This window comes from Fusobacterium sp. JB019 (assembly GCA_030673965.1).
Taxonomy (GTDB): Bacteria; Fusobacteriota; Fusobacteriia; order Fusobacteriales; family Fusobacteriaceae; genus Fusobacterium_B.
Map to the genome: position 1 here is coordinate 1 of JAUTCN010000019.1, position 104024 is coordinate 104024.

General features: G+C 27.1%; 85 protein-coding genes, 3 tRNA genes, 1 rRNA gene, 1 pseudogene and 1 riboswitch. Of the genes and pseudogenes, 40 read left to right on the plus strand and 50 right to left on the minus strand.

The features are described from left to right. The 5 genes from Q7K47_09490 (at position 1) to asnA (ending at position 4084) form a co-directional block, all read left to right on the plus strand. A tRNA-Ala gene (locus tag Q7K47_09490) sits at positions 1-77 on the plus strand. A 5-nt stretch (positions 78-82) separates the two neighbouring features. Further along, a tRNA-Met gene (locus Q7K47_09495) sits at positions 83-159 on the plus strand. A 112-nt stretch (positions 160-271) separates the two neighbouring features. After that, positions 272-1654, plus strand: coding sequence for a PLP-dependent aminotransferase family protein (locus Q7K47_09500; protein ID MDP0507429.1), 1383 nt, complete (start codon positions 272-274; stop codon positions 1652-1654). A gap of 71 nt (positions 1655-1725) precedes the next feature. Further along, positions 1726-2790, plus strand: a complete 1065-nt coding sequence (locus Q7K47_09505) for an alanine racemase (GenBank protein ID MDP0507430.1) — start codon at positions 1726-1728, stop codon at positions 2788-2790. A gap of 283 nt (positions 2791-3073) precedes the next feature. Further along, on the plus strand, positions 3074-4084 hold the full coding sequence (gene asnA, locus Q7K47_09510) for an aspartate--ammonia ligase (protein ID MDP0507431.1): 1011 nt from the start codon (positions 3074-3076) through the stop codon (positions 4082-4084). Positions 4085-4115: 31 nt separating this feature from the next. Here asnA and Q7K47_09515 read toward each other — a convergent pair whose 3' ends face one another. Next, positions 4116-5075: a LysR family transcriptional regulator gene (locus Q7K47_09515; protein MDP0507432.1), complete on the minus strand. Its 960-nt coding sequence runs from the start codon at positions 5073-5075 to the stop codon at positions 4116-4118. A gap of 156 nt (positions 5076-5231) precedes the next feature. Between Q7K47_09515 and Q7K47_09520 the strand changes: the two genes are divergently transcribed. The 3 genes from Q7K47_09520 (at position 5232) to lysA (ending at position 9603) form a co-directional block, all read left to right on the plus strand. Beyond that, complete coding sequence (locus Q7K47_09520) at positions 5232-6557, plus strand: Na+/H+ antiporter NhaC family protein (GenBank protein MDP0507433.1); 1326 nt, start codon at positions 5232-5234, stop codon at positions 6555-6557. 353 nt (positions 6558-6910) lie between these two features. Continuing rightward, positions 6911-8227 (plus strand): sodium:solute symporter family protein, encoded by a 1317-nt coding sequence (locus Q7K47_09525; protein ID MDP0507434.1) that lies wholly within the window; start codon positions 6911-6913, stop codon positions 8225-8227. A gap of 68 nt (positions 8228-8295) precedes the next feature. Continuing rightward, positions 8296-9603, plus strand: a complete 1308-nt coding sequence (gene lysA / locus Q7K47_09530; GenBank protein ID MDP0507435.1) for a diaminopimelate decarboxylase — start codon at positions 8296-8298, stop codon at positions 9601-9603. A 55-nt stretch (positions 9604-9658) separates the two neighbouring features. Here the strand turns inward: lysA and Q7K47_09535 are convergent, their stop codons facing one another. The 19 genes from Q7K47_09535 to Q7K47_09625 form a co-directional block, all read right to left on the minus strand. Beyond that, entirely contained in the window at positions 9659-10636 is a 978-nt protein-coding gene (locus tag Q7K47_09535; GenBank protein ID MDP0507436.1) for a class II fructose-bisphosphate aldolase, read from the minus strand. A gap of 65 nt (positions 10637-10701) precedes the next feature. Next, positions 10702-11175, minus strand: a complete 474-nt coding sequence (locus Q7K47_09540; protein MDP0507437.1) for a hypothetical protein — start codon at positions 11173-11175, stop codon at positions 10702-10704. Beyond that, positions 11165-12433, minus strand: coding sequence for a serine--tRNA ligase (gene serS / locus Q7K47_09545; protein ID MDP0507438.1), 1269 nt, complete (start codon positions 12431-12433; stop codon positions 11165-11167). Before serS ends, Q7K47_09540 begins: the two co-directional genes overlap by 11 nt. A 14-nt stretch (positions 12434-12447) precedes the next feature. Next, a complete protein-coding gene (locus Q7K47_09550) occupies positions 12448-13035 on the minus strand; it encodes a TIGR03936 family radical SAM-associated protein (GenBank protein ID MDP0507439.1) in 588 nt (195 codons plus the stop codon). A 141-nt stretch (positions 13036-13176) separates the two neighbouring features. Further along, positions 13177-14184, minus strand: a complete 1008-nt coding sequence (lpxD, locus tag Q7K47_09555; protein MDP0507440.1) for a UDP-3-O-(3-hydroxymyristoyl)glucosamine N-acyltransferase — start codon at positions 14182-14184, stop codon at positions 13177-13179. 20 nt (positions 14185-14204) lie between these two features. Further along, positions 14205-14681: an OmpH family outer membrane protein gene (locus Q7K47_09560; protein MDP0507441.1), complete on the minus strand. Its 477-nt coding sequence runs from the start codon at positions 14679-14681 to the stop codon at positions 14205-14207. A 25-nt stretch (positions 14682-14706) separates the two neighbouring features. Then, positions 14707-16779, minus strand: coding sequence for a BamA/TamA family outer membrane protein (locus tag Q7K47_09565; GenBank protein MDP0507442.1), 2073 nt, complete (start codon positions 16777-16779; stop codon positions 14707-14709). A 12-nt stretch (positions 16780-16791) separates the two neighbouring features. Then, a complete protein-coding gene (locus Q7K47_09570; protein ID MDP0507443.1) occupies positions 16792-21120 on the minus strand; it encodes a hypothetical protein in 4329 nt (1442 codons plus the stop codon). A 26-nt stretch (positions 21121-21146) separates the two neighbouring features. After that, positions 21147-21848 (minus strand): 16S rRNA (guanine(527)-N(7))-methyltransferase RsmG, encoded by a 702-nt coding sequence (rsmG, locus tag Q7K47_09575; GenBank protein ID MDP0507444.1) that lies wholly within the window; start codon positions 21846-21848, stop codon positions 21147-21149. Continuing rightward, entirely contained in the window at positions 21848-23737 is a 1890-nt protein-coding gene (gene mnmG, locus Q7K47_09580) for a tRNA uridine-5-carboxymethylaminomethyl(34) synthesis enzyme MnmG (GenBank protein MDP0507445.1), read from the minus strand. Before mnmG ends, rsmG begins: the two co-directional genes overlap by 1 nt. Before the next feature lie 9 nt (positions 23738-23746). Beyond that, on the minus strand, positions 23747-24424 hold the full coding sequence (locus tag Q7K47_09585) for a TrkA family potassium uptake protein (protein ID MDP0507446.1): 678 nt from the start codon (positions 24422-24424) through the stop codon (positions 23747-23749). A gap of 20 nt (positions 24425-24444) precedes the next feature. Continuing rightward, positions 24445-25785 carry a TrkH family potassium uptake protein gene (locus tag Q7K47_09590; GenBank protein ID MDP0507447.1) on the minus strand — a complete coding sequence of 447 codons (1341 nt, stop codon included), beginning with the start codon at positions 25783-25785 and terminating at the stop codon, positions 24445-24447. 134 nt (positions 25786-25919) lie between these two features. Further along, positions 25920-26177 (minus strand): 30S ribosomal protein S15, encoded by a 258-nt coding sequence (rpsO, locus tag Q7K47_09595; protein MDP0507448.1) that lies wholly within the window; start codon positions 26175-26177, stop codon positions 25920-25922. A gap of 108 nt (positions 26178-26285) precedes the next feature. Further along, entirely contained in the window at positions 26286-28490 is a 2205-nt protein-coding gene (gene ftsH, locus Q7K47_09600; protein ID MDP0507449.1) for an ATP-dependent zinc metalloprotease FtsH, read from the minus strand. After that, on the minus strand, positions 28484-29818 hold the full coding sequence (gene tilS / locus Q7K47_09605) for a tRNA lysidine(34) synthetase TilS (protein ID MDP0507450.1): 1335 nt from the start codon (positions 29816-29818) through the stop codon (positions 28484-28486). The genes ftsH and tilS overlap by 7 nt, the downstream gene beginning before the upstream one ends. Before the next feature lie 13 nt (positions 29819-29831). Continuing rightward, entirely contained in the window at positions 29832-31490 is a 1659-nt protein-coding gene (locus Q7K47_09610; GenBank protein MDP0507451.1) for a B12-binding domain-containing radical SAM protein, read from the minus strand. Beyond that, positions 31491-32453 (minus strand): endolytic transglycosylase MltG, encoded by a 963-nt coding sequence (gene mltG / locus Q7K47_09615; protein ID MDP0507452.1) that lies wholly within the window; start codon positions 32451-32453, stop codon positions 31491-31493. A gap of 70 nt (positions 32454-32523) precedes the next feature. Continuing rightward, entirely contained in the window at positions 32524-34170 is a 1647-nt protein-coding gene (locus tag Q7K47_09620) for a DEAD/DEAH box helicase (GenBank protein ID MDP0507453.1), read from the minus strand. A gap of 183 nt (positions 34171-34353) precedes the next feature. Then, positions 34354-35751 carry an aminopeptidase P family protein gene (locus tag Q7K47_09625; GenBank protein MDP0507454.1) on the minus strand — a complete coding sequence of 466 codons (1398 nt, stop codon included), beginning with the start codon at positions 35749-35751 and terminating at the stop codon, positions 34354-34356. A gap of 150 nt (positions 35752-35901) precedes the next feature. On the opposite strand from Q7K47_09625, the gene Q7K47_09630 reads away from it, so the two are divergent. The 20 genes and pseudogenes from Q7K47_09630 to Q7K47_09725 all read left to right on the plus strand — a co-directional run bounded on the left by Q7K47_09630 (position 35902) and on the right by Q7K47_09725 (position 55168). After that, positions 35902-35990, plus strand: a tRNA-Leu gene (locus Q7K47_09630). 61 nt (positions 35991-36051) lie between these two features. Then, on the plus strand, positions 36052-36756 hold the full coding sequence (locus tag Q7K47_09635) for a 5'-methylthioadenosine/adenosylhomocysteine nucleosidase (protein MDP0507455.1): 705 nt from the start codon (positions 36052-36054) through the stop codon (positions 36754-36756). A gap of 130 nt (positions 36757-36886) precedes the next feature. Further along, complete coding sequence (rfbA, locus tag Q7K47_09640) at positions 36887-37765, plus strand: glucose-1-phosphate thymidylyltransferase RfbA (protein ID MDP0507456.1); 879 nt, start codon at positions 36887-36889, stop codon at positions 37763-37765. A gap of 19 nt (positions 37766-37784) precedes the next feature. Beyond that, complete coding sequence (rfbC, locus tag Q7K47_09645) at positions 37785-38348, plus strand: dTDP-4-dehydrorhamnose 3,5-epimerase (GenBank protein MDP0507457.1); 564 nt, start codon at positions 37785-37787, stop codon at positions 38346-38348. Between the two features lie 13 nt (positions 38349-38361). Beyond that, on the plus strand, positions 38362-39375 hold the full coding sequence (gene rfbB, locus Q7K47_09650) for a dTDP-glucose 4,6-dehydratase (protein MDP0507458.1): 1014 nt from the start codon (positions 38362-38364) through the stop codon (positions 39373-39375). Positions 39376-39407: 32 nt separating this feature from the next. Then, positions 39408-40127, plus strand: a complete 720-nt coding sequence (locus tag Q7K47_09655; GenBank protein MDP0507459.1) for an HAD-IB family hydrolase — start codon at positions 39408-39410, stop codon at positions 40125-40127. Between the two features lie 18 nt (positions 40128-40145). Then, positions 40146-40661 carry an NUDIX hydrolase gene (locus Q7K47_09660; protein MDP0507460.1) on the plus strand — a complete coding sequence of 172 codons (516 nt, stop codon included), beginning with the start codon at positions 40146-40148 and terminating at the stop codon, positions 40659-40661. Further along, a complete protein-coding gene (locus tag Q7K47_09665) occupies positions 40648-41301 on the plus strand; it encodes a SprT family zinc-dependent metalloprotease (protein MDP0507461.1) in 654 nt (217 codons plus the stop codon). The genes Q7K47_09660 and Q7K47_09665 overlap by 14 nt, the downstream gene beginning before the upstream one ends. 399 nt (positions 41302-41700) lie before the next feature. After that, positions 41701-43314 carry a dihydroxy-acid dehydratase gene (gene ilvD, locus Q7K47_09670; GenBank protein ID MDP0507462.1) on the plus strand — a complete coding sequence of 538 codons (1614 nt, stop codon included), beginning with the start codon at positions 41701-41703 and terminating at the stop codon, positions 43312-43314. Positions 43315-43322: 8 nt separating this feature from the next. After that, a complete protein-coding gene (ilvB, locus tag Q7K47_09675; GenBank protein MDP0507463.1) occupies positions 43323-44969 on the plus strand; it encodes a biosynthetic-type acetolactate synthase large subunit in 1647 nt (548 codons plus the stop codon). A gap of 1 nt (position 44970) precedes the next feature. Further along, positions 44971-45201 carry an ACT domain-containing protein gene (locus Q7K47_09680; GenBank protein MDP0507464.1) on the plus strand — a complete coding sequence of 77 codons (231 nt, stop codon included), beginning with the start codon at positions 44971-44973 and terminating at the stop codon, positions 45199-45201. 406 nt (positions 45202-45607) lie between these two features. Further along, positions 45608-47323: a biosynthetic-type acetolactate synthase large subunit gene (gene ilvB / locus Q7K47_09685; protein ID MDP0507465.1), complete on the plus strand. Its 1716-nt coding sequence runs from the start codon at positions 45608-45610 to the stop codon at positions 47321-47323. Next, complete coding sequence (ilvN, locus tag Q7K47_09690) at positions 47316-47804, plus strand: acetolactate synthase small subunit (GenBank protein ID MDP0507466.1); 489 nt, start codon at positions 47316-47318, stop codon at positions 47802-47804. The genes ilvB (Q7K47_09685) and ilvN overlap by 8 nt, the downstream gene beginning before the upstream one ends. Before the next feature lie 8 nt (positions 47805-47812). After that, positions 47813-49309, plus strand: a pseudogene (locus tag Q7K47_09695) (2-isopropylmalate synthase). Positions 49310-49315: 6 nt separating this feature from the next. Continuing rightward, a complete protein-coding gene (gene leuC / locus Q7K47_09700; protein MDP0507467.1) occupies positions 49316-50707 on the plus strand; it encodes a 3-isopropylmalate dehydratase large subunit in 1392 nt (463 codons plus the stop codon). 5 nt (positions 50708-50712) lie between these two features. Further along, on the plus strand, positions 50713-51288 hold the full coding sequence (leuD, locus tag Q7K47_09705; GenBank protein ID MDP0507468.1) for a 3-isopropylmalate dehydratase small subunit: 576 nt from the start codon (positions 50713-50715) through the stop codon (positions 51286-51288). A 9-nt stretch (positions 51289-51297) separates the two neighbouring features. Beyond that, a complete protein-coding gene (gene leuB, locus Q7K47_09710; protein ID MDP0507469.1) occupies positions 51298-52359 on the plus strand; it encodes a 3-isopropylmalate dehydrogenase in 1062 nt (353 codons plus the stop codon). Beyond that, positions 52344-53147: an ATP-binding cassette domain-containing protein gene (locus Q7K47_09715; protein ID MDP0507470.1), complete on the plus strand. Its 804-nt coding sequence runs from the start codon at positions 52344-52346 to the stop codon at positions 53145-53147. The genes leuB and Q7K47_09715 overlap by 16 nt, the downstream gene beginning before the upstream one ends. A gap of 27 nt (positions 53148-53174) precedes the next feature. Further along, a complete protein-coding gene (gene ilvC, locus Q7K47_09720) occupies positions 53175-54191 on the plus strand; it encodes a ketol-acid reductoisomerase (GenBank protein MDP0507471.1) in 1017 nt (338 codons plus the stop codon). Positions 54192-54286: 95 nt separating this feature from the next. After that, a complete protein-coding gene (locus Q7K47_09725; GenBank protein ID MDP0507472.1) occupies positions 54287-55168 on the plus strand; it encodes a YegS/Rv2252/BmrU family lipid kinase in 882 nt (293 codons plus the stop codon). Positions 55169-55232: 64 nt separating this feature from the next. Here the strand turns inward: Q7K47_09725 and murI are convergent, their stop codons facing one another. Genes murI through Q7K47_09740 form a run of 3 tightly spaced genes read right to left on the minus strand, consistent with a single transcriptional unit; the run spans position 55233 to position 57600 of the window. Beyond that, positions 55233-56024, minus strand: a complete 792-nt coding sequence (murI, locus tag Q7K47_09730; GenBank protein ID MDP0507473.1) for a glutamate racemase — start codon at positions 56022-56024, stop codon at positions 55233-55235. 27 nt (positions 56025-56051) lie between these two features. After that, positions 56052-56813 carry an ATP-binding protein gene (locus Q7K47_09735; protein MDP0507474.1) on the minus strand — a complete coding sequence of 254 codons (762 nt, stop codon included), beginning with the start codon at positions 56811-56813 and terminating at the stop codon, positions 56052-56054. Further along, positions 56806-57600 (minus strand): ATP-binding protein, encoded by a 795-nt coding sequence (locus tag Q7K47_09740; protein MDP0507475.1) that lies wholly within the window; start codon positions 57598-57600, stop codon positions 56806-56808. The genes Q7K47_09735 and Q7K47_09740 overlap by 8 nt, the downstream gene beginning before the upstream one ends. Before the next feature lie 137 nt (positions 57601-57737). On the opposite strand from Q7K47_09740, the gene Q7K47_09745 reads away from it, so the two are divergent. Then, positions 57738-58046: a hypothetical protein gene (locus Q7K47_09745; GenBank protein MDP0507476.1), complete on the plus strand. Its 309-nt coding sequence runs from the start codon at positions 57738-57740 to the stop codon at positions 58044-58046. 29 nt (positions 58047-58075) lie between these two features. Here the strand turns inward: Q7K47_09745 and Q7K47_09750 are convergent, their stop codons facing one another. Further along, entirely contained in the window at positions 58076-58567 is a 492-nt protein-coding gene (locus Q7K47_09750; GenBank protein ID MDP0507477.1) for a D-Ala-D-Ala carboxypeptidase family metallohydrolase, read from the minus strand. A 136-nt stretch (positions 58568-58703) separates the two neighbouring features. On the opposite strand from Q7K47_09750, the gene Q7K47_09755 reads away from it, so the two are divergent. The 5 genes from Q7K47_09755 to Q7K47_09775 all read left to right on the plus strand — a co-directional run bounded on the left by Q7K47_09755 (position 58704) and on the right by Q7K47_09775 (position 64856). Then, positions 58704-59555: a S1-like domain-containing RNA-binding protein gene (locus tag Q7K47_09755; GenBank protein ID MDP0507478.1), complete on the plus strand. Its 852-nt coding sequence runs from the start codon at positions 58704-58706 to the stop codon at positions 59553-59555. A gap of 267 nt (positions 59556-59822) precedes the next feature. Next, positions 59823-61520 carry an FAD-dependent oxidoreductase gene (locus Q7K47_09760; GenBank protein ID MDP0507479.1) on the plus strand — a complete coding sequence of 566 codons (1698 nt, stop codon included), beginning with the start codon at positions 59823-59825 and terminating at the stop codon, positions 61518-61520. 21 nt (positions 61521-61541) lie between these two features. Then, positions 61542-62801 (plus strand): YeeE/YedE family protein, encoded by a 1260-nt coding sequence (locus tag Q7K47_09765; protein MDP0507480.1) that lies wholly within the window; start codon positions 61542-61544, stop codon positions 62799-62801. A 70-nt stretch (positions 62802-62871) separates the two neighbouring features. Beyond that, positions 62872-64203 (plus strand): APC family permease, encoded by a 1332-nt coding sequence (locus Q7K47_09770; protein MDP0507481.1) that lies wholly within the window; start codon positions 62872-62874, stop codon positions 64201-64203. A 47-nt stretch (positions 64204-64250) separates the two neighbouring features. Then, positions 64251-64856, plus strand: a complete 606-nt coding sequence (locus Q7K47_09775) for a metal-sensing transcriptional repressor (GenBank protein ID MDP0507482.1) — start codon at positions 64251-64253, stop codon at positions 64854-64856. A gap of 42 nt (positions 64857-64898) precedes the next feature. Here the strand turns inward: Q7K47_09775 and Q7K47_09780 are convergent, their stop codons facing one another. The 4 genes from Q7K47_09780 to pepF form a co-directional block, all read right to left on the minus strand. After that, positions 64899-66464, minus strand: coding sequence for a hypothetical protein (locus Q7K47_09780; protein MDP0507483.1), 1566 nt, complete (start codon positions 66462-66464; stop codon positions 64899-64901). 29 nt (positions 66465-66493) lie between these two features. Further along, complete coding sequence (ade, locus tag Q7K47_09785; GenBank protein MDP0507484.1) at positions 66494-68224, minus strand: adenine deaminase; 1731 nt, start codon at positions 68222-68224, stop codon at positions 66494-66496. 20 nt (positions 68225-68244) lie between these two features. Continuing rightward, complete coding sequence (locus Q7K47_09790; protein MDP0507485.1) at positions 68245-70026, minus strand: adenine deaminase C-terminal domain-containing protein; 1782 nt, start codon at positions 70024-70026, stop codon at positions 68245-68247. A gap of 176 nt (positions 70027-70202) precedes the next feature. Beyond that, on the minus strand, positions 70203-72008 hold the full coding sequence (pepF, locus tag Q7K47_09795) for an oligoendopeptidase F (protein MDP0507486.1): 1806 nt from the start codon (positions 72006-72008) through the stop codon (positions 70203-70205). 168 nt (positions 72009-72176) lie between these two features. On the opposite strand from pepF, the gene Q7K47_09800 reads away from it, so the two are divergent. From Q7K47_09800 to Q7K47_09820, 5 genes are all read left to right on the plus strand, one after another. Further along, a complete protein-coding gene (locus Q7K47_09800) occupies positions 72177-73049 on the plus strand; it encodes a LysR family transcriptional regulator (GenBank protein ID MDP0507487.1) in 873 nt (290 codons plus the stop codon). Positions 73050-73068: 19 nt separating this feature from the next. After that, on the plus strand, positions 73069-73644 hold the full coding sequence (gmhA, locus tag Q7K47_09805; protein ID MDP0507488.1) for a D-sedoheptulose 7-phosphate isomerase: 576 nt from the start codon (positions 73069-73071) through the stop codon (positions 73642-73644). Between the two features lie 59 nt (positions 73645-73703). Then, complete coding sequence (locus Q7K47_09810) at positions 73704-74552, plus strand: endonuclease/exonuclease/phosphatase family protein (GenBank protein MDP0507489.1); 849 nt, start codon at positions 73704-73706, stop codon at positions 74550-74552. Between the two features lie 24 nt (positions 74553-74576). Further along, on the plus strand, positions 74577-75209 hold the full coding sequence (locus Q7K47_09815; GenBank protein MDP0507490.1) for a thiamine diphosphokinase: 633 nt from the start codon (positions 74577-74579) through the stop codon (positions 75207-75209). Between the two features lie 167 nt (positions 75210-75376). Beyond that, a complete protein-coding gene (locus Q7K47_09820; protein ID MDP0507491.1) occupies positions 75377-76600 on the plus strand; it encodes a uracil-xanthine permease family protein in 1224 nt (407 codons plus the stop codon). Positions 76601-76713: 113 nt separating this feature from the next. On the opposite strand, the gene Q7K47_09825 is transcribed toward Q7K47_09820, so the two are convergent. After that, complete coding sequence (locus Q7K47_09825; GenBank protein ID MDP0507492.1) at positions 76714-78060, minus strand: sodium-dependent transporter; 1347 nt, start codon at positions 78058-78060, stop codon at positions 76714-76716. A 647-nt stretch (positions 78061-78707) separates the two neighbouring features. On the opposite strand from Q7K47_09825, the gene brnQ reads away from it, so the two are divergent. Next, positions 78708-79979 (plus strand): branched-chain amino acid transport system II carrier protein, encoded by a 1272-nt coding sequence (gene brnQ / locus Q7K47_09830; protein ID MDP0507493.1) that lies wholly within the window; start codon positions 78708-78710, stop codon positions 79977-79979. 159 nt (positions 79980-80138) lie between these two features. Here brnQ and Q7K47_09835 read toward each other — a convergent pair whose 3' ends face one another. The 21 genes from Q7K47_09835 to rrf form a co-directional block, all read right to left on the minus strand. After that, a complete protein-coding gene (locus Q7K47_09835; protein ID MDP0507494.1) occupies positions 80139-82796 on the minus strand; it encodes a valine--tRNA ligase in 2658 nt (885 codons plus the stop codon). 17 nt (positions 82797-82813) lie between these two features. Further along, entirely contained in the window at positions 82814-83416 is a 603-nt protein-coding gene (gene yihA / locus Q7K47_09840) for a ribosome biogenesis GTP-binding protein YihA/YsxC (protein ID MDP0507495.1), read from the minus strand. A gap of 20 nt (positions 83417-83436) precedes the next feature. Continuing rightward, entirely contained in the window at positions 83437-85752 is a 2316-nt protein-coding gene (gene lon, locus Q7K47_09845) for an endopeptidase La (GenBank protein MDP0507496.1), read from the minus strand. Between the two features lie 3 nt (positions 85753-85755). Further along, complete coding sequence (gene clpX / locus Q7K47_09850; protein MDP0507497.1) at positions 85756-87027, minus strand: ATP-dependent Clp protease ATP-binding subunit ClpX; 1272 nt, start codon at positions 87025-87027, stop codon at positions 85756-85758. A 25-nt stretch (positions 87028-87052) separates the two neighbouring features. Then, the gene (gene clpP, locus Q7K47_09855; protein MDP0507498.1) at positions 87053-87634 is read right to left on the minus strand and encodes an ATP-dependent Clp endopeptidase proteolytic subunit ClpP; all 582 of its coding nucleotides are present in this window, start codon (positions 87632-87634) and stop codon (positions 87053-87055) included. A gap of 90 nt (positions 87635-87724) precedes the next feature. Then, positions 87725-89014, minus strand: a complete 1290-nt coding sequence (tig, locus tag Q7K47_09860) for a trigger factor (protein ID MDP0507499.1) — start codon at positions 89012-89014, stop codon at positions 87725-87727. Positions 89015-89043: 29 nt separating this feature from the next. Continuing rightward, on the minus strand, positions 89044-90729 hold the full coding sequence (gene recJ, locus Q7K47_09865) for a single-stranded-DNA-specific exonuclease RecJ (GenBank protein ID MDP0507500.1): 1686 nt from the start codon (positions 90727-90729) through the stop codon (positions 89044-89046). A gap of 9 nt (positions 90730-90738) precedes the next feature. Continuing rightward, a complete protein-coding gene (gene rbfA, locus Q7K47_09870; GenBank protein ID MDP0507501.1) occupies positions 90739-91101 on the minus strand; it encodes a 30S ribosome-binding factor RbfA in 363 nt (120 codons plus the stop codon). A 31-nt stretch (positions 91102-91132) separates the two neighbouring features. Next, positions 91133-93247 carry a translation initiation factor IF-2 gene (gene infB / locus Q7K47_09875; protein MDP0507502.1) on the minus strand — a complete coding sequence of 705 codons (2115 nt, stop codon included), beginning with the start codon at positions 93245-93247 and terminating at the stop codon, positions 91133-91135. Between the two features lie 25 nt (positions 93248-93272). Continuing rightward, the gene (locus Q7K47_09880) at positions 93273-93791 is read right to left on the minus strand and encodes a DUF448 domain-containing protein (GenBank protein ID MDP0507503.1); all 519 of its coding nucleotides are present in this window, start codon (positions 93789-93791) and stop codon (positions 93273-93275) included. Beyond that, positions 93784-94845 (minus strand): transcription termination factor NusA, encoded by a 1062-nt coding sequence (gene nusA, locus Q7K47_09885; GenBank protein MDP0507504.1) that lies wholly within the window; start codon positions 94843-94845, stop codon positions 93784-93786. Before nusA ends, Q7K47_09880 begins: the two co-directional genes overlap by 8 nt. Positions 94846-94867: 22 nt before the next feature. Continuing rightward, positions 94868-95341, minus strand: coding sequence for a ribosome maturation factor RimP (gene rimP, locus Q7K47_09890; GenBank protein ID MDP0507505.1), 474 nt, complete (start codon positions 95339-95341; stop codon positions 94868-94870). Between the two features lie 172 nt (positions 95342-95513). Beyond that, a complete protein-coding gene (gene metK / locus Q7K47_09895; protein MDP0507506.1) occupies positions 95514-96668 on the minus strand; it encodes a methionine adenosyltransferase in 1155 nt (384 codons plus the stop codon). 111 nt (positions 96669-96779) lie between these two features. Further along, a riboswitch (SAM riboswitch) is annotated at positions 96780-96866 on the minus strand. 47 nt (positions 96867-96913) lie between these two features. Then, positions 96914-97657: a MipA/OmpV family protein gene (locus Q7K47_09900; protein MDP0507507.1), complete on the minus strand. Its 744-nt coding sequence runs from the start codon at positions 97655-97657 to the stop codon at positions 96914-96916. An 18-nt stretch (positions 97658-97675) separates the two neighbouring features. Continuing rightward, positions 97676-99481, minus strand: coding sequence for a polysaccharide deacetylase family protein (locus tag Q7K47_09905; GenBank protein MDP0507508.1), 1806 nt, complete (start codon positions 99479-99481; stop codon positions 97676-97678). Positions 99482-99493: 12 nt separating this feature from the next. Then, positions 99494-99793: a hypothetical protein gene (locus Q7K47_09910; protein MDP0507509.1), complete on the minus strand. Its 300-nt coding sequence runs from the start codon at positions 99791-99793 to the stop codon at positions 99494-99496. Positions 99794-99855: 62 nt separating this feature from the next. Next, on the minus strand, positions 99856-100890 hold the full coding sequence (locus tag Q7K47_09915; protein MDP0507510.1) for an alpha/beta hydrolase-fold protein: 1035 nt from the start codon (positions 100888-100890) through the stop codon (positions 99856-99858). A gap of 39 nt (positions 100891-100929) precedes the next feature. Then, on the minus strand, positions 100930-102321 hold the full coding sequence (gene asnS, locus Q7K47_09920; protein MDP0507511.1) for an asparagine--tRNA ligase: 1392 nt from the start codon (positions 102319-102321) through the stop codon (positions 100930-100932). A gap of 11 nt (positions 102322-102332) precedes the next feature. Next, complete coding sequence (locus Q7K47_09925) at positions 102333-102521, minus strand: DUF896 domain-containing protein (GenBank protein MDP0507512.1); 189 nt, start codon at positions 102519-102521, stop codon at positions 102333-102335. A 74-nt stretch (positions 102522-102595) separates the two neighbouring features. Continuing rightward, positions 102596-103819: an FtsW/RodA/SpoVE family cell cycle protein gene (locus Q7K47_09930; GenBank protein ID MDP0507513.1), complete on the minus strand. Its 1224-nt coding sequence runs from the start codon at positions 103817-103819 to the stop codon at positions 102596-102598. An 89-nt stretch (positions 103820-103908) separates the two neighbouring features. Continuing rightward, a 5S ribosomal RNA gene (gene rrf, locus Q7K47_09935) occupies positions 103909-104024 on the minus strand.

Below are 104024 nucleotides of genomic sequence, written 5' to 3' on the forward strand. Positions count from 1 at the left end.
GGGGATATAGCTCAGTTTGGGAGAGCGACGCACTTGCACTGCGTAGGTCAGCGGTTCGATCCCGCTTATCTCCACCAAACGTGCCTAGATAGCTCAGTTGGCTAGAGCATACGGTTCATACCCGTACGGTCGATAGTTCGAATCTATTTCTAGGCACCATTTATCGAAATTTAACCATTCTTTTATATAAAAGAATGGTTTTTTTATTGTGTTTATCTTTTTTCATTGATATAATTACTTTATAACTGTATTCACTAAGGAGATAGTCGCTATGTACAAAGATATTAAGTTAAAAAAAGATAAAATTATTTATTTACAAATTTATAATTTTTTAAAATTAAAAATCGAAAACTGTGAATTAAACGGAAAACTTATGCCTATTAGAAAATTAGCAAATTTAATAAACGTTAGCCCTTCTACTATATCTAAAGCTTATACAGAACTTGAATCAAATGGATTCGTTATGAAAAAAGAAGGTAGTGGGGTTTATGTAAATAATAAAAAATATAAAAATATTTTTTTAGAAGATCATATGGAGTCTGAAACATTTAATTATGGAGATTTTAATCCTGATTTTAGTATAGATTTATCCTCTGCTACTCCTAATGAAACTATTTTACCTATGAAAATTCTTAAAAAATCAATTAATGTAGTTTTAGATAGAGATAAAGAAAATGCTTTTTTATACGAAGACCCAAAAGGATATTATTTTTTAAGAAAAACTATTGTGGAAAAATTAAAAAAAGATGATGATATTTATACTAATATAGACAATCTCTATTTAGTATCAGGAGCTCAACAAGGAATTAATTTGTTTTCAAAATCTTTTCTTTCTTCAAAAGATATTGTTGTTGTTGAATCTCCTACATACAAAGGGGCTATTGATACTTTTAAAAAAATCGGATGTAAAATAATATCTGTCCCTATATTTGAAGACGGATACTCTTTAACAGAATTAAAAAAAATACTAAAAAAAAATAAAATTAAACTTTTCTATACTATGACTAATTTTCAAAATCCAACCGGTTTTTCAATGAGTCACAAAAAAAAATTAGAACTATTAAAATTATCAAATAATTTTAATTTTAACATCCTTGAAGATGATAGTCTTTCAGATCTTTACTTTACTGAAAAAAAGCCATTCACTTTAAAAAAATTAGATAAAAACAATAAAGTTATCTATATCAAAAGTTATTCTAAAATTTTTATGCCAGGATTAAAACTAGCCTGTATATCTCTACCGAAAGATATTCACATTTTAAAAAAATTTACTTATAAGGTAATTCATTCTGGATTGAATCAGAGAGCTTTTCAATATTTATTAGAAAATAATTATTGGGATATCCATATGAAAAAAGCTAGGAACTCTTTTAAAAGCAAACAAATACTTATGTATAATAATCTAAAAAAAATAGAAGATATTAATTTTTATAAACCTGAAGGGGGGTTATCTTTCTGGATTAAACTTCCTAATAATATATCTTCAAAAGCAATTTATCTTAAACTTTTATCAAAAAAAATCGGAATCTTACCTGGAATACTTTTTTCTTCTAATTTTGATAATTATATAAGAGTCAGTTTTGCACAATGTAAAACCAAAGATATCAAATCTGCAATTAAAGAATTAAACTCAGTAATAATTTCTTTAAAATAAATCCAAATATCCCATTTACTAAACAACTATAATATTGTATAATAATTAAATAAAATTTTACAGGAGGCTTTATGGCTATAAATTCTATAAAAATGACAATTTCAAAAGAAAATATTTTACATAATATTAGACATCTTGAAAACAAATATAAGCAAAAAATACTGCCTGTAGTAAAAGCAAATGCCTATGGACATAGTGTTGATTTAGTTACAAAAATATTATTTCAAAATCACCATAATGAATTTGCTGTAGCACGCCTTTGTGAAGGACTTGCAATCTTAAAAGACTCTAATTTTAAAAATAAGATTTCGATCCTTGTATTTGAATCAATAGGAAAAAATAATTTAAGTTTAATTCAAAATAATCCAGAACTAATTATGTCTGTAAATACTCTTTCTGAACTCTATGAAACTATTAACTTTGGAATATCACCTTCTCAAATTTCAATCAAAATTGATTTTGGCTTTGGAAGAAATGGAATCTTATTGTCCGAATTAAAAGAATTACAAGATTTTGTTATCACTAAAGATTTAAATTTCAAAGGAATTTATTCTCATCTTTTTTCATGTGACTATGAAGAAGGTATTGAAATTATAAACAAATTCAAAGATATTATCACTCTTTTAGGCAAACATAGATTTGAAATGATTCATTTACAAAATAGTGCTGGAACTGTTCATTTTGGAAATTTAAACTTTACCACTCATTTAAGAGTAGGTATGCTTACTTACGGTCTTCAAGAAGAAGGATTTATTGAAGAAAATTTAAAACAAGTTTTTAAACTTAAAGGACAAATTGCTGGAATTAAAAACGTAGAAAATTCTTCATATCTTGCTTATAATTCTAAGAAAAATTTAAATATAAATAGCTATAAATATATTGCTAAAATTAAAATTGGTTATGGTGATGGATTCTTAAAAATAAACGAAGGTACCACTTGTCTAATCGGCAACAAAGAATATAAAATTTCTTTAGTAACTATGGATAATACCTTTATAGAAGTTGATTCTAAAATTAAAATTGGAGATCCTATTCTTCTTTACCCTAATTTGACTTTAGCAAAACATGAAACAAATTTTAATATTTACGAACTACTTACAGTTCTTAATTCTAGGATAGAAAGAATATTAGTTTAAATTTAAAAAATTTTATTTGACATATTTATCAAAATAGTATATCCTATTACGTATATTAAAAAAATTGGAGGATACAAATGAAAGACTATATTGTTTTAGTAAATAATAATAACGGCAATATGTCCGGATTTGAACTTACTTAATGTTTAATTACATTTTAAGGGCAAATCCATTTTATCTTGTTTAAATTGAGATTTGTACCCTGATTAATTAGTTAATTTAAACCATTTGGGTACTAAACCTAAATGGTTTTTTTATTTTAAATTTTAAAGGAGTGATTTTTATGAAAAAATGCATCATACCACCTGGATACCAAAATAAATTAAGTTTATTTGAAACTGAAATAAGTATAAAAAAAGTTAAAGACTTTTTTCAAAAATCTTTATCTTATGAATTAAACTTAACTAGAATTTCTGCACCTTTATTTGTAAGTGAAGCTTCTGGGCTTAATGATGATTTGAATGGTTATGAAAGAGCTGTTGATTTTGATATTAAAACTGTTCCTGGAAATTTTGCTGTTGTTCATTCATTAGCAAAATGGAAAAGAATGGCATTAAAGAAATATGAATTCCCTATGCATGCTGGACTTTATGCTGACATGAATGCTATCAGAAGAGATGAAGATGAATTAGATCCTTTACATTCTATATATGTTGACCAATGGGATTGGGAACTTATTATAAAAAAAGAAGAAAGAAATGCTGAATTTCTTAAAAAAATAGTTAGAAATATTTTTAGAGCCCTTAAAAAAACTGAAGAACACATCAACAGAGAATACCCTCTTCTTAGCAAAAAATTACCAGAAGAAATAACATTTATAACTTCTCAAGAGTTAGAAAATGCTTATCCTGAACTTACTCCAAAAGAAAGAGAACATGAAATAGCTAAAAAATATAAAGCTGTTTTTATTTCTCAAATAGGAAAAACTTTAGAATCTGGTGAAAAGCATGATGGTAGAGCACCTGACTATGATGATTGGGATTTAAATGGAGATTTACTTGTATGGTATGAACCATTACAACAATCTATAGAACTATCTTCTATGGGAATTAGAGTTAGTGAAGAATCTCTTGATAAACAACTTACTTTAGCAGGAGTTACCGAAAGAAAAGAGCTTCCTTTCCATAAAGCTCTACTTAACAAAGAATTACCTTATACAATAGGTGGAGGAATTGGACAATCTAGAATTTGTTTATTTTTCTTAGAAAAAATTCATATTGGAGAAGTACAAGCTTCTGTTTGGCCAAAAGAAATGATTGAACATTATGAAAAACAAGGAATTAAATTTCTATAATATTTAATTTGTTATTAAACTCAAGAAATAATTATTGTTTATTTCTTGAGTTTTCTTTATACTCTTTATATAATTTATCTAGTTTTAAATTCTCATATTTCCAAAATTCTTTTGACAATCGAATAAAATATTTAGCTGGTTTCGTTAAGTATTTTCCTTTTTTATAACTTATAGATACATCCCAGAAAATAGGATTTTCCATTTCATATATATTTAGTTCATCTAAATTTGAAGCTGCATAATAAAATGGTAAAATAGCAAAACAATTAGAAGATTTTATACCTGTAACTACACTTCTACTATAAGATGTTTCAAATAATATTTTAGGTTTTATTTTAAATTCTTCAAATTTTTTATCTGTCATTTCTCTTGTTACTGTTCCTTTTTCTATAAAAACAAACTCCATATTTTTCAACCTTGAAAGGCTAATCTTTTCATCTATACCCAGCTTTAATTTATCAATATAAACATTTTTTTTACTGCAGACTATAACAAATTTTTCCTCATAAAGAGAAATATAATTATCCTCTTTTTTTTGACTATTATTTAAAGTCATAAAACCTAAATCTAATTTATTATCCAATATCATCTTTTGTTGTTCTACAACACTCAAATCCAAAGGTATTATATTTAAATTAGGATATTTTTTCTTTAATTTATCTAAAATTGATACAAATAAATATATACCTCTATCCGCTAAAAGACCTATTGAAATTTCTCCTTTATAATCATTCAAATAATCTGAAATCCTATTATAGGTGTCTTTCTTTATATCTAATATTTTTTTTGCATTCTTTATATATATTTCTCCAACTTTTGTTAATGTACAATTAGTCCTAGACCTTAAAAATAATTGAGTCCCAATTTCTTTTTCTAATTTTAAAAGTTGTTGATTTAAAGCTGATTGAGAAATATATAATTTTTTAGCTGCTCTACTTATATTTCTTTCATTTGCTATTTCTACAATATATTCTAATTGTTTTAATTCCATACTTCCCCCTATTTTTTTAATTACATTTAAATTATATCAAAATCTTTAAAGCTTATCTATAAGAAAAATTAAGATATATCTAAATAAAAAGAAGTTTACTTAATACTTTTAATACTATATAATTTTAATATTATAATTTATATTTTGGAGGAAAACATGAAAAAAGTTTATTATTTTGGAATAATTTCAATAATTTTATTTTATATGTTAAAATTAAAATTCACACTAGGAATTATAGTTCTTTTAACTTACTTATTTTTTGTTTTACTATCTCTATTTAAAGGAATATCATTAAATGAAATTATTGAAATATCTTTTAAATATAGTTGTAAATCAAAAGTTGTTTTATTTGTCTTTATTTTCGTAGGAGCTTTAACCTCTAGTTGGATAGCTTCAGGAACTATCCCCGGAATAGTCTATTATGGAATTAATTTTATCAATCCTAAAATTTTTATATTATTTTCATTTTTAATAAGCTGTTTTGTTTCATTCTTTTTAGGAAGTTCCTTTGGAGCTGCTAGTACAATAGGAGTTGCACTTATGGCTATTGCTAGAAGCGGTAATTTAAATCCTAATATTGTAGGAGCTACTATTTTATCTGGAATATATTTTGGAGATAGATGGTCTCCTCTCTCTTCTAGCTGTAATTTAGTTGCCTCATTAACTTCTATTAACCTTTATGATAACCTAAAGAATATGATCAAATCTATGATTTTTCCTTTTTTTATTACATGTATTGCATACTATTTTCTGTCACAAAACTTTGTTTTAAATACTGCTGAAAGTCAATTATCAAATTTTATATTCAATGCATATAACTTAAGTTCTTTAACTATTTTTATCCCTATTATTTCTATCATTATTTTTTCATTGTTTAAAATTAATGTTAAAATTTCTATGGGAGTAAGTATTTTTTTAGCTTCCTGTGTAGCTTTTTTTATTCAACAAGAATCTTTAAAAAATATTATAAATTATCTTATCTTTGGATTTAATAAATTTAATGGAACTCCTTTGGAAAAAATTATAAAAGGAGGAGGAATTATTTCTATGATTAAAGCTGGATTTTTAATTATTATTTCCTGTTCTCTTATCGGAATGTTCGAGCAATTGAAAATTATGCATTTTATTAAATCTAAAATAAATAATATAGACTCTCGTTCTAAATTGTTTTCTTATTCTACTCTTATAAGTTTTATAACTAGTATGATTGGAGCTAACCAAACTATAGCAATTATAATGACAGAACAAATAATGGAAGAAATTTATGATAACAAACAAGTTAAACGACTTGAATTTGCAAAAGATTTAGAAAATACTGCTGTTGTTTTAGCCCCTGTTATCCCCTGGAATATAGCTTGTTATGTCCCTTGTACTATGTTAGGAATCAGTAGTATTAAATTTATTCCCTTTGCTTTTTACTTATGGTTATTACCACTTTCAAGCTTTATATTTTATAAATATATCTCAAAAGAAAAAATATAATATAAAAGCAAAGGAGCATTTAATAATGCTCCTTTGCTTTACAAAAAAATTAAGTAGCTTTAAACATTGCGGGCGAGACAATGAAAGCTACTTAAGTAGGGAGTATGGGGTTGTAAAAAATCTTTTCCTTACAATGTAATTATAGCACATTCTTTTATAATTTCAACTCCTTTTTTTAAAAAAACAATACTGATTTCTATTTTTGTCCATTAAATTGTACTGTTTCAAATCAAAGCATTCAAAGCAAAAGCGATTTGTTTTTTAAAAATATTTATATTTTTTTAAATTTAATTTGATTTTTTTATAAATAAAAAGTAAAATATTAGTTGATTTTAATTAAAAAGGAGAAAAAAATGAAAGAGTTTATTTTATTTGTTTATTTTATTATTGTTATTTTTATCGGAATCAGTTCCTTTCGAAAAATTAAAAATAATAAAGATTTTTTTATTGCTGGAAAAAATGCAGGAGTTCTACAAGTATCAGGTAGCTTACTTGCTTCTATATTGGGAAGTTCTGCTATAATCGGAAGTGTTAATTTTGCTTTTATTAAAGGTTGGGCTGGTTCTTGGTTACTTTTATGTGCTGCTCTTGGTATGACTTTGCTATACCCACTTATTAATTATATTAAAGATTTCAAAGGATTTAATCTACCTGAAATGTTAGGGAACTTTTATGGAAATAATGTAAAACAATTAGCTTCTCTTCTTATTCCTATAGCTTGGACAGGAATAGTTGCTTCTCAAATTATGGGAGCTGCTAAAATTATATCTATATTAACAAAATTTGATTATACACATGGAGTTATTATTAGTGGATTTGTTTTTATAGTTTATACTATTCTTGGTGGCCAATTATCAATTATTAAAACCGATTTTATTCAATTTCTATTTATTATTTTAGGAATCGTTACTACTTATATATATATATCACCATATCCTATAACTATTAATCCTTTACCTATGATAAATACAAATTTTACTCCCATGGATATTCTAGTAATGATTCTATCTTATTCAACAACATTTATAGTTGGTCCTGATATTTATTCAAGATTATTTTGTGCTAAAGATGATAAAGTTATGAAAAAATCTATAATAATAACTGTATTAGTTCTTTTACCTCTTGCTTATATTTTAACTAGAATAGGAATTTATGGACAAGAAATATTTTCAAATACTGATGTAGCAAGTAACTCAATATTATTACTAATAGCAAAAACTAAGTTACCTAATATTGTTTCTGTAACCCTTTATTTTGCTTTATTATCAGCTGTAATATCTTCAGCTGATACAACATTACTAACAGCTTCTTCATTATTTACTCAAGTATTTACCAAAGATCTTCACAATCAAAAGTCTATTTTTTTCACAAGAATATTAACAGTTATTTTTGGTATATTTTCTATATTAATTGCTATTAAAATGAAATATATCCTCTCTACGCTTTTATCTGCTTTAGCTATTTATTCTGGAGCTTTCATAATTCCTACTTTTGCAGGTCTGTTTGGATTTAGAGCAAAAGAAAAAGTTGTTATTTTAGCTATTTTAACTGGAGGGATTATTGCTTTAATTGGAAAAAAATATGGCGGAGATATTGGAAATTATATATCTATTTCAGCTTTCTTTATTAATGCTTTAATTCTTTATATTGGAAAAAAGCTAACTAATTAATTTATTACTTTACTATTATCTTTTTTTAATATATAATGTGATAATAATTTTTTTATGGAGGGATTTTTATGCGATATTTTGGAACTATGAAAAATAACAATGGTATGCTTGAAATAGGAGGAATTTCTGTTAAAAAATTGGCACAGAAATATAAAACACCTCTGTATATAATAGATCAACAATTAGTTGAAAACAATATTTTAAATTATAAAAATAATTTTAAAAGTAATTTATTTGATACTGAGATAGTTTATGCCTCTAAAGCTTTTTTATCAAAAGGTATCTGTCAATTGCTAAATAAATATAACCTTAGTCTTGATGCAGTTTCTGCAGGAGAACTTTATACTATTAAAGCTAGTAACTTTCCTATGAATAAAGTACATATGCATGGTAACAATAAAACTATAGAGGAACTTAATATGTGTGTAGATTATAATATTGGAAGTGTTATTTTAGACAGTATAGAAGAAATTAATCTTCTTGGAAATATTTGTAGGGCAAAAAATAAAACTATGGATGTTATGCTTAGATTAAATATTGGAATAGATGCCCATACTCATGAATATATAAAAACTTCTAAACATTCTTCTAAATTTGGAGAATCTATTTTTGATAATAAGATATTTGATACTATAAAAAAAATATCTGATAATGAGCATTTAAATTTACTTGGATTCCATTGTCATATAGGATCTCAAATTTTCGACACTAAAGCTTTTCTTGAAGGAATTGAAGTCATGATTAAATTTTTAAAAAAAGCTTCTAAAACTTTAAACATCAATATTCCTGAAATAAATTTAGGTGGAGGCTTTGGAGTTTACTATACTGAAGAAGATACTGAAATAGATATTGAAAAATTTATGAAAGAAATGATTGAACATATTGAAAAAATTTCAAAAGAAGAAAAAGTCACTTTAGATAAAGTAACTATAGAACCTGGAAGAAGTATCATCGGAAATGCTGGTAGTACACTATATTCAGTAGGTCACACCAAAGAAACTTTCAGCGGTCTTAAATATGTTTTTATAGATGGTGGTATGAGTGATAATATACGTCCTGCTCTTTATCAAGCAAAGTACGAAGCTGTTATTGCTAATAAACTAAATGATCCTTTAAGTGAAACTGTGACTATTGCTGGAAAGTGTTGTGAATCTGGGGATTTAATAATCAAAAATTGTGCTTTAGCTAAAACTGATTATAATGATTTAATTTTAGTTGCTACAACAGGGGCTTATGGTTATTCTATGTCTAATAATTATAATAAACTTTCTAGACCTGCTGTTATTTTTGTTAAAGACTCAAAATCACAATTATCTATTAAAAGAGAAACTTTTGAAGATTTAATTAAAAATGATATTCCTTTAGAAACTTTATAAAGTTTCTAAAGGAATAAAAAAAAGAATATCCTTTTGGATATTCTTTTTTATTTAATTATTTTGCTTTAGTATAGCTTCCTTCAGATCCAAAAACATCAACTATTTTAGTTTTATAGTATGCTTTCATTTCTTCTTTTGCTGGTCCTAAATATTTTCTTAAATCAAATTGTCCTGGATTTTCATGCATTGCTTTTCTAACTCCAGCTGTAAATGCTAATCTTCCATCAGTATCTACATTAATTTTTGCTACTGCTGATTTTGTAGCTTTTCTTAATTCAGAATCAGGAATACCCATTGCATCTTTGATAGTTCCACCAAATTCTTTTATCATTTGAACATATTTTGCAGGAACTGCTGAAGATCCATGTAAAACGATAGGGAATCCTTGGATTCTTCTTTCACATTCTTCTAATATGTCTAATCTTAATTTAGGATCATCACCTGGTTTGAATTTATGAGCTCCATGAGAAGTTCCTATAGCTATTGCTAATGAATCTACTCCTGTTTTCCCTACAAACTCTTCTACTTCATCAGGATTTGTATATATATGCTCTTCTGCTTCTACTTCATCTTCTATTCCAGCAAGAACACCTAATTCAGCTTCTACTGTTACATCAAAATCATGAGCATAATCTACTACTTTTTTAGCTTCTTCTATATTTTTTTCAAAAGGTAAAGATGATCCATCTATCATTACTGATGAGAATCCATTATCAATACAGAATTTAGCAACTTCAAAACTTGGACCATGATCTAAGTGTAGAGCTACTGGAATGTCTGATCCTACCATTTTAACATAATCAACCGCTGCTTTAGCCATCATAGCTACATAAGTAATCCCCATATATTCCATAGCTCCTTTAGAACATTGTAATATAACTGGTGAACCCATTTCAGCACATGCTTCAACTATTGCTTGAGCTTGTTCCATATTATTAAAGTTAAATGCTGGTACTGCATACCCGTTTTCGTTTGCTTTTGCAAACATTTCTTTTGTGTTTTTAAGACCTAAGTCTTTGTAATTGTATGACATTATATTCCTCCTTGAATAATTATTACCTATATAATTTTATCAAATGTCACAAATAAAATCAAACTTTAATTGTCCTTTAAATCAATTCGTATCAAAATATACCTTAAAAATGATTTAAATTTTAACCTTCTTCTAAAAACTACTACCACTTCTGGAACTAATCTAATTACATTTTCTATAACTCTTCTATATCTTCCTAATTTTCTCATTAAAAATCCTGTATCTTTAACAACCCAAGATATCATCATAAGATTTATTATTCTTAAAAAAGTTACTAAAAAGTTCATAACTCCATCTTTAGTTATATATATATTAAATAATTTAAGTATAACTTCTCCATTTTGATGAGAAATAATATGAATTATAAAAGTAATTGTATAAATGTAAATTAAAAATTTTAATCTTTTTAAATCCCTTATTAAATTTTTATTTAAAACAATATTTAAAATCACTTCGACAATAAATATTGTTAAAACTACCTTCAAATTTTCAACAAATATAGTGCTTATAAATAAAAGTAATAAAAAGCTATTTAACAACTTTTATTCCGTTCATATAAGGTACTAAAGCATCTGGAACTATAAAAGAACCGTCTTCTTGTTGATAATTTTCCATTATAGCTACTAATGTTCTTCCTACTGCAAGTCCTGATCCATTTAAAGTATGAACAAATTCACTTTTAGTGCTTCCTGTTGGTCTGTATTTTAATCCCATTCTTCTAGCTTGGAAATCTTCACAGTTTGAACAAGAAGATATTTCTCTATATTTATGTTGAGAAGGTAACCATACTTCAAGATCATAAGTTTTAGCAGCTCCAAAACCAATGTCTCCTGTACATAAAGTTATAACTCTATAAGGAAGTTCTAATCTTTTTAAAACATCTTCAGCATTAACTACCATTTTTTCTAATTCATCATAAGAATTTTCTGGAGTTGATAATTTAACCATTTCTACTTTATTAAATTGATGAACTCTTATTATTCCTTTTACATCTCTTCCATATGATCCTGCTTCTCTTCTAAAACATGGAGAGTAAGCTGTATAATATTTAGGTAAATCTTTTTCATCTAAAATTTCTTTTCTATGAATATTAGTCATTGTTATTTCAGAAGTTGAGATTAAGAACATATCATCATCTGTTCTGTACATATCATCTTCAAATTTTGGAAGTTGACCAGTTCCTTCGCAAATTTCTCTATTTACAATAAATGGAGTAATATGCTCTGTATATCCTTGTTCATCTACATGCATATCAAGCATTAAACTTACTAAAGCTCTTTCTAATCTTGCTGCTAACCCTCTATATAAAGCAAACCTAGATCCTGAAAGTTTTGCCCCTCTTTCAAAATCTAAAATATTTAAATCTTCTCCTATTTCCCAGTGAGCTTTTGGTTCAAAATCAAACTCTCTCGGAGTTCCCCATCTTCTAACTTCTATATTTTGATCTTCATCTGCTCCAACTGGTACAGATTCATGATATTTATTTGGTACTGTCATTTGAATATATTTTATCTTCTCATCTACTTCAGATAATTTTCCATCTAATTCTTTTATTTTTTTAGATACTTCTCCCATAGTTTTAATTAATTCACTAGCATCTTCTTTAGCTTTTTTTAATTTTGCTATCTCCATAGATTCTTTATTTCTTCTATTTTTTAAAGTTTCAACTTCTGTTAATAATTTTCTTCTCTCTTCATCAAGCGCTATAAACTCATCTAAAGTAAGATTACTATTTCTATTTTTTAGCATCTCCTCTAATTTTTCTTTATTTTCACGCATAAATTTTAAATCTAACATAATTTCCCCCTTTATTATTTAACCATTCCAAATTTTTTAATTTCTAATTCTTCTATTTTTATGCCACATAATTTCAATATTGAGTTTGGAGACATACTTTCTAAAACTAAAATTAGTTTTTCTCCTTCAACTTTATATTCCTTAATTCTTGGCTTTAAATTTTTAGATGTTATTTTTCCACGCTTTTCTTTAGTTAATATAATCTCATCTTGAGATATAAATTCAATAAATTTGTTAATGGAGGAGCCAAGTCCTGCTATTTCAAATTTCATATCTTTATAATCTTGAACAATTGAACTTTTCCCATCTATATCAATTACTTTAATAAACTCAAAACCTAATAACTCTTTACTATTTAATTTATCTAGTAACTCTTGATTGGTCATGTCCTCTTTTAACTCTATATCCATAGGTTCGTTAAAAGCTTCTGTTCCTAAAGAAATTGGATTCCCTAAAGAGATCTTTGGTCTTGGATGAAATCCTTGACTATATTTTATTGGAACACCACTTCTTCTTAGAAGTCTATCCATAACTCTCAAAAGGTCTAAATGAGAAATATATTTCATTTCATCATACTTATTAAAAAATAATCTTTTTTTCATATTTCCCTCTTCTCTTCTTTTTGATATCATATATTGTACCACGGAAATGAATATAATTAAATAGGTATATTTAAAAAAAATAGGCTATTTTTAGCCTATTTTCATTTTTATAAATTTTATTTTATTTTTCTTTAAAAATAATTATTTTTTTAATTTTTTCTCTATTTGTTTTATCTTTTTTATCATCTCTGGTAATTTTTTTAAACTAGCTCTAATTCTCATATCTTCTTTTAAACCAACTATAGGAAAACCTGCTAAAACTTTATTTTCTTCTTTAACATTTCCTGTAACTGCTGATCTTGCTGCAAACATATTATTTTTTCCTATTTTTATATGTCCACCAATACCAACTTGTCCTCCCATAGTAACATTTTCTCCAACTTCTGTACTTCCTGCTATTCCTGTTTGAGAAGCTGATAAGAAATTTTCTCCTAAGATAACATTATGTCCAACTTGTACTAAATTATCTAATTTTGAATATTTTTTTATTATTGTATCTCCTATTGTTCCTCTATCAATAGTTGTATTTGACCCTATCTCAACATCATCTTCTAATACTACTCTTCCTATTTGCTCTATTTTCATATTATTACCATTAACTTTTACAAATCCAAATCCATCTCCACCTATTATTGCTCCACTTTGAATTATATTTCTTTCTCCTAACTCACAAAACTCTCTTATTGTTACATTTGGATATATTATAGAATTTTTTCCTATTTTAACTCCTTCACATATTGTTACATTTGGATATATTATAGTATTTTCTCCTATTTCTACATCATGTCCTATATAAGCATTAGGTGCTATTTCTACATTAGAACCTATTTTAGATGAAGCTTCTATTAATTTATTAAACTTTTTTCTAGGCCTTTTAAAAAAATTTAATAATAATGGCATTAACTCTCTTGGATTTTTCTTAGTAATTAAAAAAGTTTTTCCTAAATTTTCTGGCAACTCAATATCTGGAACTATTATTACTTTTGCTTTTATTTCTGCTATTTTATGAATAAATTTTTCATCTGCTGCAAATGTTAACTCATCTTCTTTTGATTGAAAAAAGGGAGAAAGACCTTTTACTAAAAGACTTTTATCTCCCTTAATTTCACAATTAAGAAGATTTGCAACATCAGTTATTTTATAACTCATGTTATCCTCCTATGTATAATTTATTTGTTTTTTTCCATTTCTGCTAAAACTTCTTTAGTGACATCTTTTCCACCAAATTTTACAGCTCCAGCTTCTAAAATATAATCTAATTTCTTATTTTTAGCAACTTTTGAAATTGCCTTATTCATAACATTTTCAACCTCTGCTACTTTTTCATTTCTTTCTTTAGCCATTTTATTTTTAGAATCTTTTACAAATTTTTCAAGCATTTTTACTTTATCATTAAATATTTTTTTATCTTTTTCTGTAGCCTTATCACCTTTAGAATTCAACTCTATTTGTAATTTTTTTAATTCTACTTGTTTTTGTTTTAAAGTATTATCTAATGTTGCTCCTTCTTTTTGTAAATTTTGATCTATTAATTTTGTTTTAGAATATTTGTAAAATAATTCTTGAGAATTTACAACTCCTATTTCTAACGCTAGAGCAGATGTTGACATAACAACTGTCATTGCTAATAATGCTAATTTTTTCATGTTATCCTCCTATGTAGTTTTATATTTAAAATGATTGTCCCATATTAAAGTAGAACTGCATTCCACTTGCTTCATCATCGCCAATTGGCCATCCAAAATCAAATCTTAATGGACCCATTGGAGTATTTACTCTAAGACCTACACCTGCTGTATATGCTATCTTATCTGGCATTTGTGCATCTCTTTTATAACCTTGATCTATTCCTTTATAATCCCAAGCTCTTCCTGCATCTATAAATATAACTCCTCCTAAAACATCATTAAATTGAGTTCTATTCTCTAAATTAACTGTAAATTTCCTAGTTCCTCTAAATTCTCCACCATCATATCCTCTAAGAGTGCTACTTCCTCCAACCCAATATCTTTGAGATTCTTTTGTATCATCTGATTGTATTCCAAAAACAGCTCTATATGCAAATATATTATTTTTCGTAAATCCTCTATGATATTTTCTAGCTTCTAAAGTTGTGTTTGTAAAATAACTTGATTCTTCTCCTGAAGCATATCCTAGTTCTACTTGCCATTTATAGAATTCTCCTTTAGTTGGATTAAAATAACTATTTCTAGTATCATAAGAAATAGAAGGATAAATACTATATAAATTATATTTATCATCATAATATTTTATATGACTACCATCTGAAGCAATTCCAAATTCTTTACTTGGACTTGTCTCTACCATTTCAAATTTAGTTCCTAAATTTATTCTTACATTTTTAGTAAGCCCTTTTCCAACATTAGCACTGATTCCGTAAGTGTCTATTTCATTAAAAGCTTCGCTGTCTCCATTTTCATAATCGTTTTTATAAATACTCCATCCCCAAGAAATTCTATCTGTATCTTTTATCCATGGATCTGAAAAGTTTATAGAAAAACTACTATAATTTTCATCTGATTTTTCATAAGATAATGAAGCTCTTTGACCTTTTCCTTTCCAGTTATTTTCTTCTAAAGATAAAGTTCCCATAAGTCCTAATTCAGAACCATACGAAATTGCTCCTTGAATTCTTGCAGTTCTATCTTCTTCAACCAATAAAACAATTTCTTTACTATCTATAGAATTTACAACATCTCTCACTTCATATTTAACACTTTTTATAAAACCTAGTCTCATTAAATTCTCTGAAGTTCTATTATATTCATTTATATTAAAAACTTTTCCTTTTTCTATTTCTATTTCTCTTTCAATTAAATAATCTTTAGTTTTTAGTATTGTATCTTTTGCTTCTCTTCTTTGTCCCTTTTGTTTTGTTACCATTTTTTGAAATTTAACATCTTTAACTAAACCTTCTTTAAGAAAAATATTAAGTTCTGATTTTTTATTTAATGACATATCTTGAACCCTTGCAAGAACATATCCATCTTGACTATATTTTTTTATTATAGCTTCTCTATCTTTTCTTAAAATATTATAATTTAATATTGTTTTAGTTTTAGTTTCTATTAATTCTTTAATTTCTTCTGTCTTATATACTGTATTTCCTATTATATTTACTTTTTTTATTATAGGATTTTCAGTAAAATAAAAATCAATAACTATTCCACCATTAACTTCTTCTATGTCAGGAGTTATTTGTCTAAAATATCCTGACTCAACTAATTTTCTATACCCTTCTTTTAATTTATTATTAGAGTAATATCCTCCAATTTCTAAAGGGATTAACTTTGCTAATTTTTTAGTCGGAGTTTCATAATTTCCATAAAAGTTTATTTCTTTTATTATAACTGATTTATTTATGTTTTCTCTATCTGAAACTGGTACTATCCCTTTTTTTCTTAAAATTTCTTTAACATCTTTTTTTTCTTTAATATCAACTACTAATCTTATCCCCTCATTATAATACTTGGGGTAAAGCTTAACAGTTTCTATATAATCTAATTCTTTTAAAGTTTTGTAATCTTTTACCATTTTTTCTGTAGAAAATTTATTTCCTTTTTTAGAAATCATTTTAGATAATATTGTTATTTTAGGTATTTCTCTAACATTGTTTATTGTTATTTTTTCAATTTTATAATCCTGACTTTTTATATTTTTATCTGCTCCATATGCAAACATCATCATTATAAAACTCAGAACAATCACAAACTTTTTTCTCATTAAATCCCTCCATTAAAAATCAAATTTTTTCTCAAATTTTAATTCAATATAATAGTTAATTTCTCGCCTCTTTACTTCTACATCATCTCTTAATTTTTGTGCACCAACTCCCCATGAAATATTTTTATTTATCTTATTATATACATTTACGTCATAATTTACAAGTCCATAAGATTCCCTTGATTTTTCACTGTTAGAATCTCCCATAAAATTAAATTTCACTTTTCCAAATATCTTTTCTTTATATAAAGGCATCTGTGCTTCTAAATAAGCTCCATATAAAGTTTCTTCCTTTTCTTTATTATTTTTATTTTGCTCTGCTATAATATTAGAAGAAACTCTTAGTTTAGGTAACCTAAAGACTTCTTTAAATATTTCAACTATTGGGTTTACAACTATATCTGAAATCTGACCTCCTAATATATTAGTTAATAATAAATGTGCATTTCCATATCTATTTTCATCAAGTTCCTCTCCGTTTAATAGACTATCCAAAGTATTTACAGAAGTTGTATCTCCACTTCTTATTTTAAATGTTAAATTTTTACTTAATCCACTTAAAGATATTTCAAAAATCTTAGAATTTATTATGGAACTGGTAACTAAGACTACATTTGGATTTAAATCTGGAATATATTCATTTCTATTATTAAAAAGTATTAAAGCTTTGTCTATAGTAAATTCGTTTCCATTTAAAAGAAATCCACCATCTTTGATGTTAGTTTCTCCTAAAAAGTTTAATTTTTTTAAATTTCCTTGTAAAAGCCCTTGACCAAATATTTTACCTCTTAAATTTGAAATATAGGAAGTTGTCTCTTTTACATTTAAATCTATACCATTATCAATATTAAAACCAATGTTAATTTTTAAATCTTCAGAAAAATAATCTTTAGATTTTAAAGTTTCATTCTTAGATTTTTCTATAATAATATTATTCATTAATTTTTCTTTTATAAAATTTTTAATCCAAGTTATTAAACTTAAATCTTTTTTTAAAATATTTTTTATTTCTCCATTATTTATAGTTACATTCCCTATTATTCTATTTTTTAAAAATTGCATTCTAGTATTAAAATTCAAATCAAAATAATCATCAAAAGAATAAGAAATATTTCTTCCATCTAAAATCAAATTATATAATATATTATTTGAATCTAAATCTAATCCTTTACCTAAAGAATCTTTTTTTAAAATGTTTCCTTTTATATTAACGGTTCCACCATTTAATATCCCTAAAAATTTATTAATAATTAATTTATTTTTTTCTATCTTTATAGCACCTGATAAATTAGATAAATAAAGCTTATATTTTTCTAAAGCTAAGCCAAATTTATCAACAACAATATTCCCTAATGCCCCATCATTAAATAACTTTAAATCAATTTTTCCTATTCCTTTAATATCGTTAATCCCATATTCATTGAAAATAATATTGAAAAAATCTAAATCCACCCCTAAACTTTTTAAATTCATTTCATAGTTTTTATTTTGTAAATTGTAATTTCCCTCCATATTAATTTTACCATTTTTATAATTTATAAGAAATTCTTTTAATTTAAGATCCTTATTATCTCCCAATATTAATATCTTAACATTATCTATTTTATTTTCTTTGTACTTTATTTTATCACTTAAAGCAAAAAGTTCATAATTTATTTTATCAAAAGAACCTTTTATATTTCCTTTTATATTTAAATCTCCTGTTAAATTTGAACTAGTTATAACTTCCTGAATATTTAACTTTTGATTAGGAAGTTCTATTTCTAAATTATTTTCTCCTAAATCAACATACCCTTTAGAATATATTATATTTTTTCTATCGCTATCCTTTAGAGTTATTTCTGATAATTTTATTTTTTTATTCTTAAAATCTCCTTGAAAATATATCAAAGGAATATTTTTACTTTTATATTGCATTTGGCTTAAAGTTCCTCTAAATTTTCCGAATATATTTTTTTTATTAATATTTCCCGTCAACTTTCCTATTAATTTTCCTTTGCTTCCTGTAATATTTTTAATAAGATCTGATTCAAAAATATCAATATCATAACTTCCTATTTCTTTTTCTAAATAATACTTAAAGTTTAAAACATTATTATTAATTTTAAAATCATCTGAAAAAACAGTTTTATTTAAATAGCTAATTTGTCCTGAAAAATTTAAAGGAATATTATCTTTTATATAGATTTCCCCTTTATCTATTTTAATTTCACTATATAAATTATCTTTTTTCCCATAAATTTTTCCATAAATATTTTCAATATTATAACTATAATTTTTAAAATCAATAAATTTCTCATCTAAATTTTTTAAATTAAATTTAAAATCAGACAATGTGCTTTTAATATTATAATTTCCACTTAAATTTAAATATCTATTATTTAAATTTAATATATTTATTTCATTATCAAAATAACTTAAACTCGATTTTAATCCTCGAAACATATAATCTTTTATCTTTACAGTATTTATTTGACCGTCAAATAATATCTTTACTTTATCTTTTTTAGATATTTTTAGTTCTCCAAAAATACCTTGAATATTTAATTTATTCTTTTCATCCTTATAATCAATTTTTTTTAAGTCAATGTTTGCTAAGTGATTATTTTTACTGCCTCTAATCTCACCTTTTAAATCTATATTAACTAATTTTTCTTTTATCTCTAGAGTTAGATTATGTAGTTTAAAATTAAAATTATACAAAAAATTTTTTAAATTTAACTTACCTTTTATTTCGCCTTTTTTTTCTTCTTTAAGTTTTATTTTACCATTAAACTCTACCTCTTCGTCATTATTTTTTTTCATATTCAAAACAATATTTTTATCTTCTAATTTAGCATTAAAAAATCCTTTTAAACTTAATATTTTTTTATCTCTCAAACTATATTTAAACTTAAAATTATTATCTTGATTCAAATCTAATATTTTATTTTTATAATCATAATTTCCTTTTAAGTAAAATAATTTAGAATTTAATTTAAAATTAATTCCATCTCTTACTAATTTAAAATCAAAACCTAAGTTTATATCTGAAAATATTTTTTTAGGATCTTTTATCGTAAATTTTAATTGACCTAATTTATTCTTATATTTTAAATCGGTCACTATCTCTTTACTAATTTTATTTTTAGGAATATCCAATGTTACTGTTGATTTAAGATTTTTTAGTTTAAATTCTTCATCTTCATATATAAAATTACCATGTATATTATCTATTTTAACTTTATTTTTTTCTATTCCTTTTGGACTATAAAAAAATATATCTACCTTTAGTTTATCTTTATATTTTAAATTAACATCAACTTCTCCAAAATATATTTTGTTTAATTTTAAATTTAAATCATTTAAATATTTATATGATGATGCTGTATCATAGGACAAATCTTTAAATTTAAAATTAATATCTGTTCCTTCTTTTTTACTATATTCTAAATTAAATAAACCTTTCTCTTTATCTCCTAATAAATAATCTCCATCTATTTTTATTTTTTCGCCTAAAAATTTTAAATCTAAATTTACATTTGAAATTGGAAGAAAAATATCACTATATCTTGCTTTTCCATCACTAAGTTTTCCCTTTCCAAAATATCCTTCTGGATTTATTCTAAAATCTATATTCAAATTTCCTGATATATTAGTTATTTCTCCTTTACTGTCATAAGCATATTGAAATATTGATTGATTAATTTTAATATTTTTAGCTATAATATTAAAATCATATCTTTTTTTTAATGTATTAAAATTTAAACTATATTTTTCTTCTCCATTATTTCCTGTAGCATTAATATCTATAGAATATCCTTTAAAAAACTCTATAGTTGAATCTACATTTTTTGCCCTCATTTTAATTTCTTTTGTATAGCTCTTATCAATATATAAAACATCTGCATCTGAAATATTGATTTTTTTTAAAATAGGATTATAAGTATTTTTTTTCTCTTCTTTTTTTAATTTTTTGTCTGATGAATTTATTTTTACAAAAATATGAGCAAAATTATAATAATTATCCTTTCTTATAAAGATAACTTTAGGTTTATAAACATTTATATTTTCTATTTTAAAATTATCATATTCTATTTCAACTTTTGGAATTTCTCCTGCTTTTATATTATCATAGTCATATAAATCTACATTTTTCAAACTTATTTTACCTTTTCTATAATCGCTTCCTTTTTCAAAAACTAATTTTTCTATCTTTATATTCCCTCTTGTAAATAATTTAAAAGCATAACTAACAAATAACTCAGTTTTATAAATAGAAAGATAAAATATAAAAGAAATAAAAAAAAGAGGGAGAATTACAAACAATGTTTTTCTATGTTTTTTCATATAATTAATCATTGTACTCATCTCCTTCTTTTTTCTTTTTATAATGGTCTCTTTGCAGGAATCCCTGTTTTACGTGGATATTTTTTATTTGTTTTCTCTTTTTTTATTATTTCTAATATTACTCTTGGTTCTAATGAATAAGGCAACTCTTCTATAAAACTATTTTCTAAACTTGATTTTAAAATAGTTAAGGCATTAGAACTACTATTTTCTTCTTTTGTTCCTATCATTTTTTGGGGTAAAAATTTTCCTTGTACCTTTAAAAAAGGAATAATATATTCTAAAATTATATTTAATTTTGAAACCCCTCTACAAAATCCAAGATCATAAGTTTCTCTATTCTTAGAATTTATAAACTCTTCTGCTCTGATACTAATCGCTTCAACATTTTCAATTTTTAATTCTTCTTTTACTTGATTTAAAAACTTAATTTTTTTCCCTACAGAATCAATTAAAGTAAAATGTATTTTAGGATTACAAATTGCCAGAACCATACCTGGAAACCCTGCCCCTGTTCCTATATCTATTGCCTTTCCTGATTTTAAATTGAAATGTTTCATTAATAAGAGAGAATCTAAAAAATGTTTTTCAATTATTCCTTTCTCATCTCTTATTGCTGTTAAATTTGTATGAGAATTATATTCCATTAATAATTTAAGAAACTTCATTAAATTATCTACTTTTTCTTCCGATATTTCAATTCCTATTTTTTTTATTCCTTCTATTAAATATTTTTCCATTAATTTTTTCCTCTCATTTTTAAATATATAAGTAAAACTTGAATATCTGCTGGTGAAACTCCTGATATTCTAGAGGCTTGTCCTATATTTAAAGGTCTTATCCTTTTTAGTTTTTCCTTTGCTTCTCTTGGGATATTCCCTAAAGAATCATAATCCATATCTTCTGGTATTTTTTTATCTTCTAAATTTTTATGTTTTTGTATATTTTTCATAGAACGTTCAATATATCCTGAATATTTAACTTGTATTTCAATTTGATATTCTATATCTTCTAAATAATTTTCTAAATTAAATTCTTTTATTAATTCACTTACATATACAACATCTTTATAAGTTACTGCTGGTCTTCTTAAAAATTCAAATAATGTTATACCATTATTAATTGGCTTTTCATTATATTTCATTAAAATTTCATTAACTCTAGGATTGCTACTACCAATATATTGTTTTTTTAATTTTTCAATAACTTCTTTTACTTTTTCTTCTTTAAAACAAACTCTTTTATATTCCTCTTCTTCAACTAATCCTATTTCATACCCTAATTTAGTTAATCTTAAGTCCGCATTATCTTCTCTTAAAATTAATCTATACTCACTTCTTGCAGTAAACATTCTATAAGGTTCATCTGTACCTTTTGATACTATATCATCAATTAATGTCCCTATATATGAATCTGCTCTATCTAGTATAATGGAATCTTTCCCTTGGATTTTTCTAGCTGCATTTATTCCCGCCATAATTCCTTGAGCTGCCGCTTCTTCATAACCTGATGTTCCATTTATTTGACCAGCAGTATATAAATTCTTTATTTTTTTACTTTCTAAAGAATAAGTTATTTCCTCAGTATCTACATAATCATATTCAATTGCATAAGCATATCTCATTATTCTTGCATTTTCTAATGCAGGGATAGCCTTCATAACTTCATATTGAACCTCTGCAGGTAATGAATTAGAAAGTCCGCTCACATAAATCTCATTTGTATCATACCCTTCTTTTTCTAAAAAAAGATGATGTTGAGTTTTTTCAGGATATTTAAATATTTTATCTTCTACAGAAGGACAATATCTAGGTCCTGTTCCCTGTATAGTTCCATTATATAAAGGTGACCTATCTTTATTTTTTCTAATTATTTCATGAGCTTTCTCATTTGTATGAAGAAGATGACAAGAAATTTGTTTTCTTTTAGATAATTCTTCATAAGACGAATGTGTGGAGAATCTTAATTGACTTTTATCTCCTGGTTGTTCTTCTGTTTTAGAAAAATCTATTGTTCTTTCATCTACTCTAGCAGGAGTTCCTGTTTTGAATCTTCCTAACTTTATTCCTAATTTATCTAATGCGCATGGCAACTCTTCTGAAGATAATTCTCCCATTCTTCCACCGCTAAAATGGCTCTCACCTATATGAATAAGCCCTCTCATAAATGTTCCTGTTGCTATTATAACTGCTTTAGAAGAATATTCCACTCCTTCTTTTGTCTTAACACCTGTTACCTTTCCATCTTTCACTATAAGATCTGTTACTATTCCTTGTATAGTTTCCAAATTTTCTGTATTTTCAAGTGTCTTTTTCATTTCAATTGTATATCTAGGTTTATCTGCTTGAGCTCTCAAAGATCTTACAGCTGGACCCTTTTTAGTGTTTAATACTCTTATTTGTATGAATGTTTTGTCTATATTTCTTCCTATTTCTCCACCTAAAGCATCAATTTCTTTTATCAAATGTGATTTAGCAGGTCCTCCTAAAGATGGATTACATGACATGTACCCTATTCTATCTAAACTTATAGTAAAAATTGCTGTTTTTAAGCCCATTCTAGCTGGAGCTAAAGCTGCTTCACATCCCGCATGACCAGCACCTATTACTATAACATCAAAATCTAACATTTTTTCCTCCTAATCTTCTTTAAATTCTTTTTTTATTAATCCGTTTAATTTATTTGCTGTTTTTGAATCTGTTACTACAATCAATATATCATCTTTTTCTAATTTAGTATTAGCTGTGGGATTAGGAATTAATTTACCTGTTATCTTTTTTATTCCAACTATATTCACATTATAATTTTTTCTAATATTAGCTTCTAAGATAGTTTTTTCCCAAAATACTGAAGGTGCCTTTATTTCTGCTAATAAAAAATCTTGAGAAAATCTTAAATGTTCTATCATATTAGGCTCCATTGCTATAAGAGCTGTTCTTTTCCCCATATATTCTTCAGGATATATTACTTGATCTGCCCCAACTTTCTCTAAAAGTTTTCTATGTTTTTTGCTTGATGCTTTAGCAATTAATTTTTTAACCCCTAATTCTTTTAAATTAAGCGTTATCATTATACTCGGTTCAATTGCTCCAACACAAACAAAAACTATATCAAAATTTTTAACTCCTATTTTTTTTAATTGTATCTCATCTGTAGCATCTAAAATAACTGCATTTTCAGCATAATTAGAATTCACTATTTCTTGAACTTCAGTTTCTTTAGAATCTATTCCTAAAACTTCTTCTCCTGCTTCGTATAAAGTTTTTAAAACACTACTCCCAAAACTTCCCAACCCTATTACTAAATATTGCTTCATTTATTCCTCCCAATTATATTCTATCCTACAATAATATTTTCTTTTGGGAAACTTATTTTTTCAATTTTATTAGTTCCACCAAAAGCAATTGCAAATGTCATAGGACCTAATCTTCCTATAAACATAGTTATAATTATTAATAATCTAGATACTGTCCCTAAATCTGATGTTACTCCTAAAGTCAGCCCCACAGTTCCAAAAGCTGAAACTACTTCAAAAATTGCTTGATTAAATGTTATATTTTCTATAGATAAAATTATTAAAGTTATTGTTAAAATATACGCTATTGCTAAAACTAAAATAGTTATAGCTCTGTTTAATATCTCCCATCCTATTCTTCTATTAAATATAGAAATCTTTTCTTTTTTTCTAATTACTCCTATAACATAAAAAATTATTACTCCCATTGTTGTCGTTTTAATTCCTCCACCAGTCGATCCTGGAGAAGCTCCTACAAACATCAACATACAAAACATTAATATAGAAGATTCTGTTAAATTTCCAATTGGTACAGTATTAAATCCTGCTGTCCTAGTAGTTACGCTTTGAAAAAAAGAAGCTAATATTTTTTGACCTAAAGGCATATTTCCAATTGTTCCGTTATTTCTATACTCAAAAACAAAGAAAAAAAACATACCTATAACAGTTAAAATAGTTGTAATTGTTACTGCAACTTTAGAAGTTAAATCTAATTTATTCCTTTTGTATCTTACAGAATATACTATAGAATTTATTACTGCAAATCCAATTCCACCTATAATTATTAAATAAGCCACTGTCATATTTATTAAAAAATCTGAAGAGTAACCTTCTAATCCATTAGTAAACAAACTAAAACCTGCATTACAAAAAGCTGAAATACTATGAAATATTCCAAAATAAACAGCTGTTTTCAAAGGCATTTCTTTTAAAAATCCAATTGTCAAAAATATTGCTCCAATAATTTCTATTGAAAAAACAGTTAGAATAACTTTCCTTAAAAAACCAATAATTCCGCCATTATCTTCTACATTTCTCTCTTCTTTTAATAATTCTCTTTCCTCATAAGTTATCTTTTTTCCTATAAGCATAAAAATAAATGAAGAAAAAGTCATTATTCCTAGCCCTCCAAGTTGGATAAATATAAGTAAAACCATTTGTCCAAAATTAGTTAATTCTTTACTTACATCTATAACAGATAAACCTGTCACACAAATTGCTGAAGCTATTGTAAATAGAGCTGTTATAAAACCTAGCCCCTGGCTACTTGTTGTTGCCACTGGTAACATTAAAATTAATGTTCCAACAATTATAGCTATCATAAATCCCATTATTAATTTTTGAGAAAGAGAAAATTTTATAAAAAAATTAAATTTTTTCATTTTTTCCTCCAATATTATTTCTTTTATTACTCTTACTATTTTACTTTATTTTACACTAGCTTTCAAGTTTTTTAATCTTTAAATAAAAATACCGCTAACAATTTATGTCAGCGGTAAAAATAACTTTTATACTACTATTTTCTAATTCCTAATTGAGCAATTAAACTTCTATATTCATTGATATCTTTTGAAGCTAAGTAGTTTAATAATCTTTTTCTGTGTCCTACCTTTTTAAGTAATCCTAATCTTGAATGGTAATCTTTTTTGTGAACTTTTAAATGCTCTGTTAAATGTTTGATTTCCTCTGTTAATATAGCTACTTGTACTCTAGTAGAACCAGTATCTTTTTCATTTTTTCCAAATTCTTTAGTTATTTCTAATTTTGATCTCATTTAGCCTTCCTCCTAATTTTATTATTTAACCCACGAAATAGGAGGCCAATCCCACATCCTAGGATAAATTCATATAATTGTAACATACATCATTTAATTTGTAAAGATTTATTCTTCTTCTTTTTCTGTTTCTTCTTTTTCTTCTACTTCTTCTTGTTTAATTTCCTTTTCTTTAACTAATAGTAAAGGAGGTAATTCTTCCCCTCTCATAAGAGCTTCAAACTCAGTTCTCATAACTGTTTCTCTTTCACATAACGCATGAGCTAAGGCATCCAATTTTTCTCTATTATCTACTAAAGCTTGTACTGTCTCTGCATAAGTTTCTTTTACAAGTCTTATAATTTCTTCATCAACTTCTTTACCCGTTACATCACTATAATACTTTTGTTGGAACATATCCCCTTCATTTGTTCCATCTAATAAAATTGGTCCAAATTTTTCGTTCATACCATATCTTGTTACTATTCCCTGAGCTATACTAGTAGCAACTTTAATATCTTGGCTTGCTCCTGTATTTACTTCTCCAGATACTAATTCATCTGCAGCTCTTCCCCCATAACACATTTTCATTTTATTAATAAACCATTTTTTAGAATAATAATATCTGTCCTCATTAGGTAGTGCCATTGTATATCCACCTGCCATACCTCTAGGTATTATTGTTACTTTATGAACAGGATCTGTATCATTCATATATAAATAATTTATCACTGCATGTCCAGCTTCATGATAAGCTGTTTTTAGTTTTTCTTTTTCAGAAACTACTTTTGATCTTTTTTCTGAACCCATTTCAACTTTTTCAGAAGCCTCTTCCAAGTCAGCCATATTTATTTCTTCTCTACCTTGTCTTGCTGCTAAAATTGCTGCTTCATTTAATATATTTGCAAGATCTGCTCCTACTAAACCTACTGTTTTTCTCGCTAACGTTTGAAAGTCTACATCATCTGCAAATTTTTTATTTTTAGCATGTACTTCTAAAATCGCTTTTCTTCCTTTTATATCCGGAGCGTCTACAACAACCTGTCTATCAAATCTTCCTGGTCTTCTTAGAGCTCTGTCCAAAACATCTGGTCTATTTGTTGCTGCCAAAACTATAATAGTTTCTCCAGTTCCAAACCCATCCATTTCAACTAAAAGTTGATTTAAAGTTTGTTCTCTTTCATCATTTCCTCCGCCTTGACCAGAACCTCTTTTTCTTCCAACAGCATCTATCTCATCAATAAATACTATACATGGAGCTGATTTTCTAGCTTTAGCAAATAAATCTCTTACTCTTGATGCTCCAACACCAACAAACATTTCTACAAATTCTGATCCTGACATACTAAAGAATGGAACTTTAGCTTCTCCTGCTACTGCTTTAGCAAGTAAAGTTTTTCCTGTACCTGGATTTCCTAATAATAATACTCCTTTTGGAATTTTAGCACCTAAATTTTTAAATTTCTCAGGTTCTTTTAAAAATTCTACAACTTCTTGAAGTTCTTGCTTAGCTTCATCAATTCCTGCAACATCTGCAAAAGTTACATCAGATATTTCTTCTCCATTTTCTTTTGCTTTTGATTTTCCCATATTAAATATTTGAGGTCCTCCGCCTCCCTTGTTCATCTTATTTAGCATGAAGAACCAAACTCCTATAAGAAGTAACATAGGGAACCACGAAGCAAGTAAATTTAATATAAATGGTAATTCTTCAGGTGGTGTTGATTTTATTACAACACTACTATTCTCTAATGTTTTAACTAAATTAGCATCTTGTCCTAATCTATTTGTTATCATTCTAGTTTTATAAACTTTTAATTCTTCTCCCTCTCCAATTCTTCCATAAACAAAACCATCTTTTTCTTCAACTGATTTTATCTCTTGATTTTTTGAAAGATCAATAAATTCACTATATGATACATTTTTGGCAGGTGTTTTCTCCATATCTGACATCATGTTTGGTAAAGAAAGTAACACTGTTATAATAAAAATTAACATTATCAATCCTTTAAAACTTAACTTGCTTTTTTTCATATTTAATTTTGAATTCATTCCTGAATAAAGTTTATCTTTTAATTCGTTCTTTCTTTCTTCTAACTGTTTTTCAATTTCTTTTTCTTTCTTAGGATCCTTCTTTTTTTCTTCTTTTTCAGAATCTTCTGATTCTTTTTCAGTATTTTCTTCTAAATTAGCTTCTTTTAATTCTTCGTCACCTTTAGAACTTTCTTTTTCCTCTATAGTATCATCTTTAACTTCATTTTCAATTTCCAATTTTTCTTTATTCTTCTCCTCAGAAATCGAACTTTTAAGATTTTTATCTTTATCTTCTAGCATTCTTTCCTCCTTACATTTAGCACAACTGTTCCCTTTTTATCTCTTGAGATAAATTTTTCACTCTTTTTTATATTCCCTATACATACTATTTCATCTTTACATAAAATTATAGGCAAACTTTCTCTTTTAGATTTAGGTACTTTTGAATTTATCATTATATCTTTAACCTTTTTTGGATTTTCTAATCCTTTTAACTTAATCCTATCACCAGGTTTTCTAATTCTAATTAAAAGATCTTCTCCTTCTTTTAAAGTTGTTAAAAAATCAGTCTCATTTAATTTTATTTTATTTTCTATGTTAAAAGTCGATATAATATAATCTCCAAAAATTACCTCACCAGGAATTTTAAGTGTAGTAGTTTCTAATTCTTTTTCTTTTATTTTGTTCTGTACTATTGTTATTCTATCATACTCTTTTAATAGAGTATAGTCTTTATCCAATTTTATTTTTTTACTTCCCGTAGTTTTCAATAATTTAAATATATTTTCTATTTTGCTTCTTGAAGTTTGGATATTATTTAAATTTAAAAATTTATTTATAACTTTCTTTTGAATGTAAGGATTTTCATTGAAAATCTTTTGCCAATTTAATTTGTTCACATCAATATAATCATTATAATCAATTTCAATTGTACTATTAATTTCTTTTATTTCTTTCATTAAATTAAAAATTTTATCTTTAAATTTAGGATTATACCTTTTTTCTATAAAAGGTATTAAATCTAATCTTATAGAGTTTCTTGTATATTCATTTTCAAAATTAGTATGATCCAGCATATATTCTATACTATTTTGATCCAAATATTCTAAAATATCCTTTTTATATATTTCATTCATAGGCCTTATAAATTTATCTCTAACTTCTGCTATCCCCTCTAACCCTTCTAGAGAAGAACCTCTCATCATTCTAAATAAAAAAGTTTCTACTTGATCGTCTAAATTATGAGCTAAAGCCACTTTATTTCCATTTATTTTTTCTAAAACCTCATCAAAAAATGAATATCTGATTTCTCTACCAGCTTCTTCTAATGTTATTTTCTTTTCTTTAGATAGATTTTCCATACTTTTTTTTCTTACAAATACTGGAATATTATTCTTTTCTCCTATTTTTTTCACATGATTCTCATCCCTTAATGCAAACTCTCCTCTATATAAATGATTTATATGAGCTAAAGCTAATGTTAAGTTGTATTTGCTTCTAATTTTTAAAAAAACTTCTAATAAAAAAATAGAATCTGGTCCTCCTGAACACCCTAAAACTATCCTATCATTTTGCTTTACTAATTTTTCTATTTCTATTCTTCTTATAACTTTATCTATTACATTCATTATTAACTCCTAATTATACAATAAAATAAGTTGTTTTTTTCTTTTTATAATTAAATAAAATATCTATTTTATCCACTTTTAAAGTATCTATATCAAAATTAAATCTTTCTATTTCTGTTTTTTTATAAGCTTCTCTTGAAGTTTTAAAATCCATTTTTTCAACTTCGTTCTTATATTTTTCTTTGTTTTTATATGAGTTAAGCCACTCTGGATAATAACCAGGTTTTTTAATCATTAAATAATCAAATTTTAAATATTCCAAAAATTCATCTTTTTTAGGAAAATCTTTCATGTTATAAAAATCTACAAAATAATTAAATATTGCCACTTCTTTATGCGCTATATCTAAATATCCATTATTTTTATAATACCTTCCTATTTCTTCAAAAAATTTAAATGGACTTTTATAAAAATTAGATATTACAAACTCTAAAGATTTTAAAAACTTTTGAGAGTTATAATAATAATCAAGAACTTCTTCTAAGTCTTTTAATTTACAAACATCCTCATAAGATAAAAATTTGTTATATAAAAATTCATAAGGAGGATAATCTATATATTTATAACCATATTCCTCTACTTTAGTTTCCATTTCTGTTCCACTTAGAATTTTCAAAAAACCTAGTTGAATCATTTCACATTTTGTTTTATAAACATAATTAAAGGACTTCCCAAAAGTTTCATAATCCTCATAAGGAAGACCCGCTATTAGATCTAAATGTAAATGTATCGTCTTATTTATTTCTGTAACATTATGAAATAATTTTTGTAAATCATTTTTTCTATTTATTGATTTCATTGTATCATAATTTATTGTTTGAACTCCTATTTCAAATTGAAAAAATTCTCTAGGTACTTTTTTTAAAAATTCAAGAACCTCATCGTCAAAAATATTTGCATTTATTTCAAAATGAAAGACAATATCCTCTCTATAATTTTCAAGTAAAAATCTCCATATTTCTAAATATCTTTTTTTATTTAAATTAAAAGTTCTATCCACAAATTTAACTAATTTAGTCCCAATATCTATAAATTTTTTCAAATCTTTTTTAGTTCTTTCTAAAGAAAAGAATCTAACACTTTTATCTATTGAAGACATACAATAAGAACAATTAAAAGGACATCCTCTTGCAGATTCATAATAAACTATTTTATGTATATCTCCTAATTCTTCATCTGTATACGGAAAAGGAACTATATCTAAGTTATCTATTAGTCTTTGATAACCATTAAATTTTATTTTGTTATTTTCTCTATAATAAATTCCTAGTTGATTTTCATCTTTATTCAAATAAGATAAAATTGTTATTTCTCCCTCTCCTATCATTATTCCATCAATAAATTCATTACTTTCCATTATTTCTTTAGGAATATAGCTAACTTCTGGTCCCCCAAATAATATATTACTATCCTTTAATATTTTTTTTAATTCTTTTGCTATTTTTAAAACCATTTCAACATTCCAAATATAAACTGAAAAGAATATATTTTTTGGCTTTTTTTCAACTATATCTCTTATGATTTTATTTATATTATTGTTTATTGTATTTTCATATATATCTATTTCATAATTACTATTCTCTAGTACAAATTTCTTTAAATATCTAATTGCTAAATTTGTATGAACATATTTACTATTTATTCCAACCAAAATATTATCCAATATTATCACCTATTTCTTTTTATTTTTTCTCTGAAATTCTAAATGTTCCCCATATGTTTTACTAAAATAATGAGCTCCATCACCTTTAGCTACAAAAAATAAATAATTAGTTTTAGAAGGATTATAAGCTGCATCAATAGAAATTTTATCTGGATTTCCTATTGGTGCAGGAGGAAGTCCCTTATTAACATAAGTATTATAAGGTGACTCTACCTTTAAATCTTTGTAAAAAATCCTTTTTTTCTTATAATTAAACACATAATTAACTGTAGCATCTGAAGATAATGTCATTCCTTTTTTCAACCTATTATAAAAAACTGAAGCTATTAATTTTTTATCTTTTTCAACTTGAGCTTCTCTTTCTATTATAGAAGCTAATATTAACTTTTGATAAAATTCTTCTTTATCTGAATATTTTTCAGGAGGAAACTTTTTTAAAAATTCATCTAATATTGTTTTTATTATTTCTTTTTCGCTAACATGTTCTGGAAAATAGTAAGTATTTGGATAAAAATATCCTTCAAAATTATTTTTAGGAGTTATATAAGGAAAATCTATATTTTCCAATTCCTTAATGAACTTATTTTTATCTATTTTTTGCTCTTTTTCTAATTTTTCTATTATCTCATTAACAGTTAATCCTTCTTGAATTGTAAATTTGAAAATTTTATCTTTTCCTTTTTGTAACATTTCTACTATTTCTTTTATAGAGTAACTTCCATTTAGTTCATAGTATCCTGCTTTTATATCCTTACCATTATTACATAATTTTAAATATACCTTAAAATAAAATACCCTTGAAGGTTTTAATTTTTTAATTGTTTTTATTACTGAATCACCTTTTTTTATTTCTAAAACTTGATTATATTGAATCTTTCTTTCTACTTGATAAGTTATAAAAGCCATTCCTAAAATAATAAAAATAAAAAAGATAGAAATTATCCTTTTTAATTTATTTAGAATTCCAATCATAAATCCTCCGTATATAAGAACTGCTCTCTATTAATAGTTATCTATTAAATTGAGAGCAGTTATCATTAAATTATTTTTTTCTGTTATTATCTCTTCTTCTTGGTCTTTCGTTTCTTTCTGATCCTGAATTTGATCTTTTTCTTACTTTAGCTTTTTCTACTAAAGGTTTTCTTCCTTTTCTTCTTTTTGCAAATATTTCTAAAATTTGTTCTGCTTCAGCAAAAGGAACATTCATAAATGAAAAGTTTTCATAAACTTCAACATTTTTTATTTTAGCGCTAGATACTCTTGATTCTTTAACTATTAAATCCACTATTTTTTTAGGTGTCATTTTATCTTCTTTTCCTAAAGCAATAAATAATCTAGTTTTTCCTGTGTTATCTACTGTCGCCTCTTGAATTTCATTATAATTTGAACTATCTAAAACATCTTCATAATTTAATTTTAGTACTGCTGCTAGAACTTCTTCAGGAGTTCCTTCTTTTAACAATTCTAAAGCCATATCTTTAAAGTCAGCCATTTCATTTTCTTTTAAATTTCCTATAACATTTTCTTTTATTCTATGTTTTCTAGATACAATTACATCTTTAATTCCTGGTAATTTTTCTTTTCTTATTTCTGTTTTAGTAACTCTTTTAATTTGAAGTAATCTTTTATATTCTGAAGGTGTTATAAAAGTAATTGCAGTTCCTTCTTTTCCTGCTCTTCCTGTTCTTCCTATTCTATGAACATAACTTTCTGCTTCTTGAGGAACTGAATAATTCACTACATGTGTTAAATCATTAACGTCTATTCCTCTAGCCGCAACATCTGTAGCAACTAATATTGTTATATTTTTCTTTTTAAATCTTTTTAATGTTTTTTCTCTGTAGTTTTGAGTTATATCTCCATGAAGTTCTCCAGCATCATAACCTCTATCATTTAATTTCCCTGTAACTTCATTTACATCATTCTTTGTTCTACAAAATACTATTCCATAAAACTCAGATTCTAAATCAATTATTCTGCATAGTGCTTCAAATTTATCTTTTTGTTTTACTTCAAAATATATTTGATCTGTCAAGTTTGTTGTTAATTCCTTCGCTTTAACTTTTAAAACTTCATAATCTTTTCTCATATGCTTTTCAGCTATTTTTAAAATTTCTTTTGGCATTGTAGCTGAGAAAAACAACATTCTTTTTTCTGGTTTAGTATAACTTAAAATTTGCTCTATATCGTCTATAAATCCCATATTAAGCATTTCATCTGCCTCATCAAGAATAAAATAATCAATACTATCTAATTTTAATATCTTTCTTTTTATAAGATCGATTACTCTTCCAGGAGTACCTACAACTATATCTACACCTTTTCTTATTTGTCTTATTTGTTGATCAATTGCTTGCCCACCATATACTGGTAAAACTTTAACTTTTCTTCCTATCGCAAAAGAATTTGTTTCTTCTGCAACTTGAATAGCTAGTTCTCTAGTTGGAGCAAGTATTATGGCTCTAACTGCTCCATTACTTTTTTCTATTTGTTCTAGTATTGGTAATGCAAAAGCAGCTGTTTTCCCTGTTCCTGTTTGAGCCTGACCTATAACATCCTTTTCTCCCTTTAATAATACTGGTATAGTTAATGCTTGTATCGGGCTAGGTTCTTCGAACCCCTTTTTTGATAAAGCTTTAATTGTCTTATCTCCCAATCCAAGCTCTCTAAATTTTTCTAATTTGTTCATTCGTCACTTCCTTAAATATATTTTAATTTTTTATTCACAGTTTAGTCTTTAACTTAATAAGTATATCATATATCATACAAAATGTATATTATTTTTAACAATACAATTAATATAAAAAGTAAAGCAACCAATAAAAATATTGATTGCTCATAAATCTTACACTAACTTTTTTTTAATTCTATTTTAGTTATTAAAAGCCTCTTCTCTTTCTTGTTCTATTTCTTCTGAGGATTTAGGCATTGCCTCTCCCAATCTCATTCCACCATTTTTAGTAACTAAAAAATCTCCTTCATATCTCATTCCACCAAAATCCATATATTTTTCTAGCTCTAAATAATTTATATTTTCTAAAAATTTATTTTCATTTCTCCATTTTTTTATCAATTCTGGGATAAAATATATTCCAGGTTCTACAGTAAAAACAAACCCATCTTCTAATTCTCTACCCAATCTTAAAGAAGATAATCCAAATTGTTCACTTTTTGCTTGTCCATTATATCCCACAATTACCTCTCCAAAATTTTCCATATCATGAACATCTAATCCCATCATATGTCCTAAACCATGAGGCATAAATAAAGCATGTACTCCTTTTAAAACTATCTCATCCACTGCTCCTTTTAAAATTTTCATGTCTTTTAACCCTTTGGCTAGCACCCTAGAAACTTCCAAATGAACTTCTTTATATGTTATTCCCGGAGCAATTAATTCTTCTGCTCTATTAAACATTTTTATTAAAATATTATAAACTTCTTTTTGTCTTTCATTAAATTTTCCAGATACAGGAATTGTTGTTGTCATATCTCCACAATATCCATTATTCAATCTTGCTCCTGCATCTATTAATAATAAATCTCCTTCTCTCAATGTGTTTTCATAAGAATTATTATGTAAAATTTGACCATTTTTAGTGCATATACTTGGAAAAGACAATAAACAATTTTTACTTTTTGCTATATTTTCTAATAATGCAGCAACTTCATATTCTTTCATTCCTGGTTTAACTTTCCTCATTGCCTCTAAATGCATTTTTCTTGTTATATTAACTGCTTTTTCTATTTCTTTAACTTCCTCTGGAGATTTTAAATTCCTTTGTTTTGCTACAGCATAACAAAGTTCCTCAGAAGCATATGTGTTTATTGTTTTAGCTGTTACTCCAAAACATTCTCCTATTTCTATTTTTATTGATGGATTATATATAGGTACAAACCTTACTGGTAATCTTTTATCTAAAGTAGCTTGTATATAATTGGATAAATAACTAAGGGGTCTCAGATTTTCAATCCCAACTTCTTCACACTGATCTTTTAATTTTTCTTGAGGTCCCATCCAAATAACATCTTCCATTGTTATTTCATCTCCAAAAATATATTCCTCATCATTATCTATATCTATAATTCCAAAAAGATTTTCTCTATTTAAACCAAAATAATATAAAAAAGTAGAATCTTGTATAAATCTAAAATTATTATCTTTAAAATTCATAGGTAAAAGCGTATTCCCACAAATTAATATCAATCCCTTTTCAAATTCTTGTTTTAATGCCATTCTTCTTTTTTCATAAGTATCTCTTGAAAACATAATTTCACCTCTTCAGTCTTTATTTTATAATAAATTATATTATTTAAATAAAGAAAAATCAATTTTTTTAATTTTTTTTAATTTTTTTTAATTTTTTTATTGACATAATTTCTAAAATCTAGTATACTTATATTCGTTGAAACAACAAATGCCTGGGTGGCGGAACAGGTAGACGCACGGGACTTAAAATCCCGTGGTATCTTGATACCGTGCCGGTTCGATTCCGGCCCTAGGCACCATTTAAAAATATTTAAGGAGATTTTATTCTCCTTTTTTTTATATTTATATATAGGAGGATTTATGTTTTTGGAAAAAATTGGAATTATTGGAGCTTTGGATGCTGAAATAGATATTTTGCTTAGCTCTATGAAAAATAAAAAAGAAATAAAAATAGGTAGAACTATTTTTTATGAAGGACAACTTTCTGAGAAAAATGTAGTTATTTTTAAATGTGGTGTTGGAAAAGTTAATGCTGCTATTGGAGCTAATACTGCTATTTTAAAATTTAATGTTTCTAAAATTATTTTTACAGGAATAGCTGGAGCAATAGATAACTCTCTTAACATTTTAGATTTAGTTATTTCTACTGACTTAGTTCAACATGATTTTGATCTTACTGGTTTTGGATGTCCTTTAGGACTAATCGATGGAGAAAAATCTATAAAATTTAAAGCTGATGAAAAATTAGTTACAACTGCTAAAAATTCTGCCATTAAAATTTTAGGAAAAAACAAAGTTTTCCTTGGAACTATTGCCACTGGTGATCAATTTGTAGCTAATAAAAAACAAGTTAATTTTATTGGAGAAACTTTTGGAGCTAAAGCAACTGAGATGGAAGGAGCTGCTGTGGCACAAGTTTCTCTTAACTATAATATTCCTTTTGTTGTATTAAGAGCTATGTCTGATAAAGCTGATGGCTCTGCTCATATGGATTATAATGAATTTAAACCTGTTGCTGCTGATCATTCTGCTAAAATTGTTATTGATATGCTTAAACATATATAAACATACTTTTTAAAAAACTAGAGTCTTAAAATAAAGCTCTAGTTTTTTTTATTTTCTTAAATGTAATACTTATTGAAAAGTAACATTAATGATGATAGAATAATACTATATATTTTTTAGGAGGGACAATTTGAAAGGAATAATACTAGCAGGAGGATCTGGAACTAGACTTTATCCATTAACAATGGTAACTTCTAAGCAGCTTTTACCTGTATATGATAAGCCCATGATTTTTTATCCTTTATCTACACTTATGTTAGCTGGAATAAAGGATATTTTAATAATATCAACACCTCAAGATTTACCTAATTTTAAAAAACTATTAGGTGATGGATCTAGTTATGGAATAAATTTAAGTTACGCTGAGCAACCTAGCCCTGATGGTCTTGCCCAAGCTTTCCTAATAGGAGAAAATTTTATTAAAGGAGATTCTTGTGCAATGATACTTGGAGATAATATTTTTTACGGAGCAGGACTTAGTAATCACTTAAAAAAAGCAAGCTCAAATAAAAATGGAGCTACAATCTTTGGATATTATGTAAATGATCCCGAAAGATTTGGAATTGTTGAATTTGATAAAAATGGAAAAGCTATATCAATAGAGGAAAAACCAGAAAATCCTAAATCTAATTATTGTGTTACAGGTTTATACTTTTATGATAATAGAGTTGTTGAATTTGCTAAAAAGGTTAAACCTTCTAAAAGAGGAGAACTTGAAATTACTGATTTAAATAAAATGTATTTAGAAGATAATTCTCTTAATGTGGTTACTTTAGGAAGAGGATATGCATGGCTTGATACAGGAACTGTAGATTCTTTATCTGATGCTAGTGAATTTGTTAAAGTTATTGAAAATAGACAGGGTATTCAAATATCTGCTCTTGAAGAAATCGCCTATACTAATAATTGGATAACAAAGGATGAACTGTTAACTGCAGCTAATCTTTATGGAAAATCTACTTATGGACAATATTTAAAAAAAGTTGCTTTAGGAAAAATCAAATATTAATCTACGGAGGAAAGCTTAAATGAAAGTTATAAAAACTAATATAGAAGATCTTTTTATTATAGAGCCTAAAGTTTTTGGAGATAATAGAGGATGGTTTATGGAATCATGGTCGCAAAAGAAAATGGAAGAAGCAGGACTTCATTATAATTTTGTTCAAGATAATCATTCATTTTCATCTGTCAAAGGAACTCTTAGAGGACTTCATTTCCAAAAAGGAAAACATTCACAAGCTAAACTTGTAAGGTGCTCTAAAGGAGCTGTTTTAGATGTGGCTGTTGATTTAAGAGAAGGTTCTCCAACATATAAAAAATGGTTCAGTGTAGAACTTTCTGCTGAAAACAAAAAACAATTTTTAATCCCTAGAGGATTTGCTCATGGTTTTTTAACTTTAACTGATGAAGTTGAATTTCTTTATAAAGCAGATAATTACTATAATTACGAATCAGACAGAAATATAATTTGGAATGATGAAGAAATTAATGTGAATTGGGAAATAGAAGAACCCATTCTTTCTGAAAAAGATGCAAAGGCTCCAAAACTTTGTGATTCTGATGTGAATTTCATATACAACAAAATAAAATAAAGGGAGAATATTTATGAAAATAATTGTAACTGGTGGAGCAGGATTTATAGGTGGAAATTTTGTTCACTATATGTTAAACAAATATAATGATTATAAAATAATATGCTTAGATAAACTAACTTATGCTGGAAATCTAGCCACTTTAAAAAATGTTATGAACAATTCTAATTTTAAATTTATACAAGGGGATATTGCAGACAGAAATTTTATTTATAATCTTTTTGAAAAAGAAAAACCAGATATGATTGTAAATTTTGCTGCAGAAAGTCATGTGGATAGATCTATTGAAGATCCTGAAATTTTCTTAAAAACTAATATTTTAGGAACAGGAGTTTTACTTGATGCTTGTAAAAAATACGGAATAGAAAGATATCATCAAGTTTCAACTGATGAGGTTTACGGAGATTTACCTTTAGATAGACCTGATTTATTTTTCACAGAAGAAACACCAATACATACTTCAAGTCCCTATTCAGCTTCAAAAGCTTCAGCAGATTTATTGGTACAATCATACTATAGAACTTTTAAAATTCCTGTAACAATTTCAAGATGTTCTAATAACTATGGACCTTATCATTTTCCAGAAAAATTAATTCCATTAATGATTGCAAATGCTTTAAATGATAAAGAATTACCTGTGTATGGAAAAGGTGAAAATGTAAGAGACTGGCTTTATGTTGAAGATCATTGTAGAGCTATAGATATGATAATTCATAATGGAAAAATTGGTGAAGTTTATAATATTGGTGGTCATAACGAAAGAACAAATTTAGAAGTTGTTAAAACAATTATAAATACTTTAGGAAAATCTGAATCTTTAATTAAATATGTAACAGATAGACCAGGTCATGATATGAGATATGCCATAGATCCTACAAAAATAAAAAATGAATTAGGTTGGGAGCCCCTTACACTATTTGACGAAGGAATACAAAAAACTATTAAATGGTATTTAGACAATACTCCTTGGTGGAAAAATATAATCAATGGAGAATACAAAAATTATTATAAGAAAATGTATGAATAAATGCTGAATAAAATATATTAGGAGGTATTATTATGATTGGAGCTTTTTTTGATATTGATGGTACAATTTATAGAAACTCACTTTTAACTGAACATTTTAAAAAAATGATTAAATATGAACTTTTAGACTATAAAATTTATGATGAGAACGTTAAAAAGACTTATACTTTATGGTCTGAAAGGATGGGAGACTATGATAACTATCTTTTAGATTTGACTAAAGTATATGTTGAAGCTATTAAAGGATTTTCTGTTAAAGATAATGATTTTATTTCAGATCAAGTTATGAAATTAAAAGGAAATAGAGTATATAAATATACAAGAGATCGAATTAAATGGCATAAAGAACAAGGACATAAAGTTATTTTTATATCTGGAAGTCCTGATTTTTTAGTTAAACGTATGGCTGAAAAATGGAAAGCTGATGATTATTGTGGATCTACTTATTTTGTAAAAAATGGAGTTTTTTCAGGAGAAATTGGCCCTATGTGGGATTCTGTTCACAAAATTCAAGCTTTGAATAAATTTTGTGATCAATATGATATTGATTTAAATAAAAGTTTTGCTTATGGAGATACATCAGGAGATTACACTATGCTAAACTCTGTTGGAAATCCTATAACTATCAACCCCTCTAAAGAATTCTTTAAGCAATTAAAAGCTGATAAAAAATTGTCTAAAATAACGCAAATTATTGTAGAAAGAAAAGATGTTATTTATAAATTAGATTTAAATACAGAAATTATAGATTAAATATCTAGGAGGATAATTATGAATGAGTTTAAATTTTTAAAACCAACTAAAATGATCCATCCAAATAATGGAATGACTTTAGAATTTTTAAATAAACAAGATGCTATTGCTGCTTTAATTATTTCAAATGACGGAAAAAAAGGTTATTTTGTAAGTCAATTTAGACCTGGTACCAACAATATTTCAACTGAAGTAGTAGCTGGACTAATTGATCCTGGAGAGATTCCTAAAGATGCTCTTTATCGAGAGGTTGAAGAAGAAAGTGGCTTTTATAAAGAAGACTATGAAATTATTTTTCAAGACAATAAACCTCTAGCTATTTCCCCAGGCTATACCACTGAAAAACTAAACCTTTATATTTTAAAAATAAAAGATAATAATATAAAACAAAAGCCTTTAAATTTAGACGAAGATGAAGAATTAGTAGGAGAATGGCTAGATTTAAATCTAGCTCTTTCTAAATCTAGCGATTTTAAAACTTACTATCTTATTAGAATTTATGAACTTTTAAGGTTAAAGAATGATGAAGCCTAAAATAATAATAACAAGAAAAAACATTAAAAATTTAATACTAAAAATAAAAGGAGATGGAAATATATATATTTCTTCTCCGATTTTTTTAAAAGATGAATATATTTATAATTTTATTTCAAAAAAACAAACTTGGATAGATAAAAAACTAAAAGAAAATAAAAAAAAATCTAAACTAATCCCCTGTTCTTATTGTAACAATTGTCAGATTTTCTATTTAGGAACTCCATATTTTCTTAAGTTAAAATTAAGTTCTAAATATAAAGTCTATTTTTTAAATAATTTTTTGATTGTAGAAACTCCTGAACCAAACAATTCTTCATTAACTAAAAATATTTTAAATTCTTGGTATCAAGAACAAGGAAAAATTCTATTTCAAAAAATTTTAGTTAAATATTTAACTCTTACAAATAAAAAAATCACAAAATTTAATATTAAAACTTTAAAATCCAATTGGGGATCTTGTAACTATAATAAAAAGATTATAAACTTAAATTCAGAACTCATGAAAAAAAATATTAGGTTTATTGAATACGTTATTTTACATGAAATTGCACATCTTGTTCATCCTAATCATAGTAAGGCTTTTTATAACTATATTGAGATTTTTATGCCTGATTGGAAAGAACGGAAATCTCTTTAAAATACCTGGAGGAAATATGAAAAATATTTGGAAAATTTGGAAAAAATGGAGCCCTTTTATTGGAGGAATTTTAATAGGACTTATAATTATGGCTCTTAAAATAAAAAAATAATTTGACAATTGTTTTTTTATTTGATATACTCGTACCAACTTAAAAGACAAAATAATTTAATTAGGAGGTTAACCTTATGAATTTTAAAACTATATCTATAATAGGACTAATACTTAACATAATAATTATAATAGTTAAAATTAAAATCAAAACGTTGGCTTCCAGTGAAGAGAAAATTTTAGTTTAACTATAATTTTTGGTTATCAAAAATTATTATGTTAAAAAGCACTCACAGCCGACATTTAAATGTCGGCTTTTTTATTTATACAGACAAAGGAGAATTTATTATGAGAAGTGATGAAATCAAAAATGGAGTTAAAAGAACTCCCCATAAGTCCCTTTTAAAATCTTTAGGACTTACTGATGAAGAAATTAAAAAGCCTTTAATAGGAATAGCTGGTTCATTTAACGAAATCGTTCCTGGACATATGCACCTGAGAAGTATTATTGATTCTGTTAAAGCTGGAGTCAGAACTGCTGGAGGAATTCCTATGGAATTTAATACTATTGCTATTTGTGATGGACTCGCTATGAATCATGAAGGAATGAAATATTCTCTTGTTACTCGAGAAATAATTGCCGATTCTATTGAAGCTACTGGAATGGCTATGCCCTTTGATGCTATGATCTTTATTCCTAGCTGTGATAAAGTTGTTCCTGGAATGTTAATGGCTGCAGCTAGATTAAATATTCCATGTCTTTTTGTAAGTGGTGGACCAATGCTTGCAGGAAATTTCAAAAATGAAAAAATAGGTCTTAGCAATGTTTTTGAATACATTGGCCAATTTGAAAACAATGAAATTACAGAAGAAGAACTAAAAGAAGTTGAAAATATTGCTTGCCCTACTTGCGGTTCTTGTTCTGGAATGTATACAGCCAACACTATGAACTGTTTAACTGAAGCTCTTGGAATGGCATTACCTGGAAATGGTACAATTCCTGCTGTTTATTCAAAAAGATTAAGACTTGCAAAATTAACTGGAATGCAAGTTATGAAGGTTTTAGAAAAAAATGTAACTCCTTCACAAATAATGACAAAAGAAAGTTTTTATAATGCTTTAAGAGTTGATATGGCCTTAGGAGGATCTACTAACACAACCCTTCATCTTTGTGAAATTGCTAAAAATATGAAAATAGATCTAAATTTACATGATTTTAATAAAGCTTCAAAAGAAACGCCACAACTTTGTAAATTATCTCCTTCTGGAAAATATTTCATTGAAGATCTTGATGCAGCTGGTGGAATTCCTGGAGTTATGAAAAATCTTAATGAACTTAAACTTATTAATCCAACTATGACTGTATCTTTAGTTACTCAGAAAGAAATCGCTGAAAATGCTAAAGTACTAGACTATGATGTTATTCGTAATTTTGAAAATGCTTATAATAACACTGGAGGACTTTCAGTTTTAAGAGGAAATATTGCTAAAAATGGATGTATTGTTAAAAGTGCTGGAGTTCTACCGAAAATGTTGGTCCATTCTGGTCCAGCTAAAGTTTTTAACTCAGAAGAAGAAGCTATTGAAGCAATTTATGGAAATAAAATAAAAAAAGGTGATGTTATAGTCATCAAATATGAAGGAATAAAAGGTGGTCCTGGAATGAGAGAAATGCTTTCACCTACTGCTGCAATTGCAGGGATGAAATTAGATGAAGATGTTGCTCTTTTAACAGATGGACGTTTTTCTGGTGCTACTAGAGGAGCCTCAATTGGTCATATAAGTCCTGAAGCTTATGAATATGGAGAAATTGGAATTGTTGAAAATAATGATATCATTGAAATAGATATTCCCAATGGAACTTTAAATGTTAAACTTACTGAAAATGAAATTAAAAAAAGAATGAAAAATTTTAAACCTGTACAGCATAATAATAAAAGTATTTGTTTAAAGAAATTATGAGGTGTTTTATGAAAATTAATGGTGCTAGAATATTATTAGAAACTTTAAAAAGACAGGGCGTTAAAGATATCTTTGGGTATCCAGGGGGAAAAGTAATTCCTATTTATAATGAACTTTTTGATTTTAACGGAATTAACCATATTATGGCCCGTCATGAACAGGGAGCTTCCCATGCTGCTGACGGTTACGCTAGAACAACTAATAAAACTGGAGTTTGTATTTCTACATCCGGACCTGGAGCAACTAACTTAGTAACTGGAATTATGACTGCTCATATGGATTCTGTTCCTCTACTCGCTATAACTGGACAAGTTGCTTGTAATGAAATTGGAACTGATGGATTTCAAGAATCTGATATTATGACTATTACAATGCCTATAACAAAACATAGTTATCTTGTAAGAGATATTAATGATTTAACTAGAATAATCAAAGAAGCTTTATATATTACCAAGAATGGAAGACCTGGGCCAGTTCTAATAGATTTTCCTGTTGATATTCAAATGCAAGAAATAGATTTTAAAGAATTTGAAAGACAATATTCTGACTCTAATTTTCATATAGAAAAAGCAACTGATATGTCCAAACTAAAAGAAGTTATCCAAATTATAAATTCCTGTAAAAAGCCTTTAATTTTAGCAGGGGGAGGATCAAAAAATTCAAAAAAGGAATTACTAAATTTTGCCAAAAAAATTAATTCTCCAATAGCTTTTACTCTTATGGGTCTGGGAATACTGAATAATAATTTATCTCTTGGAATGTTAGGAATGCACGGAAGTGTTGTAGCTAACAAAGCAGTTTCTCAAGCAGATGTTCTTATTGCTATTGGAATGCGTTTTGATGACAGGGTCACATGTAATGTTGAAACTTTTGCTCCAAAGGCTAAGATAATTCATATTGATATTGACAGAGTAGAAATTAATAAAATTAAAAAATGTACACATCTTGTTGGAGATTCTAAAGAGATTTTAAATTTACTTACCCCTTATGTACACAGAGATTATTCTCTTTGGAATGATCATATATCTCAATTAAAAAAAGAAACTTATTTTAACTATGAGATTTCTGATTTCATCAAACCTCAACAAGCTATAGATGCAATTAGTAAACTTTTACCTGAAGCTTATGTAGTTACAGATGTAGGACAACATCAAATGTGGACTGCTCAATTTTATAATTTAAATCATCCTCTTTGTACTTCTGGAGGAGCTGGTACTATGGGATTTGGACTGCCTGCTGCAATAGGAGTTCAAGTGGGAAATCCTCAGTCTAAAGTTGTAGCAATTTTAGGAGATGGAGGTTTTCAAATGACCAGTCAAGAATTAATGGCTATTTCTCAATACAAGCTACCTATAAAAATAATTATAATTGATAATTCTTATCTTGGAATGGTAAGGCAATGGCAAGAATTATTTTTTGATAAAAGATATTCTTCTGTTAGTTTAGATCAAAATCCTGATTTTGTAGCTTTAGGAAAATCTTATAGTATTAATTCTGTAAAAATTGAAGATCCTAAAGATTTAGAAAGAGTTTTGAAAGAAAATTTATTTACAGATGAACCTGTTTTAATAGATATTAAAGTAACAAAAGAAGAAAATACTTATCCTATGGTTCCTGCCAAAGGAAATATAAATGAAATGATTTTAGGAGGTTAATATGAAACTTTTAATTGTAGCAAAGCACAATCCTTGGGCTCTAAGTAGACTTATTGGATTAACTAGTAGACTTGGAATATTTATAAATGAATTCTCTTTTAAAGTTAATGAAAAAACTTCTAATATTACTCTTACTTTTTCTGAAGAAAACAAAAAAGGAATTCATTTAAAAAATCAAATCGAAAGACTTGTTGATGTTTTTGACGTCTTCGAACTTAAAGAAAATAATTAATTAAATTTCTCTTTAACGCACAGAACATTTACACCATATATCTTTGGAATACTTATTGTTTATTAAATATATTTTACTTCTACGCATTTTTCTGATAGTATATCGAAAATAATTAAAAAAGGAGAATAAAATGTTTGTATTTGAAATAATATTTATAATAAGCATATTACTGGTCCTTATCGGTCTCGTTATAGGTTCAATTCCATTGAATTACCCTAAAGTTACTGATAATAATTTTGTAATACTTAAGTATAAATATATTTTCTTAAAAATATTTTTGAATATATTTAATCTTTAAATTTATAATTTTATCAAAACTTTTTGATGACTCAGTGGAAATTATTCCATTGAGTCATTTTTGTTTATATAAAATTATTTATAAAATATCAAAAGGTGGTGTTCTTTTATGAAATCAAAAACAATAACCGGAGCAAAAATCTTATTAGAATCTTTATATAGATTAGGAGTTACAGATATTTTTGGATATCCTGGTGGATCCGTCCTTAAAATTTATGATGAACTTTATAATTTCAAAAAAATAAAGCATTATCTTGCAAGACATGAACAAGGAGCAATACATGAAGCTGATGGATATGCTAGATCTAGTGGCAAAGTTGGAGTTTGTTTAGCTACATCTGGACCTGGGGTTACTAATATTGTTACTGGAATTATGACTGCTCATATGGATTCTGTTCCTTTGCTTGCTATAACAGGACAAGTTCAAACAACCTTACTAGGAACAGATTCTTTTCAAGAAACAGATATTGTAGGAATTACAATCCCTATAACAAAAACAAATTATCTTGTTACAGACATAAAAGACTTACCTAGAATAATCAAGGAAGCTCATTATCTTTCAAAAACTGGTAGGCCTGGACCTGTACTAATTGATATTCCAAAAGATATACAGGCTAGTGAAATTACTATTTCAGAATTTGAAGAATTATTTAACGAAGAACTTAAATTAGAAGGTTATGTCCCTACTTACAAAGGACATAACGGTCAAATAAAAAGAGCTTCTGAACTTATAAAAAACTCTAAAAATCCTTTAATAATATCTGGAGCAGGAATTCTTAAATCTAAAGCTTCTGAAGAATTAATAGCTTTTGCTGAAAAGATTGAAGCGCCTGTTACTTGTACATTACTTGGTCTAGGAGGATTCCCGAGCACTCATCCTTTAATGACAGGAATGCTTGGACTTCATGGAAGAGTTGCAGCAAATTACGCCACTAACCATGCTGATTTAATTATTGCTGCTGGAATGAGATTTGATGAAAGAGTTACGGGAAATATTAAAAAATTCTGTCCAAATGCAAAAATTATTCATATTGATATTGACCCTGCTGAAATTGATAAAAATATAATTTCCAATGTTCCAATTGTTGGAGATTTGAAATATGTTTTAAATAAATTCAATACTACTTTGGAAAAACTAGTTCATAAAAATTGGATTGAACAGGTAAATACTTGGAAAAAAGATTATCCTTTAATAATACCTGATAGCAAAGATATTTTAGCACCTCAATATGTTTTTAATAAAATTAATAAATCATTAAAAGAAGATACTATTATTGCTACAGATGTTGGACAACATCAAATGTGGACAGCTCAATTTATTGACTTTGATAATCCCAATTCTCTTATTTCATCTGGAGGAGCTGGTACTATGGGATTTGGACTGCCTGCTGCAATAGGAGCCCAAATAGCTAATCCTAATAAAAATATAGTTCTAATAGTTGGAGATGGAAGCTTACAGATGACCATGCAAGAATTAATACTTTTAAAAGAATTTAATCTTCCTGTAAAAATATTAATTATTAATAATTCTTGTTTAGGTATGGTTAGACAATTACAAGAAGTATTTAATGAAAAAAGATATTCTCAAGTAAATCTAACTTATAATCCTGATTTTATAAAAATAGGAGAAGCCTATGGGATTAAATCTATAAAACTTTCTACAAAAGAAGAAATAGATCACAATCTAGAAAATTTAATGAATTTAAACGAACCTATAATAATAGAATTTATAGTTGATAAAAAACAGAATGTTTTACCTATGATTCCTGGTAATAGCTCTGTTGAAGAAATGATTGGAAAGAAAGGAGTTGATTTAAATGACTAAAACCTCAGAAGTTTTAATTATTACTAAAAATACAAATGGAATTGTAGCTAGAATTATGCTCCTTTTTAATAAACGTGGATATCTTGTACAAAAAATGACTGCTGGAGCAACTAATAAAGAAGGGTATGCTAGGCTTACATTAAGTGTCCAAGGAGACGAAAAAATTTTACAACAAATACAAAAACAAGTATATAAAATTGTTGATGTAGTTAAAGTTAAAATTTTTCCTGAAGAAAATGTTATTAGAAGAGAATTGATGTTAATTAAAATTAATACAACTCCTGAAACACGTTCACAGATAGTTGAAATAGCTAATGTCTACAGAGGTAAAATACTAGATGTCGCCTCTAACTCCATTGTTATTGAGCTTACTGGAAAAGTTCCTAAACTCAGAGGATTTTTAGAACTCATGAAGGAATATGGAATTTTAGAAGTAGCCAAAACAGGAACCCTTGCAATGTCAAGAGGGGAAAAAATGTAGGAGGATTTATGACAAATATAAAAATTGTAGATACAACATTAAGAGATGGAGAACAAACACCTAGAGTCAATTTAAATACAAATGAAAAATTAAGAATAGCTAAACAATTAGAACATTTAGGAGTAGATGTTATTGAAGCTGGATTTGCTGTAGCATCTCCTGGAGATTTTGAAGCAGTTAGTTTAATAGCCAAAGAAATTAAAAATTCAACAGTTTCTAGTCTTTCTAGGCTTGTAAAAAAAGATATTGACGCTTCTGTTAAAGCTCTTCAACAAGCTTCTAGACCTAGGATACATGTTTTTATTGCAACTTCACCAATACATAGAAAATTTAAATTAAAAATGACAAAAAAAGAAATTATAAAAAGTATACAGGAAAATGTAGCTTATGCTAAAAAATTCGTTGATGAAATCGAATTTTCTTGTGAAGATGGCACTAGAACAGAAAAAGAATTTTTAGTAGAAGCTTACTCTACAGCTATTGAAGCTGGAGCCACTATCTTAAATGTTCCTGATACTGTAGGATATCGAACTCCTGAAGAAATGTTTTCTCTTATTTCCTATTTAAAAACTAACATAAGAAATATTGAAAAAGCTGAAATATCAGTACATTGTCACAATGATTTAGGTCTTTCAGTAGCAAATTCAATTGCTTCTGTCAAAGGAGGAGCAACTCAAATCGAATGTACAATAAATGGTTTAGGAGAAAGAGCTGGAAATACTTCTTTAGAGGAAGTTACTATGATTATTAATACAAGAAAAGATATTTTTCAAGGATATCAAACTAAAATTAACACTCAACAATTATATCCTACAAGTAAATTAGTTGGATTATTAACAGGAGTTGAACCTCAACCTAACAAAGCTATTGTTGGAGCAAATGCTTTTTCTCATGAATCTGGAATTCATCAACATGGAGTTTTAGAAAACCCTGAAACATATGAAATTATGAAACCTAAAACTGTAGGAAGAAGCAATGACAGTCTTATCCTTGGAAAACTTTCTGGAAAACATGCTTTCATTGATAAATTAAACAATTTAGGAATTCATAACTTATCAGAAGAAAAAATTTCTCAATTGTTTGAAAAATTTAAAAAATTAGCAGATAAAAAGAAATATATTTTAGATGATGATATTATTGCATTAATCGCTGAAGATGCTGGAATATCTACAAATGATAAATTTAAACTTAAACATTTTGAAATTTATAGATCTGAAAATAAAACAAAAGCAAAAATTGAAATATTGGAAAATAATATTCTAAAAACTGGAGAAGCTTTTGGAGATGGACCTGTAGATGCTGCATTCCAGGTTATTAATAAAATATTTGGTTCTGAACTTTATCTAGAAGAATATAGATTAGATGCAATTACAGAAGCTGTAGATGCTCAAGCCCAAGCTACTGTAATTGTTTCTAACAAAGGAAAAGAATTTATTGGACGTGGTCAAAGTACTGATATTGTTGAAGCTAGTATAAAAGCATATATTCATGCTATAAATAGAGTTTCTATTATTGGTAAAACTTTATTTGATAAAGTTTGGGATAAACACGTTATTACTGGAAAAACTGGAGAAGCTCAATTACTTTATATAGATTTACATTTACTTCATGAAGTTACTTCTCCTCAAGCATTTTCAGGATTAAGATTACAAAATAGAAATGTTAGAAGACCTGACTTATGTTTTGCAACTATGGATCACAATACTCCAACAACTTTAGAAGAAAGAAAATTTATAAAAGATTCTTTCTCTAGAGCTCAATTAGAAGCTTTAAAAAATAACTGTAATGAATTTGGAATTGAGCTTGCTGATATGAATGATGAAAGAAATGGAATAGTTCATACTGTTGGTCCTGAACAAGGTTTAACTCAACCTGGAAAAACTATTGTTTGTGGAGATAGTCATACAGCAACTCATGGAGCTTTTGGAGCCATTGCTTTTGGAATAGGAACTAGCGAAGTAGAACATGTTCTTGCAACTCAAACTTTATGGCAAAAAAAACCAAAAACAATGGGAGTTAAAATAACAGGAAAATTACCTAAAGGTGTTTACGCTAAAGATATTATTTTACATTTTATAAAAAAATATGGTGTAGCAATTGGAAATGGTTATGCTTTTGAATTTTACGGTGACACTATTGATTCTTTAGATATGGAAAGTAGATTAACTATTTGTAATATGGCAATTGAAGCTGGAGGAAAATCTGGAATAATAGCTCCTGATAAAAAAACTTTTGAATATTTAAAAGGAAGACCTTATGCCCCTAATGATAAAAATTTAAAAAACATGATCTCTCAATGGGAAGATTTAAAAACCGATTCTTTTGAAGCTTTTGATAAAATAATAACTTTAGATGTTAGTAATCTAGAACCTCAAATTACTTGGGGAACTTCTCCTGAAATGGGAATGAATATAACTGATTCTTTCCCAGAAATAAAAGACTCTAATGATAAAAAAGCTTATGAATATATGGGATTAACTCCTGGGGATTTACCTAAGAGCATTCCTTTGAAACATGTTTTTATCGGTTCTTGTACTAACGGACGATTAAGCGACTTAAAAATCGCAGCCTCTTACATAAAAGGAAGAACAATAAATCCTAATATATCTGGTATTGTAGTACCTGGATCTCAAATTGTAAAAAGACAAGCTGAAGAACTTGGAATTGATAAAATATTTAAAGATGCTGGATTCCAGTGGAGAGAATCTGGATGTTCTAGTTGTTTAGGAATGAACCCTGATTTAATACCTTTTGGAGAGCATTGCGCTTCTACATCAAATAGAAATTTCGAAGGTAGACAAGGAAATGGTGCTAGAACTCATTTAGTTAGCCCTGCTATGGCTGTCCTTGCTGCTATTTATGGACATTTTATAGATTCTAGATTTGAAAAAGAGGAGGCTTAATTAATATGAAGGCATTTACTAAATATACAGGAACTATTGTTCCTATTATGCATAACAATATTGACACTGACCAGCTTATTCCTAAACAATATTTGAAAAGCACTGAAAAAACTGGTTTTGGAAAATTTGTTTTTGATGAATGGAGATACAATCAAGATAGAAGTGAAAATAAAAATTTTAATTTAAATAAATTCGAATATAAAAATGGAACTATTTTAATTACAGGAGAAAATTTTGGGTGTGGATCATCAAGAGAACATGCAGCTTGGGCATTACAAGATTACGGTATCCATGTAATTATTGCTGGTAGTTACTCTGGAATATTTTATATGAATTGGTTGAACAATGGACACCTTCCTATTATTCTTCCTAAAGAAGAAAGAATGAAATTAGCTTCTCTTTCTGGAAAAGAACCTATTACTATTGATTTAGAAAATAATAAAATTATAACAAAAGAATTTGAATATAGTTTTAAATTAGAAGATTCTTGGAAAACTAAATTATTAAAAGGTCTAGATGCTATAGATGTTACACTAGAGTCTATCCATTTAATAAAAACTTATGAACAAAAAAATTATTAGGAGGGCTTTATGAATTATAAAATTACTGTTTTAAAAGGTGACGGAATTGGACCTGAAATTGTAAATGAAGCAATTAAAATTCTTCATAAAATTGGAAAAAGTTATAACCACAATTTTAATTTTGAAAGAGGTTATTTAGGAGGAGAATCTATCGATAAATATAAAGTTCCTCTTAGTGAAGAAACAATTAAACTTTGTGAGGAAAGTGATTCTGTTCTTTTGGGAGCTATTGGTGGACCAAAATGGGATAACATAAACCCTGAAATAAGACCTGAAAAAGGATTACTACAAATAAGAAAAGCTTTAAATCTTTATTGTAATTTAAGACCTGCAATATTATTTGACTCTCTTAAAGATTCTTCTCCTTTAAAATCTTCTGTTATAAAAGATGGATTAGATATTATGGTAGTTAGAGAATTGACCGGTGGATTATATTTTGGCCCTAGACATAGAGATAAAGACAAAGCTTATGATACCTTGCTTTATTCTAATTCCGAAGTAGAAAGAATTGCTAAAAAAGCTTATGAAATTGCTAAATTAAGAAATAATAAAGTAACAAATGTAGATAAAAGAAATGTATTAGATAGCTCTAAACTTTGGAGAGATGTTGTTATTGAAGCAGGAAAAAGTTATCCTGAAATCAAACTTGATCATATGTATGTTGATAACGCTGCTATGCAACTTGTAGTTAATCCAAACCAATTTGATGTTATTTTAACTGGAAATTTATTTGGAGATATTTTATCTGATGAAGCATCTATGTTAACTGGCTCTATTGGAATGTTACCTTCAGCTAGTTTAGGAGATTCTAAATTAGGAATTTATGAACCTGTCCACGGCTCAGCTCCTGATATTGCTGGGAAAGGAATCGCTAATCCTATTGCAACTATATTATCTGCTGCGATGATGTTAAAATATTCTTTTAATTTAATAGATGAAAGTAACGCTATTGAAAAAGCTGTAAAAAAAGTTCTAGAACAAGGATATAGAACCCCTGATATATACAGTGAAGGAACTAAACAAATTTCCACTTCTGAAATGGGAGATTTAATTGCATGGAATATTCGTTAAATAAAAAAGAAATTCTTTCCTATGAAAATATTTCATTCATAAGAGAAAATAGAAAAATTTTAAATAAAATAAATTGGAAAATAAATTCAGGAGAGCACTGGGCTTTAATTGGTCTTAACGGTAGTGGAAAATCAACTTTACTTAATATGATTCCTGCTTACACTTTTCCAACTAAAGGAAAACTTATTGTTTTTGAAAATATTTTTGGAAATTGCGTTTGGGCTAAAGTTAGAGAAAAAATAGGTTTTGTTAGTGCTAGTTTATCTAATTTTTCAAATATTTTAAATATTCAAAGTATAGAAGATATTATAATTTCAGGTAAATTTAGTTCCATTGGAATTTATGAAAAAATAACAAACTACGATAAAGAGTTAGCAAAAAAATTAATTGAAGAATTTGATATTTCTTATTTAATTAGTAAAAATTATAAAGACTTTTCTCAAGGAGAAAAAATGAAAGTTCTTCTTGCTAGAGCATTTATGAATAATCCTCAACTTCTTATTTTAGATGAGCCATGCTCTGGTTTAGATTTGAAATCTAGAGAACATTTTTTAAATCTATTAAGAAAAACAGCAAAAAAATCAAAAGCACCATTAATATATGTAACTCATCAATTAGATGAATTAATTCCTGAAATTACTCATGTAGCTATTTTAGGAAAAGATGGTGCTATGATAGCAACTGGTAAAAAAGAAAAAGTACTTACGGAAAAAAACTTATCTATGCTTTACGAAGTAAATGTTAAGTTAATTTGGGAACAAGGAAGACCTTGGGTCATCATTAAATAATAAAAAAAAAATTAGGAGGAAACAATTATGGCAGGAAACATCTTAGGAACAAAGGTATATTATAATTCGGATTGTAATTTAGAAAAATTAGTAGGTAAAAAAATTACTGTTTTAGGTTATGGATCTCAAGGGCATGCACATTCTTTAAATCTAAAAGAATCTGGAATGGACGTTACTATCGGACTTAGAAAAACTTCTAAATCTTGGCAAGTAGCTGAAGAAGCTGGTTTTGTTGTTAAAGAAACTGGAGAAGCAGTAAAAGGAGCAGATATTGTAATGATTTTAACTCCAGACGAAACACAAGCTGATACATATAAAACTGATGTAAAACCTAACTTAAAAGAAGGAGCTTATATTGGTTTTGGACATGGATTTAATATTCATTTCAATAAAATAGTCCCAGCTGAAACTACAAATGTATTTATGGTTGCACCTAAAGGACCAGGACATTTAGTAAGAAGAACATTTACTGAAGGATCTGGAGTTCCTTGCTTAGTTGCAGTTAATCAAGATCCTAGTAAAGACACTATGGAAATTGCTTTAGCTTGGGCTGCTGGAGTAGGAGGTGGAAGATCTGGTATTTTAGAAACAACATTTAAACAAGAAACTGAAACTGATCTATTTGGAGAACAAGCTGTTCTTTGTGGAGGAGTTACTGAACTTATAAAAACTGGATTTGAAGTTTTAACTGAAGCTGGATATGATCCTGTTAATGCTTACTTTGAATGCTTACATGAAATGAAATTAATTGTTGACTTAATTTATGAAGGTGGATTCACTAAAATGAGACATTCTATTTCAAATACAGCTGAATATGGAGATTTTGTAACTGGTCCTAGAATAGTTACTGCTGAAAGTAAACAAGCTATGAAAGATGTACTTACTGATATTCAATCTGGCAAATTTGCAGATGAATTTTTAGCTGATTCAAAAGCTGGACAACCTTTCTTAAAAAAGAAAAGAGCCGAAGCTTCTGATCACGAAATAGAAAAAGTAGGTAAAGAACTAAGAACATTAATGCCTTGGATTAGAGAAGAATTTTAAAATATTTTCTAGAGAGAATATCAAAAGATATTCTCTCTTTTTATTACAATATGATATAATTAAAATATAAAAGAATAAAATTAAGAGGTGAAATAATGAAGAAAGTTAAATTTTTTTATAATCCCTTTTCTGGAGAAAGAGCTATTCTTAAATATCTAGATTATATTATCAACTCTTATCAAAAAAAAGGATTTTTAATTATCCCATTTAGAATAAGTTATAATTTTAATTTAGAAAACGCTTTTAATGATATAGATGAATCTTATGATCATATATTAATCTCTGGAGGAGATGGGACTATTAATGAAATAGTTAATATTATGAAAAACAATAATATTGATATTCCAATTGCTGTTTTACCTGCTGGAACAGCTAATGATTTTGCAAATGTTTTAGGAATGCCTAAAAGTATCAGACAATCTGTAGATAAAATATTAAATAGTAAAATCTCATATGTTGATTTAGGAATTGCAAATAATAAATATTTTATTAATGTGTTTAGTTGTGGTCTTTTCACAGATGTTTCTCAAAAAACTTCTTCTGAATATAAAAATATTTTTGGAAAATTAGCTTATTATTTTACTGGATTAAAAGAATTACCAAAATTTAAACTATTAAATCTTTCTATTAAAGCTAATGAATTTTCTTTTGAGGGAGAATCTATTTTATTTTTTATTTTTAATGGAAGAACTGCGGGATCCTTTGAAATAGCTCACGATTCTCGCATTGATGATGGTTTGTTAAATGTCATTATTATTTCAAATGAAAATTTAATAAATGTAATTAAGATCTTACCTCAATTTTTATTAAGAAAAAATTTTTCATATCCAAAAGGAATTATAAACTTCAAAACATCTGAACTTTATATTAACGTTTTAAATAAAGACTATTCATCAGATATGGATGGAGAAAAGGGTCCTGATTTTCCTGTTAAAATCTCTTGCATTAAAAATGGAATTAAAGTATTGGGTTATTAAGAAAAGTGCACATTTATCTTAGCTGCTTTAAGATAAACGTGCACTTTTTTTAAATATTTATAGTTTACTTTAAATCTATTTTATAAACATCTATATTTTTTTGTTTTAAAAATTTTTCTGCTTTTTCTTTAAAAGTTTCAACCTCACCAGTTACATAAAATTCTACATTCCCCTTTTTTTTCTTTTCATTTAACAAGTTGTTTTCTCTGAGAGTTCTATAAACTTCTCTTACACACTCATCACTTGGAACAATTATTTCACCACTAAATTTTTTACTTATTTCATCTTTTATAAAAGGATAATGTGTACAAGCTAATAAAAGAGCTTCTGAATTTCTAGAAACATGAGACATATATTCATCTAAAATATCATCTCTATTTTTAATCGTTTCCCAACCTTTTTCTATCATAGGACATAATAGTTCACATCCTACAACATTTACTTTTATCTTTTTATTTTTTTTATGTATTTTTTTTTCATGATCTCCACTTTTAGCAGTAAAAGGGGTACACAAAATTGAAACTTCTTTGTAGCCTCCCTCCAAAACAATTTCGACTCCTGCATCTATAATGCCAACAATAGGAATATTACAGTTTTCTTTCAAATAATCTAAAGCAGCTATAGAAGCTGTATTACAAGCAACAACAATCATTTTACATTTATTTAAAATTAAAAATTCTACAATTCTTAATGCTAATTTTCTAATTTCTTCTTTAGTTCTCCCGCCATAGGGAATATTCTTCGTATCTCCTACATATATTATATCTTCATTCGGCATTAATTTTATTAAACTTTTTAAAACACTAACTCCTCCTAAACCTGAATCAAGAACTCCTATACTACATGATTTCACCATTTTTTCACTCTCCAAACTCTTTATATTCTAAAACAAGTCTTTTATACTGTTTAATATTACACTTCTAACATCTTTATTTTCTAAAGACAAGTTTTTTATTATATTTTTTACTTTAAGTCTCTTTGAATCTTTACTATCTTCATAAGGACATTTATTTTTTAAAATAGGTAATTCTAATCTATTCGAATACCTAATTAGATTCTTTTCTTCTACAAAAGCCATTGGACGAATTACTCTTATCCCATGATTTTCAGAAATATAAGAAGGCTTCATTATATTTCTATTTCCTTGATATATTATATTCATTAAAAACGTCTCTATTATATCATCTTTATGGTGGCCTAGTGCAAGCTTTTTTATTTTTTTTTCTTTCATAAAAGAATATAATATTCCTCTTCTTAATCTTCCACATAAAAAACATGGATTTTTCTCTTTATTTTCACCAATCACCAAATCTTTTAATTTTGTTTTTATTATTTCTATTTTTAAACCTAAAAATTCGCAATATTTTTTTATTTCACCTAAATCTGAAATATCTTCTTCCATATGGATATGTATTGGAATAATATCAAATTTTATATTAGATATTATTCTCACTCTAACCAAAGCATTCAATAATATCAAACTATCTTTTCCACCAGAGACTCCTATTGCAATTTTATCTCCTTCTTCAATCATATTAAACTGATGCATCGCTTTTCCTATTTTATTCCAAAGAACTTTATTATAGCCTTTTGCCTCTATAAACTTCAATAATTCTCTTTCTTTTTTAGTTTCTATATTAGCCATTTTTATTTCCCTTTGTATATCCCATAATATAATCTATATTTACATTTTTTAATGAATTAAAAATACTTTGTTTTATATTAGAATTATTTTCCTCCAAAGTATTTAAAAGTTTCTTTATCTCACGTCTTTTAGAATCCTTTTCTCCAGATTCAACTGAACATCCACATCCCATAGGTACTATATTATTTCTATTCATAAACGATATAATATCCTTTTCTTTTATATAAGCCATTGGTCTTATTACTGTCAATTTCCCACTTGTAGAATTTACTTTAGGAATCATAGTCTTTATTGTTCCTGCATAAAACATATTAATTAAAGCTGTTTCTACTATATCATCAAAATGATGTCCTAAGGCTAACTTATTACAGCCTAATTCTTCTACTTTATTATATAAAACTCCTCTTCTCATTTTAGCACATAAAAAACATGGATTTTCAGGATCTTCTTTAAAGGCAACTTTCCAAACATTTGAATCAAAAATTTCACAAGAAATATTTAAATCTATTAAATTTTTCTTAAAAGAAAATAAATCTTTCTCAGAAAAACCAGGATTCATAGAAATAAATACCACTTCAAAATTTTTACTTTTATCTCTTTTTAATTCTTGAAATAATTTACAAAGAATTAAACTATCTTTTCCTCCAGATACTCCTACTGCAATTTTATCTCCTTCTTCAATGAGATCAAAATCCTTTATTGCTTTGATAAATTTTCTCCATATCTTTTTTCTATAAGATTTTCTTAAACTTTCCAAATATAAATCTTTTTCTAAATTTAATGTCATTTTATATTCCCTTTCTTTTTTTTATAGAATAATTATATCATAATTTTCAAGTATTAAATATTTTTTTTATATTCTACACTATAATATGATATAATTAATTTATCTACAAATATAATTAATTTATAGAGGGTGATATTATGAATGAAATTGATGTTAAAATATTAAAATTTTTAATTTCAGGAAAAGCTTATAGCGATACAGCAATATTAAAAAATATAGGTATAACAAAAGAGGAATTAGATTCTTCTTTTGCACGTTTACTTGATTTAGGATATATAGAGACTTATGAAGATTATTTAAAAAGAACTCATAGTGATGGTAAACCTGCATGTATGTCTAAAAGTTGTGGTTCCGATTGTTCGGCTTGTGGAATGAAAGTTTCCCCTGAAGACTATAAAAATATTAAAGTTATTACTGCAAAAGCTATCCGAGAATTTGATTTTTAAATAAAAAAGGCTAAAATATTAGCCTTTTTTTATTTTCTTCTATAATAAATTTTATTTCTTTCTTGCCTTCTATTTAACCTAAAAGAAATATGTATATAATTACTTCTTGAGTGATAATATATTTGATCAAAACTATACTTTGATTTTTTTATTTTTACTAAAGCACTATTTAAAGCTCCTCTTCCTTTGATTGTAAAATCAACAGCTAACCCCTTTCTATGTGCTGAGTGTTTAGATCCTCCCACAAGTCTATTAATATTTCCATTTCTATACCAACTATTAATTTGAATTTCTTTTCCTATTATTTTTCTAATATCTTCCATTCTTCTAGCAGTATAAATCATATTTCTATATTCCTTTTTGTTAGGATAATTATTTAAATGGAAAAAATTACCTCTTCTGCTACAAGTAGCTTCATAAAAAGTAAAATTTCTAGATATTTTAAAACCTGGCCTTCTTTTTATTTTTCCACATCCTGTAAAACTAAAAATTAATAAAAATATACAAATTATTTTCTTCATACTCTCTCCCCATTTTATAATTTCTTATCTTTTATTATACCATATAAAATATTATTTGTAATTTATTTGTATAAATTGTATAATACATTACTAGACAATAAAAAATTTAATAATTAATTATATAAGGAGTCATTTTATGATAAAAATGGGCAAAAGACAAAAATTAAAAGTAAATAACTATACCCCTATTGGGTTATATTTAGATGCAGAAACAGGAGATGAAAAAGATAATATTCTTCTTCCTAAAAATGAATTTGAATTATTAGAAGATAAACCTAATATTGGAGACGAATTAGATGTCTTTATTTACAGAGATTCTGAAGATAGAATTATTGCTACTCTAAGGACAACTTACGCTACTGCAGGTACTATAAAAAAATTAGAAGTAACTGATATTAATCCTAAAATTGGAGCTTTCCTTGATTGGGGATTAAAAAAAGATTTACTATTACCTAGAGGTCAAGAAGTTTGTAAATTAACAATAGGAGAAAAATATTTAGTTGGTATTTATGAAGATAAAAAAGGTAGAGTTTCTGCTACTATGAAAATTTATAGCTTCCTTCTACCATGCAAAGATTATATAAAAAATGATATTGTTAAGGGAACTGTTTACAGTATTGATGAAAATATTGGTGTTTTTGTTGCTGTAGATAATAGATATTTCGGATTAATGCCTAACAATGAATTTTTTAAAACTTATAAAATAGGTGATGAAATAACAGCACGTGTTATAAGAGTTAGAGAAGATGGAAAATTAGATCTTTCTCCTAGATTACTTGCATACCAGCAAATGGATAAAGATGAAGAATTACTTTTAGAAAAAATGAATCTATTAAAAGATGCTTTTTATTTTAACGATAAATCTTCACCTGAAGAAATTTATGACTATTTTGGAATAAGTAAAAAAGCTTTTAAAAGAGCTATTGGTGGTTTATTAAAAAAACATGTAATCACAAAAACCTCTACAGGGTTTAAAGTAGTTAAATAATTAAATAAAACTAATCTAAAAGGAGAAAGTTAAAAAACTTTCTCCTTTTTTGTGTTTTTTGGACTTTTTTTGTGCTTTAAACAGGTTATTAATTGATCTTTTTTAAACTGCACCAATTTTTTTGTTTTCTTTTCATTTTTTTTGCTTTAAAGTTTTTAATGAAAAAAAGACTTTTGAACTATTTTTTATCAAAAAACAATTGACGACGTTTTTATTTTTTGTTATACTGGGTATGGGTAGAATAAAAATAAAAATAGGAGGAAAATTATGAAAAAAATTCTTATTGTTGGGGGAGTTGCAGGTGGAGCTTCTGCTGCTGCTAGACTTAGAAGACATAGTGAAGAAGATCAAATAATAATGTTTGAAAAAGGACCTCACGTTTCTTTCTCAAACTGTTGCTTGCCATACCACTTAGGAGGAGTTGTTCAAGAAGCTGAAGATTTAGTTCTTATGTGTCCTGAAAAGTTCATGAAACAATACAAGATAGAAGCAAGAGTAAATAATGAAGTCATTTCTATAAATAGGAATGAGAAAAAAATTATAGTTAAAAATAATGCTACAGGAAGAGAATATGAGGAAAGCTATGATAAACTTATCCTTTCTCCTGGAGCCAAACCAATTATTCCTAATATTCCTGGAATTGAAAAAATGAACTATTTTTCAATAAGAAATGTTGTTGATATAGATAGATTAAATAAATTTATTAAATCTTCTAATTCTAAAAATATTTCTGTTATTGGTGGAGGTTTTATCGGAATTGAAACTTGTGAAAATTTAAAAGAAGCTGGGTATAATGTAACTCTTATAGAGGCTGCTAAACAAGTTATGAAACCTTTTGATTATGATATGGTCCAAATACTTCATAAAGAATTACTAGACAAAGGAATTAATCTTATTGTAGATGATAAAGTTTGCTCTTTTAATGAAAAAAATGTAATATTAGAATCAGGAAAAGAAGTTCTAGCTGATACAGTTGTAATGGCTATTGGAGTTGTCCCTGAAACTGATCTAGCTAAAAATGCTGGAATAGAATTAGGTTCTTTAGGAGGAATAAAAACGAACCAAAATTATTTAACTAACGATAAAGATATTTATGCTGTTGGAGATGCTATTGAAGTTTATGGTACTTTATTTAATGACTTCTTTAAACTTCCACTTGCTGGTCCAGCTCAAAAACAAGCTAGAGGAGTTGCAGATCATATTAATGGAATGAGAATCAATAATAGAGGTTTCATCGGTTCTTCTGTTATTAAAGTTTTTGATTATAATGGTGCTTCAACTGGTCTTACTGAAGAATTTATAAAAGCAAGAAAAATGAATATTAATTATGATATTGTTTGGGCTATCCCTGGAGATGGTGTTGGATTAATGCCTAGCTCTAATCCTTTACACTTCAAACTTATTTATGAAATCCCTTCTGGAAGAATCTTAGGAGCTCAAGCTATAGGTAAAGGTAATGTAGATAAAAGAATTGATGTTATTGCTACAGGAATAAAATTAAATGCAACTATTGATGATTTAAAAGATTTAGAATTATGTTATGCCCCACCTTTTGGAACTGCAAAAGATGTTGTTAATTTTGGTGGATATATTGCAACTAATCTTCTTAATAGTGACTATAAGCAAATTAGCTTTTCAAAAGTTAGAGACCTTGTAAAAGAAGAAGCTTATATTATAGATGTTAGAGAAAAAGATGAATTTGAATTAAGCCATATCATTAATGCTAAAAATATTCCTTTAAGTGAATTTAGAGAAAGAATTAATGAAATACCTAAAGATATACCAGTTTATTTACACTGTAGAAGTGGTCAAAGAAGCTATAATGCTGCTTTAATTTTAGAAAATTTAGGTTTCCATAATTCTTATTCAATTGCAGGTGGATTTATGGGTGTATCTTTCTACGAATACTTCAATGATGTTACTTTAAATAGAAAACCAATAGTTACTAATTATAACTTTGATTAATAAATTTAAGGAGGAAACTAAATGAAAAAAAAGGAAAATATATTAGGAATTTTATTGCTTGGAATACTTATCTTCTTTGGGCATAAATTCCTTAATTCTGGAATGTTATTTTTCAGATTATTAATGGGAGCAACTCTAGGATATGCTCTTACTAGATCATTTATGGGATTTGCTGGAAGTGTTAATAGAGCTTACAATGGAGGTTCTACTAAATTAATGAGAGTTTTAGCAGGAATGTTTACTCTAACTGCATTAATTTCAGTCGCTTTCTTATATAATGTTGATGCTTCAACTTATGACTTATGGGTTAATCCTATAAATACTGGATTAATTCTTGGGGGTCTTCTATTTGGATTCGGAATGACTTTCTCTGTTTGTTGCGCTTCTGGAGTTTTAACTGATTTAGTTACTGGACTTCCTAGAGCTATTATAACTTTGCTTTTCTTTGGAATGGGAGTATTCTTAGGATTTCCTATTCAATCAAAAGCATCTTGGGTTACTGATTCTTGGTTCACTACTGAAGTAGGATCGAAACTTTATGGTGGTGTCTATTTACCTGATTTATTTAAAGGTGACGGCTTAAACGGTTATATTGGAGCTAGTTTAATAACTATTCTTTTGGCTGGAATCACTGTTTGGATTTCTTATAAATATGAAGATAGCAGAAAATTAAAGAATAATTTTTCAGGTGTAGAATCTGAAACTATTCAATATTCTAAAAATGAAGAAAAATACGAACCTTTCAAATTAATAAGCGAAAGAACATATAATACTCTTTTCGTTAAACCTTGGACAATGGAAACAGGAGCAGTTGTTATAACTGGAGTTTTCACTTTACTTATGGGAATAACTAAAGCAGGTTGGGGAGCTTCAACTCCTTATGGTTTCTGGTTTGGTAAATTACTTTTTAAATTAGGTATCCCTTTAGAAACTATAACTAGTTTTTCTACAAAGCCAGCTAAAGTTTTCACAATGCCTTTCTTTGATCACCCTATAAATGTTCAAAATTTTGGTATTGTATTAGGAACTATTATTTGTCTTTTACTTGCTGGAACTTTTACTAAAACTTTCACATCTGAACTAAAAATTTCTGCAAAAGATGTCTTCTTATTTGCATTAGGTGGAATTTGTATGGGTATTGGAACTAGATTATCAAACGGATGTAACGTTGGAGCCTTATATACTCCTATCGCTAACTTCTCTTTATCTGGATGGATATTCTTTATATTCTTAGTTCTAGGAGGAATCGTAGGAAATAAAGTAGCTAAAGTTATAAAATAATTTTTTACACAATAACACATACCAGCAAGGGGCTAACATAGCCCCTTGCTATTTAAATAAAGGAGTTTTTATGAAACCTAAAAAAATAGGAAAATTAGATGTTATTTCCATTGCTCTTGGCTCTATTATTGGAACAGGCGCTTTCTTACTTCCTGGGGATTTTTTCTTAAAAAAAATTGGACTTTTAAATACAATAGCAGGAATTTTAATAGGAACTTTACTTATATTTATAATTGAAAACAACTATAATTTTTTAATCAAAAAATTTCCAAAATCTGGAGGGGAATATATTTTTGTTAAAAATGCTCTTGGTAAAAATCATGCTTTTATATGTGGATGGTTATTAACTCTTTCTTATTTCACAATAATTCCTTTAAATGCTACAGCTGTGCCTGTTGTTATAAATAGTATTTTCCCAAATATTTTAAAATTTAATTTACTTTATAATATACATGGAAATATTTATTTAGGTGAAATCTTAGCATCTTTTATTTTTCTTTTTCTATTTGCATATCTAAATATAAAAGGAATTCATTTTGCAGCTATTATTCAAAAAATTATGGTATTCTTTCTTGTAGGAATAATATTATTTTTTTCAGCTGCTGTTATCTATATAAATAGTGTTTCAAGTCCTATACTAATAGAAAATTTAGCTGCCCCTTTTTCTCTTAACAATATTTTAAAGATTGTATCTATTACTCCTTTTTTATTTATTGGATTTGATTGTATTCCACAAATTATGGAAGAATTAGATTTTCATCCTAAAAAAGTATCTCTATTAGCTATATGTTCTGTACTTATTGGAGGATTACTTTATATCATTCTAACTATAATAACCGCTTATGGAGTATCTATCAAGACTTTAAATATAGAAAATATAAACTGGGCTACAGGTTATACAATAAGTTTATTTTTTGGAAAAACTGGATTAATAATTTTAGGACTAGCCTTTTTAATTGCAATAATCGCAGGAATAAATGGATTTTATATGTCTAGCAGTAGACTTTTATTAGCTATGGCAGAAGATAAGGAACTACCTATTATCTTTGCATCAAAGAAAAATAATCAACCTAAAAATGCTTTGATCATACTATGTGCTTTCAGTTGTATCATTACTCTTTTTGGAAGAAATACTGTATTATGGGCTCTCGATGTTTCTTCTGTTGGAGCTTCATTAGCATATTTTTATACTTCAATTTCTGCCTTAATATTAAAAAAGAATAAAGAGAATCTTCTCTTTCCTATTCTCGGTTCTTTAATAGGACTTTTAGCTTTAAGTTTATTGACTATACCTTATTTCTCAACCTCTTTAAACTATGCTTCCTATTTAACTCTTTTCATTTGGATATTTTTAGGTTTTCTTCTAAAGCACCTAAAATTCAAAGGATTTGCATATTTATAGATTTTATTATATAATTTGTTAGTATATAAATTTAAAGTGGGGTATTTATGAATAAACAAAACTATTTTATTAAATTGTCTCCTCAGAAGACAAAAAATCTTATAGACACAACTAAAGATTTAATAATTATTGATGCTAGAACAGAACTAGAACATCTTTATGAGGGAAAATTAGAAAATTCTTTATTGATCGATTTTCTTAAACCTAGACTTTTCAAAAAGAAAATCTTGACTTTAGATAAAAGTAAACCTTATTTAATTTATTGTGCTGTAGGTAGAGTTAGTGAGCCTGCTGCTGAACTTATGATTCAATTAGGATTCAAACATATTTATGAACTAGAAGGTGGACTAAAAAATTGGCAAAAAAATCAAGACCTTGTAACCACTGTTTCTAAACTTGATGATAAAGAAATTATTGAATCTAGAAAAAAAATAATAACACGTCTTAATAAAATAGAAGGGCAAGTTAAAGGAATGAAAAAAATGTTACTTGAAGGAGAATATTGTGGAGATATTTTAAATCAATCTCTAGCAGTTAAAGCTGCACTAGCAGGAGCTAATCAAGAAATCATGGAAATGTTTTTTAATACTTGCATTAACTCTATTGAACAAAAAGAGGATTTTTTCAAATATTTAAAAAAGTTAACAAAATAATAAAAAATAAAAGCCTAGATAAATAAATCTAGGCTTTTATTACTATACATAATCAAAATTATCTTGTTTATATAAAAATGATCCTTTACTTGCAAAATGTAAAATATATAATAAGACCGCTGAAATAACATATGCTTTAAAAAATTCTGAATTTGGATAAAATCCTAATGCTGCACTATGAACAAATCCAAAGATTGATAATATGGCTGCAAAAAGCATCGTTATCGAAGCTTTATTTAAATCTCTATCTATTATACAAGCTGTCATAGTCCCAACAATAATTCCTATTATTATTGCTCCTGCCTTTACCTCAGGTATCCCATGCCACATAACACCTGAATCAATAAGCATCTGAGATATTTCAGGATTATATCCATTTACTCCTGAAGCTGTCACTTCTGTCCAAATATTAGAAACCCCCATAGCTCCTGAAACTTGAGTAAATAGGAAATCTGCAACTGGAGGAATCATTGCAACTACAACTGCTGCAAATTGTTTTCTTTTACAAACTCTAAAAGCTTGAGCTACCATTATAACAGCACACCACAAATAAGTTATTCCACAAATTGCAGGAGGAACCATTTCACTCAAAAACGTAAATAATCCAAATATTCCTGAACAAGCTAAAATTATTCCTGAAACAGCTGAATATCCTATCCCTGCATCTGCTTTTTTTAGACCTGCATGACCCAACCACACTGTATTAGGAACAACCCCACCAAATATTGCTGAAATCATCGTACAAATTCCATCTGCAAATTGAGCCTCTCTTACACTATAATTATCACCAGCAGCATTTGCAGCTTCTACATTATCCATTGTTTCTACAAAATTATAAATTTCTATAGGAATAATAATTGTTAAATATGGAGCTACCACTGCAAAACCATTTATAAGATTTTGAACTGTATTTATTGGATTTGGAAAATAAAAACCTATTCCTGTAAAATCTATTTTTGTTCTTCCTAAACAATAGGCATAAACTATACCACCTAACACCGCTACTACTAATGGAGGAATTCTTTTAGGAAATAAATACCCCCCAAACAATCCTATCATAGCTATAATAAATATTGGTAAACCTATTATTGGATCACTAAAAATATCAAACAGACCTTGAGTAGCCATCCAGATAAAACCTATTCCTGCAACTGTTCCTAATAAAGCTGCACGAGGAATATGTTTTTTCATCCAAGGACCTATAAATCCTCCACAAAATTCAACTCCTCCACCTATAAAACATGCTGCAACTGCTGCTGACCAAGTAAGCTGTGGATCTTTCAAACTATAATTAAGCGGCATTATTACACCATATAATATAACAAACATTGCTGGAGTAGATACTCCTGAAGGAAGAGCTGTAACATCATTTCTCCCTTCTCTTTTTGCAAGTTTCATCGCCATATAAACATAGTATAAACAGCTTAAAGCTAAACCTATAGACATACCAGGTATTACTTTCCCATAAACAATCTCATCAGGCCATTCTAAAACTCCTGAAAGTGTAGCTATAACAATTAAATAATTTATAACATTATTTGTAACTATATAAGTAAGACCACCTATATCTCCTTTTTTAAAAAATGGAATATGTGAACTTGATTTCATTTATCTCTCCTTCTTTATTATGTAAAATATTATGCTTCTAAATTTATAAATTTAAATTGAGTCACATCAAATAACCCTCTATCTGTAATTTTTATTTCTGGAATTACAGGTAAAGACATAAAGCATAAAGTCATAACTGGTTCTACATTATGATGTACCCCTAATTGTTCATAAGCCTTTTTATGAATAGATTTTAATTTTTTATCTACCCATTCACCACTTTTATCACTCATAATTCCAGCTATTGGCATAGGCATAGACTCTATTACTTTTTTATCCTTAACAAGAATAATTCCTCCTTCTTGTTCTATCAATTTTTCAACTGCAAAACTCATATCTTCATCATTAACTCCAACAACTATTAAATTATGTGAATCATGAGCTATAGATAAAGCTACCGCTCCTTCTTTTATTCCATAGCCTCTAAGTAAAGCTACGGCCATTTTTCCAGTATTGTTATGCCTTTCTATAACAGCGACCTTAACTATATCTTTTTGTTCGCTATATTTAAAATTTCCTTTACTATCTAAATCAACTTCATCTATACTTTTTTTAGTTACTACTCCTCCAGGTAAAATATCAATTAAATTAACTCTATTGGATTTTAAATTTAATTTTAATTTTTGTTCCGAAAAATTAGATACATGCATACTTCCTTTAACCGAACTTATATCATATTTTTTTGTTTCAATAAGGTATTTTCCTTCCTGAGCAACTTCTTTTCCTTCAATCAAAACATTTTCAACTTTAAAACCTTTTAAATCTTTTAACAGAACTATATCTCCTCTTAACCCAGGAGCAATAGCTCCCCTATCTTTCAAGCCAAAACATTCTGCTGCATTTATTGTTGCCATTTGTATTGCTGTTATTGAATCAATTCCTTCTTCTACACAAATTTTCAAATGATTATCTAAATGTCCTTTTTCTAGTATAGTTTTAGGTTGTCTATCATCTGAACATAAAAGGCAACGTCTACTATTATTATAAGTTACTCCCTTAGCTAAATCTCTTAAATTGTGACATGCTGATCCTTCTCTCAAAAGAACGTATACTCCTCTTGAAATTCTATCATTCATTTCTTGAACAGTAGAACACTCATGATCATTACTAATCCCTACAGATACATAAGCATTCAAATCTTTATCATATATTCCAGGACAATGTCCATCTATTATTTTATTTGCTTTTTTAGCTACCATTACTTTATCTAAATCATAATCATCACCATTTATTATTCCTGGAAAATTCATAAATTCTCCCAAACCTAAAACATTATTTCTTAAAATAGGTTCTTTTATTTTAGCAGCATCTACTATTGCTCCTGAATCTTCAAAAGGAGTAGCTGGAACACAAGAAGGAATCATATATTTTATATCTAAAAGTGTGTTTTTAGAAGCTTCCATCATATAATCCAATCCTTTAATTCCGCAAACATTAACTATTTCATGAGGATCTGCTATTATTGTTGTTCCTCCATGAGGTACTAATAATCTTCCTATTTCTTCTGGTGAAACATAAGCTGATTCAATATGTATATGGCTATCTATAAAACCTGGTGCTGCATACTTCCCCGCAGCATCTATCATTTTTTCTCCTTCATAACTTCCTATTCCTGCTATTAATCCCTCACATATTGCAATATCTCCTTCTATAATTTTAGAAGAGTAAACATCTACTACTTTACAATTCTTTATAACTAAATCTGCTTTCATTCTTCCTGAAGCTATTTCAATAAGTCTCTTTAAAACTTTTTTTTTCATTTTTACCTCCAAAAATTTTACTATCCTATATTTTCTTCTAAAATTGGATTAAATATTTCAAGTGCAATACAATCCACGGGTCCTACATCTGTAATTGCATAATCTGGTATTGCTGTTATCGGTAAAAAGAACATATACATTAAAGGTTCTGGTAATTTACATCCTAAATCATTTGCTGCTTTAGATAATAATTTCTCTATTCTTGCTATTTCTTCTGGTTCTGCATCACTACAAATCCCTCCAACAGGTAATGGTAAAAACTCAATAATTTTACCATCACAAACAACAACTTGTCCTCCGCCATTATCTATTAAATAGTTTACTGCTACAGCCATGTCTGAAGCGTCAGCTCCTAAAACTACTATATTATTATCATCTGGAGCTGCTGAAGAAGCCATTGCTCCTTTTTTTAATTTCCATCCTGAACAAAAAGCTAAAGATTTATTTCCATTCTTTCCAAATCTTTCTAATACGGAAACCATCAAAACATCATTTTCTATATCTGGTTTAATAATATTATTTTCTACTTCTAATAAAACATCTCTTCTTTTTCTAACAAAAGGTCCTATTACATTCATAGAAAGAACTTTTACTTTACCTTTTTTTTGTTTCACTTTATATTCAAAATCTTCTTTACTAACTTTCTTACACTTTAATTTACTTGTTAATAATTTACTTCTTTTAGGAGCTTTTAGCTCATAAGTAAGCTTTTTATTCTTAGCAACTATTTTTCCATTTACAATTACTGTATCTACTTTAAATTCTTCTAAATTATCTACTAAAAGAATATCTGCTATTCTTCCTGGAGAAACAGATCCAATCAAATGATCTATTCTATAAGCTTCTGCACTATTTATTGTTGCCATTTGTATTGCTGTTATTGGATCTACTCCTTCTTTTATTGATAATTTTACTATATTATCTAAATGCCCTTTTTCTAAAACATCTGTTGCTGTAACATCATCTGTACAAAAACTTACACGTCTTGCAAAAGCTCTATTAACCTCTGTAACTGCTTTTATATTTTCTTTTAAAAAATGAGTTACAGAAGATTCTCTTATTAACATATGCATTCCATTTCTCATTTTTTCAACTACTTCTTTATGATCATAACTTTCATGATCTAAACGAACACCACCACATAAATATCCATTTAATTCTTTTCCTCTTGCCATTGGTGCACAACCAAAAACAGGTAATCTATTTTTTGAAGCTTCTGCTATAGCTCCTAAAGTATTTTCATCTTCTTCTTGAATAAATTCTCTTACTGTTTCCCAAATTCCAAAACATTCTGGCCATTTTTGAACTTCTTCATGAACTTCTTTAGTAAAATTATAAGAAATAGTAGATTGAGGAATAGTATAAGGAGTTTGATGAGGAGCTCCCCAAAATACTTTTAATGGACTCTTCTTTATTTCTTCAAATATTTCTTTTAGTCCTTCTAAACCTGAAACAGAAATATATTCATCCAAACCAGAAATCATGCTTGTTGTCCCACATGGAACTACTGCCTTTGCATAGCTAGTAATACTTAATTTACTACATTCACTATGAATATGCCCATCAATAAGTCCTGGTGTTATATATTTTCCAGAAGCATCTATTATTTTAGTATTATCTCCAATATAATCCCTTACATCCCCTATTGCAACTATTGTATCCTTATAAATTGCAATATCTGCAGGATATATTTCACTTGACATTACATTTACTAATGTCCCCTTTGAAATAACTAAATCTGCAGGATATACTCCTCTTCCTGCTCTCACTAATTCTTTTAAATTTTCTACTGTTTGTTCCATCTTTCCTCCATTTTTAAATTTAAATTTTATAATTTTAAATAAAAAAGATACCACACGGCCTTAAAAGGCGAACCAGGTTTCCCGTCCTGCGTCTAGTATCTAAAATGGAATTTTATTCAATTGTTACTTACATTTGATAAAAATAACTTTATCATATTCTTATTTATTCGTCAACCCTAAATTTCTTTTTCCAATAATTTAATTAAATTGTCCATTTCTTGACTAACTGCTTTAAAATTAATTTTTTCTTCTAAATTAACTCCTGCTATTTTCAATTGTTCAACAGGATAATTATTTCCACCAGAACTTAAAAGTTTTAAGTACTTACTGCAAGCTAAAGCTCTTTTTTCTTTTGAATATTTTTCATCTGTTACTAATTCAAATAATTTTGAAGAGGCTGAAAAGCTTGTTGCATACTGATAAACATAATAAGGAGAATTAAAGAAATGTGGAATTCTTGACCATATAATTTTTTGTAAATCATCCATAATCAATTCTTCTCCGAAATATTCTTTAAATAATTTTTCCATTAAATTATCTAAAACATCTGGAGTTATTGCCTCACCTTTTTCAATAATTTTATAAGCTTCATATTCATAATTAGCAAATAAAGCTTGTAAATAATAAGTACCCATTATATTTCCTATAGCCTCTTCTATTAAGGCAATTCTTTCTTTTTTGTCTGTTGTCTTTTCTAACATATACTTTAAAAGTAATTTTTCATTAAAAGTAGAAGCTACTTCTGCAACAAAAATAGTATAATCATTAGTTGCATAAGGTTGATTAATTGTTGAATACATACTATGTAAGGTATGTCCTAATTCATGAGCTAATGTAAATACAGAATCCATAGTTCCATTATAATTTAATAGCATATAAGGATGTACATCATAAATATTTATTGAATATGCTCCGCTTCTTTTATTTGGAGTTTCAAATACATCAAGCCAACCGTCACTTATAGCTTTTTCTAAATTTTTATAATATTCTTCCCCTAAAGGTTTTACTGAATTTAAAACTATTTTTTTGGCTTCATCATATGAAAATTCTTTCTTATAATCTGCTATTTTTATCTGATTATCATAATAGTGATATTCTTGTAAATTTAAAGATTTTTTTCTTAGACCTATATATTTTTTTAATGGTTCAGAATTTTCTTTAGCTGATTCTATAAGATTTTCATAAACTTTTATAGAAATATTATCTGGCTCTAAAGCTTGTTCTAAAGTAGTCGTATAATTTTTAGCTTTTATAAAAGCTACATCTCTTTGTAGTTGACTTTTATATATTGAAGCATAAGTGTTTTTATTTGTTTCATAAGCTTTATATAGGGCTTCAAAAGCATTTTTTCTATCTGTTTGATCTCTATTTTCTCCTAAAATTTTAGAATACATTCCATTTGTAATCTCTACTTCTTCTCCTGAAGATAACTTTATTTTATTCCATTTTATATCCGAAGTAGAAAGCTCATTATATATTGAATTCGTTGCACCCATATATTGAGTAAAATAAGATAATAACTTTTCTTTGTCTATATCTAAAACATGTTTTTTTAATCTGTATATTTCATTTAACATAAATTTATTTTCTTTTAATTTATCATCACTTTCTATCCAAGAATCCATGGTGTCCTTTGGTATTTCTATTATTATAGGAGTTATCCAAGCTGAAAGAACTCCATATTCAGAATAAACAAATTCAATTTCTTGTAATTTTTTAGAAACAAATTGATCCAAAGAATTTAAATCTTTCCACATAAAAGCATATATATATAATTTTTCTAATCTTCTATCTATCTTTTCTTTTAGCTTTATTAATTTTATAAATTCTTCTTTACTATTTTTTATTTTGTCCTGAAAATCTTGAATTTTATTTAAATCTTTTTTTAATTCTAATACATCTTTATCCCAATTTTCCCAGTTTTCATAAATATCTTCTAATTTCCATTTATACTTATCATCTATACTTTTTCTATCTAATATTTTATTCATAAATAATCTCCTTTATATATTTTTTTGTCTTTCTATCCCAGATTATAACAAATAAATTTTATTTTTTAAAATATTTTTGATTTTATATATGAAATATATAATTTATATGATAGAATATATTTAAATCTAGAGTGTGTACCCTAGCTTAAGGAGGAATTTATGGATTTACATTATTTAAAAATTTTTTATGAGGTAGCTAAAGAAAAAAGTTTTACCAAAGCAGCTAATAAATTATTCATTAATCAATCGGCTGTTTCTATTCAAGTAAAGAAATTTGAAGAAATTTTAAATACTAAATTATTTGATAGAAGTTCTAAAAAAATAAGACTTACTTATACTGGTGAAGCCCTTTACAAAATGGCTGAAGATATTTTTAATAAAGTTCAAAGAACAGAAAAAGAAATTAATAGAATTATCAAATTAGGTAAAGCAAAAATTATAATTGGTTCTACTTCTATAATTGGAGATCCTCTTCTACCTAGATTAATGGAAGAATTTGGACAGTCCCATAATGAGATTGAATATGAAATAAAAATTTCTGAAAAAAATATTCTTTTAAAAGAATTAAAAGAAGGAGAAATAGATATAGCTTTAGTTGATGAGGAACATATTATTGATCCAAACTTAGATGTTATAACTGTTGAAAAAGTTCCTTATGTTTTAATTACTTCTAATAAAGATATTTCTATTGAAAATATTTCTGAATATCCTCTTATTACTCGAACTAATGTTCCTAACAATTCTAAAGCTATTAATTATTTAGAAGATAAATATAATTTTATATTTGAAAATAAAATTTCAGTTTTAGGAAGTTTAGAAGTAATCAAAGGTATGGTAAAAAAAGATATCGCAAATGTTATCTTACCTTATTATTCTGTTTCTAAAGAAATTTTAAATGGAACTTTTAAAATTGTTGAAGAATTAGAAGAAATTAAAGATGGATATCAACTTGTAATAACTAAAGATAAAGCTAACCTTACTCCAATAATTAAATTTTTAAATTTTATGTCACATTATAAAATTAACGGATAGGTAATAGAAAGGATAGATTATGAACTTAATAAACTCATATAAAGATGAATTAGAATTACTTATTAACTTTATAAATGAAGAAGAAAAAAATAAAATAACAGAGAAAATTGCTGAAGAATTAGCTAATATTTTTATTTCTGGAAATAAAGTTATGATTTGTGGAAATGGTGGAAGCAATTGTGATGCTATGCATTTTGCTGAAGAATTTACTGGTAGATTTAGGAAAGAAAGACGTCCTTTACCAGCTATATCTATATCTGACTCTTCTCACATAACTTGTGTAGGCAATGATTATGGATTTGATTATATTTTTTCAAAAGGTGTGGAAGCTTTTGGTAAAAAAAATGATATGGTAATTGGAATTTCTACTAGCGGAAATTCTAAAAATGTTATTGAAGCTATGAAAGAAGCTAAAAAAATAGGAATGAAAACCGTTGCTCTTCTTGGTAAAGATGGTGGATTATTAAAAGGTCTTTGTGATTATGAGTTTATAATTCCTGGAAAAACTTCTGATAGAATTCAAGAGATTCATATGATGATTCTCCATATTATAATCGAAGGTGTGGAAAGAATAATGTTTCCTGAAAATTATTAAAACTACTAAAAGACAGAATTTTTTCTGTCTTTTCTTTTAGAATATTATAAAGGAGAACTATGAAAACAATATTTTTGACTATTTTTATTTCAATTAATTTTATTTCATTTTCTAAAGATAACCATTATAATAAAAGAAAAAATGTTGGTTATATTTCAACATTTAATGTTCTTAGATTAGGAAAAAACAAAAAAAATTATATAGAATTATCTAATATTATATCTGAATTTGATATTGTAGGTTTAGTTGAAGTTATAAATAAATCAGGGATTGAAAAACTAGTAGATACAATAAATAATTTTTCTTCTGAAAAATGGGATTTTCATATATCTTCTTATCCTGTTGGAACAAGAAAATATAAAGAATATTACGCTTATGTTTACAACACTAAAAAAGTAAAATTCCTAAAATCTCGAGGATTTTTCAAAGATAAAAAGCATGATTTTATAAGAGAACCTTATGGAGCTGATTTCAAAATAAATAATTTTGATTTTACTTTTATTTTATTACATTCTATTTATGGAAAACATAAAAGTTTAAGAGTAGCTGAAGCTGAAGCTTTGCCTAAGGTATATAACTATTTCCAAAATATGGACAAACAAGAAAATGACATAATCCTTGGAGGAGATTTTAATTTATCTGTTAGAAATCGAGGATTTAAAACTTTGTTTTCTCATAAAGATAATATTATTAATTGTATTTCTCCTAATTTAAAAACAACTATGAGCTCTAAAAAATTAGCTAATCAATATGATAATATTTTTATTTCAAAAAAATACACAAAGGAGTATAATGATGTAAGCGGTACTATTGATTATACCAATGGAAATTATTACTATTCTCGAAAATATATTTCTGATCATCTTCCTATTTTTATAGAAGTTTCTATAGATTTTGATGATGATTAATTTAATTACTATGAAAGGATTTTTATGAAGAAAAAAGCATTTATATTTTTAAATGGAACTATGGACACTAAGCAAGAATTTTATAAAAATATCTTAAAAAATCAAACTGATATTTTTTGTGCAGATGGAGGACTTAAATTTGCTTTAGAAATGAATTTAAAACCCCTTGAAATTTGGGGAGATCTTGATTCTTGTAATGAAAATTTAATAGCTCAAGCAAAAAAATTAAACTGTAAAATTATTAAATTTAACCCTGAAAAAGATTTAACCGATGGAGAATTATTAATTTCAGAAATTTCAAAAAGAAATTATAATGAAATTATTATTTTAGGAGGTCTTGGTGGAAGAACCGATCATTTTTTAACAAATTTAAATCTTCTATTTAAATATAATAATCTTAACTTTATAAGTCATAAAGAAACCATTTTTAAAGTTGAACAAAATTTTAATATCAAAAACAAAATAAATAAAACTATTTCTTTTATTCCTTTTAGTGATAAAGTTGAAAATTTGACTTTAACTGGATTTAAATATCCTTTAAATAATTTTTTATTATTTCGTGGAGATTCTATTTGTAATAGCAATATAATAATTGACTCTAATGCTAATATAAAATTTTCTAGAGGTAATTTAATTGGAATTATCGAAAATTTATAATAAAATTTATTTGACTTTTCTTTTTCTAATATGATAGAATAGTAAAAATACGTAAAGATTTAAAAAATTTGGCGAAATTTTCACAAATTTTTTTTGCCCAAAAATAAGTACTCTTATTTTACGTTAAAGTTATCAATAAAATTAAATATATTAATGGAGGTTAATGAATGAATGAAATTAACACTAAAGGAAAGTTAGTCCTAGGACTTCAACATATCTTAGCTATGTTTGGAGCTACTGTACTTGTCCCTTTTCTTACTGGATTGAATCCTTCTGTTGCTCTTTTATCAGCAGGTCTTGGAACTTTAATTTTCCATGCTTGTACTAAAAGAATTGTTCCTGTATTTTTAGGTTCATCATTTGCATTTATAGGAGCCATTGCTCTTGTTTTAAAGGAAAATGGAATTGCTGAAGTTAAAGGAGGAATTATTGCAGCTGGTTTGGTCTATGTTTTAGTTAGCCAACTTGTTAGAATTTTTGGAGTAGAAAAAGTAAAATCTTTTTTCCCACCAATAGTTGTTGGTCCTACAATCGTAGTTATTGGATTAAGACTTAGTCCTGTAGCTCTTTCAATGGCCGGTTATTCTAATGGAATCTTTGATACTAAAAGTTTAATAGTATCTGGAACTGTTGTAATTTGTATGATTCTTATTTCTTTATTAGGAAAATCTTTCTTAAAATTAGTTCCTATCTTAATGTCTGTAGTTATCGGATATTTAGTTGCTATAACTCTTGGAATGGTAGATTTTGCTCCTATTAAAGAAGCTAGTTGGATTGGTTTTTCTCCAGAAGCCTGGAGTTCACTTACAACTATTCCAAAATTTAGTTTAACTAGTGTACTTGCTATTGCCCCTATTGCATTTGTAGTTTTTATTGAACATATTGGAGACATTACTACAAATGGAGCTGTTGTTGGAAAAGATTTCTTTGCTAATCCTGGAATTGCAAGAACTTTACTTGGTGACGGAATGGCAACTATTGTTGCTGGACTTTTAGGAGGTCCTGCAAATACAACTTATGGTGAAAATACTGGAGTTTTAGCAGTTACTAAAGTTTATGATCCTGCTATTTTAAGAATTGCTGCTTGTTATGCAATTGTACTTTCTTTTATAGGAAAATTTGGGGTAATTTTACAAACTATACCTACTCCTGTTATGGGAGGTATATCAATTATTTTATTTGGAATGATTGCTTCTGTAGGAATGAGAACTCTTATAGAATATAAAATTGATTTTTCTATATCTAGAAATTTAATTATTGCTTCTCTTATTCTTGTACTTGGGATAGGAATAAATAATATTCAAATTTGGAGAACAGTTTCTCTATCTGGTCTTGCTATTGCAGCTTTAGTTGGAGTTACATTAAATAAACTTTTCCCAGAAAATATATAAATCATTTAACTTCCTTTAGATAATTCTAAAGGAAGTTTTTTATTATAAATTTTCTATTAACTAAAAAAGATTCCCTAGTTTCCTAAGGAATCTTTTTTCTTTATTATATTTTATTAAATATGAATAAAACCTAATGATTTTAATAAGATAACTATTAAAACTACTGGAGCTACATATCTTAACATTCCAAACCAAACTTTGAAAAGTGTAAATTTAATAGTATTATCATTTGTAATTTGATTATAAAGATCTTCTTTTTTCCAAACATAACCTATAAAGATACAAGTTAATAATCCACTGATTGGTAAGCATACATTATCAGTTAAATAACATAAGAAATCAAAGAAATTCATTCCAAAGAATATTTTTAAATCTGCCCAAACTCCCATAGATAAAGAAGATGGAACACCTAATAAAAACAATGCCACTGTTAAAATTGCAACTGCTTTTTGTCTCTTCATTTTGAACTGATCTACTAACAATGAAGTACTAACTTCTAAAAGAGAAATTGAAGATGTTAAAGCGGCAAATAAAACTAATACAAAGAACATCAATCCAAATACTTTTCCAAATGCCATTTGTTCAAATACTGCTGGTAATGTTATAAACATCAATCCTGGACCTGCACCTGGTTTAAATCCTAAAGCAAATACTGCCGGTAAGATTGCAAAACCTGCTAACATAGCTACTATTGTATCTAAAATAGGAACTTTAGTTGCATTTCCTAATAAATTTTCTTCTTTTCTTAAATAACTACCATATGTTACTGTAATACCCATAGCTAAACTTAATGAATAAAAAACTTGACTTAAAGCATCTAAGGCTACTGATCCATTAATCTTTGAAAAATCAGGTTTTAAGAAAAACTTAATTCCTGCTCCTGCACCTGGCAATGTTACTGAACGTAAACAAATTAAAATCAACAATCCGAATAATGCTGGCATCATAAATTTACTAGCTTTCTCAATTCCACTTGAAACTCCATTGAAAACTATTGCTGCTGTAGCAACCATAAAGAATAAATGAAATATAATTGGACCATTTGTACTACTTATATAACTTGTAAAATAAGCTGCTTTGTCTCCAGCTATTCCACCCTTTAAAAAAGCAAATACATATTTTAAAACCCATCCACCAATAACACTATAGTAAGATAAGATTAGAAAACTAATAAAAATTTGTAATAATCCTAAATATTTCCAATTTTCACTAACTTTTTTAAATGCTCCAAATGCATCTGATTGACCATTTCTTCCTATTGCCATCTCTGCCAAAATCATTGTAAAACCTATAATCATTACAAAGAATAAATATACAAATAAATATGCTCCTCCACCATTTTTACCTGCTAAATATGGAAATTTCCATAAATTTCCTAAACCTACAGCTGATCCTGCTGCTGCTAAAATAAATCCTAAGGTCGAGCTCCACTGCCCTCTTTTTGCTTCTTTTTCTGCCATAATCATCCCTCCGTTTTATATTTAAATTTTATTAAAAACTAAACCAATAAAGCACCTCAAAAAGAACTTTGTTTGTTTTTTTAGTACATAAATTCTATTTTTTTAGCCTCTTTTTTTCTTATGCCAATCATTCTATACAAATTTTTTATTTCTGTCAACTTTTTTTTTATTTTACCTGATTTATATATATAAAAAAATTAACATAAAATACTATTTTTAAAAGCTTTAAATATATTTAAACTTTATTGAAATATTATTTTTTTTTATGATCTATTTTATTTTATGATTTATTTATTGACATAAGTTCCAATATCTGATAAAATTATGTTATTATAATTTTGAAAAGGAGAAATTTTATGTTTAACAATATACTAATACTGTTCATAATAAACATTTTACTGATACAAATAACTATATTAGTCATACTAATACTAGTCATACGTAGCAGATTTTTTAATATGAATAAAAGTATATTAGGTTTCTTAAAACATAAATCTCTATATAGATTAAATAGTTTTGCGTAATTTTATCTAAAGCAAAATTATAAGTTTGAGAAGAATAAAATTAAGTTTAAGTTAACAACAGCCTAATTACTTGTGAATTAGGCTGTTTTTTATTTTTTAAGATTTAAAAGGGGGATGTATATCATGAATAAGAAAAAAGAGGTTTTAGTGCTTGGTTTTGCACTTTTTGCAATGTTTTTTGGAGCTGGAAATTTAATTTTTCCACCATCTGTAGGAGTTAATATGGGATCTAATTGGTTTTTAGCTGGAATTGGTTTTTTAGCTACTGGAGTTGGACTTCCACTTTTAGGAGTTTTAGCTTTTACTAAAGTAGGAGAAGTAGAAAATTTTGCTAAAATTATTTCACCAAAGTTTAATACTTTGTATTATTCTATTCTTATATTAGTAATTGGTCCTTTATTTGCAATTCCAAGAACTGGATCTACTACTATTGAAATGGGAGTATTTCCTATGTTACCTAATGCTAATCATTTTATGGTTTCTGTTATTACTTCTATTTTATTCTTTGGTATAACTCTTGCTCTTGTATTAAAAGAATCTAAAATTACAGATATTATTGGTAAATTTCTTACTCCAGTAATTCTAATTATTTTAGCTTTAATAACTATTGTTGGAGTAACTACTGATATTGGAACTCCTGTTGTTTCAACAGCAAATAAAGTATTTTCTTATGGGTTTATCCAAGGATATCAAACTATGGATGCTCTTGCTGCAGTTATTTTTGGTGTTGTTATTGTTAGAGGATTAGAAGGAAAAGGAATTAAAGATCCACATGAACAAAGATCTTATTTAAGTAGTGCAGGAATAATTGCCGCTTTAGGTCTTGGACTTATTTACTTATCTTTAATGTATCTTGGATCTAGGGTTAGTGGTATCGAAAGTGGAGCAGCTACAACAAGTTCTGCGCTTTATATTGCTGAAGCTACTTTAGGATCTGCAGGTAAATTAGCTTTTGGTATTTGCGTATCTGTAGCTTGTCTTACTACTTCAGTTGGACTTGTAGCTTTAGTAAGTGATTGGTTTGAAAGAATTACCCCTTTCTCTTATAAAGCAATTGCAATCTTCACTTGTATCTTTTCAACTTTAATGGCTGTTGGAGGAGTTGACTTTATTATAAAATTATCAATTCCTGTTTTAGTTATTTTATATCCAGTTACAATTGTATTAATTTTATTAAATATTTTTGGAATTAAAAATAGAACTGTTTTTGCATCTGTAGCTTACGTTGCTTTAATTGTTGCAATTTTAGAGGTTTTAGGAGGCACTTTCAAACTAACTGCTCTTTCTAAAATGATTTTATATATTCCTCTTGCAAAAGATGGTTTCTCATGGTTAGTTCCATGTCTAGTTGCTGGATTAGTTAGTTTCTTAGTTTCTAATAAAAAAACTAATTAATAAATAGTTTTTATTATCTATTTCATTATATATATAAGGAAATAGATTTAAAATAAATAACGGTTGTTTTAAAAAAGATCTTGTATTATTTTATAATACAAGATCTTTTTTATTTAACAAATAAAATAAGCCACTTAAAAGTGACTTATTAATATTATATTAGCTATTTTTTAATTCTTTAATATTTTCTGAAATTTTATCAGCTTTATCTTGATATTCTTTTTGAATTCTTTTATCTCTTTCTAATATATGTTCTGGTGCTTTCGCTAAGAATTTTTCATTTGATAATTTCTTATTCATTTTTTCTAATTCTTTTTCAATTTTTGCTAATTGAGCTTCTAATTTTTTAACTTCTGCTTCCACATCTAAAAGACCTGTAAGAATCATATAAACCTCTGAATTCATTGTTACTCTAAATCCACTTTGAGCTGGTTTTTCCATATCTTTTCCATAAGAAATTTCTTCTAAATTAGATAAGTTAGTAATAAACATATAGTTATCTTCTATTGTTTTTAACTCATTATCATCTGATGTTTTTATAACAACTTTTGCTAATTTAGCTGGAGATATAGAAGCTTCAGCTCTTATATTTCTAAGAGATGAAACAATTCCTTGAATATAAGCAAATGATTTTTCTACATTTTCATCTACTAATGATTCACTACAAACTGGATATTGTTGTAACATTACTGTTTCTCCATTAGTTTTTATTATTTGCCAAATTTCTTCTGTCATAAATGGCATAAATGGATGTAATAATCTCATTCCAGCTTCTAATATAGACCATAGAACATATTGAGCTGTAGTTTTTTGAGCTTTATCTTCTGAATTATATAATCTTATTTTTGCTAATTCAACATACCAATCACAGAAATCTCCTCTTAAAAACTCATAAACAGATTTTGCTGCTTCGTCTAACTGGAATTTATCTAATTTATCTGCAACTTCTTTTGCTGTTTTATTTAATTTTGAGAATATCCATTTATCTACTAATTCATATTTTAATTCTTCTTTATTTACTTTTGTTACATCAAAATCTTCTAAGTTCATTATAACAAATCTTGATACATTCCAAATTTTATTAGAGAAATTTCTTCCCATTTCAATTAATTTTTCAGAAAAATGAACGTCTTGTCCTTGAGAAGTATTATATAACATTGTAAATCTAATTGCATCTGCTCCGTATTTTTCTATTAAATCAAGAGGATCAGGTGAATTTCCTAAAGATTTTGACATTTTTCTACCAAGATCATCTCTAACTATTCCATGAAGATATACATTATGGAATGGAATATCTCCTTGAGTATATTCTCCAAACATTATCATCCTAGCTACCCAGAAGAATAAAATATCTGCTCCTGTTACTAAAGTTGAAGTTGGATAAAATAATTCTAATTCTTTAGTTTTATCTGGCCAACCTAAAGTTGAGAAAGGCCAAAGTGCTGAAGAAAACCATGTATCTAATACATCTGTCTCTTGTTCTAATTTTACATCTTCTCCATAAAACTCTTTTGCTTGCTTATATGCTTCTGCTTCATCATGTGCAACAAACATTTTCTTATCTGGTCCATACCAAGCAGGTATTCTATGTCCCCACCAAATTTGTCTTGAAATACACCAATCTCTTATGTTATCAAGCCAGTTGTAGTAAACTTTTTCCCATCTTTTTGGCATTATTTTAACTTCACCATTTCTAACCACTTCTAAAGCTTTTTCTGCTAATGGTTTCATTTTTACAAACCATTGTTTGGAAACTCTTGGCTCTATTATTGTATTACATCTATAACAAGTTCCTACATTATGAGATCTTTCTTCAAATTTTATTAAATATCCTTCCGCTTTTAAATCTGCAACTATTTTATCTCTAGCTTCAAATCTATCCATTCCAGAATATTTATATCCTTCAACTATTTTAGCATCATTTGTAAATACATTAATTACTGGAAGATTGAATCTTTCTCCAATAGCAAAGTCATTAGGGTCATGAGCTGGAGTTATTTTTAAGGCTCCTGTTCCAAATTCCATATCAACGTATGAATCTGCAACTATTTCTATTTCTCTTCCCACTAATGGAAGTATTGCTTTTTTACCTACTAAATGTTTGTATCTTTCATCTTCAGGATGAACTGCAATAGCAACGTCACCTAGCATAGTTTCAGGTCTTGTAGTTGCAATTGTTAATTTTTCATCTGTTCCTTTTACTGGATAATTTACATACCAAAATCCACCAGCTTTATCTTCAAATTCTACCTCATCATCTGCAATGGCAGTTCCACATCTTGGACACCAGTTTACCATATATTCACCTTGATAAATCAATCCATCATTATATAACTTTATAAATATATTTTTCACTGATTCTGATAGACCTTCATCCATAGTAAATCTTTCTCTATCCCAATCAAGAGAAGCTCCTATTTTTCTAAGCTGAGAAGTTATTATTCCCCCATGTTTTTCTTTCCATTTCCATGTTTCTTCTATAAACTTATCTCTTCCTAAATCTTCTTTTTTTAATCCATCTTCTGCTAATTTTCTTTCAACTTTATTTTGTGTTGCTATCCCTGCATGGTCCATTCCAGGCATCCATAAAGTATTGCATCCTGACATTCTTTTAAATCTTATTAAAGTATCTTGAATACTATTATTTAAAATATGTCCCATATGTAATATCCCTGTTACATTTGGTGGTGGAATCATTATAGAATAATTATCCTTTTTTTCATCCATAGTTGCTGCAAAATATTTGGAATCCTCCCATATTTTATACCATTTTTTTTCTATTTCCTTAGGAGAATAAACCTTTTCCAATTCTCTCATTACTCTACCTCCAAATTTTAATTATTGTCTTTTTTATATTTTTCTACTACTCTTCCAATATAATCTAATATTTCTTGTTTTCCTGTATTTTTTAATGAAGAATGGAAGAATACGTCATCATGATCAAATTCTAGTCTTGTTTTTATAGCCTTTAAACATTTAGCTCTTGCATTATTTGAAACTTTATCCATTTTAGTAAAAATTATTTTAAAATGCGCACCAAAATGTTCAAGCCACTCTAGCATTTCTAAATCTTCTCCACTTGGAACTCTTCTAATATCCAAAAGAACAAATATAACCTTATTTCTATTACTAGATAAGTATCTTTCCATTGTTTGTCCCCATTCAGCTTTCATTGCCTTTGGTACTTTTGCAAATCCATATCCCGGTAAATCAACAAAATAAAATTCATTATTTATTTTAAAATAATTTATAAGTTGTGTCCTTCCTGGAGTTTTACTCGTTCTTGCTAATTTATTTCTTGTTGTTATACTATTTATTAGTGAAGATTTTCCAACATTTGATCTTCCCACAAAGGCAAATTCTACTCCACCTAATTCTTCTGGATAATCCACTTCATAAACTGCTGATTTCACAAAATCTGCTTGTTTTATTTGCATAATATCTCCTAACTTTTTTACTAACCCTTAAATACAATTTTTTCCACGTCATCATAAGTTTTAGCAAAATTAATTTTCATTTCTTTTAATACTTCTGAAGGTATTTCATCCACATCAACTTTATTGTCATCTGGAAGTATAACTTCTCTTATTCCTGCTCTATGAGCTCCTATAACTTTTTCTTTTACTCCACCAATAGCAAGAACTTCTCCTGTTATTGTTACTTCTCCTGTCATAGCAACATCTTGTCTTATTTTTCTATTTGTAAGAACTGATAAAATTGCTGTTACTATTGTTATTCCTGCAGATGGTCCATCTTTTGGAGTTGCTCCTTCTGGGAAATGAAGATGTATATTTTTCTTATTCATAAAATCTTCAGATTTTATATTATATTTTTCAAAGTTTGATTTAACATAAGTAAAGGCAACTTGTGCTGACTCTTTCATTACGTCTCCTAATGTACCTGTAAGCGTTATATTTCCTTTTCCAGGAATTAAGACGCCTTGAACCTCCAATGTTACTCCACCCACCGATGTCCAAGCAAGTCCATTTACAATTCCAACTTTGCTTATTTTTTCCTTTAATTTTTCAGGTCTAAATTTAGGTTTACCTAAATATTTTTCTAAATTAGAAACTGTTATGTTAACTTTAGAAACTTTGTCTTTAATAACTTTTCTTGCTAATTTTCTAAATAAGTTATTTATTTCTCTTTTTAAATTTCTAACTCCAGCTTCCCTTGTATATTCATTTATTATTTTTAATATTACTTTATCAGAAATATTAATTTTTATTTTTTCTAATCCATTTTCTTGTTGAAGTTGTTTAACTATATATCTTTTTGCTATATTTAATTTTTCAAATTCTGTATAAGAAGAAATAGTCACTATTTCCATTCTATCAATTAATGGTCCTGGTATATTTCTTAAATCATTAGCTGTTCCAAGGAAAAATACATCTGATAAATCAAAAGGATAATCCACATAATGATCTTCAAAATGAATGTTTTGCTCTGGATCTAAAACTTCAAGCATAGCTGATGCTGGGTCTCCCTTAAAATCACTTGCCATTTTATCAAGCTCATCTAATAAAATAAATGGATTTTTAGTTCCTGCTATTTTCATAGCCTTCATTATTCTTCCTGGCATAGAACCTATATAAGTTCTTCTATGTCCTCTTATTTCTGCTTCATCTCTAACTCCACCTAGAGAAACCCTTACAAATTTTCTACCCATTGCATCTGCAATAGATTTTGCAATTGAGGTTTTCCCTACTCCTGGAGGTCCTACTAAACAAAGTATAGTTCCTTTCATTTTTGGATTAAGCTTTTTTACTGCTAAATAATCTAAAACTCTATCCTTTACTTCTTTTAATCCATAATGATCTCTTTCTAATATTTCATTAGCTTTAACTATATCCAAATGATCTTTAGTTGTTTTTTTCCAAGGTAAATCAAGTAATACATCTATATAGTTTCTAGACACTGATGCTTCTGCAGAAAATGCTGGCATTTTAGAAACTTTTTTTAATTCTGATTCTATTTTTTTTCTTACTCCTTGAGGAAGCTTAACTTTTTCTAATTTTTTTAGAATCTCATCATCTTCTTCGCTAATCTCTCCTTCTCCACCAAGCTCATCCTTAAGAGCACTTATTTTCTCTTTTATATAATAAGCTTTTTGAGCAGCATCTATTTTATTTCTTACTTTTGTTTCTACATTTGTTTCTATTTTCAATATTTCCATTTCATTTAATATAAGTTCTAATAAATAAAATCCTCTTTCTTTTACATCAAATTTTTCTAAAAGAGACTGCTTCTTTTTAGTATCAACTTTTAAATTATTACATATTAAATCTAATCCTGCTTCAATATTTTCTGTTTCCTCTAAACTTAACAATATTTCTTTAGATAAATTTTGTTCTATTTCTATATATTTTTCAAAGTTAGATACTATTTTTCTATATACTGCTATCGTTTCTTTATCATATTCTGTTTCTGGTTCAACTATTGTATACTCTGCTGTTATAAAACCATCCTCATCTTCTATATTTTCAACAATAACTTTTTTTTCAACTTCTATTAATAATTTAATAGTTTTATTTGGCATTGTAATTTTTTGTAAAATACTAGCTATAACTCCAACTTTATAAACATCTTCAGGAAAAGATGGGTTCTCTTTTTCAAGTTCTTTTTGAGAAACTAATAATATTTTAGTTTCTTCATTTTCAGTCACTTTATTTATTGTTTTTAAACTTTTTTCTCTTCCCACATATATCGGACGAACTGCTCCTGGAAATGTAACTAAATCTCTTGTAGGCAAAAACGCTATTCTATTGCTCATTTGCTATTCCCCCTTTTTTATTAACTTTACCTTTTGATAATCATCTAAAGAATCTTTATCAACTATCACTTTTTCTATATTCTCTTCTTTTTTAGATGGAATTTCATACATTAATTCTATCATAGTTCTTTCCATTATTGCTCTTAATCCTCTAGCACCTATTTTTCTTTCTAAAGCTCTTCTTGCAACTTCTTTTAAAGCTTCTTCTGTTATCTCTAACTGTATATCTTCCATTTCAAAGAATTTTTTATATTGCTTAACTATTGCATTTTTAGGTTCTACTAATATTCTTAGTAACGCTTCTTCATCTAAATTTTGTAATGTTGTTATAAGCGGTAATCTTCCTACTAATTCAGGAATAATACCTTGTTTTATTAAATCTTCAGGAGTAACTTTTGTAAAAACTTCTCCTTCATTACCTAATTTTTCTTTAACTACATTAGATCCAAAACCTATATTTTTATTTTGTGTCCTTTTATTTATTACTTTTTCTAATCCTTCAAAAGCTCCGCCAACAATAAATAATATATTTTTAGTATCTATTTCAATTAAAGGTTGATTAGGATGCTTCCTTCCACCCTCTGGAGGAACTTGAGATTTTGTTCCTTCTATTATTTTTAATAATGCTTGTTGAACACCTTCTCCAGATACATCTCTTGTAATAGATGTATTTTCAGATTTTCTAGCTATCTTATCTATTTCATCAATAAATATTATTCCATGTTCTGCTGCATTTACATCATAATCAGCTGCTTGTAATAATCTAACTAAAACATTCTCAACATCGTCCCCAACATATCCTGCTTCTGTTAAAGTAGTTGCATCTGCTATGGCAAATGGTATATGTAATATTTTAGCAAGAGTTTGAGCCATTAAAGTTTTTCCTGAACCTGTTGGTCCTATTACTAAAACATTAGATTTTTGAAGTTCTATTCCATCGTCTTCTGCTTTATTATCCCCATTATTTGCTAATACTTTTATTCTTTTATAATGATTATAAACAGAAACAGAAAGAATTTTTTTAGCTTCTTCTTGTCCTATTACATATTCATCTAATTTTTCTTTTATCTTTTTAGGAGTTAAAAGTTTTATTGCTTCTAATTTTTTTAACTCTCCTTCAGATTTAACTTCTTCTATAACCTCTTCAGAGAATTCTAGCATTTCATAACATGTTTCCACACATTCTTCACAGATATAAGATCCTTCCATTCCTCTAAAAAGTTTTCCTACTTCCTCTTGTGATCTTCCACAAAAAGAACAAACTACCTTATCCATATTGTCTCCTTTCTAAAAGATCCCATTATCTTTTGTTATAAATTTTATCGATAATTCCGTAATCTAATGCCTCTTTTGCTGACATAAAATTATCTCTCTCTGTATCTTTTAATATTTCTTCTTTTGTTTTTCCACAATTTTTAGCTAAAATTTTACTTAAAGTATTTTTTATTTTTAGTATTTCTCTAGCTTGAATTTCAATATCTGTTGCTTGTCCTTGAGCTCCACCAAGAGGCTGATGTATCATCACCCTTGAATTTTCTAAAGCTGCTCTCTTTCCTTTAGCTCCTGCTGATAAAAGAAAAGCTCCCATACTTGCAGCTTGACCTATACAAATAGTTTGAACATCTGGTTTAATATAGTTCATAGTATCATATATTGCCATTCCTGCTGTAACAACTCCTCCAGGACTATTTATATACATAATTATATCTTTTTCTGGATCCTCTGCTTCTAAAAATAAAAGCTGAGCTACTATTGCATTTGCTACATTATCATTTACCTCTGTCCCTAAAAATATAATTCTATCTTTCAATAGCCTTGAATAAATATCATAAGATCTCTCTCCATTGCTAGTACTTTCTATTACTACTGGATTATAATACATATATTATCCCCTCCTTTATAGAAAAAATAAAACTTTTTATTTTTTCTATAAAGGGACATTGGGAAAATCCCAATGTCTCCTTTTTTATTTTTATTTAACGTTTGCTACTAAGAAATCCATTGCTTTATTTATTACTAAATCAGCTTTTATGCTTCCTTTGAACTCGTCCATTTTTTTATTTTTATTTAATTCTGCTTCTAAATCTTCAAATGTCATTCCATAAGAAGCTGCAAATTCTTTTGCTTTTTCTGTTAATTCTTCTTCTGTTACTTCTATTTTTTCCTCTTGAGCTATTCTATCTAAAACTAAGTCCATTTTTACTTTGTTTTCACTCATAGGAGCTAATTGATCATAAATACTTTCCATTGTTGAACCTGTCATTTTTAAGTATTGTTCAAATTCCATTCCTTGAGATTTTAATTGTTGTGCAAATTGGTTGATTTTAGCATCTACTTCTTGCATTACTAAAGATTTAGGAACTTCTACTTCTGTTAATTCCATAACTTTTTGTAATACTCTTCCTTTAAATTCAACTTCAGCTGCTTCTTTTCCTTTTTTCTCAGTTTCTTCTCCTAATTTAGCTTTTAAATCTTCAACATTTTCATATTTTAATTCTTTTGCTAATTCATCATTTAACTCAGGAGTAGCTAATTTTTTTATAGCATTTACTTTTACTTTAAATAAAGCAGGTTTTCCAGCTAAATTTTCTGCATGATATTGCTCAGGGAAAGTTACATTTACTTCTCCTTCTTGTCCTACAGTATATCCTACTAATTGGTCTTCAAAAGTATCAATGAAAGAATGACTTCCTAATTCTAAAGTATGAGAATCAGCTTTTCCTCCTTCAAATGCAACTCCATCAACAAATCCTTCAAATGCAAGATCCATTGTATCTCCCATTTCAGCTTTATGTCCTTCTTCACACTCTTCTAATTTAGCTTTTCCTTTTAATAATTCAGCTATTGCTGCTTCTAATTTGTCATCAGACATTTCAAATTCTGTTTTTTCTATTTCTAAATCTTTATATTGACCTAATGTGAATTCAGGGAATACATCTATTGAAGCAGTGATTTCAAATCCACCATCTTTTTTATCAGCTTTTGCATTATATAAAGGGCTAATTGGTTTTAATTCCTCTTCCTTTATAACATTTACAAAATCTGTTTTGATTAATTTGTCAGTAATTTCTTCTTTAATTTCTTTTTCGAATTTTGATTCTATTTGATCAATAGGTGCATGTCCTTTTCTGAATCCTGGAACCTCTACATTTTTTTGAATTTCTGCAAGTACTTGCTTCTCTACTGGTGCAAATTCTTCCTTATCCCAAGTCATTGTAATCTCTAAAGCTGATTTTTCAAGTTTTTTAATTTCGTGTTTCATTTTTTCCTCCTTAGTTTTTTATATAAAATTTATTTTATACTCTTTATTCTTATGTTATATCTTTCTTTACCTCTTACCATTATTTTTTCAGGATAATAAACTATTTTTAAATCATTTAAATTCTTTATATTTTTTATATCATTTGATAAATTAAAAGCAATATAAGAATATTCTTTATTATCTTTTCTCAAGATTCCACTAAAATGTCTATCTTCCACTCCAAACTTTTCAATTGTTTTTATTTCAATATTTTTATCTGAAAATAATGGCTGCTTATTTGATAATCCATAAGGAGATAATTTTTTCATATCTTCCAACAAATTTTCATCTATATCATTAACTGATAGTTCTGTATCAATTTCTATTATTTGACGTTCTTTTTCTTTATCTAAATTATTAACTTTTTCCGCAAATATTTTTTCAATTTTATCTAAATTTTCAACTTTAGCTACAAATCCTGCTGCTAAATCATGTCCTCCAAACCTAATAAAGTTATCTTTTATATCTGCAAATATATTAAATACATTGACTCCATTACTACTTCTACAAGAAGCTTTTCCAACTCCATTGCTAATAGCTACTAATATTACTGGAACACCGTACTTTATGGATAATCTTGAAGATACCACCCCAATAACCCCTGGATGCCAATTTTTAGACTTTAAATATATATATTTTTCTTGCCTATTATCTGTATAAGACTCTATTATATCAATAGCTTCATCAAATATTTTTTTTTCTAATCTTCTTCTTATTTTATTCATTTTTTTCATTTCTTCAATGATATTATATATTTTAAAATCATCCTCTTCTATGAAAAAATCTGCTCCCACTTTTGAAATTCCTATTCTTCCCAAGGAATTTATCAAAGGAGAAATAAAATAGCTTACATCAGTTGTAGTTATTCTTTTATTTTGAAATCTTAAATACTTCAAAAGATAAAATAATCCATTAACATTAGTATTTTTCAAAACCTTTAGACCATTGCTAATAATTATTCTATTCTCATCAATCATCGGAACAACATCTGCAACTGTTCCTATCATTATTATATCTAAGTATTTATATAAATTTTCTTCAGATATTCCTAATTTTCTGTATAAACCTTGAGCTAATTTTAAAGCTACTCCTGCTCCAGACAAATATTTAAATTTATATGTCTTGCTTATTTTAGGATTTATCAAGATATACTCATCATCAAATTCTTCTTTTTCAGATTTATGATGATCTGTAACTATAATATCTACACCTATGCTTTTAGCATATCTTATATCCTCTATTGAGTTTGCTCCTGTATCTACAGTAATTACAAGTTTTCCTTTCTTGCTTTTTACGAAATCTGCAGTTTTTTTATCAAATCCATAGTTTTCTTCCATTCTATTTGGAATATAATAGCCTGTTTTTATTCCTATACTTCTAAAAACATGAACTAAAAAAGCTGTAGCACTTATTCCATCAACATCATAATCACCATATATATATATCTTTTCATGATTATTCTTTTTTTCTATAATTTTTAAAACAGCCTCTTCCATTTTTTCAAATTCAAAAGGATCTCTAAGCTGATTTAAATCAGGATTTATAAATTTATTCACTTCTTCTTTTTCAGTTAATTGTTTCTTCAACAAAAGTTTTGTAAGTATATTTGAAGTTCCCCATTCTATAGATTTTTCTTTTACTAAAGAATCTTCTATATTGCTATTTTTCCACAACATTGTCTTCGCCTAGCCCTTATTTGTTTTTAAATCATCTAGTAATTTAGAAATTTTAACAGCGTATTCTATAGAGGTGTCTAATTTAACTCTCATTTCAGGTGTATATCTAAGGGCTAAATTTCTTGCTACTTCTTTTCTTAGAAAACCTCTTATTTCATTTAAACCTTCTAAAACTTTTGAGTTATCTATATTTTTACCTTGTACAGGTAAAACTGTAAAATATAAATCTGCAAATTTCAAGTCTTCTGTTACTCTAACTTTTGTTAAAGAAACTAAACCTTTAACTTTTGGATTTTTTATATCACTTAAAAATAGCATTGAAACAACCCTTAATATTTCCTTTTCTATAGAAGCTAATCTTTCTTTTCTCATTTTCTTGCCTCCTTCTAATTAAAAAGTAAACTTATTTTTTATCGTTAAGAGTTCTTTTTATTTCTACAACATCAAATGCTTCTACTATATCATCTACTTTTATATCATTAAAGTTTTCTATTCCTAATCCACATTCTTGACCAGCAACAACTTCTTTAACATCATCTTTAAATCTTTTTAAAGATGCTAATTTCCCTTCATATACAATAGTTCCATTTCTAAGTATTCTTACATTTGACTCTCTTCTTACTTTTCCATCTACAACAACACATCCAGCTACATTTCCTACTTTTGTAACTTTGAATATTTGTTTGATTTCTATTCTTCCTAAATAGCTTTCTTTATATTCTGGTTTTAACATACCTGTTAAAGCTTTTTCTACATCTTCAATTATTTCATAAATTATAGAAGATGTTCTTATTTCTATTCCTGCTTTTTCAGCATCTTTTATAGCTTTAGTTGTTGGTCTAACATTAAATCCTACCACAATTGCTCCTGAAACTTCTGCAAGTCTTACATCACTTTCAGTTATTGCTCCTGGAGTTGCTTGAACTATATTAACTGCAACTTCATCATTATTTAATTTCATTAATGATTCAACTAGTGCTTGTGCAGATCCTTTAGAATCAGCTCTTATAACTAAGTTTAATTCCTTAATTCCTTCTTGTTCAAAACTTTCTGATAATGACTCTAGAGTTACTGTTTTTCTTGATTGTTCTCCTAATCTTCTTTCTTTAGTCATTTCTTCAACTATTCTTTTTGCATGTTGTTCATTTTGAATTACATAAACAGAATCTCCTGCATCTGGAACAGTATTAAATCCTATTATTTCAACTGGTTGAGACATTTCAGCTTTATTTACTTTTTTACCTTTATCATCAATTAGAGCTCTTATTTTACCATAAGATTCTCCTGCAACAACAACGTCTCCAATTTTCACATTACCCTCTTGGATTAATATATCTGCAACTGGCCCAACTTGTGCATCTAATTTAGATTCAAGAACTACTGCCTTACCTCTTTTTTTAGGATTAGCTTTTAGTTCTAATATTTCAGCTGTTAATAGAATTGTTTCTAATAAATCATCTAGATTCATTCTAGCTTTAGCAGAAACTTCTACAAATTCTACGTCTCCACCCCATTCAACTGAAACTAAACCATATTCCATTAACTCTTGTTTAACTTTTAAAGGATTAGCTTCTGGCTTATCTATTTTGTTAACTGCTATAATTATTGGAACATTAGCAGCTTTAGCATGTGATATTGCCTCAACTGTTTGTGGCATTACACCATCATCTGCAGCTACAACTAATATTGCTATATCAGTTACTTGCGCTCCTCTTGCTCTCATATCTGTAAAAGCCTCATGTCCTGGTGTATCTACAAAAGTTATTTTTTTACCATCTTTAACAACTTGATAAGCACCTATTTTTTGTGTAATTCCACCAGCTTCTCCATCAACAACTTGAGTACTTCTAATTGCATCTAAAAGAGATGTTTTACCATGGTCAACATGTCCCATTATTGTTATAACTGGAGCTCTTTCTTCTAAATCAGCTTCTTTATCTTCTATCTCTAAAGCAAATTTATCTCCAAATTCAATTTTTTCTTCTTCTTCAGCTTCTACTAAGATATCATATTCTGCTGCTAATTCTTCTGCTAATTCTAAATTAACTGGACTGTTTATTGTATACATTCCACCTTGCAAAAATAATTTTTTTATTAAACTAGAACTATTCACTCCTAATTTTTCAGCAAAATCACCTAAAGTCATTTCACCTCTCATTTTTATTATTTTTATTCCATCTTCTTCTACTAAAACACCAGCTTCTGTGTCTGCTTTTTTAACAACAAAATCTGCTCTTCTACCTTTTTTCTTTTTTTTATTTTTATTTTTTTTCTCTTTTTTCTTATCTATGTTTTTTACCTCTTTATTTTCTTTATTTTTTATTTTTTTCTTTTTATTTTTATTTTTTCTCTCTTTTTTATCATCTTTTAAAAAATGATTTTTTATTTTATCTACCTGATCATCTGTTAAACCAGATAAATGAGAAGATACCTCTATCCCTAATTCTTTAATCAAGCTTAAAAACTCTTTATTTCCTATCTCATATTTTTTTGCTAATTCATGAACTCTTACTTTCATTTATTCTTAGCACCCCCTTCAAAACTTATTCTATAAGTCCTCGGGCCACCTTCTTATTTTTAACAGCAATCACATTTACTTCTTCTTTGTTGAATATTTCTCCTAACTGAATTTTACTTCCATAATGAACATAACTAATGTTTTTTTCATTTGCTTTTTTTATTAATTTATTATCATTTTTTTCGCTTATATCTTCAGCTATTATCATAAAATGAATTTTATCTATCTCTTCTAAAATCATATTTATTCCAAAAACTAATTCTTGAGAATTTTTCATTGCTTTCAAAACTTTAAGATAATCCTTGGTATCTTTTTTTAATAAGTTTAACATTTTTAGTAAGTCATCTATTTCCATTTTTATTTTCTTATGTTTTGATAATCTTTTTATACATTCTTGAGATTTGCATACATATTTCCCTCTTTGTTGAGCCTTCATTTTCTCATCAAAGGAATATTTAGAGCCTTTTTCAACAATCCTAAACAATTTATCTTTAGTATATTTTTTCCTACAGATTATACATGTTCTTTCAGAAATCTTAGTCATTGTTTTCCTCTGTTGTTTCTTTTACTTTTATATCTACTCTCATTCCAGTTAATTTTGCTGCTAATCTTGCATTTTGACCATTTTTACCAATAGCTAATGATAATTGAGAAGGGTCAACAATAACTCTTGCTGTAGTATCATCTTCTAAAATTTCAACACTATTTACTTTTGCTGGGCTAAGTACTGCTGATACAAATTCTTCTCTTGATTCTTTCCATTCAACTATATCTATTTTTTCTCCATTTAATTCATCTACAATATTTCTTATTCTTAGTCCTTTTTGTCCTATACAAGCTCCTATTGTATCAATATTTTTATCTTCAGAATAAACTGCTATTTTAGCTCTTGATCCAGCTTCTCTTGCAACTGATTTAATTTCTATTAATCCTTCAGATATTTCAGGGATTTCTAATTCAAATAATTTTCTTAAAAGTCCCTCATTTTTTCTAGATATTACTATTTTAGGGAATTTGCTTGTTTTTTCAACTTCTGCAACATAAACTTTAATTCTATCCCCTACTCTATATACATCAGATGGTGATTGCTCTGATATAGGTAGAACTGCTTCAGTCCCATCAAACTCTATAAAAATACTTTTTCTATCGTCGATTCTTCTTATAATTCCGATAATTATATCTTTTTCTCTAACTTTAAATTTATCATAAATCCCTGTTCTTTCAGCTTCTCTAACTTTTTGAATAACTATTTGTTTACCGTTTTGAATTGCATTTCTTCTGAATTCTTCACAATTAACTTCAATTTTTATTTCGTCACCTATTTTAACTCTTTTCTTATATTCTTTAGCATCCTCTAAAGAAATTTCTAAAGCTGCATCATAAACATCATCAACAATAGTTTTTAATTCATAGACCTTAATTTCTCCTGTTGTTCTGTTTATTTCAACCTGAACATTTTCTTCTTCTCCAAAATGTTTTTTATAAGCTGCTAAAAGAGCTTGTTCCACTGTTTCTAATAAACTTTCTTGACTTAATCCTTTTGACTTTTCTAACTCCTCTAATGCTGCTAGAAATTTTTTACCGTCTTTACTTCTCATTTTCTCCTCCTAAAGTCTAATTTTAATTATCTTTAAAATCATAGACTAGATTAGACTTCCTAATCTCTTTAAATGGTATTTGTAATTCTTCCTCAGTTTGAAGAAATACAGTATCGTTTTCAAATTTTGTTAATATACCTTCAAAATTCTTTTTATCATTTAACTTATGTTTTAGACTTACTCTTATCTTTGAACCTTGAAATCTAATAAAATCTCTTGGCTTTTTCAAAGGTCTTTCTATCCCAGGTGAAGAAATTTCTAAAAAGAACTTTTTGTCAATAATCTTATCAATATCTTCATCAATAGCTAAACTTACTTTAGCACAATCATCTAAAGATACTTCCTTATCTAAATACTCTATATAAACCCTTACATACCAGTATCCACCATCTTGAAGATATTCTATATCAACTAGTTCTAATTTCATTTCTTTTAAAACTGGATTAACTATCTTCTCTATTTTTTCTATAACCTTCAGTTTTTCTTCCTTTTCCAAAACAATTCACCTCTCTTTCTAATCCTTACCATAAATAAAGAGTGGGTCTCCCCACTCTTCTCTAAATAATATACTTTACCTCGAAATTATACCACATAAATCCAAAAAAATCAATCATTCTTTAGATTTTTTGCACCTCTAACCAAGGTCATAAAGACTTGTTTTTTGTCATTTATAAATTAAAATATTTTTTTAATTCTTCTACTTTATCTATTCTTTCCCAAGGAAGATCAATATCAGTTCTTCCTATGTGACCAAAAGCTGCAAGATCTTGATATTTAAATTCTCCGCTTCTTAATTTTAAATCTCTTTCAATCCCTCTTGGAGTTAAATCAAATATATTTTTTACTGCTTTCGATAAGTCTATTTCATCAACTTTCCCTGTTCCAAATGTATCCACTTTTATTGATATTGGCTCTACTACTCCTATGGCATAAGATAATTGAACCTCACATTTGTAAGCTAAATCAGCTGCAACTATATTTTTTGCAACCCATCTTGCTGCATAAGCTGCAGATCTATCAACTTTAGAAGGGTCTTTTCCAGAAAAAGCTCCTCCTCCATGTCTAAAGTACCCACCATATGTATCAACTATAATTTTTCTACCTGTTAATCCTGTATCTCCGTGAGGTCCCCCAATTATAAATTGACCTGTAGGATTTATAAATATTTTTTTTACATCTTCAAATTTCAAATTATATTTTCTAAGAACAGGATCTATCACCAATTCTTTTAAATCTTTATGGATTTTTTCTTGTGTAACATCTGGATTATGTTGAGCTGATACTACTATTGCTTCAACAAATTGTATTTTTTCATTTTTATCATAAGCTAAAGTTACCTGAGATTTAGCATCTGGTCTTGCCCAAGCTAATACCCCATTATCTTTTAATTCCACATAAACTTTTAATATTTCTCTTGCTAATATAAGAGCAAGTGGCATAAGTTCTGGAGTTTCTTTTACAGCTCCACCAAACATTATTCCCTGGTCTCCTGCTCCACCTCTATCAACTCCCATTGCAATATCTGGAGATTGAGCATGTATTGAATTAAAGACCCCACAGTCACTGTCAAATCCCATTCCTGGTTTATATCCTATTTCTCTTATTTTATCTCTTACTACATTTTGAATATTTACAAAAGTTTTAGTTGTTATTTCACCTCCAACTATAACCTGTCCTGTTGTACAAAATACTTCACACGCTACTCTTGATTCTTGATCATCTTTCAAACACGCATCTAAAACTGCATCTGATATTTGATCAGAAACTTTATCTGGATGTCCTGGGGAAACGCATTCTGAAGTAAAATAAATTAAATCTTCCATTAAATCCTCCTTAAAATATTATATATCTAAACATTATAATAATATATTCCAAATTTTTATTTTCAAATAAAAAGTCCTTTCCATAGGAAAGGACATAATATATTCATACTTGTCCCATCTATTTGGAATTAGCACCACACAATAATGTAGGTTGCTGAGACATCTACGGGCCAATCCCTCCGTCTCTCTTGATGGTATTTCAGTATATATTTTATTATTCTTTGTTCAAAAAGTCAAGATTTTTTTTAAAAAGTATATATGATTCCAACTCCCCCTGCATAAACTAAACCGTTCTCAACAATAGGAGAGTTTTTAATTTCATCAGAAAATTTCATTATACCTATAAAACCTAGTAAAGAAAAAGCATCTGTCAATCTATAAGAACTTGTAACTCCTATTCCTATAGAATATCCATCATCCCCATCATAAGAATTTAAAACTGTACTAGTAGAAGCTTCCCCAGAATCTATACCAAAATAGTAATCTACTAAACTAGAATTATAATAACTAAAACTTACTGAAGGTTTTACTATTAAATCAGCATTTACAACATAAGGTTTTTCTATTCTAAGAGATACTGTCCCTCCTTCTTTACCTACTTCCGCATTCAATATTGTTTCTATATCATAAATTCCATTATAATATTTAAATTCACTTCCTAACATAAATTGATAATCTCTATCATCAATTCCTTTATATCCTGAATCCAAATCACTTGCTTCAACTTCATAACCTCCAAAAGGTATTGCATACAAAGAAAAAGTATAAATATCATCTTGTAAAAATCTATACCCTAAATGTATACTATTAGTCGTTTTTGCATCTATAAAATAATTATCGTACTCATAATTTAACATTGGTAAAACATAAGAATTATCTCCACCTTTGAAGAATTCATTTGTAACACCATATCCTATTCCTACACTAGATCCTAAAGCTACTTGTGACGCTAATAATAGTGCTGAGGAAATTAAAGCTATTTTCTTCATAAAATCCCTCCATTATAATTATTTGTTCATATGCTTCTCTTCTCTTTTTATTTTTATAAAATTATAATTACCTGCAACTTTTCTTTTAAAACTAAACTTTCCATTGGTAGGAAAAATAGCTATTCTTCTTATATCAAATAAATTTTCTTGAAATGAAACATCTCCATTATCTGTAGTTACAGCAAACTCATACCCTGCTTCTTCAACAAATCTTTTAACAACATCGCTTCTATGTCCATAAGGATATGCAAAACTTATTAATTTTTTTCCTAATTTTTTTTCTAAAATTTCTTTACTTTCAATTATTTCTTTTTTTGCAATTTTAGGATTTAGATCTCCCATCTTTGAATGAGTCATTGAATGTCCACCAAACTCTATCCCATAATCTTGCATCTCTAAAATTTCTTCATCTGACATTAAATGAAAAACTTTTTCTGGGGTAAATCCATTTTCCACATCCCATTTATTGTATTTTAATTCACCTAATAAATAAATAACTGCTTTAAAACCAAATTCTTTAAGAATTGGAAATGCTAGTTCATAATTATCCTTATAACCATCATCAAAAGTAAGGATTATAAGTTTTTTTCCTTTTTCAAATCTTTGTTTATAATTATTATTACTTAAATCCTCAAAAGTAACTGTTTCATAACCTTTGTCTTTCAAATACTGCATATGCTGTCTAAAAAATTTTTCCTCTATATATGTACCATGAACTCCTTTTTCTTCTTCTTCACCCTTTATAACTCTATGATACATTACAATTGGTATTTCATATCTTTTTTTTAACACATATTGTTTAGAATAAATTTTTTCTATTCTATCCACTATTTTTTCCAAAGAAAAGTTCCTTTCAACTTTATTCCTCAATTCCAATAAACTTCCATGAGATTTTGCTATTGCATTATTAATATCTTGAGATATTCCTCTTACTTCTACTTTACCTGATAGATTTTCGATTATACTAATATCTCCAAAATTACTTTTTAAACCATACTCTATATTACTTATTCCAATAGCTCCTAAATATTCATTTTCTCCAACAGCAATAACTGGTCTTCCTGATAAAATTCCCTCAACAGCAACTCTGCCTGCTCCTATAACTATTGACGAATTACAAATTTCTTCATAAACATTATTAATATAACCCATGAATTCAACTTTATCTTTAAATTTTTCAAATCTTTTAGGAACTGTTTTTCCTCCTATGACTCTAATTTTCAAATCACTTCTTTTGTAAATTTCTTCTAATATATCATAACAAACATCCCCTTTTGGACCAGATAATCTTCCTATAATAGAAACTACAACATTTTCTTTGTTATCTTCCATTGGATTAAAATGATATTCTCTACAATCCACTGGATTTCTTAAAACTTCTATTTTAGATTTATCCACTCCTAACTCTGTTACTAATTGATGTTGAACATTTTCGCAAACTGTTATTCCATAATCTCCAAAACATTTAATTAATTTCCTACTTAAATGTACTGGTTGCTTTCCATGAGTGGTTGTTATCAGTGGAATTCTAGCTATTTTACAAGCTAAAGAAGCACTCCAAGCAGAAGCTCTAGAGTGGGCATGAACAACCTGTATATCATTTTCTTTTATAATTTTTAGTAATTTTATTACATGATTAGTTCTTTGAAATAAACTTCTTTTATTAAATTCAACTTTAAAATACTCCGCTTTTGTTTCTTTAGTTAAAGTATCTGAAACAACAAAAACTTTATTCCCTCTTTTTATTAACTCATTGCTAAGAGTTACTGCGTAAACTTCCGCTCCTGTAACTTCTAACTGAGATAATGCCATTAATATATTCATATTACCTCACTTTTAATCTTCTAAATCTTTTATTAACATAATATAATGCTTTATTTTTCCATCATATTTTTCTACTATTTCTTGATTTATTCTAGAGTAATTCTCATTTTCTTCATATAATTGTCTCTCAAGTATTTTAAAACGTTTTTTTAATTTTTTTAACTTTTTAGTTGTAATTTCTTCTTCTAAAACTTTATCAAACATTTTTTCAGAAGCATTATAACTTTTTTTAAATTCATAATTATTATAATAACGTATTCCAGAACAAGAGCTCATTAAAATTGTAATAACTATCAAACCTAACTTTTTCAAAATTACACACTCCTTGACTATTAAGTCAATATTTTCCTCGAGCATAACATAATTTTTACGCTTTAGTCAATATTATTTATATTTTTATTAAAGTACTTTAAAAAGCAAGAAATATCTTTAGAAATAAACTCCCAAGTATGATATTCATTTTTATAAATATACCCTTGAAAATCCACATTATATTTCTTCAATCTTCCTACTATATCAATCCATTGTTGAAACATTAGATAAGGTTTTTTATCTTCAGATCCTACACTCAAATAAAATTTCTTTCCTTTAAATTCTTTTTCTTCCATGATTTTAATTATACTATATGGATCCTGTTTTAAAATTCTCCAACCCCACGGACTAAAAATTTTTATAAAATTTGATTTATCTACATCATTAAATAAAATTTTAGGAATATAAACATATTTCATTATTCTCATAACTCTTCTATTTACGCTCATTCTTATAAGACTTACAGCTCCTGAAAAACTTCCAACTACTTGAAAATGTTTAAGATGTCTTAAACCTATTTTATACGCTGCATAGCCTCCCATAGAAAAACCTGCTATCCCTAATTTTCCATTTGGAGTAATCTTTCTTATTTCTTTATATAATTCATCCATTATATAATCTTCATATTTATAATTATTATCCTCATAAAAGTTGGTATACCAACTTTCACCATTGTATCCAGAATCAGGCAATATAAAAATCATATCTCCTATTTCCCTATTTTTTTTTAATTTTAAATAATTTTCTAATAATTTTCCTCTCTCTAACCAATCCTCACTAGAATCTCTAATTCCATGAAGTAAAACTAAACAAGGAAGATCTTTTAAATCTAATTTTTTTTTGGGAGTAACTATAATAAATCTCATACTTTCTTTAACATGAACGCTTTCTATATTTTTAATTTGTATTTTAAGATTATCATTAACTTCTTCTTTACTTATATCATTTAATTCTAACCCTTTTCCTTTATTATATTTAACCTCTTCATAAGATAATACTCTTTTTAATTTTCTCTTAAACCTAAATTTATAAGGATAAGTTACAAAGTAAAAAAGAAGACATAAAAATACTACTGTCACAAAAAGACTAATAACCATTTTCCTATCTCCTTTCTTTTTTATTTAATTAACTTTAATCTAAAATGCTGCATTTCCTGGTGTTCTTGGGAATGGTATTACATCACGAATGTTTGTAATTCCTGTAATATACATCATCATTCTTTCAAAACCTAGTCCATAACCTGAATGAGGGAAACTACCATATTTTCTTAAATCTGTATAGAATTTATATTCTTCTTTGTCTAACCCTAATTCATCCATTTTTCCTTCTAATATTTCTAATTTATCTTCTCTTTGAGAACCACCAATTATTTCTCCAATTCCTGGAGCTAATAAATCCATAGCTCTAACTGTTTTTTCATCTTCATTCAATTTCATATAAAAAGCTTTTATTTCTTTTGGATAATCTGTTAAAAATACAGGTTTCCTAAAATAATTTTCAGCTAAGAATCTTTCATGTTCACTTTGTAAATCTATTCCCCATTCAACTTTATAATCAAATTTATGTCCTGATTTCATTAATATATCTACTGCTTCTGTGTAAGTTAATCTTGCAAATTCACTATTTAAAACATTGTTTAATTTATCTACTAATCCTTTTTCTATAAATTTATTAAAAAATTCTATTTCTTCAGGACAATTTTCCATAACATATTTAATTATATACTTAACCATTTCTTCAGCAACATCCATATTTACTGTTAAATCTGCAAATGCCATTTCTGGTTCTATCATCCAGAATTCAGAAGCATGTCTTGAAGTATTTGAATTTTCAGCTCTAAATGTAGGTCCAAATGTATAAACATTTCTAAAAGCAGAACAATATGTCTCAACACTAAGTTGTCCACTTACTGTTAAGTTAGTACTTTTACCAAAGAAATCTTTAGTATTATCTACTTTTCCATTTTCTTTTTTAGGTAAATCATTCATATCTAAAGTTGTAACTCTAAACATTTCTCCTGCTCCTTCAGTATCTGAAGATGTTATTATTGGAGTATGTACATATACAAAATTTTTCTCTTGAAAATACTTATGTATTGCATAAGCTAATACTGATCTTACTCTAAATACAGCAGAAAAAGTATTTGTTCTTGGTCTTAAATGTGCTATCTCTCTCAAATATTCAAAAGAATGTCTTTTGTTTTGAAGTGGATAATCTAATGCTGCTTTCTGTTCTATTCTAACTTCAGTAGCTATTATCTCCGCATTTTGACCTTTCCCTTGAGATTCTTGATATATCCCTTTCACAACTATTGAAGAAGAAATAGATAAATGAGATATCTCCTCAAAATTTTCTAAACTTGTATCATATACAATTTGCATACCTTTAAAAAAGCTACCATCATTTATTTCTATAAAACCAAAGTTTTTTTGAGCTCTTATTTTTCTAAGCCATCCAGAAACTTCTACCTCTTTTCCTAACAACTCTTTTTCATTTCTATATAGTTCTCTTACTGTAACACAACTCATGAAACTCCCCCTTAATTTAAGTTCTCTTTATCGTCTACTATTTTTATTCTATCTAAATGTCCCTTAACTTGAGCTCTGAATTTTTCCATATAAAGCTTTCTATATTTATTTCTTTCAGATAACTCCTCTTCTGTCAAAGTCCTTTTTTTTGATAAATTAGCAAAATAATTTACCTTTACAACTATATCTTTCATTTCCATTTTTATCTCCTATATTATAACATATTAGTGGCAATCTATCATATTTATAAATCTAAAGTATTATACATTTTATTTTATTTTTTGTCAAACATAGCTCTATTGTTTATACTTGCTACAATTCCTAAAGCTACCATAATTGTCATTATAGAACTTCCTCCATAACTAAATAGTGGCATTGGAATTCCAAATACTGGTAATAAACCTAAAGCCACAAAAAAATTAATTAAAAACTGAGTTATTATAAATCCGCCTACTCCTATTGCTATATATCTTCCAAAACTATCTTTACATTCTAAGCCTATTTCTAATATTAAATTATATAATAAAAAAAATAATAAAATAACAAACATAATACCTATAAACCCCAATTCTTCCCCAAATAAAGCCATTATAAAATCTGTATGTATTTCTGGTAAATAATTATATTTTTGTACTCCTGCTCCATAACTTCTACCTAAAATTCCACCATTCCCAAAAGCAAGAAGAGACTGAGCAACTTGATATCCTTCATCTACATTACCTATATAATTATCCTTAATTATTCCATCTAAAAACATTTTCACCCTTACAAATCTATAATTATCCGATGTACTTCTATAAATAAATGTTAAAAGTCCTATTCCTAAAGCTCCTCCACCTATTGTTAATCTTAGTATCCACTTATCTTTAAATTTTGTAAAAAATAACATAAATATAAATATACAAAAATAATGAATTGCTGTACCTAAATCATTTTCTAAAATTATTAAAAGTGTAAATAAAATCCATATAAAAATTGATGGAATTAGTAATTGAGACATACTTGAATTATTTTCCTCACTTTTTGAAAACACATGAGCTAATAAAATTATATATCCCACCTTTAAAAGCTCTGCAGGTTGAACAGTTATAAAACCTAAATCTAACCATCCGGTAGCTCCATTTATTTCCCTAACTAAACTAGGAAATAAAGAGCTTCCTATCCATAAAAAAAGCAACACACTATAAGAAACTGCGTGTATAAACACTATACTTTTTTTATTTTTTAAAATTTTATAATTATTACAACTTAAAATACAATATAATAGAGATCCTATTCCTAAATAAAGGCAATATTTTCCTTTATTTAAAATTCCTTCTCTGTAATAAGATATACTTGAAATATTTAAAATTCCTAAAATTATTATAACCCCTATAATCCCACTTAAAACTCTTCGCCTTCTTTTTATTAGTTTTTCTCTATTTTGTTCTTTTAATACTTTCTCTATATCATTTTCAATTATTTTTTTTTGTTGATAAATATTTTTATTTTTTTCCATTATTTTTCCTTACATTATCAATATTTTAAATACTTTTAGTCTCATAAATTATAACATAATCTAAATATTTTTCCAAAAAATAAAAAAAAGATTGGCAAGTTCTTATCCTCCCAGAGGGCTGCCCCCCAAGTACTTTCAGCGTTTATGAGCTTAACTTCTAGGTTCGGTATGTTACTAGGTGTACCCTCATAGCTATTCTTGCCAA

What these genes read in the sequence shown, in the direction of transcription:
- Q7K47_09775 (MDP0507482.1), top strand. Translation starts at nt 64,251, where the DNA reads ATGAATAAACAAAACTATTTTATTAAATTGTCTCCTCAGAAGACAAAA.
- Q7K47_09570 (MDP0507443.1), bottom strand. Translation starts at nt 21,120, where the DNA reads ATGATTAATTATATGAAAAAACATAGAAAAACATTGTTTGTAATTCTC.
- Q7K47_09765 (MDP0507480.1), top strand. Translation starts at nt 61,542, where the DNA reads ATGAAAAAAAAGGAAAATATATTAGGAATTTTATTGCTTGGAATACTT.
- clpP (MDP0507498.1), bottom strand. Translation starts at nt 87,634, where the DNA reads ATGTATTATAATCCAGTAGTAATAGAAAGTACTAGCAATGGAGAGAGA.
- metK (MDP0507506.1), bottom strand. Translation starts at nt 96,668, where the DNA reads ATGGAAGATTTAATTTATTTTACTTCAGAATGCGTTTCCCCAGGACAT.
- Q7K47_09740 (MDP0507475.1), bottom strand. Translation starts at nt 57,600, where the DNA reads ATGACATTAAATTTAGAAAAAGATTTATATTTGGAAAGTTTAAGAAAA.
- ilvC (MDP0507471.1), top strand. Translation starts at nt 53,175, where the DNA reads ATGGCAGGAAACATCTTAGGAACAAAGGTATATTATAATTCGGATTGT.
- lpxD (MDP0507440.1), bottom strand. Translation starts at nt 14,184, where the DNA reads ATGAGTTATAAAATAACTGATGTTGCAAATCTTCTTAATTGTGAAATT.
- Q7K47_09735 (MDP0507474.1), bottom strand. Translation starts at nt 56,813, where the DNA reads ATGGCTAATATAGAAACTAAAAAAGAAAGAGAATTATTGAAGTTTATA.
- rsmG (MDP0507444.1), bottom strand. Translation starts at nt 21,848, where the DNA reads ATGGAAAAATATTTAATAGAAGGAATAAAAAAAATAGGAATTGAAATA.
- gmhA (MDP0507488.1), top strand. Translation starts at nt 73,069, where the DNA reads ATGAACTTAATAAACTCATATAAAGATGAATTAGAATTACTTATTAAC.
- Q7K47_09800 (MDP0507487.1), top strand. Translation starts at nt 72,177, where the DNA reads ATGGATTTACATTATTTAAAAATTTTTTATGAGGTAGCTAAAGAAAAA.
- brnQ (MDP0507493.1), top strand. Translation starts at nt 78,708, where the DNA reads ATGAATAAGAAAAAAGAGGTTTTAGTGCTTGGTTTTGCACTTTTTGCA.
- leuD (MDP0507468.1), top strand. Translation starts at nt 50,713, where the DNA reads ATGAAGGCATTTACTAAATATACAGGAACTATTGTTCCTATTATGCAT.
- murI (MDP0507473.1), bottom strand. Translation starts at nt 56,024, where the DNA reads ATGGTGAAATCATGTAGTATAGGAGTTCTTGATTCAGGTTTAGGAGGA.
- Q7K47_09500 (MDP0507429.1), top strand. Translation starts at nt 272, where the DNA reads ATGTACAAAGATATTAAGTTAAAAAAAGATAAAATTATTTATTTACAA.
- Q7K47_09905 (MDP0507508.1), bottom strand. Translation starts at nt 99,481, where the DNA reads ATGAATATATTAATGGCATTATCTCAGTTAGAAGTTACAGGAGCGGAA.
- Q7K47_09750 (MDP0507477.1), bottom strand. Translation starts at nt 58,567, where the DNA reads ATGAAGAAAATAATTTGTATATTTTTATTAATTTTTAGTTTTACAGGA.
- mnmG (MDP0507445.1), bottom strand. Translation starts at nt 23,737, where the DNA reads ATGTTAGATTTTGATGTTATAGTAATAGGTGCTGGTCATGCGGGATGT.
- Q7K47_09925 (MDP0507512.1), bottom strand. Translation starts at nt 102,521, where the DNA reads ATGGAAATGAAAGATATAGTTGTAAAGGTAAATTATTTTGCTAATTTA.
- Q7K47_09770 (MDP0507481.1), top strand. Translation starts at nt 62,872, where the DNA reads ATGAAACCTAAAAAAATAGGAAAATTAGATGTTATTTCCATTGCTCTT.
- ilvD (MDP0507462.1), top strand. Translation starts at nt 41,701, where the DNA reads ATGAGAAGTGATGAAATCAAAAATGGAGTTAAAAGAACTCCCCATAAG.
- Q7K47_09915 (MDP0507510.1), bottom strand. Translation starts at nt 100,890, where the DNA reads ATGGTTATTAGTCTTTTTGTGACAGTAGTATTTTTATGTCTTCTTTTT.
- nusA (MDP0507504.1), bottom strand. Translation starts at nt 94,845, where the DNA reads ATGAGAAGTAAAGACGGTAAAAAATTTCTAGCAGCATTAGAGGAGTTA.
- Q7K47_09635 (MDP0507455.1), top strand. Translation starts at nt 36,052, where the DNA reads ATGTTTTTGGAAAAAATTGGAATTATTGGAGCTTTGGATGCTGAAATA.
- yihA (MDP0507495.1), bottom strand. Translation starts at nt 83,416, where the DNA reads ATGCAAATAAAACAAGCAGATTTTGTGAAATCAGCAGTTTATGAAGTG.
- mltG (MDP0507452.1), bottom strand. Translation starts at nt 32,453, where the DNA reads ATGATTGGAATTCTAAATAAATTAAAAAGGATAATTTCTATCTTTTTT.
- ade (MDP0507484.1), bottom strand. Translation starts at nt 68,224, where the DNA reads ATGAAAAAAAAAGTTTTAAAGAGACTTATTGAAATAGCTTCAGGAAGA.
- Q7K47_09625 (MDP0507454.1), bottom strand. Translation starts at nt 35,751, where the DNA reads ATGTTTTCAAGAGATACTTATGAAAAAAGAAGAATGGCATTAAAACAA.
- infB (MDP0507502.1), bottom strand. Translation starts at nt 93,247, where the DNA reads ATGAAAGTAAGAGTTCATGAATTAGCAAAAAAATATGAGATAGGAAAT.
- serS (MDP0507438.1), bottom strand. Translation starts at nt 12,433, where the DNA reads ATGTTAGATTTAAAATTTATGCGTGAAAATAAAGAAAAATTAGAGGAG.
- rbfA (MDP0507501.1), bottom strand. Translation starts at nt 91,101, where the DNA reads ATGAGAAAAGAAAGATTAGCTTCTATAGAAAAGGAAATATTAAGGGTT.
- Q7K47_09525 (MDP0507434.1), top strand. Translation starts at nt 6,911, where the DNA reads ATGAAAGAGTTTATTTTATTTGTTTATTTTATTATTGTTATTTTTATC.
- Q7K47_09820 (MDP0507491.1), top strand. Translation starts at nt 75,377, where the DNA reads ATGAATGAAATTAACACTAAAGGAAAGTTAGTCCTAGGACTTCAACAT.
- Q7K47_09560 (MDP0507441.1), bottom strand. Translation starts at nt 14,681, where the DNA reads ATGAAAAAATTAGCATTATTAGCAATGACAGTTGTTATGTCAACATCT.
- Q7K47_09535 (MDP0507436.1), bottom strand. Translation starts at nt 10,636, where the DNA reads ATGTCATACAATTACAAAGACTTAGGTCTTAAAAACACAAAAGAAATG.
- tilS (MDP0507450.1), bottom strand. Translation starts at nt 29,818, where the DNA reads ATGAATGTAATAGATAAAGTTATAAGAAGAATAGAAATAGAAAAATTA.
- rfbB (MDP0507458.1), top strand. Translation starts at nt 38,362, where the DNA reads ATGAAAATAATTGTAACTGGTGGAGCAGGATTTATAGGTGGAAATTTT.
- Q7K47_09825 (MDP0507492.1), bottom strand. Translation starts at nt 78,060, where the DNA reads ATGGCAGAAAAAGAAGCAAAAAGAGGGCAGTGGAGCTCGACCTTAGGA.
- Q7K47_09760 (MDP0507479.1), top strand. Translation starts at nt 59,823, where the DNA reads ATGAAAAAAATTCTTATTGTTGGGGGAGTTGCAGGTGGAGCTTCTGCT.
- Q7K47_09745 (MDP0507476.1), top strand. Translation starts at nt 57,738, where the DNA reads ATGAATGAAATTGATGTTAAAATATTAAAATTTTTAATTTCAGGAAAA.
- ilvB (MDP0507463.1), top strand. Translation starts at nt 43,323, where the DNA reads ATGAAAATTAATGGTGCTAGAATATTATTAGAAACTTTAAAAAGACAG.
- leuB (MDP0507469.1), top strand. Translation starts at nt 51,298, where the DNA reads ATGAATTATAAAATTACTGTTTTAAAAGGTGACGGAATTGGACCTGAA.
- Q7K47_09815 (MDP0507490.1), top strand. Translation starts at nt 74,577, where the DNA reads ATGAAGAAAAAAGCATTTATATTTTTAAATGGAACTATGGACACTAAG.
- Q7K47_09900 (MDP0507507.1), bottom strand. Translation starts at nt 97,657, where the DNA reads ATGAAGAAAATAGCTTTAATTTCCTCAGCACTATTATTAGCGTCACAA.
- rfbC (MDP0507457.1), top strand. Translation starts at nt 37,785, where the DNA reads ATGAAAGTTATAAAAACTAATATAGAAGATCTTTTTATTATAGAGCCT.
- lon (MDP0507496.1), bottom strand. Translation starts at nt 85,752, where the DNA reads ATGAGCAATAGAATAGCGTTTTTGCCTACAAGAGATTTAGTTACATTT.
- tig (MDP0507499.1), bottom strand. Translation starts at nt 89,014, where the DNA reads ATGAAACACGAAATTAAAAAACTTGAAAAATCAGCTTTAGAGATTACA.
- Q7K47_09835 (MDP0507494.1), bottom strand. Translation starts at nt 82,796, where the DNA reads ATGAGAGAATTGGAAAAGGTTTATTCTCCTAAGGAAATAGAAAAAAAA.
- rpsO (MDP0507448.1), bottom strand. Translation starts at nt 26,177, where the DNA reads ATGAGATCAAAATTAGAAATAACTAAAGAATTTGGAAAAAATGAAAAA.
- recJ (MDP0507500.1), bottom strand. Translation starts at nt 90,729, where the DNA reads ATGTTGTGGAAAAATAGCAATATAGAAGATTCTTTAGTAAAAGAAAAA.
- Q7K47_09780 (MDP0507483.1), bottom strand. Translation starts at nt 66,464, where the DNA reads ATGAAATCAAGTTCACATATTCCATTTTTTAAAAAAGGAGATATAGGT.
- Q7K47_09590 (MDP0507447.1), bottom strand. Translation starts at nt 25,785, where the DNA reads ATGAAAAAATTTAATTTTTTTATAAAATTTTCTCTTTCTCAAAAATTA.
- Q7K47_09665 (MDP0507461.1), top strand. Translation starts at nt 40,648, where the DNA reads ATGATGAAGCCTAAAATAATAATAACAAGAAAAAACATTAAAAATTTA.
- Q7K47_09655 (MDP0507459.1), top strand. Translation starts at nt 39,408, where the DNA reads ATGATTGGAGCTTTTTTTGATATTGATGGTACAATTTATAGAAACTCA.
- Q7K47_09715 (MDP0507470.1), top strand. Translation starts at nt 52,344, where the DNA reads ATGGAATATTCGTTAAATAAAAAAGAAATTCTTTCCTATGAAAATATT.
- Q7K47_09565 (MDP0507442.1), bottom strand. Translation starts at nt 16,779, where the DNA reads ATGAGAAAAAAGTTTGTGATTGTTCTGAGTTTTATAATGATGATGTTT.
- Q7K47_09880 (MDP0507503.1), bottom strand. Translation starts at nt 93,791, where the DNA reads ATGACTAAGATTTCTGAAAGAACATGTATAATCTGTAGGAAAAAATAT.
- Q7K47_09520 (MDP0507433.1), top strand. Translation starts at nt 5,232, where the DNA reads ATGAAAAAAGTTTATTATTTTGGAATAATTTCAATAATTTTATTTTAT.
- Q7K47_09620 (MDP0507453.1), bottom strand. Translation starts at nt 34,170, where the DNA reads ATGAACAAATTAGAAAAATTTAGAGAGCTTGGATTGGGAGATAAGACA.
- Q7K47_09660 (MDP0507460.1), top strand. Translation starts at nt 40,146, where the DNA reads ATGAATGAGTTTAAATTTTTAAAACCAACTAAAATGATCCATCCAAAT.
- Q7K47_09550 (MDP0507439.1), bottom strand. Translation starts at nt 13,035, where the DNA reads ATGAAAAAAAGATTATTTTTTAATAAGTATGATGAAATGAAATATATT.
- Q7K47_09930 (MDP0507513.1), bottom strand. Translation starts at nt 103,819, where the DNA reads ATGGAAAAAAATAAAAATATTTATCAACAAAAAAAAATAATTGAAAAT.
- lysA (MDP0507435.1), top strand. Translation starts at nt 8,296, where the DNA reads ATGCGATATTTTGGAACTATGAAAAATAACAATGGTATGCTTGAAATA.
- Q7K47_09810 (MDP0507489.1), top strand. Translation starts at nt 73,704, where the DNA reads ATGAAAACAATATTTTTGACTATTTTTATTTCAATTAATTTTATTTCA.
- ilvN (MDP0507466.1), top strand. Translation starts at nt 47,316, where the DNA reads ATGACTAAAACCTCAGAAGTTTTAATTATTACTAAAAATACAAATGGA.
- ftsH (MDP0507449.1), bottom strand. Translation starts at nt 28,490, where the DNA reads ATGCTAGAAGATAAAGATAAAAATCTTAAAAGTTCGATTTCTGAGGAG.
- Q7K47_09515 (MDP0507432.1), bottom strand. Translation starts at nt 5,075, where the DNA reads ATGGAATTAAAACAATTAGAATATATTGTAGAAATAGCAAATGAAAGA.
- clpX (MDP0507497.1), bottom strand. Translation starts at nt 87,027, where the DNA reads ATGGATAAGGTAGTTTGTTCTTTTTGTGGAAGATCACAAGAGGAAGTA.
- Q7K47_09505 (MDP0507430.1), top strand. Translation starts at nt 1,726, where the DNA reads ATGGCTATAAATTCTATAAAAATGACAATTTCAAAAGAAAATATTTTA.
- Q7K47_09585 (MDP0507446.1), bottom strand. Translation starts at nt 24,424, where the DNA reads ATGAAGCAATATTTAGTAATAGGGTTGGGAAGTTTTGGGAGTAGTGTT.
- Q7K47_09755 (MDP0507478.1), top strand. Translation starts at nt 58,704, where the DNA reads ATGATAAAAATGGGCAAAAGACAAAAATTAAAAGTAAATAACTATACC.
- asnS (MDP0507511.1), bottom strand. Translation starts at nt 102,321, where the DNA reads ATGAGTTGTGTTACAGTAAGAGAACTATATAGAAATGAAAAAGAGTTG.
- asnA (MDP0507431.1), top strand. Translation starts at nt 3,074, where the DNA reads ATGAAAAAATGCATCATACCACCTGGATACCAAAATAAATTAAGTTTA.
- Q7K47_09790 (MDP0507485.1), bottom strand. Translation starts at nt 70,026, where the DNA reads ATGGAACAAACAGTAGAAAATTTAAAAGAATTAGTGAGAGCAGGAAGA.
- ilvB (MDP0507465.1), top strand. Translation starts at nt 45,608, where the DNA reads ATGAAATCAAAAACAATAACCGGAGCAAAAATCTTATTAGAATCTTTA.
- Q7K47_09725 (MDP0507472.1), top strand. Translation starts at nt 54,287, where the DNA reads ATGAAGAAAGTTAAATTTTTTTATAATCCCTTTTCTGGAGAAAGAGCT.
- Q7K47_09680 (MDP0507464.1), top strand. Translation starts at nt 44,971, where the DNA reads ATGAAACTTTTAATTGTAGCAAAGCACAATCCTTGGGCTCTAAGTAGA.